The organism is Microcystis aeruginosa NIES-843, from assembly GCF_000010625.1.
In the GTDB taxonomy this organism is placed as follows: domain Bacteria; phylum Cyanobacteriota; class Cyanobacteriia; order Cyanobacteriales; family Microcystaceae; genus Microcystis; species Microcystis aeruginosa.
In genome coordinates this window covers 3394945-3510287 of record NC_010296.1, presented here as the reverse complement: position 1 = coordinate 3510287, position 115343 = coordinate 3394945, and the positions used below count along the sequence as shown (strand labels likewise).

General features: G+C 42.0%; 86 protein-coding genes and 5 pseudogenes (2 of these 91 only partly in view). 42 read left to right on the top strand and 49 right to left on the bottom strand.

The window, feature by feature from the left end; translation table 11 throughout:
- A protein-coding gene (locus MAE_RS16670) for a type I polyketide synthase (protein ID WP_012266630.1) crosses the window boundary here: on the bottom strand, nt 1-4314 show its 5' portion. Its footprint begins 7392 nt before the window's first position; 4314 of the gene's 11706 nt are visible here — the first part of the coding sequence; it begins with the start codon at nt 4312-4314; the stop codon falls past the left edge of the window.
- Nucleotides 4315-5220: 906 nt separating this feature from the next.
- Between MAE_RS16670 and MAE_RS16665 the strand changes: the two genes are divergently transcribed.
- From MAE_RS16665 to MAE_RS16655, 3 genes are read left to right on the top strand one after another with little or no spacing between them, the layout of a single operon-like run.
- Nucleotides 5221-13584 (top strand): non-ribosomal peptide synthetase, encoded by an 8364-nt coding sequence (locus MAE_RS16665; RefSeq protein ID WP_012266628.1) that lies wholly within the window; start codon nt 5221-5223, stop codon nt 13582-13584.
- Between the two features lie 15 nt (nt 13585-13599).
- Nucleotides 13600-19980 carry a non-ribosomal peptide synthetase gene (locus MAE_RS16660; RefSeq protein ID WP_012266627.1) on the top strand — a complete coding sequence of 2127 codons (6381 nt, stop codon included), beginning with the start codon at nt 13600-13602 and terminating at the stop codon, nt 19978-19980.
- On the top strand, nt 19977-23852 hold the full coding sequence (locus MAE_RS16655; protein WP_012266626.1) for a non-ribosomal peptide synthetase: 3876 nt from the start codon (nt 19977-19979) through the stop codon (nt 23850-23852). Before MAE_RS16660 ends, MAE_RS16655 begins: the two co-directional genes overlap by 4 nt.
- Nucleotides 23853-24163: 311 nt before the next feature.
- Here the strand turns inward: MAE_RS16655 and MAE_RS16650 are convergent, their stop codons facing one another.
- The 4 genes from MAE_RS16650 to MAE_RS16630 form a co-directional block, all read right to left on the bottom strand.
- Nucleotides 24164-26215: an FAD-dependent oxidoreductase gene (locus tag MAE_RS16650; RefSeq protein ID WP_002797053.1), complete on the bottom strand. Its 2052-nt coding sequence runs from the start codon at nt 26213-26215 to the stop codon at nt 24164-24166.
- Nucleotides 26216-26458: 243 nt separating this feature from the next.
- Nucleotides 26459-27022, bottom strand: coding sequence for a Uma2 family endonuclease (locus tag MAE_RS16640; protein ID WP_012266625.1), 564 nt, complete (start codon nt 27020-27022; stop codon nt 26459-26461).
- A gap of 163 nt (nt 27023-27185) precedes the next feature.
- Nucleotides 27186-27749: a Uma2 family endonuclease gene (locus MAE_RS16635; RefSeq protein ID WP_012266624.1), complete on the bottom strand. Its 564-nt coding sequence runs from the start codon at nt 27747-27749 to the stop codon at nt 27186-27188.
- A 46-nt stretch (nt 27750-27795) separates the two neighbouring features.
- Nucleotides 27796-29322 carry an AAA family ATPase gene (locus MAE_RS16630; protein WP_002797050.1) on the bottom strand — a complete coding sequence of 509 codons (1527 nt, stop codon included), beginning with the start codon at nt 29320-29322 and terminating at the stop codon, nt 27796-27798.
- A 120-nt stretch (nt 29323-29442) separates the two neighbouring features.
- Here MAE_RS16630 and MAE_RS33445 point away from each other — a divergent pair, with 120 nt between their 5' ends.
- The 4 genes from MAE_RS33445 (at nt 29443) to MAE_RS16615 (ending at nt 34780) form a co-directional block, all read left to right on the top strand.
- Nucleotides 29443-29685 (top strand): hypothetical protein, encoded by a 243-nt coding sequence (locus MAE_RS33445; RefSeq protein WP_158303536.1) that lies wholly within the window; start codon nt 29443-29445, stop codon nt 29683-29685.
- A 647-nt stretch (nt 29686-30332) separates the two neighbouring features.
- Nucleotides 30333-32153 (top strand): EAL domain-containing protein, encoded by a 1821-nt coding sequence (locus MAE_RS16625; protein WP_012266621.1) that lies wholly within the window; start codon nt 30333-30335, stop codon nt 32151-32153.
- Between the two features lie 267 nt (nt 32154-32420).
- On the top strand, nt 32421-33608 hold the full coding sequence (locus MAE_RS16620) for an RNA-guided endonuclease InsQ/TnpB family protein (protein ID WP_012266620.1): 1188 nt from the start codon (nt 32421-32423) through the stop codon (nt 33606-33608).
- Nucleotides 33609-33778: 170 nt separating this feature from the next.
- A complete protein-coding gene (locus tag MAE_RS16615; RefSeq protein ID WP_012266619.1) occupies nt 33779-34780 on the top strand; it encodes a phosphoribulokinase in 1002 nt (333 codons plus the stop codon).
- 51 nt (nt 34781-34831) lie between these two features.
- Here the strand turns inward: MAE_RS16615 and MAE_RS16610 are convergent, their stop codons facing one another.
- Nucleotides 34832-35545 carry a response regulator gene (locus tag MAE_RS16610; protein ID WP_012266618.1) on the bottom strand — a complete coding sequence of 238 codons (714 nt, stop codon included), beginning with the start codon at nt 35543-35545 and terminating at the stop codon, nt 34832-34834.
- A gap of 430 nt (nt 35546-35975) precedes the next feature.
- The gene (locus MAE_RS16605) at nt 35976-36833 is read right to left on the bottom strand and encodes an IS5-like element ISMae4 family transposase (protein ID WP_002732125.1); all 858 of its coding nucleotides are present in this window, start codon (nt 36831-36833) and stop codon (nt 35976-35978) included.
- A gap of 817 nt (nt 36834-37650) precedes the next feature.
- On the opposite strand from MAE_RS16605, the gene MAE_RS30085 reads away from it, so the two are divergent.
- Nucleotides 37651-38499, top strand: a complete 849-nt coding sequence (locus MAE_RS30085) for an IS630-like element ISMae21 family transposase (RefSeq protein WP_012264307.1) — start codon at nt 37651-37653, stop codon at nt 38497-38499.
- 280 nt (nt 38500-38779) lie between these two features.
- On the opposite strand, the gene mtnA is transcribed toward MAE_RS30085, so the two are convergent.
- A complete protein-coding gene (mtnA, locus tag MAE_RS16595; protein ID WP_012266616.1) occupies nt 38780-39841 on the bottom strand; it encodes an S-methyl-5-thioribose-1-phosphate isomerase in 1062 nt (353 codons plus the stop codon).
- Nucleotides 39842-40061: 220 nt separating this feature from the next.
- Between mtnA and MAE_RS16590 the strand changes: the two genes are divergently transcribed.
- The 3 genes from MAE_RS16590 to prmC all read left to right on the top strand — a co-directional run bounded on the left by MAE_RS16590 (nt 40062) and on the right by prmC (nt 42574).
- Entirely contained in the window at nt 40062-40496 is a 435-nt protein-coding gene (locus MAE_RS16590; protein WP_002763808.1) for a hypothetical protein, read from the top strand.
- A gap of 387 nt (nt 40497-40883) precedes the next feature.
- Entirely contained in the window at nt 40884-41684 is an 801-nt protein-coding gene (locus MAE_RS16585; RefSeq protein WP_041804170.1) for a Tic22 family protein, read from the top strand.
- A gap of 5 nt (nt 41685-41689) precedes the next feature.
- Nucleotides 41690-42574, top strand: coding sequence for a peptide chain release factor N(5)-glutamine methyltransferase (gene prmC / locus MAE_RS16580; protein ID WP_002797038.1), 885 nt, complete (start codon nt 41690-41692; stop codon nt 42572-42574).
- Here prmC and MAE_RS16575 read toward each other — a convergent pair.
- The 5 genes from MAE_RS16575 to MAE_RS16555 form a co-directional block, all read right to left on the bottom strand.
- Entirely contained in the window at nt 42571-43107 is a 537-nt protein-coding gene (locus MAE_RS16575; RefSeq protein WP_041804169.1) for a hypothetical protein, read from the bottom strand. The genes prmC and MAE_RS16575 overlap by 4 nt on opposite strands.
- Entirely contained in the window at nt 43071-43772 is a 702-nt protein-coding gene (pyrF, locus tag MAE_RS16570) for an orotidine-5'-phosphate decarboxylase (RefSeq protein ID WP_002797036.1), read from the bottom strand. The genes MAE_RS16575 and pyrF overlap by 37 nt, the downstream gene beginning before the upstream one ends.
- A gap of 127 nt (nt 43773-43899) precedes the next feature.
- Nucleotides 43900-44364: an MEKHLA domain-containing protein gene (locus MAE_RS16565; RefSeq protein ID WP_002797035.1), complete on the bottom strand. Its 465-nt coding sequence runs from the start codon at nt 44362-44364 to the stop codon at nt 43900-43902.
- A 46-nt stretch (nt 44365-44410) separates the two neighbouring features.
- Nucleotides 44411-44620: a hypothetical protein gene (locus MAE_RS16560; protein WP_041804168.1), complete on the bottom strand. Its 210-nt coding sequence runs from the start codon at nt 44618-44620 to the stop codon at nt 44411-44413.
- A 120-nt stretch (nt 44621-44740) separates the two neighbouring features.
- Nucleotides 44741-45922 carry a M20 family metallopeptidase gene (locus MAE_RS16555; RefSeq protein ID WP_012266613.1) on the bottom strand — a complete coding sequence of 394 codons (1182 nt, stop codon included), beginning with the start codon at nt 45920-45922 and terminating at the stop codon, nt 44741-44743.
- 227 nt (nt 45923-46149) lie between these two features.
- Here MAE_RS16555 and queF point away from each other — a divergent pair, with 227 nt between their 5' ends.
- The 3 genes from queF to MAE_RS33440 all read left to right on the top strand — a co-directional run bounded on the left by queF (nt 46150) and on the right by MAE_RS33440 (nt 48492).
- Nucleotides 46150-46545: a preQ(1) synthase gene (gene queF, locus MAE_RS16550; protein ID WP_002740916.1), complete on the top strand. Its 396-nt coding sequence runs from the start codon at nt 46150-46152 to the stop codon at nt 46543-46545.
- Between the two features lie 418 nt (nt 46546-46963).
- Complete coding sequence (locus tag MAE_RS16545) at nt 46964-47995, top strand: PstS family phosphate ABC transporter substrate-binding protein (RefSeq protein ID WP_012266611.1); 1032 nt, start codon at nt 46964-46966, stop codon at nt 47993-47995.
- Between the two features lie 353 nt (nt 47996-48348).
- Complete coding sequence (locus tag MAE_RS33440; RefSeq protein WP_158303535.1) at nt 48349-48492, top strand: hypothetical protein; 144 nt, start codon at nt 48349-48351, stop codon at nt 48490-48492.
- Here MAE_RS33440 and MAE_RS16540 read toward each other — a convergent pair.
- Nucleotides 48459-49727, bottom strand: a complete 1269-nt coding sequence (locus MAE_RS16540) for an IS701-like element ISMae34 family transposase (protein ID WP_012264988.1) — start codon at nt 49725-49727, stop codon at nt 48459-48461. The two genes, MAE_RS33440 and MAE_RS16540, sit on opposite strands and share 34 nt — an antisense overlap.
- A 60-nt stretch (nt 49728-49787) precedes the next feature.
- Here MAE_RS16540 and MAE_RS16535 point away from each other — a divergent pair, with 60 nt between their 5' ends.
- From MAE_RS16535 to MAE_RS16495, 9 genes are all read left to right on the top strand, one after another.
- Entirely contained in the window at nt 49788-50138 is a 351-nt protein-coding gene (locus MAE_RS16535; RefSeq protein ID WP_012266609.1) for a hypothetical protein, read from the top strand.
- Between the two features lie 26 nt (nt 50139-50164).
- On the top strand, nt 50165-50560 hold the full coding sequence (locus MAE_RS16530) for a hypothetical protein (protein WP_012266608.1): 396 nt from the start codon (nt 50165-50167) through the stop codon (nt 50558-50560).
- 65 nt (nt 50561-50625) lie between these two features.
- Complete coding sequence (locus MAE_RS16525) at nt 50626-53514, top strand: hypothetical protein (protein WP_012266607.1); 2889 nt, start codon at nt 50626-50628, stop codon at nt 53512-53514.
- A 557-nt stretch (nt 53515-54071) separates the two neighbouring features.
- A complete protein-coding gene (locus MAE_RS16520) occupies nt 54072-54320 on the top strand; it encodes a type II toxin-antitoxin system HicB family antitoxin (RefSeq protein ID WP_002736552.1) in 249 nt (82 codons plus the stop codon).
- A 2-nt stretch (nt 54321-54322) separates the two neighbouring features.
- Nucleotides 54323-54538, top strand: coding sequence for a type II toxin-antitoxin system HicA family toxin (locus MAE_RS16515; protein WP_002738249.1), 216 nt, complete (start codon nt 54323-54325; stop codon nt 54536-54538).
- Between the two features lie 205 nt (nt 54539-54743).
- A complete protein-coding gene (locus tag MAE_RS16505; protein WP_002797026.1) occupies nt 54744-54941 on the top strand; it encodes a hypothetical protein in 198 nt (65 codons plus the stop codon).
- Nucleotides 54942-55027: 86 nt separating this feature from the next.
- A complete protein-coding gene (locus MAE_RS16500) occupies nt 55028-55255 on the top strand; it encodes a hypothetical protein (RefSeq protein WP_002758289.1) in 228 nt (75 codons plus the stop codon).
- Nucleotides 55243-55383, top strand: a complete 141-nt coding sequence (locus MAE_RS33850) for a hypothetical protein (protein ID WP_162467767.1) — start codon at nt 55243-55245, stop codon at nt 55381-55383. Before MAE_RS16500 ends, MAE_RS33850 begins: the two co-directional genes overlap by 13 nt.
- 139 nt (nt 55384-55522) lie before the next feature.
- A complete protein-coding gene (locus tag MAE_RS16495) occupies nt 55523-55669 on the top strand; it encodes a hypothetical protein (protein WP_004161760.1) in 147 nt (48 codons plus the stop codon).
- An 819-nt stretch (nt 55670-56488) separates the two neighbouring features.
- Here MAE_RS16495 and MAE_RS16490 read toward each other — a convergent pair.
- The 3 genes from MAE_RS16490 to nifJ all read right to left on the bottom strand — a co-directional run bounded on the left by MAE_RS16490 (nt 56489) and on the right by nifJ (nt 62609).
- Nucleotides 56489-57697: an ATP-dependent 6-phosphofructokinase gene (locus MAE_RS16490; RefSeq protein WP_012266603.1), complete on the bottom strand. Its 1209-nt coding sequence runs from the start codon at nt 57695-57697 to the stop codon at nt 56489-56491.
- Between the two features lie 329 nt (nt 57698-58026).
- The gene (locus tag MAE_RS16485; protein ID WP_012266602.1) at nt 58027-59052 is read right to left on the bottom strand and encodes a dihydroorotate dehydrogenase-like protein; all 1026 of its coding nucleotides are present in this window, start codon (nt 59050-59052) and stop codon (nt 58027-58029) included.
- 2 nt (nt 59053-59054) lie between these two features.
- Complete coding sequence (gene nifJ, locus MAE_RS16480) at nt 59055-62609, bottom strand: pyruvate:ferredoxin (flavodoxin) oxidoreductase (protein ID WP_012266601.1); 3555 nt, start codon at nt 62607-62609, stop codon at nt 59055-59057.
- Nucleotides 62610-64082: 1473 nt separating this feature from the next.
- Here nifJ and lexA point away from each other — a divergent pair.
- On the top strand, nt 64083-64697 hold the full coding sequence (lexA, locus tag MAE_RS16475) for a transcriptional repressor LexA (RefSeq protein ID WP_012266600.1): 615 nt from the start codon (nt 64083-64085) through the stop codon (nt 64695-64697).
- A 130-nt stretch (nt 64698-64827) separates the two neighbouring features.
- Nucleotides 64828-65094, top strand: a complete 267-nt coding sequence (locus MAE_RS16470; protein WP_002797022.1) for a TIGR02450 family Trp-rich protein — start codon at nt 64828-64830, stop codon at nt 65092-65094.
- 203 nt (nt 65095-65297) lie between these two features.
- Here MAE_RS16470 and MAE_RS16465 read toward each other — a convergent pair whose 3' ends face one another.
- Together MAE_RS16465 and MAE_RS16460 are read right to left on the bottom strand one after the other, a co-directional pair.
- On the bottom strand, nt 65298-65564 hold the full coding sequence (locus MAE_RS16465; protein WP_080507007.1) for a NifB/NifX family molybdenum-iron cluster-binding protein: 267 nt from the start codon (nt 65562-65564) through the stop codon (nt 65298-65300).
- Nucleotides 65565-65955: 391 nt separating this feature from the next.
- Nucleotides 65956-67076: pseudogene (locus MAE_RS16460) on the bottom strand (RNA-guided endonuclease InsQ/TnpB family protein).
- 122 nt (nt 67077-67198) lie between these two features.
- Between MAE_RS16460 and MAE_RS16455 the strand changes: the two are divergent.
- Entirely contained in the window at nt 67199-69220 is a 2022-nt protein-coding gene (locus MAE_RS16455) for a formylglycine-generating enzyme family protein (protein ID WP_012266595.1), read from the top strand.
- A 170-nt stretch (nt 69221-69390) separates the two neighbouring features.
- On the opposite strand, the gene MAE_RS16450 is transcribed toward MAE_RS16455, so the two are convergent.
- The 3 genes from MAE_RS16450 to MAE_RS16435 form a co-directional block, all read right to left on the bottom strand.
- Nucleotides 69391-70608: an RNA-guided endonuclease InsQ/TnpB family protein gene (locus MAE_RS16450; RefSeq protein ID WP_012266594.1), complete on the bottom strand. Its 1218-nt coding sequence runs from the start codon at nt 70606-70608 to the stop codon at nt 69391-69393.
- Nucleotides 70609-70948: 340 nt separating this feature from the next.
- Complete coding sequence (locus tag MAE_RS16440; RefSeq protein WP_012266593.1) at nt 70949-72286, bottom strand: DUF4335 domain-containing protein; 1338 nt, start codon at nt 72284-72286, stop codon at nt 70949-70951.
- A 173-nt stretch (nt 72287-72459) separates the two neighbouring features.
- Nucleotides 72460-72999 (bottom strand): DUF3038 domain-containing protein, encoded by a 540-nt coding sequence (locus MAE_RS16435; RefSeq protein WP_012266592.1) that lies wholly within the window; start codon nt 72997-72999, stop codon nt 72460-72462.
- Between the two features lie 172 nt (nt 73000-73171).
- On the opposite strand from MAE_RS16435, the gene MAE_RS16430 reads away from it, so the two are divergent.
- Together MAE_RS16430 and MAE_RS16425 are read left to right on the top strand one after the other, a co-directional pair.
- Nucleotides 73172-74359 carry an RNA-guided endonuclease InsQ/TnpB family protein gene (locus tag MAE_RS16430; RefSeq protein ID WP_012266591.1) on the top strand — a complete coding sequence of 396 codons (1188 nt, stop codon included), beginning with the start codon at nt 73172-73174 and terminating at the stop codon, nt 74357-74359.
- Nucleotides 74360-74456: 97 nt separating this feature from the next.
- Nucleotides 74457-76028, top strand: a complete 1572-nt coding sequence (locus tag MAE_RS16425) for a Na+/H+ antiporter (RefSeq protein ID WP_002758276.1) — start codon at nt 74457-74459, stop codon at nt 76026-76028.
- Nucleotides 76029-76145: 117 nt separating this feature from the next.
- Here MAE_RS16425 and MAE_RS35175 read toward each other — a convergent pair whose 3' ends face one another.
- A complete protein-coding gene (locus MAE_RS35175; RefSeq protein ID WP_012266590.1) occupies nt 76146-76814 on the bottom strand; it encodes a PEP-CTERM sorting domain-containing protein in 669 nt (222 codons plus the stop codon).
- A gap of 438 nt (nt 76815-77252) precedes the next feature.
- Here MAE_RS35175 and MAE_RS33845 point away from each other — a divergent pair, with 438 nt between their 5' ends.
- The 3 genes from MAE_RS33845 to MAE_RS16410 are packed head-to-tail and all read left to right on the top strand — an operon-like array spanning nt 77253 to nt 77836.
- The gene (locus MAE_RS33845) at nt 77253-77420 is read left to right on the top strand and encodes a hypothetical protein (RefSeq protein ID WP_012266589.1); all 168 of its coding nucleotides are present in this window, start codon (nt 77253-77255) and stop codon (nt 77418-77420) included.
- A 1-nt stretch (nt 77421) separates the two neighbouring features.
- A complete protein-coding gene (locus MAE_RS16415; protein WP_012266588.1) occupies nt 77422-77637 on the top strand; it encodes a hypothetical protein in 216 nt (71 codons plus the stop codon).
- Entirely contained in the window at nt 77624-77836 is a 213-nt protein-coding gene (locus tag MAE_RS16410) for a hypothetical protein (RefSeq protein ID WP_002758270.1), read from the top strand. Before MAE_RS16415 ends, MAE_RS16410 begins: the two co-directional genes overlap by 14 nt.
- 164 nt (nt 77837-78000) lie before the next feature.
- On the opposite strand, the gene MAE_RS16405 is transcribed toward MAE_RS16410, so the two are convergent.
- A complete protein-coding gene (locus tag MAE_RS16405; RefSeq protein WP_012266587.1) occupies nt 78001-78516 on the bottom strand; it encodes a single-stranded DNA-binding protein in 516 nt (171 codons plus the stop codon).
- 85 nt (nt 78517-78601) lie between these two features.
- Between MAE_RS16405 and MAE_RS16400 the strand changes: the two genes are divergently transcribed.
- Nucleotides 78602-79597 (top strand): amino acid ABC transporter permease, encoded by a 996-nt coding sequence (locus tag MAE_RS16400; RefSeq protein ID WP_002758268.1) that lies wholly within the window; start codon nt 78602-78604, stop codon nt 79595-79597.
- Between the two features lie 117 nt (nt 79598-79714).
- Nucleotides 79715-80806 (top strand): annotated as a pseudogene (locus tag MAE_RS16395) (ISAs1 family transposase).
- A gap of 329 nt (nt 80807-81135) precedes the next feature.
- Here MAE_RS16395 and MAE_RS34150 read toward each other — a convergent pair.
- The gene (locus MAE_RS34150) at nt 81136-81288 is read right to left on the bottom strand and encodes a hypothetical protein (protein WP_012266584.1); all 153 of its coding nucleotides are present in this window, start codon (nt 81286-81288) and stop codon (nt 81136-81138) included.
- A 168-nt stretch (nt 81289-81456) separates the two neighbouring features.
- Nucleotides 81457-82645, bottom strand: a pseudogene (locus tag MAE_RS16390) (RNA-guided endonuclease InsQ/TnpB family protein).
- Between the two features lie 478 nt (nt 82646-83123).
- Between MAE_RS16390 and MAE_RS16385 the strand changes: the two are divergent.
- From MAE_RS16385 to MAE_RS16370, 4 genes are all read left to right on the top strand, one after another.
- Nucleotides 83124-83483: a YtxH domain-containing protein gene (locus MAE_RS16385; RefSeq protein ID WP_012266582.1), complete on the top strand. Its 360-nt coding sequence runs from the start codon at nt 83124-83126 to the stop codon at nt 83481-83483.
- Nucleotides 83484-83849: a hypothetical protein gene (locus MAE_RS16380; RefSeq protein ID WP_002735843.1), complete on the top strand. Its 366-nt coding sequence runs from the start codon at nt 83484-83486 to the stop codon at nt 83847-83849. It begins immediately after the preceding gene.
- A 246-nt stretch (nt 83850-84095) separates the two neighbouring features.
- Nucleotides 84096-84902 (top strand): TPM domain-containing protein, encoded by an 807-nt coding sequence (locus tag MAE_RS16375; RefSeq protein ID WP_012266581.1) that lies wholly within the window; start codon nt 84096-84098, stop codon nt 84900-84902.
- Between the two features lie 171 nt (nt 84903-85073).
- A complete protein-coding gene (locus MAE_RS16370) occupies nt 85074-85778 on the top strand; it encodes an LmeA family phospholipid-binding protein (RefSeq protein ID WP_012266580.1) in 705 nt (234 codons plus the stop codon).
- Between the two features lie 402 nt (nt 85779-86180).
- Here MAE_RS16370 and MAE_RS16365 read toward each other — a convergent pair whose 3' ends face one another.
- From MAE_RS16365 to MAE_RS36505, 3 genes and pseudogenes are all read right to left on the bottom strand, one after another.
- Nucleotides 86181-87419 (bottom strand): DUF445 domain-containing protein, encoded by a 1239-nt coding sequence (locus MAE_RS16365; protein WP_041804165.1) that lies wholly within the window; start codon nt 87417-87419, stop codon nt 86181-86183.
- A 35-nt stretch (nt 87420-87454) separates the two neighbouring features.
- Complete coding sequence (gene ubiE / locus MAE_RS16360; protein ID WP_012266578.1) at nt 87455-88153, bottom strand: bifunctional demethylmenaquinone methyltransferase/2-methoxy-6-polyprenyl-1,4-benzoquinol methylase UbiE; 699 nt, start codon at nt 88151-88153, stop codon at nt 87455-87457.
- Nucleotides 88154-88279: 126 nt separating this feature from the next.
- A pseudogene (locus MAE_RS36505) lies at nt 88280-89344 on the bottom strand (MBL fold metallo-hydrolase).
- 131 nt (nt 89345-89475) lie between these two features.
- Here MAE_RS36505 and MAE_RS16345 point away from each other — a divergent pair.
- Nucleotides 89476-90759 carry a class I SAM-dependent methyltransferase gene (locus MAE_RS16345; RefSeq protein ID WP_041804164.1) on the top strand — a complete coding sequence of 428 codons (1284 nt, stop codon included), beginning with the start codon at nt 89476-89478 and terminating at the stop codon, nt 90757-90759.
- A 124-nt stretch (nt 90760-90883) separates the two neighbouring features.
- Here MAE_RS16345 and MAE_RS16340 read toward each other — a convergent pair whose 3' ends face one another.
- From MAE_RS16340 to MAE_RS16315, 6 genes and pseudogenes are all read right to left on the bottom strand, one after another.
- Complete coding sequence (locus tag MAE_RS16340) at nt 90884-91864, bottom strand: DMT family transporter (RefSeq protein WP_002796998.1); 981 nt, start codon at nt 91862-91864, stop codon at nt 90884-90886.
- Between the two features lie 67 nt (nt 91865-91931).
- Entirely contained in the window at nt 91932-92975 is a 1044-nt protein-coding gene (locus MAE_RS16335; RefSeq protein WP_041804163.1) for an AI-2E family transporter, read from the bottom strand.
- A 29-nt stretch (nt 92976-93004) separates the two neighbouring features.
- Nucleotides 93005-93865, bottom strand: a complete 861-nt coding sequence (locus tag MAE_RS16330; RefSeq protein WP_012266573.1) for a shikimate dehydrogenase — start codon at nt 93863-93865, stop codon at nt 93005-93007.
- A 65-nt stretch (nt 93866-93930) separates the two neighbouring features.
- The gene (locus MAE_RS16325) at nt 93931-94308 is read right to left on the bottom strand and encodes a hypothetical protein (protein ID WP_012266572.1); all 378 of its coding nucleotides are present in this window, start codon (nt 94306-94308) and stop codon (nt 93931-93933) included.
- 311 nt (nt 94309-94619) lie between these two features.
- Nucleotides 94620-95636 carry a glutaminase A gene (gene glsA / locus MAE_RS16320; protein ID WP_002796994.1) on the bottom strand — a complete coding sequence of 339 codons (1017 nt, stop codon included), beginning with the start codon at nt 95634-95636 and terminating at the stop codon, nt 94620-94622.
- Nucleotides 95637-95674: 38 nt separating this feature from the next.
- A pseudogene (locus MAE_RS16315) lies at nt 95675-95977 on the bottom strand (glycosyl transferase group 1); the annotation flags it as partial.
- 1028 nt (nt 95978-97005) lie between these two features.
- Between MAE_RS16315 and MAE_RS16310 the strand changes: the two are divergent.
- The gene (locus MAE_RS16310; RefSeq protein ID WP_012266569.1) at nt 97006-98613 is read left to right on the top strand and encodes an MFS transporter; all 1608 of its coding nucleotides are present in this window, start codon (nt 97006-97008) and stop codon (nt 98611-98613) included.
- 479 nt (nt 98614-99092) lie between these two features.
- On the opposite strand, the gene MAE_RS16305 is transcribed toward MAE_RS16310, so the two are convergent.
- From MAE_RS16305 to MAE_RS16295, 3 genes are all read right to left on the bottom strand, one after another.
- Entirely contained in the window at nt 99093-100937 is a 1845-nt protein-coding gene (locus MAE_RS16305) for an AAA family ATPase (RefSeq protein ID WP_012266568.1), read from the bottom strand.
- Between the two features lie 214 nt (nt 100938-101151).
- Nucleotides 101152-103053: an ArsA family ATPase gene (locus MAE_RS16300; protein WP_080507004.1), complete on the bottom strand. Its 1902-nt coding sequence runs from the start codon at nt 103051-103053 to the stop codon at nt 101152-101154.
- Nucleotides 103054-103065: 12 nt separating this feature from the next.
- Nucleotides 103066-103749: a GvpL/GvpF family gas vesicle protein gene (locus MAE_RS16295; RefSeq protein WP_012266566.1), complete on the bottom strand. Its 684-nt coding sequence runs from the start codon at nt 103747-103749 to the stop codon at nt 103066-103068.
- 92 nt (nt 103750-103841) lie between these two features.
- Between MAE_RS16295 and MAE_RS16290 the strand changes: the two genes are divergently transcribed.
- Nucleotides 103842-104174: a gas vesicle protein gene (locus tag MAE_RS16290; protein ID WP_002758520.1), complete on the top strand. Its 333-nt coding sequence runs from the start codon at nt 103842-103844 to the stop codon at nt 104172-104174.
- Nucleotides 104175-104297: 123 nt separating this feature from the next.
- On the opposite strand, the gene MAE_RS16285 is transcribed toward MAE_RS16290, so the two are convergent.
- The 11 genes from MAE_RS16285 to MAE_RS16235 all read right to left on the bottom strand — a co-directional run bounded on the left by MAE_RS16285 (nt 104298) and on the right by MAE_RS16235 (nt 112308).
- Entirely contained in the window at nt 104298-104558 is a 261-nt protein-coding gene (locus MAE_RS16285; protein WP_002736124.1) for a gas vesicle protein GvpG, read from the bottom strand.
- Nucleotides 104559-104572: 14 nt separating this feature from the next.
- Nucleotides 104573-105307, bottom strand: a complete 735-nt coding sequence (locus tag MAE_RS16280) for a GvpL/GvpF family gas vesicle protein (RefSeq protein ID WP_002796984.1) — start codon at nt 105305-105307, stop codon at nt 104573-104575.
- A gap of 15 nt (nt 105308-105322) precedes the next feature.
- On the bottom strand, nt 105323-105796 hold the full coding sequence (locus MAE_RS16275; RefSeq protein WP_002758523.1) for a gas vesicle protein K: 474 nt from the start codon (nt 105794-105796) through the stop codon (nt 105323-105325).
- A 510-nt stretch (nt 105797-106306) separates the two neighbouring features.
- Complete coding sequence (locus tag MAE_RS16270; RefSeq protein ID WP_012266565.1) at nt 106307-106618, bottom strand: hypothetical protein; 312 nt, start codon at nt 106616-106618, stop codon at nt 106307-106309.
- Nucleotides 106575-106985, bottom strand: a complete 411-nt coding sequence (locus tag MAE_RS16265) for a gas vesicle protein (RefSeq protein WP_012266564.1) — start codon at nt 106983-106985, stop codon at nt 106575-106577. Before MAE_RS16265 ends, MAE_RS16270 begins: the two co-directional genes overlap by 44 nt.
- Nucleotides 106986-107014: 29 nt before the next feature.
- Nucleotides 107015-108055 carry a gas vesicle protein GvpN gene (gene gvpN, locus MAE_RS16260; protein WP_002796981.1) on the bottom strand — a complete coding sequence of 347 codons (1041 nt, stop codon included), beginning with the start codon at nt 108053-108055 and terminating at the stop codon, nt 107015-107017.
- Between the two features lie 611 nt (nt 108056-108666).
- The gene (gene gvpC / locus MAE_RS16255) at nt 108667-109305 is read right to left on the bottom strand and encodes a gas vesicle protein GvpC (RefSeq protein WP_012266563.1); all 639 of its coding nucleotides are present in this window, start codon (nt 109303-109305) and stop codon (nt 108667-108669) included.
- 267 nt (nt 109306-109572) lie between these two features.
- On the bottom strand, nt 109573-109788 hold the full coding sequence (gvpA, locus tag MAE_RS16250; protein WP_002735503.1) for a gas vesicle structural protein GvpA: 216 nt from the start codon (nt 109786-109788) through the stop codon (nt 109573-109575).
- Nucleotides 109789-110117: 329 nt separating this feature from the next.
- A complete protein-coding gene (gvpA, locus tag MAE_RS16245) occupies nt 110118-110333 on the bottom strand; it encodes a gas vesicle structural protein GvpA (protein WP_002735503.1) in 216 nt (71 codons plus the stop codon).
- A gap of 354 nt (nt 110334-110687) precedes the next feature.
- Nucleotides 110688-110903 (bottom strand): gas vesicle structural protein GvpA, encoded by a 216-nt coding sequence (gene gvpA, locus MAE_RS16240; protein ID WP_002735503.1) that lies wholly within the window; start codon nt 110901-110903, stop codon nt 110688-110690.
- A 1135-nt stretch (nt 110904-112038) separates the two neighbouring features.
- A complete protein-coding gene (locus MAE_RS16235) occupies nt 112039-112308 on the bottom strand; it encodes a hypothetical protein (protein WP_002736360.1) in 270 nt (89 codons plus the stop codon).
- A 605-nt stretch (nt 112309-112913) separates the two neighbouring features.
- On the opposite strand from MAE_RS16235, the gene MAE_RS16230 reads away from it, so the two are divergent.
- Both MAE_RS16230 and MAE_RS16225 read left to right on the top strand, forming a co-directional pair.
- On the top strand, nt 112914-114251 hold the full coding sequence (locus tag MAE_RS16230; RefSeq protein WP_012266558.1) for an OB-fold nucleic acid binding domain-containing protein: 1338 nt from the start codon (nt 112914-112916) through the stop codon (nt 114249-114251).
- Between the two features lie 114 nt (nt 114252-114365).
- Nucleotides 114366-115343 carry the 5' portion of a M42 family metallopeptidase gene (locus MAE_RS16225; protein WP_012266557.1) on the top strand. Its footprint extends 57 nt past the window's final position, so the window shows 978 of its 1035 coding nt (coding positions 1-978); the start codon lies at nt 114366-114368; the stop codon falls past the right edge of the window.

Sequence of the window (115343 nt, the reverse complement as noted above, 5' to 3'; positions counted from 1 at the left end):
ATGAAGAACATTAGCGGCGATGATTATGTCAAAACTGCCGGGGAGAAAATCTTGAGTAAAGGGATTTTTTTCAATGTCTAAAGTTTGATATTTAATAAAGGGATAGTTTCTAAAATTTTCCTTGGCTCTTGTTAAGAAACTAGAGGAAATATCGGTGAATACATATTCGATATGTTCTGTGGGTAAGTGAGGTAAAATGCCAGCAGTAACGGCTCCTGTTCCTCCTCCAATTTCGAGAATTCTTAGGGGATAATGGGGGAGGAAATTCTCAATAGCACGGCGGATTGTGGTGGCGACTAACTGATTCATCAATTTAGCTCCGGCAGCTTCCGAATAAATTGATGCGATCGCTTCTAAATCCCCTTGAGGAAAGAGTAATTCTAATGGCTCAACTTGACGACTCATGACTGCTGCCAAAGCAGAGCCACAACGCTCCATGAGACTAATTTCTGCTGGATAATCGGCAAATTCTTGGCGGAGAATTTTAATTTGCGATGGCGATGAAGGTGCTTCTAATTCTTTGACGAATAACCAGCCATCTTTTGTCTGATTAACGATTTTTTCTTCAGCTAAAATGCTTAAACATCGAGATAATAAAGGTCGGTAAAAATCGACAATTTGACCTTGATTTGCTATCTGTGCTTCGGAATAAGTTTGACCTGATTTTGGCTGTCCATTAAGTTTTGTTAAGGCTTCCCAAATATAGGTTACGCTTAACTTTTCTAAGGCCTCCATTAAGCGCTCATATTGCCCCAATTTTTCCCCTAGTTGTTGTTCTAACTGTGCGGGGTGAATTTGATTTTGAATCACCTGGGGAGCTACTAAAGTGTCTCTACCATTCCCTAATAATTCCTCGCAAGGCATCCATTCTTCTAGATAGATTTGAGGGGGGATTTCTTGGGGGATAATCTCTTGAGATTGAACGGCTTTTAGTTCTAAGTTGGTGAGGGATGCTAAGGGTTGACCTTGGGGGGAATAGATATCAATATCAGCGATGATAATGTTAGGGTTAGGGGAGGAGTTTTTCAGTCGAACCGCGCTGATTACCTGCTCATCAGGAGGGTGAAAAAATGCCAATTGCCCAAGGCGAACAGGAACATAAGTTACTGAGGATTCTTCTTGAAATAAAATGGCAGCAATCCCTTGAAAACAAGCGTCTAACATAGCGGGATGGAAATGATATTTTTCCCGCTCTAACCTATCGGTTAATTTGATTTGAGCAAAAGCTGTATTTTCCCCCCGCTTCAGTTGATGAATGAGCCGAAAGTTACTCCCGTAATTTATCCCTGATTTTTGATAAGTTTCATAAAAGGAGTTGATATCGACTTCTTCGGAACAATTTTTGGCGATTTCTTCTAGATGACAATGGGTTAAATTAGTTGATTTCAATTCCTCAATTTTTCCAGTAACTAATATTTCCCAATTTGGCTCAAGTTCATGGTAAATTTTAAAGCTTTTTTGCTCAATGATTAACTGTAATGTGTCTTCCGTATCTTTTAAAATTAATGCCTTCTTAAATTCAACATTTTCTAAAATAACTCTTTGATTCTCCCCGGCAGCTAAAGCCATTTCTATCAAGGCAGATGCTGGCAATATGGCCTGATCAAAAACCTGATGTTCTCCTAAAAATGCAGGTTTATGTTGACTAATGCTCCCTCGATATTGAAGGAGAGCTAAGGGAGAAGGAAAATGATCGCCTAGTAAGGGATGTCCAGAGTAATAATTAGGGTTTTTATAGCTAGAAGACTCTGATTTATTGCCAGAATTTATCCAGTAGCGTTTGCGGATAAAAGGCGAATTAGGTAAACTAATTTTTTGCCCCGGATGTGAGCGATGAAAGGATTCCCAGTTAATATTAAATCCTCGTACATAGAGTTGACCTAGCACCCTTTGCTCATGCTGATCACTGTGACAATCTTCCCCTAAACTAGATAACCATAGAATTGAATTTACCCCTAACTTTTGACGACCTATATTAATGAGATTGGCACTGATTCCCATTTCTAGGAATATTTGATATCCCATTTGATGCAAAGTAGAAATTCCCTGGGCGATTTCGTCGGATTTTTGCCTAATCCTTTCCCCTCTATTCACGGAATTTTTGAGAGATTTTTTCACCACTTCACCCTGATAAATTAGGGTAATATCGGGAGAGTTAGAATCGACTTCTGGGGTGCTTTTGAGCAAGGATAAAAGGTCTTCTGAGTTGGGGTTTTGTGGGCTAATTTGAGCGCGTTTTGCCACCAGCTTGACGGTATCTTCAAGGGAAAAAACGCCCGCTTGTTGAGCGGCGAGATATTCCCCTAATCCAGAACCTAAAATCGCAGAAGGAGAAATTCCCCACGATTTCCAGAGTTCACAAAGAGCATATTGATAGGCAAATAATACCGGTTGTACAGACAAAGGAATCTGAGGCTCTAAGGCTTTTTTAGATGACAATAATTCCTGAAGAGAAAATTCTAAATATTTTTTAAACAGATGATCACAGTGCCTAAAAGCATCATAAAATATTGGCTCATTATTGAGCAGGGTTTCAATGATTTCTAGACTAATTTCTTGCTCGTCATGGCAGAGAAAAGCAATTTTAGGATTGCTTTGCGCTTCTCCATAAATGATGTCGAAGCTATTATTTTGAATATTTTGAAATTGCTTTTCATCCCCATCGCTCTTGAGAAAAGCCTGAATGCCTTGGCGCAGATTCTCTTGATTAGAAACTAAAAGAGCGAGACGATGTTTATGGGGAAAACGACCGGTATTTAAAGATAGGGCAATGTCCTTGACGCTGAGATCTGTTTTCTGCTCAAGCTCATCGACAAATTGAGTCGTAAAAAGACGTAAACGTTCGGGTTCTTTAGCCGAGAAAGTAACGAGAATGGGGGATATTTTTGGGGTTTGGGGTTGCGGTTGAGGCGGTTCACTTAAAATAACATGAGCGTTGGTTCCCGATGCTCCAAAAGAACTGACTCCAGCCGCTTTGAGCTTGCCATTATTAACATTCCAAGAACAATTTTGCGTAACGATACTAATCGGCAAGGCATCCCAATTAATATGAGGATTGGGTTTTTTGAGATTTAGATGAGCCGGAATTTCACGGTAGTGTAGCGATAATGCGGTTTTAATTAATCCTGAAATTCCAGCCGCCGCCGCCAGATGACCTAAATTAGTTTTGAGAGAACCGACTAATAACGGGTTAGATTTCCGACGATTGAGGCATAATGCCTCGGCTATGGCTTTAATTTCGATGGGATCTCCCAAAGATGTTCCTGTACCGTGAGCTTCAACATAATCGATCGCCTCGGCATCTAAACGAGCGTCAGCCAGAGCTTCTCTGATTAATTCTCTCTGCACAGGCCCATTAGGAACGGTAAAGCCGCCACTAGCTCCATCGTTGTTGACTGCGGTCCCTCGAATCACTGCCCAAATGTGATCACCATCTTGAAGAGCGTCACTGAGTCTTTTTAAGACGATGACTCCGCAACCTTCGCCGATTCCAAACCCATCGGCACTTTCGTCAAAGGTTTTGCATTGGCCATCTGGGGCCAACATCTGATTGCGGCACAAGGCGATGACGACTTCTGGAGTTAAAACTAAGTTCACTCCTCCGACTAAAGCTTGTCTGCATTCTTGGGAACGTAAGGAACGGCAAGCGAGATGAACAGCGACTAAGGAAGAAGAACAAGCGGTATCTACTGCCAAACTCGGACCATTAAGATTTAAAAGGTAAGAAATACGCCCAGCTGCCGCATTAGTATGATTACCCGAAATATGATAGGCTCCGATGGCATTATAGTCCTCATTTGAGGTAAGAATACGGGCATAGTCATTGTTGGTAATCCCGATAAAAACCCCTGTTTTTCCCCTTCTAGCCGTCGTTGTTGCCATTCCTGCATTTTCCAAAGCTTCATAGGCTACCTCTAAAAGCAACCTTTGCTGAGGATCCATAGCGACGGCTTCCTTGGGAGCAATTCCGAAAAAATGGGCATCAAACTGGGAGACATCATCAAGAAACCCCCCCTGAGAAACATAGATTTTACCCACTTTATTCCGATCTGAATCATAAAAATCCTGCTGGTTCCAGCGCTCCTTAGGTATTTCTCTGAGGTTATTTTTACCCGCTTTGAGGAAAGACCAGAAGGATTCAGGTGTCGCAATATTATGACCGAAACGACAACCTAAACCGACGATAGCTAAGGGTTCGCTTTGTTGAGACTCGAAAGCTTTTAATTTTTCTTTAGCTTCACTAAGAGCTTTAAAAACTCTAGTTTGGATTGATTGGTCGTTTTCGGATAAGTTCTTTTTATCTTGAAAGTCCATAGTGTTAGAATCGACTTGGAAAAGAATAATTATTGCGACTGACGGGGTGACAAGCAGATGGAAAGTGAAACAGGGTGTAGAGTGTCGGGTTTAGGGAAAAAGCTTGAGACTTTCGCCAAAAGATAACGAGGGAATTTGGTTTTTGTCTAGTAAGTCGATTAATTTGATGGATCACAGTGAGGAAATTTTTCCCCCACCTCACTTAAACTTCAACCTCGTTGTCACCCCTTCAGCTATTACGACCAGACAGCTAATCGTACCTGATCAAGGTAGTAATTGTCAATAGACATCTGCAATAAACGTTTATGGGGTGTGGCATCCTCAGATCTGATAGTCTTGCGCTAATCTATCTTTAAATGTCACACTTTCCGCACTTCTTAATATTCAATTAATAATTTTTACTAATTTATTGCTCCCACAGTAGTTTCTACAATGAAGATTTTTCGTCAAAACAGCTTGGGGAATGTAAAAATATGTAAAAGTATATGAAGATGTGCAGAATGTCGGTTAATATGCTATGATGTCGAGGCTCAGAACAATTTTGAACAAGCGACAGAAACCTCGACCTTAGCCCTAGGCGGGTTTCCTGTAGTTCGTATAGCAATAATCCCACTCGTCAGAGACGGGAATTATCGCTTTAAGGGAACTGGGAACGGGGAAAAAGCATTGTACCCCATGACTCTGAATACCGCCATCAACTACTATTTAGGGAAAAGGTTAAGTAGTCGGACATAAATTCTGTTGTCTATCTTAAGAAATGTAAATTGCCGCAATTCTTACTGACTCCTGACTTGAAAGTGGCAAGTGGCAAGTGGGGAGAATACACAAAAGCTGTCTCCTGTCTCCTGTCTCCTGACTCCTTACCCTACAGTTAACTTTACTTTTGTCCAACTACTTAGAACAGCAATGGAAGCACATCTGGTTTCAATTGATTACCAAATTCGGCAACTTCAAGAAATAGATCCAGTAACTACTCTATTTGGTAATGTAAGTCAGAATAAAACCGGGGAGCAAGATAGCGTTATTGAAGTTATCTCTACAGATTTACAGGAAAAAATCAACAGTTTAACTGCAAATAATTCCGTTAATAAATTAGCATTTCATCTGGCTGTTGTCCAGGTTTTAATGTTTAAATATACTGCTCAAGTCGAGTTTGCCACGGCTACAGCAGCTTTGAATACAGAAAAATTAGATAGCCTGATATTTTGCCGATTCAATCAACAGAATTTTAGTTCATTTAAAGATTTACTAAGAATCATTCGTAAAGATTTACAAGAAGGATATCGCCATCAAAACTATACGCTGGATAGTTTGGTCAAAACCTTGGCAGCAAGAGGAGGAAATCTAGAGAATATTTTTGACGTTGCTGTGATCAAAGAAGGGCTGTGCGCCGACATTTCTTCCTTAAATCGGTTTCAATTAGTTTTTGCCATAGCAGCGGATGATAGTGGTGTTTCTGTCACTTTTATTCAAGATAAATTTCCCAGAGATTTTGTCGAGAGAATGCTAGGACATTACCAGAAAATCTTAGAAACAGTGACGAGTAATCCCGATATAGATTTGTCAGAAATTGATATATTAACGACAAAAGAACGAGAACAATTGCTGAGAGATTGGAATGATACGGCCATTCAATATCCTGAAAAGCAATGGATTCATCAGCTATTTGAAGAGCAAGCCAAACTTTACCCTGAGAGAGTGGCGGTCATTTTTGAAAATCAAGAATTAACTTATCAAAAATTAAATGAAAAAGCCAATCAACTTGGTCATTACCTACAAAAATTAGGAGTAAAACCAGAGGAATTAGTAGGAATTTATCTAGAGCGTTCCTTAGAAATGGTAGTAGGATTATTGGCTGTTTTGAAGGCCGGAGGAGCTTACGTCCCCTTAGATCCTAATTATCCTCAAGAACGCCTAAGTTATCTATTAGAAGATACTGGGGTAAAAGTGATCATTACTGCGGAATCGCTGCGGGGATTGTTGGGGGAATACCGGGGAATTGTTGTTGCTTTGGATACAGATTGGCCAGCAATTTCTCAAGAAAGTCAGAACAATTGTGACAGTGGCGTAACGGGGGAAAATTTAGCCTATGTTATTTATACTTCGGGATCCACAGGTAAGCCTAAAGGCGTAATGAATAATCATAAGGGGATTAGGAATCGTTTGTTGTGGATGCAGGATACTTATCAGTTAACTAAGAGTGATGGCATTTTACAAAAAACCCCTTTTAGTTTTGATGTTTCAGTCTGGGAATTCTTTTGGCCCTTATTAGCCGGTGCAACCCTAGTGGTCGCTAAACCAGAAGGTCATAAAGATAGTACCTATTTAATACAATTGATCCAAAAGCAGCAAATCACTACCCTTCATTTTGTCCCCTCAATGTTGCGAGTGTTTCTGCAAGAACCAGAGCTAAAAGAATGTAGTTCTCTCAAGCGGGTTTTCTGTAGTGGGGAAGCTTTGTCATTAGACTTAACACAACGCTTTTTTGAGCATTTTGACTGTGAACTTCACAACCTCTACGGTCCGACTGAGGCGGCGATTGATGTGACTTACTGGCCCTGTTTGCCGGAGAATCAAAAAGCTCTAGTGAGTATTGGTCAACCAATTGCCAATACTCAGATTTATATTCTTAATCCGCACTTACAACCAGTTCCTATAGGGATTGTGGGAGAATTACACATTGGTGGCATAGGTTTAGCTCGTGGATACCTCAATCGTCCCGAATTGACGGCCGAGAAATTTATCCCTAATCCTTTTGCTAAGGTCGAAGGAGAAATAGGGGGAGAAATTAGGGCAAAATTATATAAAACGGGAGATTTAGCCCGGTATTTACCCGATGGAAATATTGAGTTTTTAGGGCGGATTGACCATCAAGTTAAGATTCGAGGTTTCCGGATTGAGTTGGGGGAAATTGAAGCTATACTCAGTCAACATCCAGCAGTTGAGCAAGCGGTAGTTATTGCATCGGAGACAGAAACAGGGAGTCAAACACTAATTGCTTATGTTGTGGGTCAGTCTCAAGAGGGGGAACTCTTGGCGACTTCAGAAAAAGGGCAATTATTCGATGAGCAAATCGAGCAATGGCAAAGCCTCTATAACCAAATTTACAGCCAAACATCGGCAGATTCTCAAGGGATATTTAATATTGTTGGCTGGAATAGTAGTTACACGGGGGAACCTATCCCGGTTGCTCAGATGCGAGAATGGCTAGATGATAAAGTTAAGGTTATTCTCGCTCAACAACCTAAAAAAGTTCTGGAAATAGGTTGTGGAACCGGGTTAATATTATTCCAAGTTGCTCCCCATTGCCAGTGTTATTGGGGAACCGATATTTCATCAGTAGCCTTAGACGATATTCAGCGAATTAATCAAGAAGGGCCTCAGCTAGAGCAAGTCAGGCTATTGCATAGCACAGCCGATAATTTTGAGGGTTTGGAGTCAGAAAGATTCGATACAATTATCCTTAACTCGGTTGTGCAGTATTTCCCCCATATAGATTACTTATTGCGGGTTTTAGAGGGAGCTATCAAGGTACTAACTCCGGGGGGGTGTATTTTCCTTGGAGATGTGCGAAACTTGCAACTCATGGAAGCTTTTCACGCTGATGTAGAACTTTATAAGGCTAACCCTGAGGATGCGATTAAGGATTTTAAACAGCGTGTACAGAGAAAAATTGAGCAAGAAAATGAGTTATTCATTGACCCGGATTTTTTTAGAGCAATTCAGTCCTATTTTCCTCAGATTACTGAAGTCGAGATTCATCTAGAGAGAGGTCAACACCACAACGAATTAACTCAATTCCGTTATAATGTTGTTCTGCGGATTGAAACGATTCTGGATTTTAGCACCGACTTTCCAGAATCAAACTGGACTGAACAGCAGCTGACTTTATCTGAGGTAAGAAATCAACTGGGGAAATCTGAGGGGTTAAGGGTGATAGGTGTCCCTAATTCTCGCTTGTTCGGACCTTTAAAAAGTGCGGAATTGTTGAGGAATTCTCAAGACTTTGGGACGACCGAGGAATTTAAAGCTATTAAATCGGAAATTATCCCAGAAAATGCCGTAGAACCTGAAGATTTTTCGGCTTTAGCTGAGGATTTATCCCTTTCGGTTTGGGTAACTTGGTCGGATACTCCAGACCGTTACGATGTGATTTTTGCCCCGCTGGAAAATTCCCGTAGAAATTACATCGCTTTTACCCCCACCCACACCGCAAAACCTGAATGGCAACTTTATGCAAATCACCCTTTAAGGTCTAAGTTAAACAGTAAACTGATTCCCCAACTGCGGAGTTATCTGCAAAACCAACTCCCAGAATACATGATACCTCATGCCTTTGTGCAATTGGATGCTATTCCTCTGACAAATAGTGGAAAAATTGACCGTCGCGCCCTACCCTCTCCAAGCTATAACAGTTTAAGGAATTCGGAGAATTTTGTAGCACCTTGTACCCCTCTTGAGGAAATTTTAGCACTGATTTGGGCTGAAGTTTTGGGCATCGAAGAGGTTGGTATTCACGATAATTTTTTTGAACTTGGGGGGGATTCGATTCGGGGCATACAAGTGATCGCTAAGGCGCGACAAATGGGTTTTCATTTTTCTTTACCCCAATTATTGCAACATCAAACCATTCAAGAATTGGCCAATTGCGTTAGCTATGAAATTGATACTTTAGGGACTGAAAAAACGGAAGTTTTTAGTTTAATTTCTCAAGAAGTTCGCCTCAATTTACTGGAGGAAGTGGAGGATGCTTATCCTCTAACTGCTCTACAATTGGGGATGATATTTCATAGTGAATATCAGGGGAATCTATCGGTGTACCATGATGTGTTTACCTATCATATTCGTGCTGATTTTAGTTTTCCCGCTTTACATAGTGCTATTCAGGAGATTGTCCAGCGGCATCCAGTATTACGAACCAGTTTCGCACTCTTTGAATATCAGGAACCCCTACAATTAGTTCATCGACAAATCGATGTTCCTTTAGGATTAGATGACCTAACCCATTTATCTACTTCTGAACAAGACACGGCTATTGATGATTGGATTGAGCGGGAAAAAATCCGCACTTTTGACTGGGATAGTCCTCCTTTATTTCGCTTTCATCTCCATCGCCGCAGTCAGGATAACTTTAACCTAACTTTCAGTTTTCATCACTCTATTTTAGATGGTTGGAGTGTGGCTTCGTTGCTCACAGAATTGTTACAACAGTATCTCTATCTTCTCGACAAAAAAGTTCTCCCTCTCTCTCCAACTCCTGCTCTTAGTTTTAGGGATTTTGTCGCCTTAGAAAAGAAAACTGTCCAATCGCCAGAATGCCAGAATTATTGGCAAGAAAAACTCAGAGATGTGACGCTGACTAAACTTCCTCAGTGGTCGAAATCTAATCAAGTTAATCAAGATTGGGATTGGTTAGTTCCTATATCTAGTCAGGTATCTCAGGGATTAAAACAACTCGGTAAACAAGTGGGAGTCCCCCTAAAAAGTGTTTTATTGGCGGCTCATTTTCGGGTATTAAGTTTACTGAATAATCAGAGGGATATTGTTACGGGTTTAGTCTCTAATGGACGGTTAGAAGCAGCCGATGGGGAAAAGATATTAGGTTTATTTTTGAATACTTTGCCCCTACGTTTAGAGTTATCTGGAGGACCTTGGAGCGATTTAGTTAAGCAAGCTTTTGATGTTGAAAGAGAATGCTTATCTTGGCGAAGATATCCCCTCGCTGAGTTACAAAAATCAGGTCAACCTTTGTTTGATACGGCTTTTAATTTTATTCATTTCCATGTTTATCAAGGTATCATCGGGGTGAAAGATTTAGAAGTCTTAGGAGGGAAGTTTTTTAATCAAACTAATTTTACATTGTTAGCTAATTTTAGTCTTCATCCCCTTTCATCTCAAATAGAACTTACCCTTAAATATGATGGGAATTATCTAGGGGAAAAGCAGATGGAGTTAATCGGAGGATACTACGAGAAAACTCTCATCGCTATGGCAACGGAAGGGTTAGAACGTTATGAAACTTGTTGTTTACTTTCTGAGCAAGAACAACATCAATTATTAAAAGAATGGAATGATACCGAGGTTCACTATCCCGATGGCTGTATTCATCAATTGTTTGAGGAGCAAGTTAAGCGCAGTCCTGATGCGATCGCTATTATTACAGAAAATGAACAATTAACCTACCGTCAATTAAACGAAAAAGCGAATCAATTAGGGCATTATTTAGGCAAAAAAGGGGTAAAAACGGAGTCTTTGGTGGGAATTTGCCTAGAACGGACCCCTGAGATGGTTATAGGGTTATTAGCCATTCTCAAAGCAGGGGGAGCTTATGTACCTTTAGATCCAGCTTATCCAACTGAACGCCTCAATGTTATCTTAGAAGATGCTCAAGTTTCCTTGTTGCTAACACAAGCAAAATTAGTAGAGAAATTAGGGAATTATCCAGGGAATCTGGTGATATTAGAGGCAGAAGCCAGAAATATAGCCCTAGAAAGTCCCGAAAACCTCTCTTTACCCGTAAGTTCCAGTAATACCGCTTATGTGATTTATACCTCCGGTTCAACGGGGAAACCAAAAGGGGTTGTCATTGAGCATCACAGCACCACAACCTTACTGAATTGGTCCAAGGAAGTCTTTAGCAGTGAGGAATTAGCGGGGGTTTTGGGAGCTACTTCTATTTGTTTTGATTTGTCAGTATTTGAACTATTTTTGCCCTTGGCTGTGGGGGGTAAGATTATTCTGGCCCAGAATGTTCTAGATTTGCCTAGTTTAAGTGCAGCCAAAGAGGTAACATTAATTAATACCGTACCTACAGCGATCGCTCAACTGCTGGAAATTGAGGCGATACCTGAGACTGTGCAAACGGTAAACCTCGCCGGAGAAGCTTTGTCTAATCAATTGGTACAGAAGCTTTACCAGCAGGAAAACATTAAGAATGTTTATAATCTCTACGGTCCTTCAGAAGATACCACTTATTCCACTTTTAGCTTAGTGCCTAAAGGACACCATGGACAACCGAGTATCGGCCGGCCTATTGCCAATACTCAAGTTTATATTCTGGACTCTTTTAAGCAACCGGTTCCTCTAGGAACTATTGGTGATTTATATATCGGGGGTAAAGGGTTAGCTCGATGTTATCTGAATCAACCTGAATTAACCGCCGAGAAATTTATCTCCAATCCGTTTAGTAATGAACCCAATGCCAAACTCTATAAAACAGGAGATTTAGCCCGATATTTACCCGATGGAAATATTGATTTTTTGGGGCGGGGTGATAATCAGGTAAAATTGCGGGGTTTCCGCATTGAATTAGGAGAAATTGAGGCAACTCTAGGGACTTATCCCCAAGTTAAGCAAAAGGTGGTGAAGGTTTGGGAAGACTCCTATCGGAATAAGAGATTAGTCGCTTATCTAGTAGGAGAAAATGGTCCGATAAATACTGAGGATTTGCGTCGTTTCTTGGGACAGAAATTGCCAGAGTATATGATTCCGGCTCTTTTTGTCTCCTTAGAAGCTCTCCCTCTGACTCCCAATGGAAAAATTGACCGTTCCAGTTTACCCCTCCCTGAGATACCTTGGACATCTGAGCAGGATTTTGTCCCCCCGCATACTCAGAAAGAAAAGATTTTGGCCAGTATTTGGCAAGATGTTCTCAGCATTAAACAAGTGAGTCGTTATGACCGCTTTTTTGAAGTTGGGGGCGATTCTATTCTCAGTATTCAGGTTGTCGCTCGCGCTCGTCAAGCCGGGTTGAAGATTACCCCTAAACAGATATTTGAATATCCTACTCTTGCTGAACTAGCTACAGTTGCCGATTATTCCACAGCCGAATTAGCTAAACAGGGTTTAGTGAGGGGTATTGTGCCTCTCACTCCCATTCAACTGTGGTTTTTTGAGCAAAATCGCGCTGAAATGCACCACTTTAATCAGTCTGTCCTCTTAGAAGTTCCCCATCACCTGAAAGCTGATTTGTTAGCTCAATCTCTGAGAAAATTAATTGAACATCATGACGCTTTGCGGTTACGGTTTACTGTGGAGGAAGGACAATGGCAACAAGTTAATGAAGGAATGCCGGAGGAAGTACCTTTTGAAGTGATTGATTTGTCTTCTATTCCTCAATCTCAGCAAAGGGAAACTCTCTTAGCAATGGCAACAACTCAACAGGCAAGTTTAAACCTCTCTACTGGACTATTAATCAAGGCGGTACTATTTGAATTGGCGCCCTATCAACCCAGTCGGTTACTGATTATTATTCATCACTTGGGGGTTGATGGTGTATCTTGGCGAATTTTGTTAGAAGATTTATTGATGACTTATCAACAGCTAGAAAGGGGGGAGAATGTAGAACTTCCACCTAAAACCATAGCCTTTCAGGATTGGGCGCTTCTCTTGAGGGATTATGGACAAGGGGAGAAAGCGAGAGAGCCATTAGACTATTGGTTAACTCAACCTTGGTTAGAGGCGAGAAATTTACCTGTAGATGACGAGGCTGGAAAACAATACAATACAGTAGCGACGGCAAATGATGTCACGGTGACTCTAGATGAAGAACAAACCCGCACCCTCTTGCAAAAAGTCCCCGCTGCCTATAACACTCAAATTAATGAGGTTTTGTTAACCGCTTTAGCAGAAACTTTGACAGAATGGACAGAAAATTTGACCATATCTCTTGATTTAGAAGGACACGGACGAGAAGATTTGTTCAGTGAGGTTGACTTATCGAGGACGGTAGGTTGGTTTACCAGTCTTTTTCCGGTTATTTTGCGACTCCCCCCCGAAAATCACCCCGGTGAGCGGCTCAAATCTATTAAAGAACAGTTACGAGCTATTCCTCACAGGGGAATTGGCTATGGAATTTCGCGATATTTGAGTGATGATGCTGATATTAAGTCTCAATTAGCTGAAATTCCTGCCAGAGAAGTTTTGTTTAATTATTTAGGTCAATTTGAGCAAGGACAATTGCAAAAAGGGGATTGGAAATTAGCGAATGAGTCTAAGGGGCCTAATCACAGTCTTAAGGGACATCGTAGTCATTTATTAGAGATTACGGCCAGAGTTATCGAGGGACAGTTACAAGTAAACTGGACTTATAGCGATCTCATCTATGAACGTTCGACGGTAGAATATTTAGGGCGCAGCTATAAAGAAGCTTTGCTGAAATTGATTGAGCATTGTTTATCTCCTGATGCTGGGGGTTACACTCCCTCAGATTTTCCAGTAGCACACTTGAATCAACAGGAATTAGACGATATTCTGGCAGAAATTGACTAATAAGGAGAATCTTTCATGGCAGACACAAAAAATCAACCCGCCAAAAATGTGGAGTCTATTTATCCTCTTTCCCCCATGCAGGAAGGGATGCTCTTTCATAGTCTTTATACTCCTGATTCAGGGATTTATTGTAGTCAAACTCTAATTACTCTGGAGGGAGAAATTAACCTTGCAGTTTTTAGGCAAGCGTGGGAAAAGGTTGTAGAGCGTCACTCGGTATTAAGGACTCTATTTCTTTGGGAAAAACGGGAAAAACCTCTGCAAATTGTGCGAAAAAAGGTTGATTTGCCTTGGGATTATCAAGATTGGCGCAATCTTTCCCCCACAGAACAACAACAACGTTTAGATTTATTGTTAGAAACAGAGCGTCAACAAGGGTTTGAACTAAAAGTTGCTCCTTTAATGCGCTGCTTGATGATTCAACTATCGGACCAAACTTATAAATTCCTCTGCAATCATCATCATATTATTCTGGATGGTTGGAGTATGCCTATTATTTATCAAGAAGTTTTAGGGTTTTATGAGGCAGGTATTCAAGGGAAAAGTTATCATCTTCCTTCACCGCGTCCTTATCAAGATTATATTGTTTGGTTACAGCAGCAAAACCCATCTATTGCTGAGAGTTTTTGGCAGCGAACTCTTGAAGGGTTTATGACTCCCACCCCCCTGAGGGTGGACAGACTCCAGTTAATGAAATCTGAAGGTAAGCCGACTTATAAAGAGTATAACTGTCATTTATCGGCTTCTCACTCCAAAGACCTGCAATCTTTGGCGCAAAAGCATAATCTGACCTTATCTACTCTAGTACAGGCCGCTTGGGCGATTCTTCTCAGTCGCTATAGTGGGGAGTCAGAAGTTTTATTTGGGGTTACGGTTTCTGGTCGCCCTCATGATTTATCAGGGGTAGAACATAGGGTAGGATTATTTATTAATACATTGCCGCTGCGAGTCTCCATCAGAGAATCAGATTTATTGCTATCTTGGTTACAGGAATTACAGCAAAAGCAAGCAGAAATTCAGGATTATGCTTATGTTTCTCTGGCTGAAATACAGAGATTAAGTGATATTCCACCGGGGGTTCCCCTGTTTGAGAGTTTGGTCGTTTTTGAGAATTATCCTAGAGAAGCGTTATCGAGAGATTCTCGTCAATCCTTAAGGGTTAAGGATGTGGAGAATTTTGAGGAAACTAATTATCCTTTGACGGTGGTTGCTATTCCTAAACAGGAGTTACTGATTCAGTTAGTCTATGATACTAGCCGTTTTACTCAGGATACGATTGAACGGATGGCAGCACATTTACAGACTATTTTAACAGGGATTGTTACTGATACTCGGCAACGGGTAACACAATTACCTATATTGACAACACAAGAGCAACATCAGTTATTAGTAGAGTGGAACAATACCGAGGCAGATTATCCTTTAGATAAGTCTTTACATCAATTATTTGAGGAACAAGTTGCACAGAATCCGCAGGGAATAGCGGTTATTTTTGAAGACCAAAAATTAACCTATCAACAGTTAAATAACCGGGGCAATCAGTTAGCTCACTGTTTACGAGATAAGGGTGTAGGTCCAGAAAGTTTGGTCGGGATTTTTATGGAGCGTTCCCTAGAGATGGTCATCGGTTTATTAGGGATATTAAAAGCCGGGGGAGCTTATGTACCTTTAGCTCCGGATTATCCTACCGAGCGCTTGGGGGATATCCTCTCAGATTCGGGGGTTTCTTTGGTGTTAACTCAGGAATCTTTAGGAGATTTTCTTCCCCAAACTGAGGCCGAGTTACTGTGTTTAGATAGGGATTGGGAAAAGATAGCTACCTATAGTCCAGAAAATCCCTTCAATCTAACGACTCCTGAGAATTTAGCCTATGTTATTTATACATCAGGTTCAACGGGAAAACCCAAAGGCGTGATGAATATTCATAGAGGAATTTGTAATACTCTGAAATATACTATTGGTCATTATAATATTACCTCTGAAGACCGCATTCTCCAAATTATTTCCTTGAGTTTTGATGGTTCAGTCTGGGAAATTTTTTCGTCTTTAATATCTGGTGCTTCTCTAGTCGTGGCTAAACCTGACGGGTATAAAGATATAGATTATTTAATAGATTTAATTGTGCAAGAACAAGTAACTTATTTCACTTGTGTTCCCTCAATATTGCGAGTTTTTCTGCAACATCCCAAGAGCAAATATTGCCACTATTTAAAACGAGTAATTGTCGGGGGAGAAGCCTTATCTTATGAACTCAATCAACGATTTTTTCAGCAGTTAAACTGTGAATTATATAACGCTTATGGACCAACAGAAGTAGCGGTTGAGACTACTATCTGGTGCTGTCAGCCAAATTCCCAAATTTCTATTGGAACTCCCATTGCTAATGCCCAAGTTTATATCCTCGACAGTTATCTCCAACCGGTTCCTATTGGTGTTGCTGGAGAATTACATATTGGTGGAATGGGTTTAGCGCGTGGATATCTCAATCGTCTGGAATTAACTCAAGAAAAATTTATTTCTAACCCTTTTGCTGAGGGGAAATTATATAAAACCGGAGATTTAGCTCGCTATCTTCCTGAGGGCAATATTGAATATTTAGGACGGATTGATAATCAAGTTAAGCTGAGAGGTTTACGCATTGAATTAGGAGAAATTCAGACGGTTTTAGAAACTCATCCCAACGTTGAACAAACTGTTGTGATTATGCGGGAAGATACCTTATATAATCAACGGTTAGTTGCTTATGTAATCAGAAAAAATTCTTTATTAACTCCTCAGGAGCTACGCCGTTTCTTACAGCAGCAACTGCCCGCTTATATGGTGCCTTCTGCCTTTGTCATGTTGTCGGATTTTCCCTTAAATAACAATGGCAAGATAGACAGGAAAAAATTACCTATCCCCGATGAGACATCAATTATTGAATCTGCTTATATAGCCCCAAGAAATGAAAAAGAAAGCCTCTTAGCTCAGATTTGGCAAGATGTTCTTCAGGTATCCAAAATAGGGGTTAGTGACAACTTCTTTGAGTTAGGAGGACATAGCTTAAAAGCTATTTCTCTAGTGAGTAAAATTCAGGAAAAGTTAGGGCAATCTTTGCCCATTAAACAAGTATTTGCTCATCCTACCATTGCTGAACAAGCAGCATTATTAAGCACTGTTACCCCTCTGACGGTAGCCACTATTCCCCTTGTATCTGCACAAGAAACCTACGAAACATCCCATGCTCAGAGACGTTTCTATGTCTTGCAACAGATGGATCTCAATAATGTAGCTTATCATATTGTTTCCACCCTCAAAATAGCAGGAGATTTTAGTCCAGATGTCTTTGAAAAAGCCATACAATTATTGATTTCCCGTCATGAATCCCTGCGGACATCTTTCATTTTAATTAACGGTGAACCACAACAGAAAATCCTGCAAAATCGTCCTTTTGATTGGGAATTTAAAGACTGGACAAATAAACCTGATGAAGAAATCCTAGAAACGATTGCAAAAGAGAGAAAACCGTTTGACTTAGAGAAAAGTCCCCTGGTGCGCTCTAAGATTTATAAACTATCTCCGAATGAATATATTTTAGAGTTAGAAATTCATCATATTATCTGTGATGGTTGGTCAATGAGTTTGTTAGCTAAAGAATGCTTACAATACTACTCTGATTTAGCCAAAGGATTACAGCCTAGTATAGAGCCATTGCCGATACAATATAAAGATTATGCAGGATGGCAAAATAATCTTTTAAGAAGCGAAAATAATTCAAAAAACCTAGATTACTGGCGGCAAAAACTGGACAATGGACAACTGACCAGAGTTCACTTACCGACAGACTTTAAACGTCCCCAAATAAAGACGTTTAAGGGTTCTCATTTAAGCTGGACATTTGACCGAGAAACGATTTCTAAATTAAGAAAAATTTGTCAGGAAAACGAAATCACCCTATTCATGGCATTGGTAGCGGCTGTCAAAATATTACTGTATCGCTACAGTGGTCAACATGATATTACTATTGGTACAGAAATCGCCACCAGAAGCCATCCTCAACTGCAATCTCTAATCGGTTTATTTCTCAATACCTTAGTTATTCGTGACCAAATTGAACCCGAAAAAGGCTACAAAAATCTACTCGCAAAGGTTCGTCAAACCGTTACCGAAGCCTTAGAACATTCCGATTATCCCTTTGATATTTTAGTAGAAAAATTAGCTGTTTCTAGAGAAATTAACCGCACTCCCTTGTTTGATATATTAGTCCTTCTGCAAAATTTTGATCAACCTGTAGGCTTGGAAAATATACAAATAAAATCTCTAGATTCCCTGACCCCGACCAGTAAGTTTGATCTATCTTTTGTGTTTAGTGAAGATCAGGAAAAACTCAGATTAGAGCTAATTTATAACACCGACTTATTCCAAGAGGAGAGGATGAAAAAATGTCTCATTCACTTCGATAAACTCTTGAATGAAATGCTATCTAACCCCGCCCAACCCGTCAAAGACATTTCTTTGTTATCGGAGGCAGAAACCGCTTTCATTGCCAATTTTATCAATCCTATTCCTCGCTTAGAAACCCGTACTATTATCCACGATTTTATTGACCAAGTTGCAGCCAAACCGGAGAAAACATCGATTATTTATCCAGGGGGTAAATTTAGCTATCAAGAATTACATGAACTAACTAACTTTTGGGCTTATGCCTTAAAAGAATTAGGCGTGGAAAAAGATAAGGTTTGTGGTGTTCTCCTAGAAGGAGATTATCGTCAGTTAATCGCCATGCTGGCAGTATTTAAAGCCGGAGGAATCTATTTACCTCTACGTTTAGATGAACCAGAGGAGCGCCGGCAACGCATGATGATTAAAACTAGCCCCGAAATTATCTTAGTTGCGGCTGAGAATTTAGAGGGGATTAAACCCCAACTATCCGCATTAGAAAAACCGCCTCATATCTTAGTGGTTAAGGCTCATAAAATTCAGCAATATCATCAGTGGAATGGCATGGATTATCAAGAGTTTCCTTGCCAATTAAGCAACCTGAAACCCGTTCTAGCTATGCCAGATGCTGATGATTCTAATTATATTATGTTTACTTCTGGCTCCACCGGTGAACCTAAAGCAATCTTAGGCAGTCACGGCAGCTTACGTCATTTCATTGATTGGGAAAAACGGGAATTTGGCATTAATGAAAGTTGGCGCTGTTTACAAATTGCTCAAATTAATTTTGATGCTTATTTGAGGGAAACCTGTGTGACTTTATGCTCAGGGGGAACTCTGTATATTCCAGAGAGTACAGAGCGAGAAGACTTAGAGCTTTTATTACTGCGAATAGGAGAATGGAAAATTAACTTACTACACACTGTCCCCTCGGTAATGCGTCTATTTTTAAAGATGGGGCGTGGTTTAATTAATGCACATAATCTCCTGAAAAGTTTGCGAATTTTTGTCTTAGGAGGAGAGCCTTTATTTGTGAAAGAACTGGCTGAATGGCATCAAATTTTTGGCTCTCAGACAGAATTTGTGAATATTTATGGGGCAAGTGAAACTACATTTGTTAAGCATTTTTATCGAATTCCTAACCCTAATAATATTCCCTATGAACGGGTTCCGGGTGGTCAAACTTTGCCAGATGCCGCTTATGCAGTGGTTGATGGAAATCGCGCCAGGGCAATAGGAGAAGTAGGAGAAGTGTTCGTTAAATCCCCCTATTTAACCAAAGGTTATTATCAAGATGAAAGCTTAACTCATTCAGTTTTTGTGCCTAATCCTTTGAATGGGGGGAGGGATATAGTTTATCGTACTGGAGACTTAGGCAGACTGCTTCCTGATCTAACTTTAGAAGTAATAGGACGCAGTGACAATCAAATTAAATTAAATGGGGTACGGATTGAATTAGGAGAGATTGAAGATGTCCTCAGTGGGATTGAGGGAGTAGAAAAAGCCTTAGTTATGGCTAATAAAAAGGAGGAATTAGTAAACGTAATTGCTTATTATCAAGCCGAGGATACAGTTCATCAGGAATATATTCGAGGTAAATTAAAGCAACTCTTACCGATTTATATGCAGCCTAGCTTTTTAATGCGGTTAGAAGCTTTTCCCTTGTTACCCAATGGAAAAATTCATCGTCTAGCTTTGCCAAAACCCGAAGAAAATATTACTAACTCAACTAACCAAGTCCCAGATTTTAATCCACAAGAAGCTTTATTAGCTTCCCTTTGGGGTGAGTTATTAGAAGCAGAAGTTAGTAACAGTAATCAGTCATTTTTTGAACTAGGAGGAAACAGTCTGAAGGCGATGCGCTTAGTGTCACAAATCCGTAATCAATTTGGAGTTTCTCTCCGATTACGGGAAATTTTTACCCATAATACTTTAAAAGAACAAGCTGTATTAATTCAATCCCGACAAAAACGATGATCAACTTACCACAATCTGACTCAATTAACCCACTGGAAAAACAAAAATATTACGAAGTCTCTCACGGTCAAAGAAGGCTTTGGATTTTGCAGCATATCAGCGAATCTTCTAGTGCTTATAATATTAGGCTTGCCATGAGAATTAATGGCAAGTTAGATGTTTCTATATTAACAGCAGCCTTTCAAGAACTGGTGAACCGTCATGAAATTCTCAGAACCACTTTTACCAGTGTTGGGGGCAATATTAAGCAAGTTATTCATGAGCAAATCCCCACAGAACAGTTAATCATTTTTAAAGATTTAAGAGAAGAAAAAGATGCTGAACTCTTGGCAGATGATTTAATTCAAGAGTCGGCAAATTTACCTTTTAGTTTAGAAAAGTTGCCCCTTATTCGGGTCTTATTGGTGCAGATTAAGTCAGAAGAATTTATCTTTGGTTTGACTGTCCATCATATTATTGGGGATGCACAATCACTTGATATTATCTTTCAAGATTTCTTTATATTATACTCTGCTTATACTCAACAAAAAAAAGCTGAATTACCCCCTCTTACTCTACAGTATAAAGATTATGCGGCATGGCAAAATCAGTGGTTAGAAAGTGAAGAAGTTAGAGAACAACATGAGTATTGGTGTGAGGTTTTTTCCGAACATCCCCCTATCTTAAACTTACCGATAGACTTCCCTCGACCTCAAGTAAAATCTTCTCAAGCGGCTTCCTACACTTATCAATTTAGTGAGAGTCTTAGCCAACAATTACAAACCTTTGCAACTCGAAATCAGACGACTCTATTTATTACCCTACTGACTTTCTTTAAAATATTACTCTACCGCCACACCGGCCAACGGGATTTAGTAGTTGGTATCCCTATTTCAGCACGAAATCATCCTGATTTAGAAAACCAGATCGGGTTTTATGTTAACACCTTGGCTTTGAGATCTTTATTACCAGAGGGAGTAACTTTTAAGCAAGTCTTAGGGGAAGTAACTAACACCTGTCTTGATGCTTATGAATATCGTGATTATCCTTTTGATAAATTAGTATCCGCTCTCAATTTAGAACGTGATTTGTCCAGAAATCCCTTATTTGATGTCATGTTTTCTCTACTGGGTAAAGAAAGCAAAACTGTCTTAAAAATTCCTGGTTTGGAACATCAACCTTATCCCTTAAAACCACGCATGGCTCAATTTGATATGACTTGGAGCTTCTTTGAAGATAGTCATAATCTTACATTAGTGATCGAATATGAGCCAGATTTATTTTTGCCTGAAACCATCGCCAGAATGAACGGTCACTTTTTACAAATTATTAAAAGTGTAATTCAGAATCCCGATTGTAAATTATCTGAGATTAATTTATTAACCCCTGAAGAACAGCATCAATTACTAATAGAGTGGAATCAAACCGAAGTCGCTTATTCTCAACAGTGTTTGCACCAGTTATTTGAAGAAAAAGTTAGAGATAATCCCGAGGCAATAGCTCTTATTTTTGACGGCGAAAAATTGACCTATCGAGAGTTAAATAATCGAGCTAATCAAGTCGGTCACTATTTAAAAGAAAAAGGCGTAACTTCAGAAGTATTAGTGGGGATTTTTATTGAGCGTTCTTTTGAGATGATCATCGGAATATTGGGAATTATTAAAGCCGGGGGAGCTTATGTTCCTTTGGCTCCTAATTATCCCCCTGAGCGCTTGGATTATATGATATCTGATTCGGCGATTTCTCTGTTGTTAACTCAGCAATCTTTAGTTCAATTTCTGCCCGAAAATCAAGCCGAAATACTGTGTTTAGATACAGATTGGTTAAAGATAGCTAATTATAGTCAAGAGAATTTGACCTCTCCAGTTAAACCAGAAAATTTAGCTTATGTTATATACACTTCGGGTTCAACGGGAAAACCCAAAGGTGTGATGAATATTCATAGAGGAATTTGCAATACTCTAAAATACAATATTGACAATTATAATCTTAACTCTGAAGATCGCATTCTCCAAATTACTCCCTTTAGTTTTGATGTTTCAGTTTGGGAAGTTTTCTCATCTTTAACATCTGGTGCTACCCTAGTCGTGGCTAAACCTGACGGGTATAAAGATATAGATTATTTAATAGATTTAATTGTGCAAGAACAGGTAACTTATTTCACTTGTGTTCCCTCAATATTGCGAGTTTTTCTGCAACATCCCAAGAGCAAAGATTGCCACTGTTTAAAACGAGTAATTGCCGGGGGAGAAGCCTTATCTTATGAACTCAATCAACGATTTTTTCAGCAGTTAAACTGTGAATTATATAACGCTTATGGACCAACAGAAGCCGCCGTTGATGCTACTGTCTGGTGCTGTCAGCCAAATTCCCAGTTAATTCCTATTGGACGTCCCATTGCTAATGCCCAAGTTTATATCCTCGACAGTTATCTCCAACCGGTTCCTATTGGTGTTGCTGGAGAATTACATATTGGTGGAATGGGTTTAGCGCGTGGATACCTCAACCAACCTGAATTAACGGCTGAAAAATTTATTCCTCATCCTTTTGCTCAGGGGAAATTATATAAAACGGGGGATTTAGCTCGCTATCTTCCTGATGGAAACATTGAATATTTAGGGCGGATTGATAATCAAGTCAAGCTGAGAGGTTTACGCATTGAATTAGGAGAAATTCAGACGGTTTTAGAAACTCATCCCAACGTTGAACAAACTGTTGTGATTATGCGGGAAGATACCTTATATAATCAACGGTTAGTTGCTTATGTAATCAGAAAAGATACTTTATTAACTTCCCAGGATTTGCGTCGTTTCTTACAGCAGAAATTACCCGTTTACATGATCCCTTCTGCCTTTGTCATGTTGTCGGATTTTCCCTTAAATCCTAATGGGAAAATAGACGTTCATAAATTGCCTATACCGGATGAGACTTCTCTAGTTGAATCACCCTATTTAGCCCCCCGCAATTCAACGGAAACTATCTTAGTAAGCCTTTGGCAACAACTTCTACAAGCTGGCAAGATAGGGGTTAATGATAACTTCTTTGAGTTGGGGGGTCATTCCTTACAAGCTATGAATCTTATGGCTTTAATTTATGAAAAAATGGCCATAGAAATTCCTTTATCAATGATTTATGAAAAGCCAACAGTAGCCGAATTAAGCGATTATATTATCTATGCTCAGGAGATGAATATTCAACCGAAAGAACGTCCTTATGTGGTGTTTAATAAGGAGCAAGAAAAGGCCGTCTTTTTATTTCCACCCGCCCTTGGTTTCGCTGCTGCTTATGCCAATTTAGCAGAGTATCTAACGAATTATGCTATTTATACTTTCCGGTATATTAGCGATGAATTAATGTTAAAAAAATACGCTGAATTAATTGAGGATTTGGCTCAGAATCAAGATATAAAATTAATGGGACATTCCGCCGGCGGATTTTTAGCGATGTTAATGGCGCAACAATTAGAAAGTCGAGGGAGAGTTGTTTCTGATGTCATTTTACTGGATACTTACAGAGGAGGACGTGAGGCTAAAAAAGCTGATATGTCAGAGATTCAAGAAGGGGTTGATGCTTTCTTATTAAATCCCAAACGTCAGGAATTAAGAGGTTACTTTTTAGAAAATCAAAAACTCCGCAATCGCACTTATAATCAAGTGTGGGAATACTTTAATTTTCTTTGGAATTCTGACTTAAAAAATGTACAAATTCAAGGGACTATTCATTTGATTCGTGCTGAGGGAAACTATGAAGCTCAAGATGATTGGACACAAGCAACAAAAGGAGAAAGAATCAATCATTATGCCACTGGTATTCATCGTGAAATGATTGATCCTCCTTATCTTCCCAAAAACGCTCTGATTATTAATAGTATTCTCAACCCAAAACAGTCGTAACCGTTGAGGGGGGGGACGAAATCGGGCAATCTGAGAGACATGGATGAGCAGTACCTAGGGTCTGCTGAAAAAGTTTTTTCAGCAAACCCTAATTAGGGTTAGCTGAATAAATCTAAAAACCTTGTTGGGTAAGACTTTTAGACTTTTTGTCAATCAAAAAGTACCAGATATGGGAGTGGTCGGGGGGAAAATTCCGGGACTTTTTCCCTGAAAATTAGGTAATTTACCCGATGAAAATGGGTAAAACCCCACACCCCACACCCCACACCCTACACCCTGCCCCTAGGAAAAACTTTTTCAGCAGACCCTAATTAATACCAATCATCCATCGACCGGAAAATTGAGGCATCGGGGAACACAGTTGGATTACCACTTGCGTCGATTTTTTGCCGTAATTCTCGCAATTGTTTATTCCCGATGAGAAAATCACTTTCTACTAATTGATAGGGCAGTACATTATTATCTAAAGCATACACTGCCGTGATGCCGGCAGCTACCCCAGAGGACCACTCGAAGGAATGGACACGATAGGCGGCCGCGGCAATATGACTGAGAGCGATACTTTTACCCGCTATCAGTAAATTATCGATTTTTTGGGGAATTATAGCCCTTAAAGGAATCTCAAAAGGGTAAGCTTGCCCTTGTCCCTGTCTTTCTCCTGCTTTTTCTGTATTACCCGGTTTTTCGGGGGGATGTTCCGTCATGCAGGGATGAAAATCAATCGCATAGTGACCGATACCGACGGAATCGGGGTAAATGGTAGAGCGCTTGCGTTTAACGGCCTGATCGGGGGATAATGTGCCATCAAGTACGGAAAATCCCTCTAATCCTGCCAAGGTGGCAATTAAGCGCCGATATTCTGCTGGAGAAAGATTTTGACGATAGAAATCACTTTGAAAATTTTGTCGGGAAATATCGATTTCTGTGACGGTAAAACCAGCGGGGAAAGTCAGGGAAGGACGACCGATAATCCGTCTTGCTTCCCGAATATAGGGATATTTTGACAAACCGTGGGCAGTACCCATGGGAGAATCAAAACCGGAGAGATAACGGTTATTCAAATGGGGAACTTTTACCCCGTCCCCTAACTGGGAATCGGTGGTTCCTTCTACTAACCAATAATAGTAGGAAATGGCGTGTTCTTCGCCCCTCGCGAGGGTTTCGGTGCGTAATCCTCCCATCCATCCCCCCGGAGATAACTGTCCTAGCTGTTGCAACTGTTCACGGGTGTAGATAAAGTTATCCTTAGCAGTCCCCGGACGGTAATCATTTCCCCAGGTCCAATTCTGCATGGAAATATCCCCCGGGACGGGTTCGGTAAAAGTAATTCCCCCAAAGGTTTTCTCTTTACCCAGTTGCGGACTCCAAATACGACGATAGGTGAAAACTAGGTCAAAATCGGCTAATCGCGGCAATTCATAGCTAAAATAGGGGGCATAGCGTTCATAATAAACGGGTTTCTCGTGGGTTTGTGGTTTTTCTGTTTCCTCCATGGCGAAGGTATAGGTAAAGCCTTGGGTACAGTAGGGGTCTCCAGTGACGCTAGAGGAAGAAGGTTCGAGATAACTGCGCTTATCGACACCTAAACGGTAGGGAATATCTGATAATCCGATTATTTCCCCGGTTTCGGTCGCTTCAATCACATACCAATCTGCTAATTGATTCGGTTGGGAGGATTTGGGGACAAAACGGAGGATTTTCTTATCAAAACGGGGAGAATTTTCGTAGCGATAGATATCCTCCATTTTTTGCGATAAAAACTCGGTATTTAGGGGAGGAGTACCTTTTGCGGGACTATGTTGAATAGCAATTACACTGGTAATCTGTTGACCAGTGCCGCGATTGGGTAAAGTTTCAATATTTAATTCTTTGACTACCGTGGAGGGAAACCATTTCAGGGTTCCTTTGCCTTTTTTGGCAGCGTCTTCTAACTGTTGAAATAATAATTTATGTCCATCAAAAGGCAAAAAACAAGACCCGCTTACCCAACATTCTCCGGGGTTGCGTTTCCCGTAATGCTTTCTAATTCTTTCCCTAAATTCTAGATAACCTTTCGGGAAAAATAATTTTTCTCTTTGTGTCCGTCTTTCATCTAATGCGGAGGTTCCCTGAGAAGATATCTGTCCCCCCACCCAGTCGGTAATCTCGGTTAAACAGACGGTTTTTCCTAATAATAAAGCTTCGTAGGCCGCACCGGCACCGGCTAAACCACCACCCACCACCAGAATATCACAGCCGACGGTTTTATCCAGTTCTCGCGGGGGGGCAGCTAGGGTAAGGGGAGTGAAAGCTTGTAGGAGAAATAATCCCAGAGAGAGGGATTTAAGAGGAGTAAAGTGATGATTGAAAATTTTAGGGGACATTATTGACAAATATCAATGTTATGGCTGAGAGTTTCTTCTTTCCTTGAAGAAGAAGCCAGAGCATCTGTTCCTGAAATCCTGATGGTTTTTTTGGGGGATATTGAGAACTTTGTAGCTTGATGCTGGCTTTTGAGAGATTATACACCGTCAAGCTGACAATCGATCGCTTTTCCGGAAATGTTTTGACACAATAGAGATATCCTGATTCTGTCTCATTCCCTTTGTTATTCCCTGTCATCCTTGCTAAGTTAAATTCAAAACAAACCCGGGTAAGACATCTTCCCCGGATAAAATAGCAGGTAAATTAATAATTTCCCCATCGCTATTTAGTCGGTAGATTTCCACCTGCTGCTGTTGCGGATTAATCAACCAACCTAAACGTAAACCACTGGCTAAATATTCACTCATCTTGTCCTGTAAAGAGGTTAAAGAATCGGTACGAGAACGTAATTCAATCACAAAATCGGGACACAAAGGCGGGAACTTTTCTCGCTCTTCTGCGCTCAAAGCTTCCCATCTCTCCCGTTTTATCCAAGCAACATCAGGAGAACGATCTCCTCCATTTGGCAAACGAAAAATTGTCGAAGAACTAAACACCTCACCAAGTTGATTTTGCTCGTTCCATACCCCCACTTTAACAATCAAATTAGCTTCTTGTTTACCACTATTTCCACCCACGGGAGGCATAATTAATAATTCTCCTTTTTGATTACGTTCTAAATTCCATGTTTGATTAGCCTGACAGAGATGATAAAATTGTTCATCGGTCAGATTAACTGTCTTTAGATTTAACACTACAGTTTCCATAATCGCTTCTCCTTCTTGCTACTTTATACACTATAACTCATAGCATTTATCTTAAGAGTGAGGTACAAAGTCTCTGGTTTTAGGGAACGCCAGAACTGCTGTATCAGTTATCAGTTCAGAGAAAAATATGTGTAATTAATTCTGTCTGGGTACTCAATCCTTCCTAAGTTAAATTCAAAACAAACCCGGGTAAGACATCTTCCCCGGATAAAATAGCAGGTAAATTAATAATTTCCCCATCGCTATTTAGTCGGTAGATTTCCACCTGCTGCTGTTGAGGATTAATCAACCAACCCAAACGTAAACCACTGGCTAAATATTCGCGCATCTTTTCGCGTAAAGAGGTTAAGGAATCGGTACGAGAACGTAATTCAATCACAAAATCAGGACACAAAGGTGGGAACTTTTCTCGCTCTTCTGCGCTCAAAGCTTCCCATCTCTCCCGTTTTATCCAAGCAACATCAGGAGAACGATATCCTCCATTTGGTAAACGAAAAATTGTCGAAGAACTAAAGACTTTACCAGAATTACTTTGACGATTCCAAATCGTTACATCAGCAATTAAATCAGCTTCTCTATTACCGCTATTTCCACCCACGGGAGGCATAATTAATAATTCTCCTTTTTGATTACGTTCTAAATTCCATGTTTGATTAGCCTGACAGAGATGATAAAATTGTTCATCGGTCAAATTAACTGTCTCTAGATTTAACACTACAGTTTCCATAATCGCTTCTCCTTTTTGCTACTTTATATCATTGATTCATCTCAACCTATTTACCTAATTGACTCTCTAAAAATTCTCGCCAATCGGGATTAGTAGTGTCTAGGGAAATTAGATAGGGTTGTTCTTTTTCATTAAAAGGTTCTGTTTTCTCAATTTGGGCATTTAAAACCTCGATATTAGCATCAGAAATATCACCTTTTCTAGCGGCAATCCGTTGTTTTAAAACTTCTATAGGTGCGTGACAATGGACAATATGAAAAGGAATCTGTAAATTTTGGGCATAGGTTAATAAGGGTTCTCGCCAAGCATATTTATCGTAGCGTGCATCGAGAATAACTGGATAACCTAAAGTTATTAAAATTCGGGCTAATTCCGCTAGTCTAGCGAAGGTTTTTTGACTCATTTCGAGACTATATATATCTAGACTTCCTGTTTGATTTAAGTCAATTCCAGCCAAATGTTTGCGAACTGCATCGGAACGAATCTGAATAGCATTAAGATTTTTAGCAATTACTTTCCCTATGGTACTCTTACCCGATGCAGAAAATCCCGACATCAGAATTAATCTCGGTTTCTGCGGTTGTGTGTACTGCCAAGCTAATTGATAATAATCCTGTGCATTGGCTTTAATTTTCTCAGAAAAAGTGTCACCATCAAGCAGAAAACTATTGACTTTTGCCCTCACATACGCTTGTCTAGTCAGGTAGAGAGGCAAGACTTTTAAACCCTCCCAGTCAGCGGTTTGTTCTAAATAAGTATTGACAAATAAATTAGCGAAATCTCCTCTCCCCCTAGCGGTTAAATCCATGGCTGTAAAAGCAATATCATACATGACATCAACGAAGCGAAAAGATTCATTAAATTCTATGCGATCAAATAATTGTATTTCTCCCTGCCACTGACAGATATTATTTAAATGTAAGTCTCCGTGACATTCGCGAATCATCCCTTTTATTTGTCTTTCTTCTAACCAATCTCCGTGTTCTGCGAAGAATTTATCTGTGTAAGCTTTCGTTTCATCGTATTGTTTTTGGGTTTGGACAAAATTAATATATTTCTCGGTTTGTTGGTAGTTTTCATCAAAAGCTTGTTTAATAACTTCTAAATTGCCAAATTGAGTAATATAGGAATTAGTCACAGCTTGTCGATGAAATCCTGCCACTTTTTCAGCCAAATATTTTATAGCTTTTTCCGTTAGTTCTCCCCGTTCAAAAACTTTACTCAGTAAACATTCTTGGGGAAACTGATTCATTTTTAAAATGTATTCGATCGCTTTCCCTTCTCCATTTAAACTTATGCTACCCCGTTCCTCATTAATTGACAAAACTTCCAGATAGATATTCGCAGCAACTCTTTTATTTAACTCTAGTTCCTGTTCTAGATAATACTTTCTCTTTTCTAAAGTGGAGAAATCTAAAAAATTATAATTAACTGGTTTCTTGACTTTATAGGCATAATCTCCCGTCAAGAAGATAATGGAAGCATGGGTTTGGATAATTTCAACGGGAATTTTGACAGAATGAGGATAAAAGTCGGGATTTTTTAATTCTTCGATTAATCGGTTGCTATCCATAGGGAGAACTCCTGTCGGTTGCCTCTCATTTTTGTAAATTTACTAGGTTGGGATTTTTAAAGGGAAACTCTCGGCTAGAATTGGCTGTTATTTCCGATTTTATCACTTAATCTTTGACTCTTGGGGGATTCTACCCCCCAAACCCTCCGTTGGGGAGTGGGAAGTGGGAAGTGGGGAGAAGGGAGCGGGTTTTTCAAGTTTGATTGGCAGTTAATCGTACCACTAAAAACCGATTTGCTATCAGATGTCCGTGGAGGAACTGTCTCCCCCAAACGCTGGAAAGCATTAGCGGGAGCAAGTGGGATGCTTACAGGGGGTTGTCCATACATTTGTACCAGTTTAAGGATGACTGATAATTGCTGATTGTCGGTAAGCTGTTGACTATCTAGGGTCTGCTGAAAAAGTTTTTCGTGGGGACAGGGTGTGGGGTGTGGGGTGTGGGGTGTAGGGTTTTACCGATTCTCATCTGGTCAATTACCTAATTTTCAGAGAAAAAGTCCCAGAATTTTCCCCCTATCTCTCCCACAACTGGTACTTTTTGATTGACAAAAAGTCTAAAAGTCTTACCCAACAAGGTTTTTAGATTTATTCAGCAAGCCCTATCTAAATTACTCGTTAAGACCCCCTGAAAGCGGGGTCAGCTTTAAGCCAAGGAATTAGGGGTACAGTTAGTTTTAGATAATTTTGATGCTGGCTATTCCTTCTTAAGTTATATTGATAAATATCCCCTCGACAGCTTGAAGAGCGAACCTTTATCCCATCTTTACCATCAAAAACCGAGCATTTAGCCATGTTATCGACTATAATCGGCCTAGTACAGAATTTGAAGAAGTACAAAGATTTTGGGTTACTCAGGCCTTGAAACCAGAAGATGTGACTCAATTCTTGTTAAGTAACTGTTCCGAATCACACCCAACACTTTATTGAGAAAATAAATTAAGTCAAAGACGAATAAGCCATGACTTTTTGAGGGAGCATATTAACTTATATTTTGTCGAGGTACCGAAAAAATGATTAATGGTTCATCCAATTCCCGTTATCTGCTCATTGTGGAAGATCCTCAAGGGAGAAGAACAATTACCCTAGAAGACATGAAATATTCTCTCGGCCGTAAGTCCGATAATCAAATTGTTCTTCGCTCCAAATACGCGTCTCGCAATCATGCGACTTTAATTAAAAAGAGTCTTGATCGCCAAAATTTTTCCTATTGGATTCTTGATGGTGATTTAGAGGGGAATAAAAGTCATAATGGTATTTATATCAATGGATCTAAATGCTTGGTTCATGAATTAAAAGATGGTGATTTAATTAACTTTGGCTGTGATATAAATGCCAGTTTTCATTTAATAGCCAGTCAAGAAAAAATAGAGCAAGCACCGGTTAAAAGTTCAGGACAGCTACGAGTGTATCTGACGGAAAATGAAGCAAATTATAGCCGGGATGACCTCCACACAAAAAGTACCCTAATTCTCCATCATTCCCCATCCCAGACCATTAGTTTTGATAACAGGACTCAAGGGGAATCTTTCCTAGATCCTCTCACGAATTTGCCTAACCGTTCTATCTTTAATGAATATCTGTCAAATGCTATTAATAATGCCCAGAAAAGTAATCAACTGCTCGGTCTGTTATTAGTGGATGTAGAGCGGCTAAGAAATGTCAACAATCGACTAGGTTATCGACTGGGAGATAAGCTATTAAAAATCGTCAGTGAACGGTTAAGAAAAAATTTGAGATCGGGGGATATAGTCGCTCGTTGGGGAGGGGACGAATTTATTATCCTGCTGCCACAAATTAATAATGCTAATGATCTGGAAAAAGTTAGTCAAAGAATTATTAAAACCCTAGAAAATAATTACGAAATCGAAAATCACTCCCTAGCCGTGCGATTAAATTTAGGTTCAGTTATCTGTCCCCCCGTCGGCACAGACAGAAAAATGATTTTACAGAAACTGGAGGAAAATTTAGTAGCGGTCAAGAATAATATCAATAATAACTCCAGGATAGAGTCAGTTAATGTTCACCCTAAAAATACTCGTAGTTCTAAAGTTGAATATTTTCTCTATCAGGCAATCAGAAATAATGAATTAGCTCTTTACTATCAACCGCAAGTTAATATGACTCAGGGACAAGTGGAAGGGTTAGAGGTATTATTGCGCTGGTTACACCCTCAATTCGGATTAATCGCTCCTAATCGTTTCTTACCCTTAATCCAAGAAAGCGAGTTAATCCTTGAGCTTAATCGTTGGGTGCTGAAAAATGCCTGTCAACAAGCACAAATATGGCAGCAGCGAGGATTATTATACACTCCCATCTCGATCAATCTGTCCCCGCACCAATTGCGGGATCCGCAGTTGCTCACCATCCTCAAAGAAGTCTTGACTGAAACCCAAATCGGGCCTTTCTTTCTGGAGATGGAAATAACCGAGACAAGTTTACTAGAAAATAGCCGTGAAACCGTTCGAATTCTTGGGGATTTGCAGGAATTGGGTATTGGGATCACCCTCGATGATTTTGGCAGCGGTTACGCGTCGATCGCCTATCTCGGTCAATTTTCCGTGAAAAAACTGAAAATAGAGCAATCTTTAACGAAAAACCTGAGTAATAATCCCCAAGATACCCGTTTTATCTCGTCATTGCTGGCGATAGCGAAAAGTTTTAACTTAATAGTGATCGCCAAGGGAGTAGAAACCCAACAACAATTAGAAATCCTGCAAGAATTAGGTTGCGAGAGAATGCAAGGCAATCGCATCAGTGGCCCTCTAGCAGTGGAGGAAATGACTAAATTTCTCCACATCCACCGCAGCCTGTCAGTAATCAGTGATCAGTGATCAGTTATCAGCTCTGGGTTTTTAGTCAGGGGTATTAAGTGAGGAGGATGAAATAGCATTAACAGTGCTGTCCTTTCACTGATCACTGTTTACTGATAACTGATTACTGATAACTGATTTTGGTCACTGATTCCGGTATGATCTGAACAGAGAATCTAGGATCAAATACCTACTCATCGAAAATTTGGGTCTGAAACCCCGTCGTTCTACGACGGCTTTACTGTTAAATATTAGCACATTTGCGAAATATATGCTAAAATGTGAGGTATGGAGAAAGCCTATTCGTTTCGATTTTACCCAACACCAGAACAAGAGTCGCTATTGCGGCGCACTTTGGGCTGTGTAAGATTAGTTTACAATAAAGCTCTCCATGTCAGAACACAAGCATGGTACGAAAGACAAGAAAGAGTAGGCTACGCTCAAACTTCTTCAATGCTAACCGATTGGAAAAAGCAAGAAGAATTAAACTTTCTCAATGAAGTAAGCTGTGTACCCTTACAACAAGGGTTAAGACATTTACAAACAGCTTTCACTAATTTCTTTGCTGGTCGTACTAAGTATCCTAACTTTAAGAAAAAACATCAGGGAGGAAGTGCCGAATTTACCAAATCTGCTTTTACAATTAAAGACAGACAAATCTATTTAGCTAAATGCACAGAACCTTTACCTATTCGATGGTCAAGACACATCCCAGAAAGCTGTGAACCAAGCACAGTAACAGTCAGATTACATCCTTCAGGACGTTGGCATATCTCAATAAGATTTGATGACCCAACGATTAAGCCATTACCAGTAACAGATAAAGCCATTGGAATTGACTTAGGAATTAGTAGCCTTGTCATTACCAGCGATGGTGACAAAGTATCTAATCCTGAGCATTTTAAAAAGCATTATCGGAGACTGCGAAGAGCATCTAAAAGTCTTTCTCGAAAACAGAAAGGGTCAAAAAATCGGGAAAAAGCGAGAATCAAAGTAGCCAAGATTCACGCTCGAATCACCGATAACAGAAAAGACCATTTACACAAGCTAACCACTCAATTAGTTCGTGAAAACCAAACGATTGTGGTTGAGAACTTAGCCGTCAAGAATATGGTCAAAAACCCGAAATTATCTCAGGCAATATCTGACGTTAGTTGGGGAGAAATCACTCGACAATTAGCCTATAAATGCCGTTGGTATGGGAGAAACTACATCGAAATAGATAGATGGTTTCCTAGCTCTAAAAGATGTAGTAATTGCGGGTATATTGCTGAAAAAATGCCGTTAAATATTCGAGAATGGGACTGTCCAGACTGTGGGACTCACCATGACCGAGATATTAACGCGAGTAAAAATATTTTGGCCGCAGGGCTTGCGGTGTCAGTCTGTAGAGCGACCATAAGACCAGAACAGAGTAAATCTGTTAAGGCAGGTGCGGAACCCCGCAAGGGAAAGAAGCAGAAACCCAAATCGTGAGGTTTGGGAATCGCCGTCCGTTTTACGGCGGCGAGGATGTCAATCTAGCGTGAGACTCTTGCCGAACCTGTCAGCAGCAGAAATTTGTGGCGGCGGGGTGCTGCTGGATCCAGAGTCTGGTTTAATTACTACTATGGGTTAACAATTAGTCGTGTATTTAGAGGGAAACTATGGCCAATAAGCCAGAGCGCGTGGTTCTAATCGGTGTAGCTGGGGACTCCGGTTGTGGGAAGTCTACTTTTTTACGTCGTTTGACGGATTTATTCGGGGCCGAGTTTATGACAGTGATCTGTTTAGATGACTACCATTGTCTCGATCGCAAACAGAGAAAAGAGGTGGGTGTCACCGCACTCAATCCGAAAGCGAATAACTTTGACCTGATGTACGAGCAGATTAAAGCTCTCAAGGAAGGTCAAGCCATTAATAAACCTATTTATAATCATGAAACGGGGATGATCGATCCCCCCGAAATCATCGAACCGAATAAGGTAATCGTGATCGAGGGACTGCACCCCTTATATGATGAACGAGTCCGGGCCCTATTAGATTTCAGCGTTTATCTCGATATTAGCGATGAAGTCAAAGTTAACTGGAAAATTCAACGGGATATGGCCGAGCGCGGTCACACCTATGATGATGTGATGGCGGCTATTAATTCTAGAAAACCGGATTTCAGTGCCTATATCGATCCCCAAAGACAGTACGCTGACGTGGTGATTCAAGTGCTGCCCACCCAATTACTTGAAGATCACGAAAGTAAGTTACTACGGGTCCGTTTAATCCAGAAAGAAGGGGTAGAAAACTTTGAACCCGCTTATCTGTTTGATGAAGGTTCCACCATCGATTGGCGGCCCTGTGGTCGTAAATTGACCTGCGCTTATCCCGGCATTAAACTCTACTATGGTCCAGATGGCTTCTTGGGGAATGAAGTGTCGATTCTGGAACTAGATGGTCAATTCGATAACCTCGAAGAAATGATCTACATCGAAAGCCATTTGAGCAAAACCGGCACTAAATACTACGGTGAAATGACGGAATTACTGCTCAAACACAAGGATTATCCCGGTTCTACCAATGGTACGGGTTTATTCCAAGTGTTAGTCGGTCTCAAAATGCGTGAAACCTACGAAAAACTAATGGCCGCTGAATCAAAAGTGGCAGCCCAAGTCTAGTTTCTAGTTTTGACCGAGCCGGCATCCTACCCGGGTAGGATGCCGGTTTTTTTAATCCACTAATCCCGATCGCAGGGCCAGCACTGCCGCTTGAGTCCGATCATCCACAGAGAGTTTATTTAAGACATTGCGGACATGGGTTTTCACCGTGCCGATGGTGATATAGAGTCGCTTGGCAATCTCGGCATTACTACAACCCGCGACAATCAGATCGAGAATTTCTCGCTCTCGTGCCGTTAGGGGGGCATTTTCCAGCAATTGGTGATATTCTCGGTCAACGCCTTGAATTATCACTGTTTTGGTCCCGGCAGCCGCACCGACGGGAACATTTTGGCGCACTTGTTGCAGAACAATATTGGCGATCGCAGGGTCAAGCCAATGATTGCCTTCGTGGGTGGAATAAATCGCCTCGATTAACTTATCAATGCTAATATCCTTCATACAGTAGGAATCAGCCCCAGCACTAAAAGCCGCTAAAACCTGTTCTTGGGTTTTGTGCATGGTTAGCATGAGGATTTTCGTGGCCAGGGGGTCTTCGCCCCGATTTTGTTGGAAGCGTCGCACTAACTCGATCCCATCGATCATAGGCAAACCTATATCGATGATCGCTACATCGGGTTTAGTCTCCTCTAGCAGTTTCAGTCCCTGTAATCCACTGATCGCTTCCCCTACCACTTGAATACCTTCCCGATGCTGGAGAGCCACCACTAAGCCCATGCGCGTTAAATCGTGATCTTCTACAACGATAACCCGCACTTTATCCATATTTTTTGACCAGTTTCGCCGAATTAGGCGATGATTTGATAATTTTGGCTTTTCGATTATTAGAGCCGCTCCTTAACATTGACTTCACTCCCTTCCTCCTTCTCTGAATTCCGCTTTCTTATTCTTCATTCGGCAATCCCCTTTTTCCGGTTGATTTTATTGATACTTACTAAAAGCAGAGATGGCAAATATTAGAACTCTTGCAAATTAATTATATGTTATAATGATGGGTTAACTAATTTTCCCCAAAAAATTAGTTAATCAGTACATTCGTCCTGAATGAAAACTTGAAGTTTAACTTTTAACTCAAAACTCTTTAGAGCTGCTTTAATTTGGTTATCAAAACCTCTTTATTTAAGCGGCACAAACTATCTCAATTTTTATAATTGAGAATAAATTCTCCTTGACTTGATTAATCTTTAGGCAACTTTTAAGAAGCTGCTATACCTATCCCTAACTCACAGTTATAAATAGCCGCCAACAAGTTAACTCTTAAACTATATCTTCGACGACGATTCCGATATTTACAGGATAAGATTTTAAAGATTTTGAGTTTCCTATTTATATGTTCAATGATAATCCTTTCTTTAGCTAAAGCCTTGTTATACTCTTTTTCTAACTCTGTTAATTTTCTATTTTTCGATTTCTTTTTCGGTGTATAACTATTACTATGGTATGCAGCTATTCCCTGATAACCACTGTCTTCTATGCTGGTAGTTAAAGGATGAAAACGAACTCGACTTTTTTTAAATAAACTAAAATCATGACCTCTACCTTTCCCACAGAAGACACAGATAATTTCCTCTGTATTTTGATCAGCTACTAATTGGGATTTTAAAGTATGATAACCTCTTTTACCCGAAAAAAAATCTTTCTGTTTCTTTTGGGGGCGTTCAATGGGAGTTTCCGTTACATCCATTACCGTTATGACCGGTATCTCTGCTTGATTGAGTAAAGCTTTTTTTCCTTTTAAACGGAAGTTTCCCGATTGTAAAAGCATTTTTTCCGTCTTATTTACAATCCGACATATAGTTGATTCTGATAGTTCCCAGCTTGTACCAATGTGAAAATATGTTCTATATTCTCGCCAATATTCTAACGTTACTAAAACTTGTTCTTCTATAGATAGTTTAGGTTTCGGTCCCCTTTTAGATGGTGAATTAGAGTCGGCTTCAACACTTTTTACTGATTCTACCATCTTTCTATATGTTTGTTTGTACACACCGAAACGGCGTTTGAATTGTTCATCTGATAAGTTTTGATAATCCATAATTTTGCTAATAAACATAGCAAAATTATAGATGATTTCCTGACCTAAGATCACATTTTATTCTTTTTTCCACTTCAATCTAAGAATTGAGAAAAAAGCAAAACCTTATATTATACCATAAAAAAATTATGCAAGAGGTCTATACTTAGCCTCCCCTAAAATATACTCAAATCTACCCAAATTAACCAGAATTTTCTGCTTTAATTATTTCTTTATAATATCATACAAATCTCGATTATGCAAGGATTTGGCTTTTCTGGTTTGGCTCTTCTCGACTTGGTGTGATAATCAGTGCTTATCATTCGTAGGAGTCTTGCTAGGCAAGGCTTTGAAGACTATATTTCTGGAAAATTATCCCTATTCTTCTTACTCCCACACAGAAACGAGAAGAGCCCTGGTTTCTGTGTGGAAACGAGGCCTATACTGATAGTTGATTTATTCACCAAAATAGCCCTAAAAGTCTTTCCCAGTAAACATTTCAGAATTTGATCGGCAAAAATTATTACACAAAGTCGAGAAGAGCCAAGATAATTTTAAGAAGAATACATCTTTGAGCTGCTTGGATTTTCATAGAATAGAACCAAGCTCTGGTTTAATTAATTTTTTAGCCTATATTAACAAAAAAAGGTTCTAAAACTAATAAATAATTTATGGTTTCTTGATTTAAGTAATCAATAATTAATTCAAACTATTCTATTGATAACTAGATAGTTTCTCAAAATTACGGCTCTTCTCTACTTTGTGTGATAAGCACTGATTATAGTCATTTCAAATAAGTGTGAGACGAGGGAAAAATAAGGTAAAATCAAGAGAAACGAGCAACCCATACAGAAAAATGTCTTATAGCCTAGACTTGAGAAAAAAAGTAATCGATTATGTAGAGAATGGGGGAAGCATAACCAAAGCCGCCGCTCTATTTAATATAGGAAGAGCGACGATATATAGATGGCTAGGTAGGGAAAAACTGGAAGCAACAAAGGTAAAACACCGTCAGAGAAAGCTGGACTGGAAAGCACTGTCAAAAGATGTCCAAGAAAATCCCGAGGCAAGATTAAGAGACAGAGCCGAGAAATTTGGAGTGAGACCAAGTGCCATTTGCTATGCCTTAAAAAACATGAAAGTTACCAGAAAAAAGAAGGAACTTCGTTATAGAGAAAGAAACCGAGAAGAAAGAATGAAATACTACAGAGTGCTGAGAGAATTGATTAAAATATATGGAAGTGAAAGCCTTGTATTTATTGATGAGTCAGGGTTTGAAGAATTTCAAGCCTGTTTTTATGCTTGGTCAAAAAAAGGGAAGAAAGTCTTTGGAGATAGACAAGGAAAACGAGGAAAAAGAGAGAACCTTGTCGCTGGTAGAAGAAAGGGAAAAAAAGACTTTATTGCACCGATGGTATTTACGAGAAGCCTGAATGCCGAAGGTTTTGAAGGGTGGTTATCTTTATATTTGTTGCCCTCTCTAACCATAACATCAGTATTAATTATGGATAATGCACCAATTCATCGGAAGACAGTCATTAAACAACTGGTAGAGGAAGCAGGTCATCAGGTCGTGTTTTTGCCAAAATACTCTCCTGATTTAAATGATATCGAACATGATTTTAGTGCATTAAAGAGGGCAAGAATGTATGCTCCTGTGGGGACACCCCTTGATGAAATTATTCGTACTTATTGTGTCGCCTAGTGTCTCGTTCTTATTTGAAATAACTATATCATTCGTAGGAGTCTTGCTAGGCAAGGCTTTGAAGACTATATTTCTATAAAATTATCCCTATTCTTCTTCCCTCCACACAGAAACCAGAAGAGCCAAATTACTCTAGTCCTTTAGTTTATGGATAGAGGGAGTTTTTGTCTATTTTTCGCCCTTGGCCGTCACCTCCAATGGGATTGAGGCGGAATTTTTCCCCACTGTGCCAATGGATATAAACAAATAAAAATGGTGTCAGTAGGGAAAAAGCTCACCCCTAGGAATCCTGTAAAAAAATTAATTCAGCCGGTGTTACCGCTCCTTTTTCCGTGATGATAGCGGTGATTAAAGCGGCGGGAGTAACATCGAAAGCGGGGTTATAAAAGTTAACATCTCTAGGGCAAAGGGTAGTTGTCCCCACCTGATAAATTTCGGCACGATCGCGCTGTTCGATCGGTATCCCCGTACCATCCTTAAGGGAAAAATCCACCGTCGATAGCGGCGCGGCCACATAAAAAGGCAGATTATGAGCTTTTGCCACCACCGCAAGGGAATAGGTGCCGATTTTGTTAGCCGTGTCCCCATTGGCCGCAATGCGATCGGCCCCAACGATCACCGCATCGATCAGTTTTTGCTGCATACAGTGGGCCGCCATGCTATCGGTGATCACGGTGACGGGAATTCCCTCCCGCAGACATTCCCAGGCGGTTAATTTTGCCCCTTGCAGCCGCGGCCGGGTTTCGTCTGCATACACTTGTATTAATCTCCCTGCTGTCCAAGCGGAACGAATTACCCCTAAAGCAGTACCATAACCGGCCGTGGCCAGGGAACCAGTATTACAGTGGGTTAAAATTGTCAGTTTTTCTGGTTGCTCCGGCAGCGCCAATAAACCATGATTACCGATCGCCCGACAGGTTTCCACGTCTTCTTTTTGGATATTTTGGGCAGTTTCAAGGAGATTTTTGGTAATTACTGCCACTTCTGGGCCACTTTCCCTGGCCACTTTTAACATTCGCTCGATCGCCCAGAATAAATTCACCGCCGTCGGCCGGGTTTGGGCTAATCGATCGGCTATTCTAGTTAAATCAGCCAGAAATTGCTCTTTCTGGTCGGTGGTAATTTCCTGCGCTCCTAAAACCATACCGTATGCAGCCGCCACCCCGATCGCCGGAGCGCCGCGGACAATCATCGTTTCGATCGCCCGGGCCATGGCTTCACTGCTGGTGATCTCAACTTCCCCATACTCCATGGGTAAACGGGTTTGATCGATCAGCCAGACTTTATTATCTTGCCAACGCACGGGATAGATCGAGTTACTCTCGCAAGTGGTTGTGGTCATAAACATTTTTAGATTGAGAATTAGCTAAATTTACCACTATAGCAGCGGCCTTTCTCCACGGCTGATCAGCAGTAAAAACTATTTTGTGTTTTTTTGTAAAAAGTAATTTTAAATACAGAAACTTTTTTTAGAATGTATAGATAAGTGACTAGGAAAAATTTAAGAATACTTTCTCACCTAGCCCGACCTTTTATACTAACCGATTAAGAGGATAATTACCGTGAAAACAGCGAAATATCCCGAAAAAATTGCCGCTCTCTGGACAACATTCCTCTTGGGAACTCTATTTCACACCCAACTGGGTTTAATGCCGCTCTTCCATGGTCAATCGATCGTCGAGAGTCATCAAACCAGCAATCTCGATCCGATTTTCTGGGGAATGTTGCTCTTTTTTTTGCTGCCAATGTTAGCGATTATCGGGGTCAATTTTAGCGAAAGTCGCTCCTTGAGAAAGACCCATTTCTGGCTGACAATTCTCTATTCTGTCTTGAATTTAGCCCATCTGATCGCCGATCTTCTGGTCAGACCGATCGCCTGGTATCAAATCGCTCTCATGGCAATTTTATTGATCATCGGACTGATTTTAAATCTAGTTTCCTATCAATGGCTGCGGTTAGCGATCGCCCATCCGCGCGATTTCTCAGAAAGTCATTAGCAGTGCCAAGATCAAGGGGTAGCCAGTTGACTAACTGATTCAGACAAGAGGATGCCTTTTGATCTCAAGTTGGTGCTTATTAAGGCAAAAGCAAGCTTAAACCGTAGCTAAAGCGATTTTTTTGAAAATATAGCTTAAAAAATCCAATTAATCCCTATTATTCCCTAGATCAGTCCGTAAATTGCCCCTATTTCCTGGCCGCCGCTGCGACCACATCTCACCAAATATGGAGCTTTTTAGCTATGATGGTTCAGAAGCAAGCCAATAAAGGGAACTTTCGGGGCTTGTTATTCATCAAAAAACTCCTGATCGCAGGAGTCAAATAGACTATATAGTTCAGATTAACGGCAAATATTGGTTAATAGTAATAACGAGGTAATTATTTTGATGAAATCTCTCATTCGTTGGACAGCAACTCTTGGTTTAGTAGGAACGACAATGTTGACTTCGCTGCTGGGCAGCTATTCTAAAGCACTCGCTTTACCAGAAGAACAAATCGTCAGAACCTTGCAGTCTGTACCTGTCTTCGCTATTGCCGATGATCAAGGAGTTCCCCTAATTGCCGTGGGAGAAAAAGAACAGAAATTCACGGGAGTTTTTATCAGTCGGCAGGACGCACAAAACTTTTTTGAACGACTGAAAAAAGAGAATCCTGAAGTGGCCAGCAAAGTTAAAGTTCAGCCTGTTTCTTTGGCACAGGTCTATAAAATGCAAACCAGTCAAACCGATCAAAATCGTCTAATTATCGATTTTGTTCCCAAAGAGTCGGAAGTAGAATCAGCGAAAAAACTGCTCAGTGAAAGAGGTCAACAATATCAAGGTGGTGTACCTTTATTTGTGCCGAAAGCAGGAAAAGAGAGTAATTTTCTGGTGATCAGTCGCAATAATCAGGATTTGATTCCTTTCTTCTTTGAAAAGGCCGCCGCTTTGCAAATGGTAGAACAATATAAAAAAGCTAATCCCGCAGAAGCGGCCACGGTGAAAATTGATGTTATTCCCTTAGAAAATGTCATCGCCACCCTACAACAAAGCAACGATGAAGCTTTAACTAAAATTCTCCTCTATCCTAGCCAAGAAACGATTGATTTCATTCGGGCAAATAGCAACCAAAAGGCTCCCAACCAACCCCCGGCAAATCAGCCACGCCCTAATAATAATACCAATAATCCCCCCGCCCCCAATCGTTAAGTCTTGTGTCTGCTAGTATTTCCGGTCAAGAATTAAGTCAATGGCGACAACAGGCGATCGCCGATTTAGAGCAAGCGCAACTATCTCCGAAAGAAGTGGATATCTTTCTGCAAGCAGTGACAGATTTAGATACTCTTTCCCTGCGCTTACAATCCTTTCGCGAACGAGAAAAAATCCCCTTGAGTTATTCTTGGTCGGAAATTACTAAACGCTGGCAAAAACGCCTGCAATCAAGGGTTCCTTTACAGTATTTGCTCGAATCGGTGGTCTGGCGTAATTTTACCCTCAAAGTCTCCCCAGAAGTCTTAATTCCTCGTCCCGAAACCGAGTTATTAATCGATATTGTTGGAGAAACCGTCAGAGGAGACGACGGGGGAATCTGGGTAGATCTGGGAACCGGTAGCGGCGCGATCGCTATTGGTTTAGCCAGTATCTTGACAAAAGCAGAAATATATGCTATTGATTACAGTCAAACGGCTTTAGCGATCGCCAAAGAAAATATCATCAATACCGGTTTTGCCGACAGAATTATCTTAAAACAGGGTTCTTGGTGGACCCCCCTAGAGAAGTGGCAAGGACAGATTAGCGGTATGCTGTCCAATCCTCCCTATATTCCCAGTGCAGAAATCCTTGACTTACAAATTGAAGTGCGGGAACATGAACCCCGTTTGGCCCTCGATGGAGGTGAAGACGGATTGACCGCGCTGCGCTATCTAGTGGCCACTGCTCCCGATTATCTGCGATCGGGAGGCCTTTGGCTAGTGGAAATGAGAGCCGGTCAAGGGGAAAAAGTAGCGCAAATGCTGGAAAATCAGGGAAATTATCGACAAATTCAGATTATTAACGACCTAGCAGGTTTCGATCGCTTTGTTTTGGCCGAGCGAATTTAGCGCAATGTCCCCGCTTCGCAGTCCCGCAGCCAGAGACGCACCGCTTGGCCGATGGTGCCTTGACTGGTTTCTAGGGGAGGTAAGGGGACTTGAGCGGGTTCAAGGGCAGCTAATTGACTGTAAACCGTCACTAATCGCCATCCTTCCCCAGTTTTAGTTAAAAATAACCAGTGATAATTCTGGAGAGTGACAGAGCGATTTTTGCCATACTGACGCTCTAAAGTCGTAAAAAAAACCTGTTGAGTGTCATCGGCAATTTGACCGGAATATTGACTAGCAGTTAAAGGTAGGGGTGCAAATTCAGGACGACCGGCAATAATCACAAAAACCGGTGTAGATAATTTTTGGTCGATTTGGGAGCGGGTAATAACTCGATTAGCATAACTGGGTAAATCTGACAAGAGGCGATCGACTAAAAGATTTAAATCCTCCGGACAGCTAGAAAGAGGACGACTAACTGCTGGCAAGTTAATCCCGAAAATAACCAGTAATACAGCTAAATATCGGCTAATTCTTGACAAATTTTTGCCCATGCTACCTTTGGCTCCTCGGCACCGGTGATCGGTCGTCCAATTACTAGATAATCAGCCCCAGCTTTAAGCGCTTGGGCCGGAGTCATCACCCGACTTTGATCCCCTTTGCTTGACCAGGAGGGACGAACTCCGGGGCAAACTAAGAGAAAATCCTCTCCACAGACGCGACGCAATTGCGCCACTTCTTGGGGAGAACAAACCGCCCCATCAATTCCCGATTCCTTGCCCAATAATGCCAGATTTAAGGCATATTCCGATAGTTCTAGGGGAATTTTGAGGTCGAGGGCTAATTCGCGGGCGTTAAGGCTGGTTAAAACGGTGATAGCGAGAAGTTTTGGCGGCGATAGCAGGTCAGAGATTGCCCCCTTAGCCGCCGTCAGTGCTTGCCGTCCGGCCGTAGCGTGCAGGGTGAGTAAATCCACTTGATAGCGACTAGCTGAACGACAGGCCCCAGCGACCGTATTGGGAATATCATGAAATTTTAAATCGAGAAAGCTCTTTTTTTGTCTTTCTTGCAGAATCCCTAGAATTTCTGCACCGCTACTGACAAATAATTCTAGTCCCACTTTCCAAAAATTGACTTCCGGCAACAGATCAAGCAGTGCGATCGCTGATTCTAAATCCGGCACATCGAGAGGAACAATAATTCGGTCTGAGTTGGTCATATTGGGGCGATACAGTGGGGGTGTGGGGTGTGGGGTGTGGGGTGTGGGGTGTGGGGTGTGGGGAGAGGGAAGCGGGGAGAGGGAAGTGGGGAAGTGGGGACGGAGTTTAAAGGCAGTACAGCTTAAATCAGAGAAAAATCCAATCGGCAAAAGTGGCAGCCTGTCCGCAGTAAATGCCATCACGATCGATGATATTCCAAACGATCGCTTTTTCGATGCGAAATAGTTGACCATTTTTCGTGATCCTTACCCCGTGATAATCGTTGATATAGCCCTGTTTTTTGACTAAATCCAGCATTTTTTGGCGTTCTTGGGCGATTTCCTCCCCCTCTACCGTCGCTCGCGAAGGAGTTGTTAATAATTCTGGCCAAGTTAAACCCCAGAGATCGAGGGCACCGCGATTACCATAATTGAAGATCGGATTAGTTTGTGTACCGTGGGAAACTAGCACAAAAGGGGCATAAAAGAGCATTTTACTCTGTTCTTTGCCAGTACCGATCCGGGGTAAAAGCGATCGCCCGATTAATCGTTCATAATTATCCAGCAGCAATTCCGTCCAAGCTATAATAGCTAAATCTTGCCAAATTTCCATAAAATTATCTTGAAAAACTGGTTTAAGTAGGGTCTGCTGAATAAATCTAAAAACCTTGTTGGATAAGACTTTTGGACTTTTTTCCCCTCAAAAAGTGCCAGCCATTGCGGGGATCGGGGGAAAATTCAGGTACTTTTTCCCTGAAAATTAGGTAGTTGACCACCTCAAAACTGGTAAAACCCCACACCCCACACCCCACACCCCACACCCTGCCCCCAGGAAAAGCTTTTTCAGCAAACCCTAAGTAGGGAGGCACAATTATTTGTAGGATGGGTTAGCGGTAGCGTAAACTATGCGGGTGTTGGGTTTCATGCTTCAACCCAACCTACGTTCTAAATCTTCCCAAATTTCCATAAAATTATCTTGAAAAACCGGTTTAATCTTGCCGTTGCCAATATTTATAGGCCGCGTAGGCCAAAGTAATCACTCCCGTCAGAATTGCCGACTCATCCACTAAAAATTCCGGATGGTGAAGGGGGGGATTGAGGAGGTGAGGAGAACCCACTCCCAGACGGAACATTGTCCCCGGGGCCTGTTGCAAATAAAGGGAAAAATCCTCGGCCCCCATGGAGGGTTCCGAGAGAATTAAAACCCGATCCCTTCCCCAAGCTTCTAAACCAGCTTCTTCGACTAACCGGGTTAAAAATTGGTCATTTTGCACCGATGGCACGCCCCGGCGATATTTTACTTGACATTTAGCGTTATATGTGCTACAGACATTCGTGACCAAACTCTCGATCCATTCCGGGAGATGGGCGTGGGTTTCTGGGTGCAGCGATCGCACGGTTCCCGCCATGCGTACCTGATCAGCGATGACGTTGGGGGCGCGACCACCGCTAATCTGCCCGATGGTGAGGACAATGGGACGCAAAGGGTTTTGAGTCCGACTAATTGCCTGTTGCAAAGTGGTGATTACTTGGGAGGCGATCCAGATAGCATCGATCGCCTCGTGGGGCCGGGCCCCGTGGCCGGATTCCCCTTGAATAAAAATCTCCAGATCGTCGGCAGCTGCAGTTAAGGCCCCGTAACGAACCCCGATTGATCGGGCCGGAATCGAGGGGAAAACGTGCAGCCCCAAAACGGCGCTGACATCCCGCATCACCCCCTCCCGGATCATCCAATTAGCCCCCTGGGCGATTTCCTCTGCTGGTTGAAAGAGAAAGCGTATTTTTCCCTGCAAAGGTTCCGAGAGACGGGAAAGCACCATCGCCACCCCTAAACCGACGGTAGCATGAACATCGTGACCGCAGGCGTGCATAATCCCGGGTTTGCGGGAAGCAAAGTCTAAATCGGTTCTTTCTTGGATCGGTAGGGCATCCATATCGGCGCGGATGGCTAAAATCCTTCGATCACTGCCTTTTCCCGCCAATTCTCCCTTAACTCCCGTTTTTCCCACCGCTTCCTGCACCGATAGACCACAGGAAGACAAAACCCCGGCAATATAGGCGGCCGTTTGATATTCTTGCCCACTTAACTCTGGATTCGCGTGAATGTGGCGGCGAATCTCCACTAATCGGGGTGCGAGACTCTCGGCTATGTTTTTAATCTCGGAGAGCATGAAACCAGTTTTACAGTATCTTTAGAGTTAATCATAGAGCATTTTTTACCTGAAAATTCGACTTGGCTGATTTTAAGTCTGCATTGTCTTCTCGGCATTCTTTCAACCCTGGACTAAGCTAATTTGTCAATAGGATGCAGGAGTTACTATTCATCTCTTGATTCGGTAACGCCTCTTGAGAGAATATTCCAGCTATGATAGGAAACATTGTCTAGTTAGGAAAAAACATGGTTCAGTCTTCCGAAAAAATTGAAGTTAAGTACGGGGAAAGAGAAATTGCCGAAGGAACATTAATTACTTTCCCCAATCCACGCCCTGGCAGAAATTACGATATTCAGATCACTCTGCCGGAATATACCTGTAAGTGTCCCTTTTCCGGTTATCCCGATTTTGCCACTATTTATCTTAGCTACGTTCCCGATCAAAAGGTGATGGAATTAAAGGCGATTAAACTTTATATTAATAGTTATCGCGATCGTTATATTTCCCACGAAGAAGCAATTAACCAAATTTTAGATGATTTGGTGGCCGCTTGCGAACCCTTGCAGATGAAAGTTAAGGGGGATTTTCATCCCAGAGGTAACGTACATACCGTGGTGGAGGTGATGTATAAAAAAGAATAGCATAATTGTCTAGTTTGGGGATGGGGTTGCCTCCATCCCTTGCTGTTCTAGTTTTTGTTGTTCAAGTTTTTTTGCTGTTCGAAGGTCTGTAGCCAGTCAACAGGAGAAGATGCTCAAGCAGGTTATATCGCTATCTTGTCCTTTGTCTGATAGGTTTTATACTAAATCCGTTGAGTATAGGCTTACATATCAGGACAGGCACTCATGCAAGAGGCAAGAGGCAAAAGGGAGAATAAATAATCAGTTTTTAATAACCTGGTTTAGTATTACTCATCGAATCTATCCTCTCCTTTCTGTTGTTCGTGTCTCTATGGTTGATCCTTAACCCTTGGCACAACCCGAAAGAATTGTAAAAGTTAGGGTCATTAAAAAAAGCTGGGATTATCATTAAAGTAGTCCGAATCGTGATCCTGATTTTATGTCCCAGAAAAATGAAATTCTTCCGCTGCTGTTGACGGTTATGGTGACATCGGCACTTTTAGGAGGAATTGCTTGGTGGTTGCTCAACAAAACCTTTCCCAATCTCAATGATCGATCTAATTCTTCTTCCTCCTCGAATAATCAAATTTCTGAAACTTTAGGTGCAGTTAAAAATGTCCCGGAAGGATTATTTAACTACGGGGGAAGTACCACTTGGGCCCCGATTCGCAAGGAAGTGGACTTTATTATCCAGCAAGTCTGGCCGAAATTTCGCCTTGTCTATACCGATCCCACTACGGGAACCCCCGGCACCGGCAGCGGTATTCGGATGTTAATCGAGAATCAATTGGCTTTTTCCCAAGCATCTCGATCGCTCAAAGATGAGGAAATACAACGCGCTCAACAACGGGGATTGACCTTAAAAGAGGTTCCCGTGGCTATCGATGGAATTGCGATCGCAGTTCATCCTGATTTACCGGTTTCCGGTCTAACAATTACCCAGTTAAAAGATATTTATACAGGAAAAATTCGCAATTGGCGGCAAGTGGGCGGGCCTAATTTAGCCATTATTCCCTATTCCCGACGCAAGGAAGATGGGGGAACCGTGGAATTTTTTATCGATCAGGTTTTAGAAAAAGCCGATTTTGGCAGTAACATTAAGTACGTTTATAGTACAACTCCCGCTCTCAGAAAAGTTTCCCAAAATTTAGGAGGAATTTACTATGCTTCTGCACCGGAAGTAGTTCCCCAGTGTGGAATTAAAACTTTACCCCTCGGTAAAAGCGAAAATAAGTTAGTTGCCCCCTATCAAGAACCTTCGATCCCGTCTTCCCAATGTCCCCAGAAGCGTAATCAACTGAATGAATTAGCTTTTCAAAAGGGAGAATACCCGATCACCCGTCGTCTTTTTGTTATTATCAAACAAAATGGTCAATTAGACGAACAAGCGGGGGAAGCTTACGCTGATTTATTATTAACCGATCAAGGACAGGAATTAATTGAAAAAGCTGGTTTTGTTCCCTTGAGATAATTTAATCCAACTTCTACAAATCTAGGTTAAAGTGAATTTGAGCAATTTTCATCTGAGTGTGCGCTTGATTGGGCGCATCTAGAGGACTGCTACTCCCAGTTTTGTCCAGATTTTCGGCTATCCCGTCGAAATCATCCCTCAGTGCGAACGATTTTTACCGAACAAGCAGGGCATCGATGACAGTGAGATTTACACCTTCTGTCGCTACTATCCCACCTATGTGCAACTGGCAGTAGTAGCCAACAACCCCGACGAGCAAGCCATCCGCACCCAATACCTGCGCCATAATTGCGTCAGATACTTTGCTTTGATCTAAAATTGAGTCAGCAATATCTAATTTGGAGTCTCAGGCAATGGAACCAATTTCTCTAATTCTCGCTGCGTTGGCTGCTGGTGCGGTTGCTGCTGCTAAGGATACGGCAGGAACAGCCGTTAAGGATGCTTATTGGGACTTAAACAAATTTCAAGCCCAAACAAAGCCTAAACTGGCTTTGTAAGCGGCAAACACATCCCGATTCTCGGTCAGCCACTCAAAGAAACGGAAAGACATCGCTGTCCGAAAAGCTTCCAAGGCTTCCACAAAAGTGTTTAAAGGTCGATTCGCCCACCGCCTTTGCAATCCCCCAGTTAACTTATGCCACAGGATAAATGTATAGGCACAAAACACCAGGATAAAATGACGAAGTAAGCTTCGTTTATCCCTGACTTGATATTCCCTTAACCCTAACCATCCTTTGGCTTCTCGGTAGAATACTTCCACCCAATTTCTTTCGGTGTAAGTCCTCACTATCCACGAAGCTGTTACTGTATCTGCCTCAACTACATTGGTGATGAAATAGTCCACCTCTGTGGCTTTTTCCATTGAACTTGCATTCATGACGATCGCCAAGTTCCTTTCTCCTTCTAGTTGAGATATTTTCGCTCTGAATACCGCTACCCAAACCGTTTTTTCTTTATCTAGATTTAGGGTGATTTTCTCCCAATCCTTTTCTGATAGGCTTTTTGCTAGTTGCTCAAGCTGGATTGTTTCTTCCACACCCCCTTCTTTTTCAATAATTACTTTTCGATTTTTTGCCAATCCTCCTAAGTATTTTAGCTTTCTTTCTTCCAGGGCTTTGAGAAAATTTGTGTTGTTGCCATAACCAGCATCTATTAAGACGATTTTCGGTCGATAGCCTCTGGTTAAGCTCCGGTCAATTAAATCTATCGCTATCTCTGGTTTCTTCTTAAATTCTTTGTCTTCTTTCCCCTCGGCTAAGGAACTAGCCGGTTGATAAATTTCAATGTCTAGGGGGACACTTTTTTTGCCGTCGTAGAGATGGGTAGTGACGGCGACTATTCCGTTGTCTGTCTTGCCAATTTCTCCTAGGTACTGCCTGCCAACTCCGGCGGTCAGATTGCCACTTTTTCGATGTCCTGAGTCATCGACAATCAGGGAAAATCCTCGGGGGATTTGCGTCTGGCGGCATTGGTTCATCACTTGCAACCGACATTCATTCACCTGACGGTCTGACCAGGGAGATTCGGTCAAAAAGTGATGTAATCGGTTATAAACTACTCCGACGGCATTATTGGCCATTTGAGTGAGGTTTTTCCGCTCACTTTCCCCTAATAATCCTCCTAAATATTGTCTGAAGCCGTTTTTTTGCGCTTCGTTTTTGAAGCAATTGTCAAACCGCCGACACCATCGGTCAAAGCATGGGGGCATCGCGGCTGGGGTTGTCTCTTTCATCGCTGCTCTTTCAACGTAAAGTGCTTACTCTTTAACGATTATACTCGATTTGATCTTTATTTGGCGTTTAAGTCCCATTATGAGGGTTTAAAAGCGTTGATTAAGAAGAAATTTGCAGAAAAAGGGAAAACAGATGATAGTGATATCGTCGATAAACATGAGAAAAAACCAGATTCAGAGGGGGTAAAAACACTGCTCAAAGAAGAGTTACTTGAAGCAAAAATTGATAGAGATGCAGAGGTTATTAAGACAGCAGAATCATTACTTAAGCAATTAAAACCTGAAGAATTTGCCGCAGGTAAGTATAATATTAATGTTGGTGATGATATTAAGGGAATGGTGGGAGATGGTACTTTTAAGGGAATTGCAGGAGATATTAGTGGTGGAAATATTAGTCAGAACATTAATTAGTTGAGGATTATTTAGGAGGGAAATTTATGTCAATTACTGTTGAGGTAGAACTTAAAGATTTTCTAATTCAAATCAATCAAAAGTTAGACAATCTTCAAAAAGATGTTACTGATATTAAGATTGAACTTAGTGAAGTTAAAGGTGAAATTAAGCGTCTGGAGGTAAAAATTGATGGTGTCGAGAAGCGTCTGGAGGAAAAAATTGATGGTGTCGAGAAGCGTCTGGAGGAAAAAATTGATGGTGTCGAGAAGCGTCTGGAGGAAAAAATTGATGGTATTGAGAAGCGTCTAGAGGGAAAAAATGATGGCGTGGAAAAGCGCTTAGAGAATCAAGAGTTTGTCAGTCGAGGGATTTTAGTCGCTTTAATTGTAACGATTTTAGGCGGTTTGGCTAAATTGTTTGGTTTAGTAGGAAGTCCTTAAAAATTGCTAATTCTAAAACTGCAATTTAAAGTTAACTTTAAAAGAATAATTTTGGGGTAGCAAAAATGACTGATAAAAGTTATTATTTAGAAATAGGGGGTGATGTTAAAGGTCTTATTGGTGATGGTGAATTTAAGGGAATTGCAGGTGATATTAGTGGGGGTGTAATCAATCAATATATTATCACCCAAAAGTCAGGAGTTGAGATTCAGTCTCAACCTTTAATTACGGGTTCACCTTATTTGGGTTTAAGGAAGTTTGAAGTAGATGATAAGGATAGGTTTTTTGGTCGAGATAATTGGATTGTTGAGTTAACCGATTATTTAAAGCAAAAGAATGTTTTATTGCTTTTAGGTGCGTCGGGAAGCGGTAAATCTTCTCTCGTGCAAGCGGGTTTAATTCCTAAGTTAAAGGATGATTTTGGTGCGAATAGATTGGTTAATTTAACTTTTGTTCCTGATGTTAATCCCTTTGAGTCTTTCTATGGTTGTCTTTTAGGGAATAGATATACACAATACCAAGCGAAATTAGCACAAGCTGTTAAGGAAGATACTTTAATTAAGGTGGTTGAAGGATTAAAAAATAATTCTGATTTATGGTTTATTTTTATTGACCAATTTGAGGAATTATTTACTCGTACACCGAAGACGGAAAGAGATATTTTCATTAAAAGTTTGATTAAATTAATTGAAAATAATAATAGTTTAGTTAAAATTGTGATGACGATGAGGGCGGATTTTTTAGATAAATTAAGTCCTTATCCCAGTTTAGGAAAAATCCATGATCAGTATAGCAAGATGTTAACGGATATGGATGAAAGTCAGTTAAGATTAGCTATTGCTGAACCGGCGGCGAGAAATGGGGTAATCTTTGAAAAGGGATTAATTAATCAAATTATTGCCGATTTTTATGAACAGGCTGGCTCTTTACCTCTGTTACAATATACGTTAGATTTATTGTGGCAAAAAAATCATATTCAAGAGCGGGTTTTAAATAATAAGATTTATCAAGAGATTGGTGGGGTAACGGGTGCGCTAGAAAAACAAGCGGATAAAATTTATAGTCAATTTAATGAACAGCAACGGAAAACAGCAGAGGAAATTTTTCTAGAGTTAATTAGTTTAGAAGGGGAAAAAGCGGTTAGCAGAAGGGCGGATAAATCGAGTTTTGAACAGGAGGAAATGCAAAAGGAGGTTCTCTATCAATTAATAGATAATCGTCTTTTGGTGAGTAAGGGAGAAGACGGGAAAGCAACGGTTGAGGTGGCACATGAGGCGTTATTACGTTCTTGGAAAGTGTTACAGGATTTAATTCGAGAAAAAGAGGAGATAATTGTTCTGAGAAGTCGTTTATATGCTGATGCTAAACAGTGGGATGATTTACAGAAGCAAGATGCAGTAAAAGCGAGTAGTGAGCTTTGGGGCGGTTCTAAGTTAGCCAAAATTGTTGAGTTTCAAAAGAATAATTCTCTGCCTAATTTAGATCCTGTGGCGATTGAGTTTATTAAGGCGAGTATTAGTCAAGCAGAACGACAAAAAAACGAAAAAATTAGAACAGCGCGAAGGATTACAGCGGTTTCGTTGGTGGCGGTGATGGTTAGTACGGGATTGGGTTTAATGGCTTGGAAACAAACGCGACAAGCTGAACTCAATCTAGCAAATGCTCGCGGGTTTTCTTCCTGGTCTTTGTTTGTTCAAGGAAAAGACTTAGATGCTTTCGTCTTAGCGATTAAGGCAGGAAAAACCCTGCAAAAGCAACACAAATATGACAAGGAGGTGATGAATACCTTACAAGCACTTCTCAACTGGAAAAGTGAACGCAATCGCTTAGAAGGGCATAAGGACTTTGTCACAAGCGTTAATTTTAGTCCCGACGGCAAGACTTTGGTAAGCGTTAGTAGGGATAACACTATCAAACTCTGGAATGTAGAAACAGGCGAAGAAATCCGCACCCTTAAGGGGCATGATGGTGTCCAGAGCGTTAATTTTAGTCCCGACGGCAAGACTTTGGTGAGCGGTAGTTGGGACAACACTATCAAACTCTGGAATGTAGAAACAGGGGAAGAAATCCGCACCCTCAAGGGGCATAATGGCCCTGTCAATAGCGTTAATTTTAGTCCCGACGGCAAGACTTTGGTGAGCGGTAGTGGGGACAAAACTATCAAACTCTGGAATGTAGAAACAGGCCAAGAAATCCGCACCCTCAAGGGGCATGATAACTCTGTCATTAGCGTTAATTTTAGTCCCGACGGCAAGACTTTGGTGAGTGGTAGTGGTGACAATACTATTAAACTCTGGAATGTAGAAACAGGCGAAGAAATCCGCACCCTCAAGGGGCATGATAGTTATGTCAATAGCGTTAATTTTAGTCCCGACGGCAAGACTTTGGTAAGCGTTAGTAGGGATAACACTATCAAACTCTGGAATGTAAAGACAGGCAAAGAAATCCGCACCATCAAGGGGCATGATATTTATTTCAGAAGCGTTAATTTTAGTCCCGACGGCAAGACATTGGTGAGCGGTAGTGGGGACAAAACTATCAAACTCTGGAATGTCGAGACAGGAACAGAAATCCGCACCCTCAAAGGGCATGATTGGTTTGTCAATAGCGTTAATTTTAGTCCCGACGGCAAGACTTTGGTGAGCGGTAGTAATGACAACACTATCAAACTCTGGAATGTAGAAACAGGACAAGAAATCCGCACCCTCAGGGGGCATGGTAGCTTTGTCAGTAGCGTTAGTTTTAGTCCCGACGGCAAGACATTGGTGAGCGGTAGTGATGACAAGACTATCAAACTCTGGAATCTTGGGACAGACTGGGGTTTAAGTGATTTAATGGAACGTAGTTGCGATTGGGTGCGGGTTTATTTACACAATCCTAATTCTGATGTTAGGGAGGAGGATAGGGGTTTGTGTGATGGGATTGGGGGTAAATCGTCAGTATCAGGATTTTGAGGATTAGAGGATTTTCAGGATGCTCAATCTTAAAAGATTGTCAGGAGTTTCCAAGTAAATAATCCAGTTAATCCTAAAATCCCGTTAATCTTGGTTTAGACTTCTTTGTGAGGATACAGAAGGATTATAGGGCGATGCAGAAGAGTTGTAGGACAATACAGAAAGATTGTAGGACAATGCAGGACTTAAACGCTTTAATGGGGCGTAGTTGCGATTGGGTGCGGGTTTATTTGCACAATCCTAATTCTGGCGTTAAGGAGGAGGATAGACATTTGTGTGATGGGATTGGTGAGGAGAAGTGATAATATAGTTAGGGTCTGCTGAATAAATCTAAAAACCTTGTTGGATAAGACTTTTGGACTTTTTTCCCCTCAAAAAGTGCCAGCCATTGCGGGGATCGGGGGAAAATTCAGGTACTTTTTCCCTGAAAATTAGGTAGTTGACCACCTCAAAACTGGTAAAACCCCACACCCCACACCCCACACCCCACACCCTGCCCCCAGGAAAAGCTTTTTCAGCAAACCCTAGTTACATATTATGGAGATTTAGAGAAGAAAATGATCTTACTCAATTATTGTGAAAAAGCTTTACAAAAAGCACAATACAAAAGGCTAAATGACGGTACTTGGTTTGCTGAAATAGAAGGCTTTCAAGGCGTTTGGGGAAATGGATTGACCGTTGAAGAATGCCGTCAAGACTTACTAGAAGTTCTAGAAGAATGGATCATTTTAAAATTACAAGATGGCGACCCTTTACCTATCATAGATGGATTAGAAATTAAAGTTACAACAGTTGCAGAAGTTTAGTTATGCCATCAGCAATTTCTCGCAGAAAATTAATCAGAAAATTGAAAGCTTTAGGTTACACAGGACCTTTTTCTGGTAGTAAACATCAATTTATGAAAAAGGGTCAACATAAAATTCGCATCCCTAACCCTCATGGAAATCAAGAAATCTCTACAGATTTAGTTAAGGAAATTCTCAAACAAGCGGGTATTAGTGATGAAGAATGGGACAACAGTTAAACAGTATTGGTTATATATTTAGGATTTGATCTTTATGATTCTTTTCATATCGCTTCCGCCGAATATGCTAGGATAGACGTATTGCTAACCACCGATGACAGATTACTTAGAAAAGCCATAAAATACAGTAAATTATTGCAAGTAAAATTAGATAATCCTGTTACTTGGTTAATGGAAACTTTGCTATTACAAGGAGATGAAAACAATGACACCAATTGAGCTAAGACAAAAAGGCTATCAAGCATTAGTTAAAGAATTAGGACAAGTCGATGCTATTCGCTTTTTACAAGATACTGGATGGGGTTTTGGTGACTATACTCAAGAACGTCAACAGACCTTAAAAAATGTGACAAGAGCCGATTTTTGGCAAGATATTCAGGAGATTAGAAGTAAGCAGAATTAAATTTAATAGTGAAGGAAAATTAGTTGGCAAGGAAAAGTAGTTCACGATACGATAGACATTGGAATCAAATAGCCAAAGAGATAACAATGGCTAAAATCTCCATTTCTTTACCCGATGAACTGGTTAATTACCTAAACCAGAAAGTAGAAGATAAAAGCATTTTCATCGCCTCAATTTTACAACAATGGCGACAACAACAAGAAGCAGAAGAACTCGCCCAAGCTTTTTTAGCAGTAGATGAACTAGAATTAGGATGGACTGACGAATGGCAAACAGCAGCGATTATCAACTCGGAAGCATTATGGCTGAAGTAAAACTTAAATCTAAGCATCTAAACTCCTTAAAAAAATTTATTGAAGACGCATTAACCGAAAGACTGCAAGAACTTCAAGAAGGAATTAAGCACACTCAAGAACGAATAACTTTTTTTGAAAATAAGTAGCTGGTTATAATTAAATTAAAAATGGATTTTAGGTTCGATCCCCCCTGCCCCCCTTGATAAGGGGGGTGCCGATCCCCCCTGCCCCCCTTGATAAGGGGGGTGTCTGATGATTTTTAACGCCTACCTACTTAAGTATCAAATGCAGACACAAGAATTTCTCAGACGATTTGAAAACAATGAATTGCAGCATACCTTAGACTTTGATGAATGGATGGGAGAAGCTTGGATGCTAGAAGCTTTACTGCAAGACAAAGAAGAAATTGAGGAGATAGAATTTGTTGATTAATGACTATTTTCAAGAGATTAGACATCTCATTGAAGCTTGTCCAATAGTTCAATTTTATAACCTCATTACTGATAGTAGAAGTCTTTATGTAGGGTTTGCGGCAAAAAGTACGGGCGAAGCATTCGGATAGAAAATCTCTGGTTTCACCGATAGGTTATTGCCCGAATGCTTCGCCCCTACAGGACGCGGGCCGATAATAAAAGTTTATGCTCAGAAAATTAATTAGGGCTGGCTGAAAAAGTACGGGCGAAGCATTCGGATAGAAAATCTCTGGTTTCACCGATAGGTTATTGCCCGAATGCTTCGCCCCTACAGGACGCGGGCCGATGAAGACGCAAGGTTTTGAACGACGATTCTCTCAAAATCTTGCACCTGTTTCGCGAGAAAAGCCACAAATTTGACAGAAAAGAATTTGATTCGTCGGGTTGAGAAGGATATACAGTTCGGGTTTATAATAATAAAAGTTTATGCTCAGAAAATTAATTAGGGCTGGCTGAAAAAGTAGGGGCGAAGCATTCGGATAGGAAATCTACGGTTTCAGCGATAGGTTATGCCCGAATGCTTCGCCCCGAAGATGCAAGGTTTTCAACCACGATTCTCTCAAAATCTTGCACCTGTTTCGCAAAATAGGCCCCTAAAACCCTTACCTCGTCTATATTTCACATTTATTCAGCAAGCCCTAATTACACTCTTTTAAAAAGTTTCTTTATTTCGACAGTAGCCGTCAGTATCTTTCGTAATTGTAGGGTTAAGAAATACCTAATCTTAACCAATTAACAAAGCGAGAAAGTATGAGCAACCCTTCTCGCTTTATTATAACTAAACCAACACCTCCACAGCTTGCGGAACTACTGCCGTCTCAGTTGTGGGATTTTCCCCTAGGTAAATTCCCAAAGAACGGGCTGTTTTGACGATAAAACCATTAGGATCCACGGGATAGGCACAGCGATGCTCTTGATGACATTGTTTGATAATTTTGATCACTGGTTTCAGGGGCAAACTACGCACTTGTCCCCCGCGCCAAATCACCACGCGATCGAGTTTACCCTGTTCGATTAATTCTACGGCCTTAATGCCGAAAGCCGTGGCTAACAGTCGATCCATGGCCAAAGGAGGACGACTTCTTTGCAGGTGTCCCAAAGACATGGCCCGCACATCCATGGAATTGAGATAACAGAAGACGGGATCGGTAACGCACAAAGAGCGAGTTTTGTCAAATATTAATTTTTCTAAATAATCGGCAATATACTTCTCTTTTTGGTTATCTTCGTTTTTAACACCCTCAGAAATCACAATGAGAGCGAATTTACGACCTTGAGCGCGTAATTCTGCCAAATGACGACAACAACCGTCGATAATTTCGGGAGTGAGAGCAGGGGTTAATTCGGGAATAAAAATCGCATCGGCCCCCCCGGCAATCCCAGCATGAAGGGCTAAATGACCGGCATCTCTACCCATCACCTGCACAATCATCACCCTTTCGTGACTAGCGGCGGTAAAGGTGAGATCATACAAAGCTTGAGTGACGATATCCACGGCAGTGGTAAAACCGACTGCCCATTCCGTATAGGGAACGTCATTATCGATGGTTTTGGGAACCGCGATAATATTCCAGTTGCCTTTCTGGGCGAGATCGTAGATGATATCAATGCTCCCATCGCCCCCGACGACGATCAGGGCATCTAATCCCAGCATTTCGTATCCTTGCAGGATTTTCGTGGCAATTTCTGGGTTTTCGGGATGTCCTTTGCTCAAAGAACCCAAAACACTACCACTAAGAAACTGCAAAACGTCTAATCCTTTCAAGACCCCGGGTAGGTTATAGCCATGCTGAGTCAGGATCAAATCTTGGGGGTGATATTTTCCCTCGGCAATCTGCATAAAACCGTCGGTCCCGTAGGGAATGCCGTACACATCCCAACCCTTTAGTTTTGATGATTTCACCACGGCACGAATTACCGCATTTAACCCCGGGCAATCGCCACCACTGGTCAGAATGCCGATTTTTTTCTTTTGATTCTCGTTCATGGTTATATCCTCCTGGATTTTTTTGTCAGTTATCAGTTATCAGTTATCAGTGATCAGATGTAAGTTTTCAGTTTTCAGTTAAGTAGCTGGTTATAATTAAATTAAAAATCGATTTTAGGTTCGATCCCCCCTGCCCCCCTTGATAAGGGGGGTGCCGATAGGCGGGGGGATCCCCCTTGATAAGGGGGGTGCCGATCCCCCCTGCCCCCCTTGATAAGGGGGGTGTCTGATAATTTTTAACGCCTACCTACTTAAGTTTTCAGTTCACTGATTACTGATTACTGATTACTGATTACTGTTCACTGATCACTGAAAAAAGCTTCCCACTTTTATTTGCTGGTGGTTTGAAAACGTTTCCAAACAGGTTCGTAACTTTGCAGGGCTTTCATGTACTGTACCCGTTCAAAAGCCGTCGGATCGGGGCAATTCATTTGACTCATACTGCCAATTAACTGCTCGATCGATTCGTACTCATTTTCTTCCAACCAATGCAATAAACCCTGTTCGATCTTGGTAATTTCCTCCAAACCGTGGCGTAATAAAACACTAACTAACATGGTCACTTTTGCCCCCACCATCATCATTTTGATCACGTCGATGGCGTTATGAATACCACTGGTAGCGGCAAAATCCGTCGGTACACGACCGTAAAGCATGGCAATCCAGCGCAGGGGTAAACGCATCGCTTGGGGATTACTGAGGATAATATTGGGGTGAACATCCAAGGTTTCTAAGTCGATATCCGGCTGATAGAAACGGTTAAATAATACCAACCCATCGGCCCCCGCTTCCGCTAATTGTTTAGCCATATTGGCCGTATTGCTAAAGTAGGGACTTAACTTCATCGAGACGGGAATTGATACCTCCGATTTGACAATTTTGAGGATATCAATATAGTTTTGTTCGACGTGATTTCCGGTTAATTCCAGGTCGTTGGGAACATAATAAACATTCAACTCCAAAGCATCAGCGCCCGCTTGTTGAATTTGAATGGCATACTCCAACCATCCCCCAGAGGTCTCACCGTTGAGACTGGCAATAATCGGAATATCGACCATTTCTTTGGCTTTGCGAATATGGTTGAGATATTCGTCGGAACCAACGTGAAAAACTTCCGGTTCGGGAAAATAAGTCAAAGCTTCCGCAAAACTCTCGGCTCCGTGGGTAAAATGATGGTGTAGAGCCAGTCTTTCGTGTTTAATCTGCTCCTCGAAAAAGGAGTGTAAAACCACGGCAGCGGCCCCAAAGTCTTCCATTCTCTTGATATTGTCGATATCCTCGCTCAAGGGTGCGGCCGCACCGATAACTAGCGGCGATCGCAATTGTAAACCCATGTAGGTAGTGTGTAGATTCATAACTATTCGTTGCTCCCTGTACCTTTTGCTGCTAAATACTGATACATTTGCCAGCGCGTATCCACATCTGCTTGTGCTTCTTTGAGCAGACGTTTAGCTTCCTCCGGCTTACTGGTGGCCAACATCTTAAAGCGATTCTCCGAGTAGAGAGTTTGCGCTACGGTAAGCTTAGGCGCACGGCTGTCCAATTGTAGGGGATTTTTGCCTTCTTTAGCTAAATCGGGATGATAACGGTACATTAACCAGCGACCGCTTTCCACCACTTCTTTTTGATGGTTCATGGCGGTGGTCATGTTGATCCCGTGAGCAATACAGTGAGAATAGGCGATAATTAACGATGGCCCGTTGTAAGCTTCCGCTTCTAGGAAAGCTTTGATAGTTTGCTCGTTTCTTGCCCCCATAGCCACGCTGGCCACATAGACGTTACCGTAGGTCATGGCCATTAAACCGAGGTCTTTTTTCGGTCCTGGTTTGCCACCAGAAGCAAATTTAGCTACGGCGGCGCGAGGAGTAGCTTTCGAGGCCTGGCCGCCCGTATTCGAGTAAACTTCCGTATCCATGACCAAAATATTCACATTGCGACCACTAGCTAAAACGTGATCTAAGCCACCATAACCGATGTCGTAGGCCCAACCGTCACCCCCGACAATCCAGACGCTTTTCTTGACCAGATAATCGGCCACGGATAACAACATTTTCACCTGCGTGGTCGGGGTTAATTCCCCTAAACGGGATTTTAAGGCCTCTACCCGATGCCGTTGTTCGTAAATTTCCGCTTCATCGACTTGGTGACAATTGAGAATATCTGCCGCTAGACTTTCTCCGATTTCACTAGCGAGGGTTCCTAAGAGTTCTGCGGCAAATTCTGCCTGTTTATCGATGGAAACTCGGAATCCTAAGCCAAATTCGGCATTATCTTCAAAGAGGGAATTCGACCAGGCCGGCCCGCGACCTTCGGCGTTAACTGCCCAGGGTGTTGTCGGTAAATTACCTCCGTAGATAGATGAACAACCGGTGGCATTAGCCACTATCATGCGATCGCCAAATAGCTGACTGACTAATTTAACGTAGGGAGTCTCACCACAACCGGCACAAGCGCCGGAAAACTCAAAGAGAGGTTCCTGCATTTGCTGATGGTTAATTTTATTGAGATTTAGGCTTAATCGGTCTGGATTAGGCAAATTAAGGAAGAAATCCCAGTTAACTCGTTCCTGTTCCCGCAGGGGCAATTGGGGAGCCATATTAATCGCTCTTAGACGCGGTTGCGATTTGTTTTTAGCGGGGCAAACATCAACACAGAGACCGCAACCGGTACAATCTTCGGCGGCCACTTGGATGGTGAATTTTAGCCCTTTCCAGTCGTGATCCTTGGCATTTGCGACTTTAAAGGTTTCCGGGGCCGTGGCTAATTCGGCCTCATCATAAACTTTCGAGCGAATAACGGCGTGGGGACAAACGAGAACGCATTTACCGCACTGAACACAGACATCCGCATCCCAAACGGGGATTTCTTGGGCAATATTGCGTTTTTCCCATTGGCTAGTGGCGGTGGGGTAAGTACCATCGTTGGGAAGGGAGCTAACGGGCAATTCATCCCCGTGACGGGCGATAATTTTGCCGAGGACTTCTCGGACGAAAGCGGGTGCAGTGTCGGGAATTGGTGGTCTTAATTCAAAAGCTTCAGGGGTAACGGTAGCGGGAATTGGGACTTGATAGAGGTGTTCTAGGGCAGAATCCACAGCTTTGATGTTCATCTGCACGATTTCTTCGCCTTTCTTGCCGTAGGTCTTGCGGATGGCTTTTTTGATTTGTGCGATCGCCTCTTCCCGCGACAAAACTCCCGCTAGGGCAAAGAAACACACCTGCATAACGGTATTAATCCGACTGCCCATCCCCGCTTCTTTGGCTACTTGAGTCGCATTAATCGTATAAACTTGCAGATTTTTATCGATGATAGTTTGCTGGAGATGGCGGGGTAAGTGACTAAACACCTCCTCCTGTGGATAGGGACTATTCAGGAGAAAAATAGAGTTCGGTTTAGCGGTTTCTAGCAGATCAAATTGTTCGATAAATTCCCACTGATGACAGGCGATAAAGTTAGCATCGGTGATTAAATAGGTAGAGCGAATCGGCTCCGGACCAAAGCGTAGGTGAGAAACGGTGACAGACCCAGATTTTTTGGAATCATAGACGAAATAACCCTGGGCATAATTATCGGTATCTTCACCAATAATTTTAATTGAATTTTTGTTAGCTCCCACCGTACCATCGGAACCTAAACCGTAGAAAACCGCCCGCACTACTTCGTCTGGTTCAGTGGAAAAACTGCGGTCATATTCCAGACTGGAAAAGGTAAGATCGTCAACGATACCAATAGTGAAGTGATTTTTCGGTTTGTCGAGACTTAAGTTATCAAATATGCCAGCAATCATGGCTGGAGTAAATTCTTTGGAAGATAAACCGTAGCGTCCTCCCACAATTTTCGGCAGCTTGCCTTCGTAGTTTTCCATAAAGGCATTTACCACGTCTAAATATAGCGGATCGCCCCCGGCACCGGGTTCTTTACAGCGATCTAAAACGGCTATTTTTTTCACCGTGGTGGGCAGAGCTGCTAGTAATTTTTCGGCGGCAAAGGGACGATAGAGACGAACTTTTAAAACCCCAACTTTAGCCCCATTTTGATTGAGATAATCAACGGTTTCATGGACGGTTTCCCCTCCCGATCCCATTAACATAATCACTCTTTCGGCATCGGGCGCACCGTGGTATTCATAGAGATGGTATTGCCGTCCTGTTAATTGGGCAAAACGATCCATAATTTTTTGAGTGATATCGGGACAAGCATAATAGAAAGGATTGACGCTTTCCCTTGCCTGGAAATAAACATCGGGATTTTGTGCCGTGCCTCGCAAAACCGGTCGATCGGGAGTTAAAGCCCTTTGACGATGGGCAATAATTAGGTCTTCATCGATCAGTTCTTTGAGAGTTTCATCGCTAATTAATTCGACTTTTTGCACCTCATGACTGGTACGAAAACCATCAAAAAAGTGCAGAAAAGGAATCCTGGTTTCTAGGGTGGTAGCTGTGGCAATAGCCGCCAGATCTTGAGCTTCTTGAACGGAATTAGCCGCTAACATAGCCCAACCCGTACTTCTGGCAGACATGACATCACTATGATCCCCAAAAATTGACAATCCTTGGGCTGCTAAAGCACGGGCCGCCACATGAACCACTGAAGAGGTTAATTCCCCCGCAATTTTGTAGAAGTTGGGGAGCATTAATAATAATCCCTGCGAGGAAGTGAAAGTGGTAGTTAAAGAGCCTGTTTGTAGCGCTCCGTGCAGGGTTCCCGCTGCCCCACCTTCGCTCTGCATTTCGATTACGGAAGGGATGGTTCCCCAGAGATTAGCTCTGCGTTCGGCCGCCCAACTATCGGACCATTCACCCATAGGCGAGGAGGGAGTGATAGGATAAATAGCGATCACTTCACTGAGACGATAGGCAACGCGTGCAACAGCTTCGTTACCATCTATGGTTGCATAGGTTTTTGTGGTCATGTGTTCCCCTTAGTTTTTACGATATTTGTCGGGATTTTAAGTTTTTTTACGGCTCAATTTCGCACTAAATATCCTCTCGTTTCCCTGACAACCGAAGGATTTTCTTGAGCGTCGCTTTTGACTCCCTATCTACTATTGGACGCTTACGGCAGACAGGCTTAAGTAGAGCAATTTTTCTGTCTCCACCTCGATCATTATCCAGATTCTGGGCTTTCTAGCAATTCGTTATTTTTTCTTAATACGCTGCTGAGTTTGCCAGCAACCGACCCTGGGATTAATTAATATTCAGAATTGAGATAAAAATTAATGATACTTTTAAAAAAAAAGTGCTAGGTCAGAAGATAAGCTGTTGACTATCTAAATTACTCGTTAAGACTGCATGGGAGAAGGGAGAAGGAATTATGAATTATTAATTAGGGTTTGCGGCAAAAAGTTTTTCCTGGGGGCAGGGTGTGGGGTGTAGGGTGTAGGGTGTGGTGCGATTCGTTGGCTAGAAACTAGACAGTAAGACGTTTAGAGGATTAGCCGCTTGGTAAATGTAGTACCTTGATAACTTTATAACCCTACAGGTGCGGGTTAGTAATAACCTTAGTCCTGTCCTCTAGATGCCTAGAGTGACGGCATTTCCTGCTGCTTTAGACTTGGTACATCTGAGGTAGTGAGCGAGGAAAAAAAAGCGGTATCTGATAGCCTAAATCAGAAACCCGTTGAGCCAGAACTTATGGATAGCCCTGGGGCGAAGATACGAATTAACCATCGTCAACACCCACGAGCCAAAAGGCTGACAGGCTCGAAACAAAAGTTAACAGAGTTGGGGCTGATAGCTCATACCACTATCAGTAAGGCATTCCCGTTACTCTGTTGTGGACAGTATCATCCTAAGGGTTCAACCAATGGTTATAGGGAACGAAGTAACCCTGATTGACTCTGCCCGTTCGGGGCAGTAGGAAACCATCCGCAAGTCAATAGAGGGAGAGGATGTCCTTAAAAGCCAAGGCTTTGAGTAATATCAAAGATATGCTGACAAAGGACGGGTAACTAGGAAGTCTAAGCAACAATCAACGGTCATATACGCCCTAAAACCAACAATCTTGTCTGGTGGGGATACAGCCAAGAGGGTTGAATAGACAAGGAAATAATAATTCCCATTATTATTCTACTAATGACAGTAGCCTAGTTACTCAGGAGCCGGATACGGCGAAAGTCGTAAGTCCGGTTTTGAAGCAGGGGGTGGGAAGGCGACTTCCTGCTCTACTGTAACGGGTGTCGGAAGAATAAATAGAAATAATCCCCTGTCTCCTGTCTCGGAGTCTCCTGTCTCGGAGTCTCCTAACCAAGCACGACAATTTTTGATTTTTGCAAGAGATCTAATAACCAGTTGATTTAGTCAGCCGATGAAGTTAAGATGTACTAGGTTAAACACAAATGAACTAAAGTACAAATTATCTTAACCCAAGGATAGGAAAATAGATCATGACTAACCTCGAATCCCTTACTCAAGCGCAACAGGAGTTGTACGACTGGCTAATTGAGTACATTAGCACTACTCAGCACGCCCCTTCCATCCGGCAAATGATGCGAGCGATGAATTTACGCTCTCCCGCACCGATTCAAAGCCGTTTAGAACGTTTACGCGCCAAAGGCTATATTGATTGGACAGAAGGAAAAGCACGCACCCTGCGGATTCTCAAACAACCAGTGCAAGGTTTACCGGTTCTGGGTGCGATCGCTGCTGGTGGTTTAGTGGAACCCTTCACCGATGTGGAAGAAAAACTCGATCTTTCTAACCTGTTGCAACGCAGTCAAGACTGTTATGCTCTGCGGGTTTCCGGAGACAGTATGATCGAGGATCATATTGCCGATGGGGATCTGGTGATTATGCGTTCTCTCACGGGTAATGAAGCGGTCTCCAATGGGGAAATCGTCGCCGCTAGAGTCGAAGGCCACGGCACTACTTTAAAACGTTTCTACCAAGAAGGCGAAATCATCACTCTCCAACCCTCCAATCAAAAATACCAACCAATTACAGCCAATACCGAACAAGTACAAGTGCAAGGGGTTTTGGTTGGTGTTTGGCGCGGTTATTAGCCAAAACTGGGGCGCACTTAAGCGCCCCGATCATTTTTCCTCTCCTTGGCTTCTGGAAAAGAATCGGGTTGGCAGACATAGAATAATATAAGGGTTTTAGCCTATCCCGAACTCAGATGTCTTAACTTTTATGCCCAAAAAACAGAAATATCCCCATCTCTTGGGATCAAAATGGACGGCAAAACAAAAAACATGGGGCTGGCGACATTTTCAAGTGGTCAATCGTCAAAATCGCGGTCAATGGGTTTTTGCCGAATTAGTCGCTTCCTGCGATCCGACCGTCCGCTTCTGGATTAATGCTAAACAGTTGCAAGATGCGAATCTCTGGCAATCAGGTTGGCAAACCCTAACGGAAATAAACCAACCCGACAGCACCGACGAGATTATTGTTAATTAATATTAAGTACCTAAGCAAAATTAATTACACATCTAAGCCACTACTCCGTCAGACTTCTGGTGTGAGGAAACAGTGAACTGAAAACTCAAATCCGATCCCTAATAGCTGTCTCGGAGTCTCCCGTCTCGGAGTCTCGGAGTCTCGGAGTCTCGGAGTCTCGGAGTCTCCGAGTCTCGACTAGGAAATTAATTTTGCACGACTACTTAAGAACCCTTGTAATTTTTCACTCTTTGCCGATCAGCCACGCCGAGAGCTTTGGCCATCCAGGGTGGCGGCGAAGTTTGAATCACTCGCTGTAAATCCGCCAAAATTTCCCGCGCTTGACCACCTGCATCTTTTTTCACCGGATAAACACCACCTTGAATCATCTTAGCGGCGGCCGGTCCGCCGATAGACACCACGAAGATTGCCTGACAATCTTTGATCAGACTAAGCCGATAACCATTTTTATCTGGACTTCCCCCATACAGAAATACTAAAAAATCAACAAAACCCTTACTGCCTGGAGCTTCTCAGAAAAAATTGACAAGCCGCTACTGGGTACATTTTTCCCTTGAAAATGGCTGTACCGTTGACTGTATCTGGAGTAGAGCGATTCCGTAGAGTTGGCTGTATAGTGATCGCTAACCTTATTGTAACAGATGGTGTCATTAATCTCTAGAGTCAGCGATTCCCTCTGTAGCCATGTTTTTGATGGTTTTCTGCCCCGAAACAAGCTATAATGGTCGAAAGGTCAAATTTGAAAATTTTTGCCTCAAACCCTATCTGCGTAAGGACTTCAGGATTTTGTGTCCAGTAGTCCATTAGTATTATATGGCTTTAACTCAGGCTCTGTAAGACTTTTAGCCATAGCTAGTATGTTTATACGGGGGAAGTCCAGATATACCCGCAATTACTACACCTTTTAGAGCTAGGAAACCATCTATCTATTTCGATGTAATTTTTCCCGTACCAACGGCATTTATAGGCTAATTGTCGGGTGATTTCTCCCCAACTAACGTCAGATATTGCCTGAGATAATTTCGGGTTTTTGACCATATTCTTGACGGCTAAGTTCTCAACCACAATCGTTTGGTTTTCACGGACTAATTGAGTGGTTAGCTTGTGTAAATGGTCTTTTCTGTTATCAGTAATTTGGGCGTGAATCTTGGCTACTTTGATTCTCGCTTTTTCCCGATTTTTTGAGCCTTTCTGTTTTCGAGAAAGACTTTTTGGGTCCTTTCGCAGTCTCCGATAATGCTTTTTAAAGTGCTTAGGATTAGATACTTTATCGCCATTGCTGGTAATTACTAGGCTACTAATTCCTAAGTCAATTCCGATGGCTTTATCTGTTACTGGTAATGGCTTAATCGTTGGGTCATCAAATCTAATTGAAATATGCCAACGTCCTGAGGGATGTAATCTGACTGTTACTGTGCTTGGTTCACAGCTTTCTGGTATTTTTCTTGACCATCGAATAGGTAAAGGTTCTGTGCATTTGGCTAAATAGATTTGTTTGTCTTTAAATTTAAAAGCAGACTTGGTAAATTCGGCACTTCCTCCCTGATGTTTTTTCTTAAAGTTAGGATACTTAGTCCGACCAGCAAAGAAATTAGTAAAAGCTGTTTGTAAATGTCTTAACCCTTGTTGTAAAGGCTCTTCGGGACTTGGTATGGTTCGACATGGGGGCATAAATCGACTAAATCCTTATCTGGCAAGAGATTTAATTGATTAGTTCGCTCCAGATCGCCAACAATTGACAAAAATTGCGGCAATGTCTGTCTCTATAAAGGTTTCATTCCTTATAACCCCGTCCATTGCATAAGACAAACCGAAGAACCAGAAGTTTGAGCGTAGCCTACTCTTTCTTGTCTTTCATACCAAGCTTGTGTTCGTTCGTGGAGAGCTTTGTTGTAAACTAATCTTACACAGCCCAAAGTGCGCCGCAATAGCGACTCTTGTTCTGGTGTTGGGTAAAATCGGTAAGAATAGGCTTTTTCCATATCTCGCATTCTAGCATATATCGTGTAAATGCGCTAATATTTAACGGTAAAGCCGTCGTAGAACGACGGGGTTTCAGACCCAAATTTTCGATGAAAACACTACAGTATGAGGAGTTAGTCTAATGGACGCGGTAATGATCGAGCAAATTGTTGTTGGTATCTCCCGGGTGGCACTGAAGCTGATGGAGCGCCTTCTATCTAATGATGATCAAGCATCTCGTCATGGTGCCTCCGTAGTGGAAAATAATAGCGAAGTCAAAAAAGCCGAGTTATCTTACTACAAAAAAAAGCTGGAACTCGATAATCAATCCCTACAACTGCAAAGAAAACAACGCCAATTCGCACTTGAATTGGCGTTGCAGCAATTCAAGTGCGAATTGCTGCAACAAGAAACAGATAATGAAATCCCTAGGGAAAGAATCGGTTTAGAAAATCTTTCTCTTGAATTGAAAGAAATCAAAATCGCCATCCAAAAAGAACAACGTAACCTGAGTTATCTACGGCAAGAACTACTAAGAGAACAGCAAGAAAAAGAAATTGAGTTAAAGCTGCAAGAAATTCAAGCTGAGTGGGACAAAGATACATGGTTATCGCAGTTGAGTCGCTTTGAAACCGAGCAGATTCTCAAGAAATATCAACAAACTCTCTTGATATTAGCCTGTTTACCCAGTGTAGCGAGCGATCGCTCCCTAGCTGCCATGAGGAAGTTAGATTTCAAGCTAGAGATGCGAAAGGTGAGTTCTTTTCTTGCGGATTACTATTCAGTTAATGATCAACTATATCCCGTTAAATTTTTTGGAGATTATTTCAAGCAACCAATCGAGGAAATCGAAATCGAACGGTTACATGGTTTGTTGTCCTGCGTACCTGTATATATAATCTATACAGACATTCGATCGGATGCCGTGACCTTTCGAGTTGCCTCTTGGAAAATGCAGGATAAGCAAGCGATGTCTTTCTCACCGATCGAATGGAATTGGCGAGAAGTAGAACGGGAATTATTAAAGGCAGGAAAAACCGAAGATGAAATCCTCTTGATTATTAGAGCGGTAATTATCAAAATTCACCAAATTCTCTTGGCTTTTTATATCGATATTTATTATCTAAATCTCGATCCCTACTACGAAGTCCGCTTACCGAATATCGATCTCAAAAAAGAGTTAATTCAACCCTATAGCGATCTTCTTAAAGCCAAGCAAAAGAAAGTTCGAGAAGCCTACGAACAGCAATTAGCAAGACGATTTGAGAAAGAAAAAGAGCGAGAGGAAAATAAGCGGGGAGTAGAAGAGGAAGATTGTAGTCAGGAGGAGGAAAAAGGGAAAGAATTCTCCTTCGAGATCATCACCGTTGATCCCAGAGGGAATATAATCAAACCTCGCCTGGGAAAAGGTTTTCAAAAGAGCGAAAACCTCGGCAATAATATCGACCTAGAAATAGTCTATATCCCTGGCGGTACTTTCCTCATGGGATCGCCCGATGGTGAGGGGCATAACTACGAAAAACCGCAGCATCGAGTCACCGTTCCCTCTTTCTACATGGGCAAATATCCCATTACCCAAGAGCAATGGCGAATCATCGCATCTCAGGCGAAAATCGACATCGACCTATCCCTCGACCCCTCGTACTTCAAGGGAAATAATCGACCGGTAGAGTGTGTGAACTGGTATCAAGCCGTAGAATTCTGTAAACGGCTATCCAAGCTTACTCAGAAAGATTATCATCTCCCCAGCGAGGCACAGTGGGAATACGCTTGTCGCGCAGGAACGACCACTCCTTTTGCTTTCGGGGCTACCCTCTCCACCGAAATAGCGAACTATCACGGAAACTATACCTACGCCGACGGTAAAAAGGGTACTTATCGACAACAAACCACTCCCGTCGGGCAGTTTCCCCCCAACGCTTTCGGACTTTACGATATGCACGGGCAAGTCTGGGAATGGTGCGCGGACGATTGGCACGATAACTATACCGGAGCGCCAGAGGACGGGTCGGCGTGGATTACTGAGAATAATAATCGTTCTCTATTACGGGGCGGTTCTTGGTACGGCAATCCAGGTCTCTGTCGTTCCGCTTTCCGCAGCTTCTTCGCTAGGCGCGTCAGCACCTACCACTACTACGGTTTTCGTGTGGTGTGCGGGTGCTAGGAGGACTCCGTAACCCTTTTACCATAGCGGAACATTGAGCGAAAATTTGGGTTGAAAACCCCGTCGTTCTACGACAGCTTTTCTTAATCTCTAATAGAGCATCTGATAGTTAGTAAAAGTATAGTCAAATATAGACAGACTGAATTCCATTTCAGAAATTCCCTTCACTTTTACTTCGAGAGATTGATTCTCCTTGGGTGAACTACGCACCTCTCTATCCCATAGCAGTTAAACGCATTTGGGAATGCTTTTCGTAAAATATTGTAGGAACCCATGACATCAGATTGACAAAGAAATCCTCTATCTGTACGATATAACCCTCGCGAAATTCTTTTTCCTGAAAACACTGGCTTTTCAGTTATCTGTCCATAAACGGGGAGAGGATCGTCATTCAAAAAATTAGAAGCTGAGGTATAGGATTCTTCTTGAAGAATCACAGAGATTCCTACTAATTGACATTTATAACTAATCATCTCAATTAATCGAGCATGAGGGATGGTCACAAATTTTTGATTGTTGACTTTTCCTAAGTTCACTTCTTGTTTCCACCCTGGATTATTACCAATAACTAAAGTAGTAATTTGTTGGTCAACTAAGAGCTTAACCAAATAACGACTAGCTTTATGAAGATAATCATCTACTTTCTGATTACGGCAACGGGTTAAACGGCGAATCCTCTGGGAACTTTGACGATTTAACAGAGATTGTAACTTAGCTCGACGTTGGTTATAAAATTGATTCAGGCTTTTTAACGGTCTGCCATTAATCAACAAAGGGATAAAGTCCGGTTGATTTGAAGTTACAGCCATGAAATTATCTATGCCTAAATCTATCGCAGCTATCTTTTCATTAGGAGCTAAGAACTGTTCAGTTTTCTCATAAATTACCTCGATTACATAACAATCACATTTAGGAACTATTCTAACTTCTGCTATGCGCTCCGCCACTCTTGTCGGCAAGGCAATTGAAGTACCTGATAGTTTGACCAATCCTTGCCTAAGACCTACTTTGCTTAGGGATTGAATCGTGTAAACTAAGAGATTTCTTCCTTTTTTTTGCTCCTTATAGCCAGGGATTTTGGGTTTGACCAGAAATTTATCGGGGTGACTTTTAAACTCCGATGAAGCGGCAAAAAATGATTTCCAGTTCCAGTCTAATCCTCTTAAAACTTGTTGGGAAACTTTAGCAGGTAAAGCTTGATACTGTTCTGTCTTTTTCATGAGAGAGGCCATCTGATTATAGGTCAAATAGCCATGACCATAAATGAAGTTTTGTCGGATTAAATAATTGGCTGAGTTGTAGAGATTTTTAGACTGCCAAGATAAATTATCTATCTCAGCCCAAAATCGATGTCCTTTCTTGATAATGTGTCTTTCGGCTACTAACATTATTGTCCGTTGTCTTTTAACTCAGCGTCGGGTTTTGAAGGGTTGTCATCCGTTGTCATAATTGTACCAGAAGGCAATTGATAGCCTGTTAAATTCCCTTGTTTCCACCACCTCCAAGCCGTTCGATAACTTATTCCTGTTTTTTTTGCATAGTCTGATAGTTTTGTCTGTACATATTGCCATGAATGACTATATATGACCATATTTGTATTGAAACTTTACAATACCATTTTTCCTTATTCTTGGCAGGTATCTTACCCCCCTGAGGGGTTGGGGGGTCTTGCCTCTTGCCCGTTGCCTCGTCTCAACAAGCAATTTCAACCCGCGAGCAGCTTACAGCCTATTGCTGTTCCATAAAAGTCCGCACCGTACCATCAGAACCAAGCACCAGACGCAATTGGGGATTACCGGGGACATCGAGGGGAGAAACAAAAGGTTGATTGAGCAGGGGCATATTAGTGCGATCGAGATAGATTTTCGCCGCCTGTCCCAGGGGAATAATCTGTTTTAGGGAACCATCCTGATTTAAGACCAAACGGTACTCTAGAGTATGCTTGAGACTTTCCGGCGGTTGCCAACGGGATTGAAAATATTCTCTGGTTTCTGCCACTTGGGGAATTGTATCTAGTAAGTTCGTCTCTGGGGCTTTAGCGGTGCTTGTGGGCGGTTTGGGGTCTAAATTGGCATTGTCGGGGTTAATAGGGCTTATAGGCGGTAAATTGGGCAATTTTGGCGGTGCTGGACTCGGATTCATCGTGGTGGGGGGAACATTTGTCAGTGCATTTGTACCCTGAGTGCTGGTGACGGGGGGGGCAGTAATCGGGATGTTCTGATTATTCGGTTCAATTATGATCGCCGTGCCGCCGGGACGCGAACCTGTGACTGGTGGCGGCGGTAAAGTGGACGGCGGAATCACTAGAGGGACGCTAGAGGGACGAACTGGGGCTGGAACGGTTCCCACGGGTGGCGGTGGCGGTAAAGGGGTTTTATTGCCCAAATTTGCCGGTAACTGCGGGTTTGGGGCGGCCGTTCCCGTGGGGGGTAAAGGCAGCGTTGGCAAGGGTTGGGGAATCTTGGCACTATTGGGATCAGTGGTTAAATCATTGTTGGCCAATTCTTGCTGTTGATAAAATGCGATCGCTATTCCCCCGATAGTTATTAGGGCTGAGGCGATTAATCCCGTCCACATCAGGGCATTTTTTCGAGTTTTCTGGCGAATTAATGGGGGTATTAGGGGGCTTTCATGGTTATATTCCCCTAAAGCATTGGCTAGATCGAATAATTGCGATGTGGTTAATTCGATCTCCTGTTTATCCTGATCGGTTAGCAGGGAACCTAAAAATAATTGATGCTGCAGAAGTCCCTGACAACGGAGAGAGGGTAAGGAGGGGAGATGGCTTTCGGGGGAACCACTAGCCACGAAAGAGAGGGTAGAAACGGGACTAGAGAGTAAATTCTGCACATAATTAGCGACAATTTCCCCTAGGAGTTGTAATTGTGTGCGATCGCCTTTGATCGTCACCTGTTTTTCCTCACTCAATCTAGGATCATCAAAACGCAATTGAAAGTGGGCATCGTTTAAGACATTTTTACCTAACCAAACCGCCAGAGGCGAACTATTTCCCCAAATTTCTAGGGTACAGGTGGGGGGTGTATATTTGCGAATTAGATTACTCATTTTTAGTTATCGGTGGGAATTATAAATTATGAATTATGAATTATGAATTATGAACTGGGAAGCTTTTTTTCAGTGATCAGTAAACAGTAATCGGTGAACTGAAAACTTACATCTGATAACTGATAACTGATAACTGATAACTGATAACTGATAACTGATAACTGATAGCCTTTTTACTTTTTACTTGCCAAAAGGGTGTGCCAGAGAAGGAGATGACTGCGGGGGCTGCTGTAGAACAATAAATCGATTAATAATTTCCAGGCTAGGGAAATCAGGCTAGAATTGCTGAGATTATTTTCCGATATTTCTGGGTATTTTAAGCGAAAATTATCGATATAATTGCCCAAAAGCGTGGTTTTGACCGGTTCTTGTCCTTGAGTTCCCACTTGTTCCAAGAGAATTACGGCGCGACGGATTAACTCTTGCTTTTTTTGGGCTAGATGACAGAGGAGGAGAACTAGAGAACGGATGTCCGCTAGGGAGAGGTTTGACTGGGGTTGCCAGTAGTGGGCAACTAGGCGATCGCTTGTATCCAGATCTAAGGCTAATTCTTGGGCTGCTTGGGTGATAGACTCGGAGTCTAAATTAGCTAGAGAGACTAAAGCTGCCAAAATCAGGTTTAAATAGCTATTAATATTCTCTAACTGCTCGTTACTGGGTGAGATAGCTAGGGGTAAATCCTCACCCGTGGAGGACTCGGCAGACTGAGGCATAGTCAAGGACATAGATAATAAGGAATTGCCAGCAGAAAAACTTGGGTTTAGGAGAAAAAATCACTGGTTCTCAAGTGTCATCGCCAATTTTGGCTCTGAAACCCCGTTCTCAAAGGACGGCTTTACTATGAAATAGTAGCGCATTTACACGATATATGCTAGAATGTGAGATATGGAGAAAGCCTATTCGTTTCGATTTTACCCCACAGCAGAACAAGAGTCGCTATTGCGGCGCACCTTGGGCTGTGTAAGATTAGTTTACAATAAAGCTCTCCATCTCAGAACACAAGCATGGTACGAAAGACAAGAAAGAGTAGGATATACTGAAACTTCTTCGATGTTGACTGAGTGGAAAAAACAAGAAGAATTAGAGTTTTTGAATGGGGTTAGCTGTGTTCCTTTACAACAAGGTTTAAGACACCTACAAACAGCTTTTACTAACTTCTTTGCTGGTCGTACTAAGTATCCTAACTTTAAGAAAAAACATCAAGGAGGAAGTGCCGAATTTACCAAATCTGCTTTTAAATTTAAAGACAAACAAATCTATTTAGCTAAATGCACAGAACCTTTACCTATTCGATGGTCAAGACAAATACCAGACGGATGTGAACCAAGTACAGTAACGGTCAGATTACATCCTTCTGGACGTTGGCATATCTCAATAAGATTTGATGACCCAACGATTAAGCCTTTACCAGTAACAGATAAAGCCATTGGAATTGACTTAGGAATTAGTAGCCTCGTGAGTACCAGCGATGGCGATAAAGTATCTAATCCTAAGCATTTTAAGAAACATTATCAGAGGTTGCGAAAAGCACAAAAAAATCTTTCTAGAAAACAGAAAGACTCAAAGAATCGGGAAAAAGCAAGAATCAAAGTAGCCAAGATTCACGCTCAAATCACCGATAGCAGGAAAGACCATTTACACAAGCTAACCACTCAATTAGTTCGTGAAAACCAAACGATTGTGGTTGAGAATTTAGCCGTTAAGAATATGGTCAAAAACCCGAAATTATCTCAGGCAATATCTGATGTAAGCTGGGGAGAAATCACCCGACAATTAGCCTATAAATGCCGTTGGTACGGGAAAAATTACATCGAAATAGATAGATGTTTTCCCAGTTCTAAACGGTGCAGTAATTGTGGGTATATTGTGAAAAAGCTGCCGTTAAATGTTCGAGAGTGGGACTGTCCGAACTGTGGGACTCACCATGACCGAGACATTAACGCCAGTAAAAATATTTTGGCCGCAGGGCTTGCGGTGTCAGTCTGTGGAGCGACCATAAGACCAGAACAGAGTAAATCTGTGAAGGCAGGTGCGAAAAATCCTTCGGGAAAGAAGCAGAAACCTAAATCGTGAGGTTTGGGAATCGCCGTCCGTTTTACGGCGGCGAGGATGTCAAATAATTTAGATTGTTCTTTTCTTGCACGTCCGCTCACCGATTGCCTCCCACCCAATGAGTTTAGAATCCGCTACCGATGAAGTCATTAAGCAAAATTTAGAACAATTTCTAATTGTTTTGTCCGTTTCCCTGAGTGTGGCTACGGTTTCGAGGATTTTTAGCTGGTTTCGCCAAATTCCTTACACCCTATTGTTAGTGATAGTCGGTTTAGGTTTAGCCTTCATCGATATCCGTCTGGTGAACCTATCCCCCGAACTGATTCTAGAAATTTTTCTGCCCCCTTTGCTATTTGAAGCCGCTTGGAATACGCGCTGGCGAGATCTGAAGGATAATTGGATTCCCGTCAGTCTTTTCGCTATTGTCGGCGTAATTATCTCGATTTTCGGGGTTGGTTTTACCCTAGATGAATTGACCAATTTACCCCTATTTACGGCCTTATTAGTGGGTGCGAGCCTTTCTTCTACGGATCCCGTCGCTGTTGTCGCTCTTTTTCGCGAATTGGGGGCCAGTAAAAACCTCACCGTGCTTTTGGAAGGGGAAAGCTTATTTAATGATGGGGTCGCTGTCGTCGCTTTCGCTCTTTTGGTGGAAATTCCCCTCGGTGCTAGTGGTCTATCCTTAGAGACAACCATTAGCCGGATTGCGGCTTTTATCGGTATCGGGGTGGCAGTGGGTTGTTTAGTGGGTTTTGGTATTTCCTATCTGACTCAACGTCTCGATTTACCCCTAGTGGAACAGTCTTTAACTCTTGTGTCCGCCTACGGTGCTTATTTATTAACCGAGGAGTTCGGGGGTTCGGGGGTAATCGGAGTGGTGACTACGGGGATTATTTTAGGTAATTTTGGCTCTAGAATTAGTATGAGTCCCCGTACCCGCCTATTAGTCACGCAATTCTGGGAGTTTCTCGCTTTTTTTGTCAATTCGATCGTTTTTCTCCTCATCGGCGATCAGATCCGTCTCTCCAGTTTAGCCGATAATCTCAATTTAATTTTTATCACGATCGCTGCCGTGGTAGCGGCCCGTTTTCTGGCTACCTTTGCTTTGGCAACTGTTAGTAATGCCTTGATGGAAACTAAAATTAATTGGCGGGAAAAAACGGTTTTATGGTGGGGAGGTTTGCGCGGTTCCGTTTCTATTGCCCTAGCTTTAAGTGTGCCGGTTATTTTTCCCAATCGTCAGGATATCATCGATATCGTCTTCGGAGTTGTTCTCTTTACCCTTTTGGTTCAGGGATTAACTATTCAAACTTTCCTATCGAGATTAGACTTGATCGGTGATCAACCAATTCGAGAAAACTATGCGGAACTTTTAGCCCGACGGGTAGCTTTAAAAAGAGTTTTAGACTATCTTTCTAAGTTAGATAAATCTCCCGATGTTGCCCCCGAATTCTTTAGTTATGAGCAGCATCTCGTCAAAGAAAAGTTAAAGACTGTAGAAGCGGAAATACAATCTCTCAACGATAGTTATCCCCAATTACAGCTATTGACAATGGAACAACTTCGGGAAACCCTCCTAGATATCGAAGCTGATACCTACGCTGAATTTATTCGATCCGGCCGTTTAACTAGCAATTTATCCCCCGTCCTCCAAGAAATTCTCGCTGAAAGTAAAATTAGTGAACAGTAGGACTATTTTGGGGTACATACACTCAATCTTAATTCTCCTAACGACCAACGACTGGGTTTTATGACAAAAACCCCTTTCATTAATTGCAGGGGTTTTTGTGGGGTTTTATGGGGGATTTTAGGAGACTTTTGTAGTTTCTTTTTCAGTGGATTGGGAGGGTTTTAGTTTGCGCTTGAGGGTTGAGGCTGCGCCTAGTGTGCCGAGTGCGAGGAGACTTATGGTTGAGGTGGGTTCGGGGGTGGAGACAGGTTTAGTAGCTACGTCGAACTGAAAGTTATCCCATCCGAGTCCGGCAGGATCAGTAATGTTATATATTCGTATAGACGAGACATTACTAAAGCCAGTTAGGTCAACGAGATTTGGTACAGAAGAGTCATTGAATCCCAAAATATTAACGGTTACAGAAAATAAGCCGTTTTGAAACACATCAACCAAGGCGACTACACCACTAGCATTGTCTCCTACCTGGTAGAAAGATAGATTATTAACTCCGCTGCTAAAGGTAAGGATCGTCTCTTGAGTACAGTTGATTCCCCCTGCCGTAGGTGCAGTACAAATGAAGTTATCTCCGAAACCGATGCCAGGCTGAGTGGTTACTTTGTTTACGAACCCCGCATTCGCGGAGAATACTACGTCAGAGAATTGATTCGTTACGACGGTTCCGTCGGGCAACCCCTCGAAGCCTATTGACACGGCGAACGCATGAGTTGCTCCTGTTAAATCAATTGCGATCATTCCAACGGCTGCCAATGAGACCTTCTTCAGTACATTTACATTTGAACTCATAATTTTTAAAACCCCCTACAGTGCGATTGCCCTCCTCGCAGCTAGGTCAAGCAACACTCCAACCCAACCCCAAAGGCGGACAACAAAACGATACACACTCCCCCCCCACAACTGTATCAAAAGTTACAATTTAATAAATCTTTATATTCTTCTCCCTAGCTTAGGGATTCACAGGGGAAAGAGTTTCAGGTATTTTCCCCTGTGTTACTGCTTCTCAGGCGACCGATCGCCTTCCGTGAGGGATTGTGGCGCGGTGTGTCAGATTCCGTCATAGGGTTCAAAATTTCGCTAACATTGTTAAGTAGCTGGTTATAATTAAATTAAAAATGGATTTTAGGTTCGATCCCCCCTGCCCCCCTTGATAAGGGGGGTGCCGATAGGCGGGGGGATCTGATGATTTTTAACGCCTACCTACTTAGGTGATTATTTATTATGACTATGTCGAGAGAGGAACAATTAAAGCTCCTTGATCAGATGAAAGATTCTGATATAGATTATTCAGATATAGCTGCTACTGATGCCGAATTTTGGCAAGAAGCTACTGTAGAAGCTGCCCGTTGGATGGTATCGAGGGAAACGCCCATCGCCAGTAGGGGCAATTCATGAATTGCCCCTACTCCGTACCTCCCAACTGGGTTTTAAGTTTTATGATGCCTTACATCTGGCTTTTGCGGAAGCGGGGGGCGCTGATATTTTCCTGACCACCGATGACAGACTGCTGCGAAAAGCTCAACAATATAGAGATTCAATTAACGTAACGGTAGAGAATCCCGTGATTTGGTTGATCGCGACTTTACAGGAGGATGGCAATGAAATTAGCTGAACTGAGAAAACAAGGATATCAAGCTTTAGTTGACTCTTTAGGGGTGGTGGGAATGCTCCGCTTCCTGCAACAATTGGAAGTCGGCCATGGCGATTACACCGCCGAGCGACACCAGTGGTTAGATGAACTGACCCTCGCCGATTTTCAGAGCTACGTTCAACAAAAGAAAAGTATCAATGGTGGGGAGTTAGGGGGTTAGAAGGCAAGAACTGGCTCTTCTGGTTTCTGTGTGGAAACGAGGTCTATACTGATAGAATATCCGTCAAAATAGTGCTTAAAGTCTTGCCGGATAAGCATTCCACGATTCCATAAGCAAAAACTATCAGACAAAATCGAGAAGAGCCATTAATTCTGTCGGGGTGATTAGAAAGGAATATCGTCTAAATTTTCCTCCACTGGTGTGTCGCTAGGTTGCCAAGCGGAAGGATTAGAAAGTTCATAGGATGCGTCATATTCAAAATCCCCGGTGGAGACAGGTGCGACGGGTTTTTCCACCGGGGTTTTATTCGATTTGTGGGTATTGATTGGCACGACTTTTTCTGGAGTCGGGGCTGCCATTTCACCGCTACTCACGCTGCCGTCAAGATGATAGAGATGACTAATGACTAATTCGGCCCGTTTTTCCTTAAAACCTTCGGGACGATCGATCGTCTGCATCGAGAGACGACCTTCCAAAATTACTTGATCGCCTTCATTATAGTTCTGAGCGACTTCTGAGGCCAAATTTCCCCAAGCTACGGCCCTTAAATTAGTCGGGGTTGCCTCGGCACGATTGGCAGAAAACTCGACTAACATTTGAGCGTAGGGAGTTTGATTATCTTGGGTATAACGTAATTCGGGACGACGGACAATTTTAGCCATTAAAATGCAACTGTTCATGGTCGAAAATTAGTCTGAATTTTTCTAATAGCACCATTGTACTGAAAAAGTACAAGGATCACCACTGTAGAGGTTAGGGAATTTTATGGGACTCTGGTTAAGAAAAAATCTCTTTAACACTTGGTACAACGTCATCTTAACCCTTGCGGGTCTATTTCTCAGCCTCTGGGGTGGTTTAAGTTTTCTCGATTGGGCGATAAATCAGGCAAAATGGGCTGTAGTGACGGAAAATATCGGTTTATTTGTGGTCGGTCGTTATCCAGAACAGTCAATATGGAGAATTTGGCTGATTTTAACGATACTTGCGGCTTTATCACTGTTTTCTTGGCAATTAAACCGGGGTCGCTTCCCCAATTGCCCCGCTTTTCTCCAACGCTGGTGGGGATTGCTCTGGTTATTGACTTTACCTTTAATCGCTTGGTTGCTATTGGGGGGATTATTTTTAAAGGCAATTCCCCTCGATGATCTCAGTGGTTTAATCTTAACTTTATTAGTAGCGATCGCCAGTATGATTTTATCTTTCCCCTTGGGGGTATTATTAGCCCTGGGGAGACAGAGTGAATTACCGGCAATTCGTTGGCTATCTATTGGTTATATCGAATTATTGCGCGGTTTACCTTTGTTGGGAATTTTATTCATGGCTCAGGTGATGTTACCTTTAATTTTACCCGCCGGGACCAGACCGGAACGGGTAATCAGAGCGATCGCCGGATTTACCCTTTTTGCAGCAGCCTATCTGGCCGAAAATGTCCGCGGTGGTTTACAAGCGATTCCCAAAGGTCAAATTGAAGCGGCCAAAGCTTTGGGTTTAAAACCGATTTTCGTTTTATTATTGATCGTTCTACCCCAAGCTTTAAAAGCGGTCATTCCTGCTATTGTTGGTCAATTTATCAGTTTATTTAAGGATACTTCCCTACTGGCGATCGTGGGACTGGTGGACCTCTTGGGTATGGCAGGATCGGTTTTGGCTAATCCGAAATTTATCGGCGATTATCCAGAAGTTTATCTATTTTTGGCGTTTATTTACTGGATTTTCTGTTATTCTATGTCCCTAGCCAGTCGTAGGTTAGAACAGCGTTGATTGGGGTTGGGGAAGTGGGGAAGTGGGTAGGGCTGTTTCATTCTCCCATCAGAATATCAAAAGTAAAAGCGATCACTGTCAGGTAAAATGATAAGTGACCGCCAACTTTTCAAATATATGTTGAGCTTAATAGAAAAACTGAAACAAGTCAAGGACTTTCGGAAAGATAAAGGAAAAAGACACCCTTTATGGATAGTATTAGTAGTAATAATACTGGGAACAATGCTAGGATACTCAGGTTATAGAGAGCTAGGAGAGTTTGCTAAAAATAATCGGCACAGGCTCAGTCAAGAATTTAACATAATTCCAGAAAGAGTCCCATCCTAATCAACAATTAGAAGGGTAATGATAGGAACGTAATGGCAGATTTTGTTAAAAGTGTTTAATGAATGGGCATTACAAGAATATGGACAAAGAAGTGATATAAATTGGCTAGGGATGGATGGAAAAAGTCTCAAAAACACCCTAAAGAATCCTAATGATGAACAACAAAATTTTATTATGTTTGTTTCATTGTTTAGTCAAGAAAGTGGCTTAGTATTACACTTAAAAAGAATCGAAAACAAAAAAGGGTCTGAAATCGACGAAGGTCAAGCTATAATTGAGGATTGCTCTCTCCAAAATAAAGTTTTTACTGGGGATGCTTTACACTGTCAGAAAAAAACAATCAGCTTAATAGCCAAGAGTAAAAATGACTATGTTATCACCGTTAAAGGAAATCAGAAAAATCTTTATAAGCGAATACAAAACCTGAGTAATTCCTCAAAGCCAGAAAGTTGTTTTCTTGAACAAGACAATAGTCATGGACGAAAAATATCCAGAAAAATAGAAGTTTTTAAAGTGAGGAAAAATGAAAGACAAGGGTTTGAAAATCTGCGCCGAATTATTAAAGTAGAAAGAAGGGGTAGTCGCGGGGATAAAACTTATGAAGAAACAGCTTACTATATCAGTAGCCTAACCGAATCCGCCCAAGTATTTGCTAAAATTATTCGAGGACATTGGAAAATAGAAAATCAGTTACATTGGGTAAAAGATGTAATTTTTGAGGAAGATAAAAGCGAGATAAGTGATTTTCAAGCGGCCAGCAATTGGTCAATTCTCACAACTATAGGATTGAATCTTTTCAGAGGTTTGGGTTTTCTCTCAATAACAGAGGGACAGAGGTGGTTAGCTGAACGTTGGGAAAAACTGATAGTTTTATCGACGTAAGAAGCAGAAAAATTAGCTAAATTAACAGGATGTACTCTCAGACAATTTGAAGAGAGATAGGCTTTTAGTGGCTTGGAAACAAGCTTTATCAATTTATTCATAATCAATATTGGCAGAGGATTAAAGATTAGTTATTGTCACTAACTCTTTTGATTAGAAAAAGATAAACTTGAGAATTTTCATTCAAATTTATTGACTCAAAATCCGCTGTACTTAATTTAAATGAATCAACCCTATAGGGTTGGGGGGGGGAGATTGGGCTAATCTAAGAATAAGCAGTTTAAGTAGGGTTTGCTGAATAAATCTAAAAACCTTGTTGGGTAAGACTTTTAGACTTTTTTTCCCTCAAAAAGTGCCAACCATTGGAGTGATCGGGGGTAAAATTCAGGTACTTTTTCCCTGAAAATTAGGTAATTGACCCCCTCAAAATCGGTAAAACCCCACACCCCACACCCTATCCCCACGAAAAACTTTTTCAGCAAACCCTAAGTACGTCTTAGCTTACTGTATTTAAACTGCCTCTTGAGAATTTTAGTACAAATGCTCAAACTACCTCTCCCCGCTCCGCAGCTCCGGCGCTCATAGACAGTCTTAACCAGTGATTTAGTTTGACATCCTCACCGCCGTAAACGGACGGTGATTCCCAAACCTCACGATTTAGGTTTCTGCTTCTTTCCCGAAGGATTTTTCGCACCTGCCTTAACAGATTTACTCTGTTCTGGTCTTATGGTCGCTCTACAGACTGACACCGCAAGCCCTGCGGCCAAAATGTTTTTACTGGCGTTAATATCTCGGTCATGGTGAGTCCCACAGTCTGGACAGTCCCATTCTCGAACATTTAACGGCATTTTCAAGGGCAATATACCCACAATTACTACACCTTTTAGAGCTAGGAAACCATCTATCTATTTCGATGTAATTTCTCCCATACCAACGGCATTTATAGGCTAATTGTCGAGTGATTTCTCCCCAACTTACATCAGATATTGCCTGAGATAACTTGGGGTTTTTGACCATATTCTTGACGGCTAAATTCTCAACCACAACCGTTTGGTTTTCACGAACTAATTGAGTGGTTAGCTTATGTAAATGGTCTTTTCTACTATCAGTAATTTGAGCGTGAATCCTTGCTACTTTGATTCTCGCTTTTTCCCGATTTTTTGACCCTTTCTGTTTTCGAGAAAGACTTTTAGATGCTCTTCGCAGTCTCCGATAATGCTTGTTAAAATGCTCAGGATTAGATACTTTGTCACCATCGCTGGTAATCACGAGGCTACTAATTCCTAAGTCAATTCCAATGGCTTTATCTGTTACTGGTAATGGCTTAATCGTTGGGTCATCAAATCTTATTGAGATATGCCAACGTCCAGAAGGATGTAATCTGACCGTTACTGTACTTGGTTCACAAGCTTCTGGTATTTGTCTTGACCATCGAATAGGTAAAGGTTCTGTGCATTTGGCTAAATAGATTTGTTTGTCTTTGAACTTAAAAGCAGATTTAGTAAATTCAGCACTTCCTCCTTGATGTTTTTTCTTAAAGTTAGGATACTTAGTACGACCAGCAAAGAAATTAGTAAAAGCTGTTTGTAGGTGTCTTAACCCTTGTTGTAAAGGTACACAGCTTACTTCGTTTAAAAAGTTTAATTCTTCTTGTTTTTTCCAATGGGTTAGCATTGAAGAAGTTTGAGCGTAGCCTACTCTTTCTTGCTTTTCGTACCAAGCTTGTGTTCGTTCGTGGAGAGCTTTGTTGTAAACTAATCTTACACAGCCCAATGTGCGCCGCAATAGCCACTCTTGTTCTGGTGTTGGGTAAAATCGAAACGAATAGGCTTTTTCCATACCTCACATTTTAGCATATATTTCGTAAATGTGCTAATATTTAACAGTAAAGCCGTCGTAGAACGACGGGGTTTCAGACCCAAATTTTCGATGATAGCCGTCCCCGGCAAGAGCGCCTACCGACCCTAAAAAATTAATTTGGCCAGAAGTCTATGGAAAAAATTTCATAAACCCCTTGACAAAAGCAGCGGATTGTGTGTAATATAAATATCGTGTGAGGAGTATAAGTTCAGCATAAGAGGAACCTTTGGGGTCGAAACACGGCAAGACTCCCAGAGGTTCTTCTTTTTCACTTCCTTATTGGCTCAAAGTCAGCCATAAAATCAGGTCTTACCCGATCGCTAGTTTTTTCTCAAGTTATCCCTTCTAGGTCTGTTTTTGCTTACCAAGAGCAACAGGTCAAAATTTTTGCCGAAGAAACTGCACAAGAGAAGTGTAATTGCTCGTAAAATTGGGAATTAAGTACAAGGGCAATCCTATGGCAGATAACAATAACGGTAACGGTGGCTTATTCGTCGTCGGGGTTTTAGTGGGCAGTGCGATCGGGGCAGTGGCGGGTTTATTAGTAGCGCCCAGATCTGGAAAAGAAACCCGTCGAATTCTGCAAAAATCCGCGCGGGCTTTGCCTGAATTAGCCGAAGATCTGACCACGACGATGCAATTGCAGGCCGATCGCCTATCGGAATCAGCCAGGCGTAATTGGGATGATACTTTAATGAGATTAAAAGAGGCGGTGACAGCCGGAATCGAAGCTAGTCAAAGTCTAGCCACGGACAATCCCTCCCCTGACTCGCAAGAATCCCCCCAGGGCGATAATCAACACTCGAATCACTACTAAATGACCGAACCTATTTTCTGGCTAGGATGTTCTTTACTGCTAGTCGCCGTTAGTTTAACGGCGGTTTTCATCGCCGCTTTACCTGCTCTGCAAGAGTTAGCCCGGGCAGCCCGCAGTGCCGAAAAATTATTCGATACCCTCCATCGGGAATTTCCCCCGACTCTAGAAGCAATTCGCCTAACAGGGGCGGAAATCAGCGAATTAACCGACAATATCGATGAAGGGGTCAAAAGTACCCGCCAAGTTGTCCAAGGAGTCGATCGCAGTCTCGGTAGTGCTAAAGCTGGTCTTAGCAAGCTCGATCGTGGCAGCCGTCGCCTCTTGATCGGTTTTAAAGTCGCTTGGAATACTTGGAAACGCAGTTAAGCAGATGGGGCAGTGGGGTGTGGGGAAATGGGGGAGTGGGGAGATAGGGGAATTTCAACTAATACCCCAACTCCCTAAAACCCCAACTCTCAACTCCTGACTCCTGATGACCGACTCCTGATGACCGACTCCTGATAACTGGGTGACTAAAGTTGAGAATTCCCTTAAGATAAAGTAAATAAGTGTAAAGAAACTGAAAGTTAGCCTACACCCTTGCTGAAAAAATTCTCATTGTCTAGAAGTGCTATGCTCAATCGTTTTTGCCGAGGAATCTCGATCGCTCTTGTAATTGGTGTCATTAGCTGTCTTGGTTGGATTATCTGCCCAAATCAAGCTCTAGCGGTGAATAATCCCGAATTACTGCCCAATCAAGCCACTCCGATCGTTGATTTAGCCAATTATCTACCCGCAAAACAGGAAGAAGCATTAATCCGAGATATCGAGACATTTCAAGGGGAAACGGGCTGGAAAATGCGAGTTTTAACCCAATATGACCGCAGCCCTGGCCGGGCAGTGATTAATTTCTGGGGATTGGATGATAAAAGTATTCTCTTAGTGGCCGATGGTCGGGGGGGTAATCTACTATCTTTTAGTATTGGCGATGCCGTCTATGAATTTTTACCCCGCACTTTTTGGATCGAGTTACAGGCCCGTTTCGGTAATATGTATTTTGTCCGGGAAAATGGCGAAAATAATGCGATCGTACAATCCTTAGACACGGTAAAAGGCTGTTTAGTTAAAGGTGGTTGTGCGGTAGTCCCCGGTTTACCGAGGGAACAGTGGATTTTAACTTTAATTACCTCAATTGTCGGCGGTTTAGTCTTCGGTTTTGCCGGTATTCCCCGCAAAGAAGGACAGGTTTTCGCTTGGCAATGGGTTTTAATTGTCTCTCCCCTCTGGTTTATCCTCTTTGTTGCTTTTGGCATTGGACCGGTGGTTACTCGCACCAGTGAATTACTGCCCCTTTTCCGCAATTTAATCGGTTTTGCCCTTGGGGTTTTAGTCGCCTATCTTTCCCCTCGTTTTAATTCCCTCAACGCCTCAAAAACCTAAAAATTAGCGGCTTTTCAGTGATCAGTAATCAGTAATCAGTAATCAGTAATCAGTGAAAAGAAAGTAGCGAAGTTTTTACCTATAACTGATACCTGACGGCAGCCCCTCATGGTTCGATCGATCTAGCTCTGTTACAATTAGAAACATTGTGGAGTGAGTGAGATAACGTTTATGTGGGTCAATACTCAAAGTGAGATTATTAGTAAGGTTTTGCCGACAGCAGTACGTCTGTTCTTAAGAACGCAAGTAGAACAGATAGAAGATTTAGAAATGCAGCTGCAAGGTCATGATCGGCAAATTTTGCGCGGTTATATCCCCGGGGTATTTTTAGCCGTAGGAAAAGCGATTTATCAGGGTTTACATCTGGGTAAAGCGCAATTAAGAGGGGAAAATATCCGTCTTAATATCGGGCAGGTTTTGCGAGGGAAACCCCTAAAAATTTTGGAACCTATTCGGGTTAGCGGTGAGGTAGAAATTAACGAGCAGGATTTAAATAATTCGATCGCCTCGACTATTTTAGTTAATGCTTTGGCCGATTTACTAATTTTTTCCCTAGAAAATAACGGAGTTGTTAACGCCAGAGAAATTATCTCACAACAGCGTTTTAACTGGAAAAATGTTCTCTTAAATCAGGGTTATTTCTGTCTTCTCGGCCACAGAGAAACAGGTGCGGAAGTAATTTTTAGCGCTGATATTACCCTAGAAGATGCCCGCACTTTAGGGATTAGTCCCCGACAATGGCAAGGTTTAGCCCCAGATTTATCTATTGATTTGCAACCCTTTACCGTCGATTTAGGCAAAGATGTGGAGATTAAATCTTTTATTCTTGACGATCAAACTCTTTTCTGTCAGGGAAGTTTTTTGATTTTACCTTAAAAATAAACGGGATAATTGCGGGTGTTTAACTTAGTTTAACCCACCTAATTAGGGTGTGCTGAATAAAGGTGAAATGTAGGCAAGGTAAGGGTTTTGTGGCTTTTCTCGCGAAACAGGTGCAAGATTTTGAGAGAATCGTGCTTCAAAACCTTGCGTCTTCATCGGCCCGCGTCCTGTAGGGGCGAAGCATTCGGATAAAAAATCTACGGTTTCACCGATAGGTTATTGCCCGAATGCTTCGCCCGTACTTTTTGCCGCAAACCCTAATTAGGGCTTGCTGAATAAATCTAAAAACCTTGTTAGATTAAGGCTTTTTCAGGGGGAAAATTCACACCCCACACCCTACACCCCACACCCCACACCCTGCCCCCACCAACAAACTTTTTCAGCAGACCCTAATTATTACCCCGGATTCTGTGCGATTAAAATAATTGTTTGCATTAGTCCGACTAGAAGACCGAGAATACCACCGAGATTAACAATTCCCTGTAATTCCTGTTTAACAATGCCTTGAATAGCATTTTCCAGATCGGCGGGGGAAGTGGCATTCACCCGATCGCGGATCACCTGATCGATGTTGAGAATCGGGATAATTTGGGCGACTAATTTCTCTAAATCTTCCTCTAAATAACGCTCTAAAATTAACGCTAACTCTTGACTAATTACCCCTAATGATGTAGTCATTGACACCGAGGATTGCAGACGATTAATAATTAAATTAGCGATTTGATCCCAGTCGATCGTTTGTCCAAAATCTTGCAGAAATTGTTCGCCACTTTCTTGAATATAAATTCGCACCGTATCCCTGGTGGTTTTACGCAATTGTCTGACGGTGGAGATAGGTAAATTTTGTAAAGAGATACTTTGTAACCAGTTTTTCAGACGATTACGCATCTCTAAAGATAGTAATAATTCTTTGATTCTGGTATTAGCTAAATCCTTTTCATCAAGGCAAAAAGTGCGTAAGCGGGCGAGGGCATTGCGTAAACCGAATAAATTGGCTACTACCCAATAGGTTCCACTGGTTTTTTCCCGAAATCCTTCATCGATAACTTGAATATTGCGATCGGTTAAAAAATCGATTAAAGCTAGACGGATAACATCAGCAGGTAGGACAGTTTCTAATAGCCAATCGGAGAATTGTCGCGCCTGTTGTTCACTGAGAGAAAATTCTAAGACTAGGCGATCAAAAATTTGATTGATCTGTTTTTCTAAAAAGTCCTGCCGTCGGGCTAAAACTTTTAGTAATCTCGCTAAAGATTCCCCGAATAAATCGTGAAGAATCGCCGCCAAAATCTCGGCTGTTTTTGCTTGCCGATCGCCTTTTATTTGTTTTAAAGCTAATTGTAACAGCCAGAGGATCGCCCCCTGTACCCTTTCGGTGTCGAGGAGTCGTTTAGCCAGTTTTTGTAGTTCCTCGGGGGTTAACAGGGAACCCATGATCGTATCCGATACCCGGACAGCTAATCGATCTTGATTGCGAGGAATTAACCCCGGAGTGAAGGGAAGAGGACGCTTACCGATATAAATCGCCTTGTAGGGACGAAATAGCATTTTTATGGCTACATCGTTCGTAAAATAGCCAATAATTGCCCCCGCGATCGGCGGTAAGATCCATGTCCAAAGAGTAGGGAGATTCAATTTAGCAGCAAAAAATAAACGGAAATGTGAGTAAGTTATTTCTTCAAGACTAACACTCCCATCAGTCCTGCTAGGAGTGGATAGTGAACGGCACCGGAAAATCCCGACCGATAGCCTAATTTTACCTGTTCTCGGCCCTGGGGAAAGCGATCGATACTGGGACTAATATAAGCGTACTGGTCAGTTAAGCCGTAGCGCTCGGCGGCGGGAACGACGATATGATCGAGATACCAGTTTTGGAATAGTTTGGCGATGGTTTGGGTAGGTTGATGGAAGTCAAGAATCGCCGCTTTAGCACCCGGTTTCAGGACTCGGTATAATTCCCCCAGACATTGGGTAATATCGACCACATTGCGTAATCCATAGCCGATAGTGGCACAATCAAAGCTAGAATCGGCAAAGGGTAAATTGAGGGCATCCCCTTCCATCCAGTTAATATTAGTGGCGCTAAAACGTTGACGGGCGATTTTTAATTGTTGTGGGGAAAAATCTAGTCCGATCACTTTGCCGGTTTTACCCACTTGTTTTGATAATAGGTTAGTCAGGTCGCCGCTACCACAACAGATATCGAGAGCAAAATCCCCTTTTTCGGGTTGACACCACTTGACTGTCATTAATTTCCAGACGCGGTGTAATCCTAAACTTAATTCTTGATTAAGGCGGTCATATTCGGGAGCGATCTGATCAAAAATTGCTTGTATTTCTGTGGAGTTAGGTGAGGATTGATTGGACATTTTTATAATATAGCACCAGAGAAAATCCCAGATGAAGTTATACCATTCTATCCTATCTGCGCTCACGGAGATAAGCTGTTGACCATCTACAGCAGTTATCTTCATGGTGGGGAACAGTGACTTAGATTACACTTCATCTATCTGATCATCTCCCGGCCGCAATTCGATCGAAAGTCCTTCCCGGGCGAGAATAGTTTCAGGGAAAATCTTTCTTGCCTCTTCCCCAATGCGATCAAGAAAATCGTCATTATGGGCGGGATCGTGATGAAATAGAACTAACTGCTTAACTTGCGCTGCCCGGGCGATTTTGACTGCCTGCTGCCAAGTGGAATGACCCCAACCCACCTTAGAATACTTAGGATCGTTGTATTCCTCATCGGTGTAGGTAGCATCAATAATCATCACATCCGCTTGCCGGGCTAAAGCCAGAACGTTATCATCAAAGCGATCGGGAAAATGTTCGGTATCGGTAATATAAGCTGCCGATAAACCCTGCCAATTTACCCGATAACCCACCGCTTCTCCTGGATGATTTAAAGGACGGGTTTCGACGGTGACATCCCCACAGTGGAGGGTTTCGCCCATTTCTAGATTATAAAATTCTAAATCGGCCCGCATAATCTGCAAAGGCACGGGAAAATTGGGATGTGACATCTGATCGTGTAATTTTTGCTTGATGGTTGCCCCGTTGGGGGAGGGAACTGCGTAGATTTTAAAAGTATTGCCCCGGATAAAAGCAGGGATAAAAAAAGGGGTTCTTCGTTACTTGGTATGGTTCGATAGGGGGTCATAAATCGACTAAATCCTTATCTGGTAAGAGACTTAATTGATTAGTTCGCTCTAGATCAAAAATAATTGACAAAAATCGCTAAATGCCTTTCTATATAAGGGTTCCATCCCTTATAACCCCCGTCCATTGCATAACAATTACCGAAGAGCCAAAAAAGGAAAACCTTGAATATGATCCCAATGGGAGTGGCTGAAAAATAAATGGGCTTTCGCTGGACTTTCTGCCATCAAAGACTGTCCTAGGATGCGTAACCCTGTACCACCGTCAAAAATTAATCTTTCTCTACCGACTTGCATCTCCACACAGGAAGTATTACCACCATAACGAACGGTTTCCGAACCTGGACAGGGAATACTCCCCCGTACTCCCCAAAATTTGATCTGGAAGCAGTTGTAGGGCATATCAGAAGTTGGTCTACTTGTGCTGATGGGCTAATAGATCAGATTAGCACTCTTCCACAATTAAGGCAGTGACTTCATCCCTAACACAACGATCTATGATTAAGGGTGAGGATCGTCACTTTTGCAAGAGCATGGATTTACAGAAATTCTTAGAAAAACTGCCCCAACAGTATCAGGATTGGGGATCGCCTTTGATGTCGCCTATTTCCGAGCAATTAACCCTTTTAAGCGAAAAAACCGCCTCCTATCCCGATCGCAATCTCTTTCCCCTGCTCAATCTCGCCGTTGCCTGTCTGCAACCGGACGAGGTTTACTGTCAAGTGGGTTGTTTTCGTCGCGGTAGTTTAGTCGCCGCTTTCTGCGATAATAGCGATCGCTGCGGTTATGGCGTAGAAGCTTTTTTTAAATACGATCCATCGGGAGAAAAGCTAACTATATTATCTGAGGATTTGGAGGATTTTCAACTATCAGAACAGATATTTTTAAGCGATCAAGAAACGGAAAACTTTTTCGATGATCTCGAAGAATTAAACAGTGAAGAAAAGCTGGGAGTTTATTACTACGATGCCGCCGAAGACTATCGATCGCTTTTGATCTCCTTACTTTTAGCCAAAAAATTCTGGTCTGATTCCGCTTTAATTATCATCAATAAATGTCAGCATCCTGCTCTCCAACAGGCGATAAAAGATTTTATTAAAACCCATCCCCAAGCCCAGATAATTTTAGATGATCAAGTCGCTAATCACGGTTTGCTTGGTTTGAAAAATATTTGTTTATTAGCTTGGAATGCTCCCCCAGAGATAACAGCGCTAAAATCCCCGAAAAAACTGGTTTTAAATGTGGGTTGTGGTCCCTATAATCCCGAAGCTTTACCCCAACTATTCCGCGATGGCAATTGGCAAGAAATTCGCCTCGATATCAATACTGCTGTTAACCCTGATATTTTAGGAACTATTACCGATTTAAGTGCCGTTCCCGATAACTCCGTCGATGCGGTTTTTTCTAGTCATAATCTAGAACATATTTATCATTACGAAGTTCCCATCGCCCTAGAGGAATTTAAACGCATTCTTAAACCCGAAGGCTTTTTGATGATCGTGGTTCCCGATATGCAAACTGCCGCCGAATTTGTCGCTAGAGGCGATATGGAAAATGAACCTTTATATATTTCTCCCGGAGGTCCCGTGCGCGCTTTGTGGATGTTTTACGGCATGGGAACAGAAGTTCCCGGGATGCCCTATATGGCTCATAAAACTGGTTTTACCTCTCAAAATCTCAACCGGAAATTACAAGAAGCAAATTTTGCCAGAGTCGAGGTAATTCGGACGGAATTTGAGTTAGTTGCTTTTGGGTATAAATCAGAGATTGGGGATAGGAAAATGGGGAAATGGGGGGATAGGGAAATAGGGGGATAGGGAAATAGGGGGATAGGGAAATAGGGGGATGGGGAAATGGGGAAATGGGGAAATTTTAACTAATCCCTCAAAACCCTAAAACCCTAAAACCCAACACCCAACACCCAACACCCAACACTCATGTTTACTTCACGGAAGCAGAGGAAAGATTAGCAAAAATTGCTCGCACTTGTGGGGCGATTCTTTCCCTTTGATTGATTAAATAAATACTAACGAGGGTTAAAGATACCCCCACCCATTGCAATACACTTAACATCTCACCGAGGAATAAATTCCCGAAAGTGAGGGCAAAAACCGGAGTTAAAAAAGTTAAAGAACTTAAACTGGTTAAATTGCCCTTGGCGGCTAAATAAAAGAATATTCCATAGGCGATCGCACTACCAAAAATCGTGGCATAACTTAAAGCTAACCAACCATTCAAATCGATATTCTGCCATTGATGGGATTCTCTGAAACCTGAAGCTAAAAATAGCGGCAATCCCCCTAAAATCATGTGCCATCCTGTGGCGCTGACGGGATCCGCATGACGACAGACAAACCGGATTAAGACTGTTCCCACCGCCATGGATAGGGAAGCCAAAAGCATCAGCATTTCGCCGCTATTTAGTAATTCTTGCCAGCTAAAGTCAATATTTACCGCTTTTTGTCCAAAAAAGTCATAAAACCATTGATCGGGCAAGCCAATTAAACTAATTCCCCCAATTCCTAAACCCAATCCCAACCACCCCCAGACACCGATAACTTCTTTAAATAGCCAACTCGACATTAAAGCCACCGCTAGAGGTTGAGAGTCAATAATTACCGATCCTAACCCTGCCCCGGTGCGATTTAATCCCAATGCCAGAAAACCTTGAAAAAGAGTGGCATCCATCAGAGCAAAAAGGGCAATCCATAGCCACGCTTGCAGGGTTTTGGGCTGAGGACGACCTAAAAACCAAGCTACTATTAAAACTAACATTCCGGCGGGAACAAGGCGAATTGCCGCCATAAATAGGGGGGTAGTATGGGGGATAACACCCTTCATCGCTACCATCGCTGTTCCCCAGAGAAAAAACGGTGAGATAAATAAGAGGGGCGAGGATTTCTTTAAATCTAGGTTTTCCATAGGTAGCGATCGAGTTTTGTGGATAACAAATTTCTCTAATTGTATAGTAGAGACTGGGTATCAGCCCTTAATTCTCTTGACTTTCTCCTAACTGATTTTCCTCTAAAGCTGTTATTGGTTTTTCTTCGCTCGATCCGATCCAGATCGCAATCATTCCGGCGATAGGAATGGAGAGAAAAATTCCTAATAATCCCGCAACTCTTTCGCCGATAAAGAGAGATAAAAATAAAATTACTGGGTTTAATTCTAGGGCATTGCCCATAACTTTAGGGCGAAGAATATTATCTTGAATTTGCACCAAGACAACACAGACAATAAAAGCTTTAACGGCAATTGCTAGTCCCTGGGAGGTAAAAGTCAAGATAGTTACCAACAAAATGCCCAGGGTTGCCCCGACACCCGGGATAGCATCGATAACACCGAGAATGCTCGCTAAAATTAGCCCATATTTGATTCCTAATAGGGAAAAACTTAAGAAACTCGTCACGGATAAAAAGAGCATTAACAACAGTTGCCCGCGAATAAATCCCAGAAAACTTTGTCGAAAAGACTTGGCAAAACGCTCCCGGTATGCTATGGGGAGAAGTTGCAAAAAACTTCGCCAGAGTTTATCACCGTCGATGAGCATATAAACACTGATCACCGCCCCGAAAATGCCCGTAAAGACACTGGAAAAAACTCCCTGTACGAGCGATAAACCCGTGGCTAAACCGGTTTGTAAGCTTCCCACCATTTTATTTAAATCTAATCGATCGAGAAAGTCTTGAAAGGGTAAAAAATCTTTTTGACTAAGGGCATCGGTAAGATTAAATAGTAGTCCTCTCCCCTGATTAACCGCTTCTAATCCTATGCCTGTGACTAATCTAAATAGGAGGATAAAAGCTACTAGGGTGGTAATAGCAATGGCTAGTCCTCTCGGTAGATAACGGGATAACCAAACCACGGGATAATTTAATAGAGCGGCCAGGACTGCCGAACCAGTAAAAATAGCGATCATCCCGTAGAAATAGTTAATTAAGATAATTAGACTCCAGCCACAGCCAAATAATAATAGATAGCGCACTAGAATCGAGTTATTCAGAGTTTTCCAAAAGGAGCTAGAAGGGGTCATAAATCAAGCCAGAAATAGAACTTTAGCATTTAGAATTGTTTTAACAAAGCTTCCCGCATGACCGAGACGGGGACGGGTTGACCTAACCAGATTTCTAGTGCGATCGCTCCCTGATTAACTAACATTTCTAACCCATCAATAATTCTTATCCCTCTAGTCCGGGCCAACCGCAGAAATTTGGTCGGCCGGGGATTATAAATTAGATCGTAGGCGATCGCCGATGGCGGTAAAAGGTCTAATAATTCTAACTCAACAGGGGATTGTTCGCCCTGGGGGGACATTCCGATCGGGGTAGAATTAATCAGGAGTTCTGTGGTGGATACCAGCCCCTCTAATTCGTCCCAGCTATGCACTTCTAGGAGGTCATAGAGGCTTGTATTCGCCCAACTTTCTTTAAAAGGATCTAATTTCTTTTGATTGCGTCCTACCACATGAATTTCGCCACAGCCCAACTGGGCGCAAGCCACCACCACCGCCCGGGCAGCGCCGCCATTGCCTAAAATAACTGGATTCACCTGACTCCAATCTTTGTCAAGGGATTTCAAGGGTGCGAGAAAGCCATCCACATCGGTATTCGTTCCCTGCCAGCCGGTTTCCGTGCGCCAGACGGTGTTAACTGCGCCCACTAGCCTTGCTTTCTCCGTAATTTGCGATAATAAGGGAATAATTGCTAATTTATGGGGAATTGTGACGCTAAAACCCTCTAGATCAATGGCGGACAAGCCAGCGATCGCAGTTTCTAAATTTTCCGGGGCGATAGGTAGGGGAAGATAGACATAATTTAGCCCCAAGGCATCGATAGCGGCATTGTGCATGGGGGGAGAAAGAGTATGGCCGATAGGATCGCCGATTACGCCTAATAACTTGGTTTTTCCGTTAATAATGGTCATAAAAAAAGGTGGGCTTTCCCCACCAAAGTTTGCTCTCAAGGGTGGCCAATGCTCACCTTACTATACTATTTCTTGATTTCGCGGGCCATTTTCAGGAAAGGATTGATACTGTCATCGTTAGCGCGACGAACGTTATCATTAGTACCATTAGCTTTACTATTAGCCTCGGAAGTCGCCGATTTTGCCACAATACCGTTATCGGTGACTTTGCTGACTTCCATGGAAGAAATCTGTTTAATCGATTCGCCACCCTTTTTATTCGAGGCAGTTTTCGGGAAAGTACGTCGGATCGTGATCGGTGTCCGCATAAAGTCGATATCACCGAGAGTTTTAGCGTCATCGGGTTCCAAGTAAAAAGCCTCTTGCGGTTCCGGTGCGCTCAGATCCATCGGTTCATCGACGTATTTCGTCTTATTGCCAAACAGGCCAAAGAATCCAGCCATTTTCTCGCTCTCCTAAATAAATATATTTACCATAAATTGCTGCTGATTGTTAAATCATATCAATATTTATGACAAAAAGCTAGGTAGCCATCTTCAATCAGTGATCAGATTTGAGTTTTCAGTTCACTGATTACTGTTTACTGTTCACTGTTCACAACAGAAAACTCTCCACTTCCCCACACCCCAATTCATAATTCATAATTCATAATTCATAATTCCCCCTTGCCCTACTAGGGGTTGGGGGGGTCTTGCCTCTTGCAAGAGTGCCTCATCTCAACAAGCAATTTAAATTACGAACAGCTTACAGCCTATCAACTATTGCCTTCAAGCCATGTTTTTAAATCTCGTTCTGGTTTGGCCACATTGAATAAATGTAAACCAAAATCCTCTGAAATATTTTGACAAATTTTCACTCCTCTGATGCTGTTGCCTTTTTCATCTAAAAGGGGCGAAAAAGTTCCAATTCCTAACTGATGGGGAACTACTGCCGTAATTCCGCCCCCGACACCGCTTTTTGCCGGTAATCCTACCCGATAGGCCCATTCTCCCGAAGCGTCATACATTCCACAGGTAAGCATAACACTGATCACATCTTGAACGTAGTGTTCATCGATCGCCCGTATTCCTGTGATGGGGTTGACACCTCCATTAGCCAAGGTAGCGGCCATCAGGGCTAAATCGTGAGCATGGACGAGGATGGCGCATTGTTGACAGTAAAGGTCGAGGGTTTCTTCAATTTTATCGCTGACCATGCCAAAATTTAGCATCAGATAGGCCATGGCCCGATTACGATTGCCGGTGGATTTTTCCGAGAGAAAAACGGGGACATTAATCTCGTGATCCCTACCCGTATAGCGTTTAAACATTTCTAAAATACGTTTTAGCCTTTCTGTGGCATTCTGTCCGGTGATTAAATCCGTGGTAGCGATCGCACCAGCATTAACCATAGGATTATAGGGACGATTGGTTTTTTCATCGAGAATAATCGAGTTAAAAGCTTCCCCCGTGGGTTCAACACCGACTTTACTATTAACGTATTCCCTTCCGTGATCTTCTAGAGCTAATCCAAAGACAAAAGCTTTAGAAATCGATTGTACTGTAAAGGTTTGCTGACAGTCTCCCACCTCAAAAATCTGACCGTCAGTGGTAATTACCGAAATACCAAACCATTGTGGAGCTGCTAGGGCTAATTCAGGAATATAATCGGCGATCTTACCCGTCTGTAAATCAGAGTATTTGTCGTGAAGATAGTTAAGATAGTTGCGAAAAGGATAGACCAACTTTTGACCAGAATTGACCGGACTAATAAAATCTTTTGGGGAAGCCATAGAGGAGTATAGCAGTTATCTTAATAATGAGTGACAAAGAGGGGGGCTAAATTTATATGACCACAAAAAACCCGTTGGGGACGTTTCCGGAGGAGAGAAACTAGAAACTTAAGGGCTAATTGAATGCGTCCGAGAGTTGCTGAGTTATTTTTCAGGTAATGAAAGGTAATACCTTGATTTTTGAAAGGATTAGGACAATCAGGGGCATCCCGCAGTAAAAAAACCTCGGCCGCCTCGCAATCGGGCAAAGTGAGATAAGCTTGCAGGACATCCTTGATATATGATTGAATACCGCCTTCTTGGGAAAAAATCTCTAAAAATAGGAAGATATGAGGCATCATAGAACGTCAGCGTCAAAAAGTTTTAGGTTTGGCGAAAAAATTTTCCCCGATCTCTTATCTGTACTATCACACTTTCTTGATCTATTTCGATCGTCTCCCCAGTAATAGATCCTAACCGCTAACAGTCCGAAAAAGAACAATCTGGGCGATCTTCTCGCTTGTAAGTAGGGAGGCACAATTATTTGTAGGATGGGTTAGCGGTAGCGTAACCCATGCGGGAGTTGGGTTTCATGCTTCAACCCAACCTACGTTCATCTTATATTTAATTCCACCCACCTACTTAGGGTTGGCTGAATAAATCTAAAAACCTTGTTGGGTAAGACTTTTAGACTTTTTGTCAATCAAAAAGTACCCGGCATGGGAGTGATCAGGGGGAAAATTCCGGGACTTTTTCCCTGAAAATTAGGTAATTGGCCACCTCAAAACCGGTAAAACCCCACACCCCACACCCCACACCCCACACCCTGCCCCCAGGAAAAACTTTTTCAGCAGACCCTACTTAACTGCCAGAATAAGGGGAATTCCGATGCTGATAGCTAAAATAACTGATATTAGTCAGTTTAGCTCATAATGCTGGTCAAGGCGATAGATAAAAAGTGAAGGACGGGGAAATAGTCAGAATTTTCCGGGATGCCAAAGATCAAGCTATTTCTTTGTCCCTTGTGTCATCGGGGAATCTTCCCTTTTAACGCTAGATAGGGTTTGCTGAATAATGGTAAAACCCTTTTAAAATAAGGCTTTTGACCTGTTAAAATCCGATGTTCATGCTGCGAAAATCCGATTGGGACTCTCAAAAACCTTGCATTATCCCTCTCGTAGTACATAAATTGGTACAAAAAAAGAGGGCAACAAAGCCTGAAACGACCAGCTACTGACTCCTGACTCCTGACTCCTGACTCCTAACCCCACCAACAAACTTTTTCAGCAAACCCTAGATATTTTCAGGAATTACTAGAGACAAAAAAAATTAAAGTTCCTCAACTGCTCCCAGAACAGTTAAGCTTATTTTAGTCTCTATAATTGCTTTTATGGCTCATTTGACTTCTGAAAGACTCAATTTAACCACAAAAATCGCCTATGGTGCGGGGGATTTGGGACCGGCTATCACTGCCAATATCTCGGTATTTTACCTGCTATTTTTCCTCACTGATGTGGCAGGATTATCGGCAGGATTAGCTGGTAGTGTGCTGATGGTGGTGAGAATTTTCGACGCTATTAACGATCCGATTATTGGCATGTGGAGCGATCGAACTCGTACTATCTGGGGTCGTCGCTTACCATGGATGTTATTGGGGTCGATTCCCTTCGGAATTAGCTATTTTTTACTGTGGTTAATCCCGACTAATAACCAATTATGGCTATTTTTATATTATATTTTTATCGGCATTATCTTTAATTTAACCTATACAGTAGTCAATCTTCCTTACCAGGCACTCACCCCTGAATTAACTTATGATTATAATGAGAGAACCCGCTTAAATAGTTTTCGTTTTGCCTTTTCCATCGGGGGCAGCATTCTCTCATTAATTCTCTATATTATCGTCTCATCGTCCTATGCCAACGATCTCCATCAAGCTTTTTTATTGTTAGGTGTAGTTTGTGCTTTAATGTCGATTATAGCAGTTATTTGGTGCGCTTTAGCTTTACAAGAACGAGGAGCAAAAGCGATTCTCAATTCTCCCCAGAAAAAAGTTTTGGCAATTGCTTTTATAGTTATCGGTGCGCTTTCCTTGGTCTATGGACTAGGAAAAATTGGGGTGAATCCCAGAGACTTTATCGCTATTTCCACAATTTTATTAGGAATACAAGGGATAGTTTCGGGGTTAACCCTTTACTATGGCAAAACTGAAAATCATCTCAAGGATAGCGCAGCAATTAAACAGAGAGAAGCGGATAATAATACCGAAACTATTCCCCTGAAAGAACAATTAAAAATAGTTTTTGGTAATCGTCCCTTTTTATACGTTATTGGCATCTATCTTTGTGCTTGGTTAGGAGTACAATTAACCGCCTCGATTTTGGTTTACTACGTCGTCAGCTACATGAGACTATCGGAAGCAGAATCGGGTTTAGTCGCTTTGGCAGTACAGGGAACAGCTTTAGTGATGTTATTTTTCTGGCAAGCAGTTAGTCAGAAATTAGACAAAAAGATAGTCTATTTTTTAGGGATGACATTCTGGATTATTGCCCAAATTGGTTTATTTTTGCTCCAACCAGGAGAAATAACTTTAATGTATGCTTTGGCAGTTTTGGCGGGATTTGGCGTATCTGTGGCCTATTTAATTCCTTGGTCAATGGTTCCCGATGTGATTGAATTAGACGAATTAGAAACAGGAAAACGTCGAGAAGGTATTTTTTATGCTTTCATGGTACTTTTGCAAAAAATTGGTCTAGCTTTGGGGTTATTTCTTGTCGGTATTGCTCTAGAAACATCGGGTTTTAAACCGAGAATCCCAGGAGAAGCAATTCCCCTGCAGCCAGATAGTGCTTTAATAGCAATTCGCCTAGCAATTGCCCCTTTACCAGCATTTTTTCTGATCATTAGCTTAATTCTTGCCTATTTTTATCCAATTACTCGCCAAGTTCACGCCGAAATTTTAGACCAATTAGCAACAAGAAGACAACAGGAAAAGTAAACATCAGTTTTTTGAGAAACACTGTCAGTTAAACCCCGTAATAATTTTTCTTCTTCAGGTTCCAATCGTTTTGTAAATTATCAAGACAAAGTTATACTAAATCCGTTGAGTATAGGCTACATATCAGGATAGGCACTCATGCAAAAGGGGAAATAAATAATCAGTTTTTAAGGTTCTTCGTTACTTGGTATGGTTCAATAGGGGGGCATAAATCGACTAAATCCTTATCTGGCAAGAGACTTAATTGATTAGTTCGCTCTAGATCGAAAACAATTGACATAAATCCCCGAATGTCTTTCTATATAAGAGTTTCATTCCTTGTAACCCTGTCCGTTGCATAAGACAAACCGAAGAACCGTTTTTAATAACCGGATTTAGTATTAGACCCATGATTGCAGACATTTTTGAAAATTTTCCTTTTTACGATGGTTTTCCTGAATTGAGATTCTCCCCCCTACTAAAGCAAGGGGGAAAAAAAATCAATTGGCACGCTGTTCAACCAACAGTTGGTAAGCATGATTAAAATCAGCCGTTGTAATGCGAATCTCAGCCGGGTCAGTCATTCCCTGATGGCGATAACGACGAATTGCCATCAGTGCCGCTTGGTTACATAATAACGCTAAATCTGCGCCATTCCAGCCTTCGGTTGCCTCGGCCCAATAGCCTAAATCCACATCCTCTAAAGGACGTTCATCATTATGAACCCCCAGAATTGCTAAACGACTGGAGGCATTGGGTAAATCAACTTTTAACTGTAAATCTAACCGTCCCGCTCGCAATAAGGCTGGATCTAAAGCATCTGGGCGATTAGTGGCTCCAATCACTAAAATCGTTGCCGCCGTTTGCAACCCATCTAACTCCGTGAGGATTTGTCCCACAACCCGGTCACTCACTCCTGAATCTCCACTATAACGACCTCTTGCCGGTGCTAAAGTATCAATTTCATCAATAAAAACCACACAAGGGGCTGCCTGACGAGCTTTGGCAAACAACTCACGCACTGCCTGTTCACTGGCCCCCACCCATTTACTCAAAAGCTCAGGTCCATTAATACTGATAAAATTAGCTCGCGCCTGAGATGCCACCGCTTTGGCCAATAAGGTTTTTCCCGTTCCGGGGGGACCCCAAAGTAAAATACCTTTGGGAGCTTGGGCTTTAGTTTGCGTATATAATTGCGGATGGAGTAATGCCCCTTCCACGGACTCCTGTAGGGTTTGTTTAATCTGTTCAAGTCCGCCAATATTGTCCCAGTCCACATGGGGAGACTCCACTTCCACAGACCGCAATACCGCCGGTTTAACTTCTTTAAGGGCTTGCAAAAAGTCGGCTTGGACTACCGTCATTGTTTCTGGAATTCGCGAGTCAATCGTAGGAACCTGGCGCCGCAAAGCACTATAGGCCGCTTTCTGGCAAACGGCTTTTAAATCTGACCCGACAAATCCCACCGCATTATCGGCAATCAGATCTAAGGAAACTGATTCATCTAGGGGCATGGAACGGGTGAGAATTTGGAGGATTTCTAAACGACCCTTGCGGTCAGGCACCCGAAAGAGGACTTCTCGGTCAAACCGTCCGGGACGACGGAGGGCAGGGTCAAGATGGTCGGGACGGTTTGTCGCCGCTAGAACAATCACCCCTTGGCTTTGGGCAAAGCCATCCATTAAACCCAGCAATTGGGCTACCAGTCTTTTTTCTACTTCCCCTTCAACTTTACTGCGGTCGGGTGCCATGCTATCAATTTCGTCAATAAAAACGATACAAGGCGCATTCTTACTGGCTTTCTCAAAAATTCCCCGCAGTTTTTGCTCGGCTTCCCCATAATATTTGCTAATCACCTCTGGTCCGACTAAGGCAATATAGTTAACACCGAGTTCTTCGGCCAAAGCACGGGCGGTCAGGGTTTTACCGGTTCCAGGGGGTCCGACTAAGAGAACGCCGCGAGTGGGTTCCAGTCCTAACTTGGCCAACAAGTCAGGGCGTTTCAGAGGAATGGCAATTAGTTCTTTGAGTTCTTTAATCACTTCCGTCAATCCACCAACATCTTTAAGGGAAGCCGTGGTCGGTCCTTCGGGCGGTGTCACAGTGTCTTCAACCCCTGAATCAGTGGGAGATGACCGATTGCGATTGACCTCAAAATCATCCCCGCCAGAATTGCTCGGACGAGAAACTGCCCCTGAACGGGGAATACCGCCAGAACGGGGAATATTACTCAAGGGACGGGAATTAAATTGCATTTCGGTTTTAATTTCCCCTTTTTCCAGTTTCTCTTCCAAGATTTTAGCCAGTTCGAATAATTGCTCGAAGCCTTTGAATAATTCTGCCATAAAATTTCTCCTGAGTCAAGTGAAAGATGGGGACTGCAGCAATTCTCATTTTAAGGTTTCATGACATTAAAACCCTTGCACCTAGAGGGGTTAATAATTCTTAACGAGTCTCTAGATCGCTGAAACAACGCAAAATCGTTTCAAAATGAGAATTGCCGTGGGGACTGGGTGATAGATGGGGTGAAGAAGTCCGACTTGAGCAGACTAATTACCTTTAAAATAACAGATCTGCCGCGCTTTTTACCCGGGCTAGAGGTTCTACTGACCGGGGTAAACTGGGTAAGCGAATCAAAGTTTGATCTGGGAATAAATCCCAATCAATTTCCTCATTAGCGTGATAACGATTCTGCACGACATAACGTTGATAGACTCCCATTTTTTTCAAAGATGCTGTCAATCGCAGTTGTTCGGCAACTATAGCATCTTGGGCTTGCAAAACTCCAATAAATTCTGTATGTTGGGGGTCTTTTAGTTTTTTCTGGGCAGACATCACCTGTTGTCTTAAGATTCGCAACCGTCCCATTAAATCTACACGCCCTAAGACATTTTGATACTTCATCCAAAGCTTAAAAATCCAACTTAACCAATCTCCTAAAGCCGTTGGCATTTCCAAAAATCGCAGGAGATGACCGGTAGGAGCCGTATCTAAAATAATCAAATCTTGTTGTTTCTGGTCTAATAAATCCATCACTGTTACTAGGGATAACATTTCATCAATTCCTGGCAGAGATTGAGCTACAATTTGTCGCCAAGCTTCCGGAGTATAAGCTAGTTTGATGTTTCCTTCTTCCTTACCTTCACCACTAATCATTTCTGCCAGTTCCCATAAATAATCATCCCGAAATTTTTCTAAAATGATATTAGCGTCAACTTCTTGACCACTTAAATTATCAGTTAATTGTGTGGATTGATGTCCTAACTTTGTCCCAAAGGCATCTCCCAAAGAATGCGCTGGATCAATAGAAATAATTCTAATTTTTTGATCGGGATGACGATTAGCTAACGCCCAACCAATGGCCGCGGCAACGGTGGTTTTTCCCACCCCACCCTTGCCACCAATGATAATGAGTTGGCGTTTGTCGTCAATAAAATCACTAAAACTCGGCAGAATTTTTTGCGGCCATTGAATAGGAGGCGGGGGAGTAAATTCTACTTTTTCGATGATTTTAATTTGACTCATGATCTGATCTAATGCCTCACCTCCTAGGGGTTCTTTTGATTGTTGGGGCAGGGTGAAAATTGTCTCTTGACCTGGAATTTTTAGGAATTTATCCAGGAGTTGCTGTTGCTCACTATAGCGATCTAAATTTTGATTAGGATCCGTTAGAATTCGATTAATAAATAAGCTGCCGCAGGGAATATTTAAGTGATGCAAACTATTGAGTAATCGTTCGGTTTCTAATAAACTCATCGGTTCGGCAATTGCCACAATTAAACAAAGGGTAAAATCCCGATCTTGTAGGATTCGTTTGCCTTCGGTTAATTCTGCTTGTGTTTTGACTAAAAAGTCATCCACATCATCGGCATTGTAGGTTTTTGAAAAAGTTTGCGAAATAACACGATGTTTTTCTTGAAACAACTCTAAAGAATTTAAAATAATCTCTAAAAAGTCTTTAATTCCCAATAAATTCAAGGTATGACCAGAGGGAGCCATATCAACAACAATTCGATCTACAACATTGTCAATAAGTAATCGTTGAATTTCTAATAGACCCATAATTTCATCTAAACCTGGCCAGTCTAAATCCCAAACAGGAGTTAAATCTTCTCCTTCAACAAAACTGCCCCGTTCTACTAAAAGTTCTAAAAATTTTCCGTATTTTTCTTTAAATTCTAAGAGCAATTTTTCCGCATCTAATGCCCTAACTTTTAAGTTGGGTAAGTCTTTTACAGGTGATGCTTGATCGCTAACTTCTGTTTGCAATACATCCCCTAAAGAATGAGCAGGATCGGTTGAGATTAACAGGATTTGTTCCTCGGGAAATAATTTAGCCCAACGGCGAGCAAATCCACAGGAAAGGGTGGTTTTTCCCACTCCTCCTTTGCCACTAAACATAACTAAATGTCGAGTGTCATAACGACTTAGAGAGTTATTTACCAAGTTAAAGTTAGTCATAGAGAAATCAAGTTAAGTAAAGTGATAGGGGGGAGAAACTTGTCCTAATTGTAATTCCCAACGGGGGCAGGCTTTCTGCCAATGCAAGACTTGCTCGATTAGTAAAGGTTCTTCTTGAAGATTAACTAAAAGATAAATTCGTGATTCTGTCCCCGGAGCAGTAATAATCCTCGTTGATGGATAGCTTTGGGTGATTAAATTCACGAGATTTTGCCATTCCGAACCTTGCAAAGTATAAAAATCTTGTTGGGCTTCATAAAGCTGTTTTTTGGCTAAAAAATATTGTCTGCCCTTGCTTTCAGAAAAGAGTACAGGCTCCTCTGGCTTACGGGGAATACATTTTAAAAGATATTCTCCTTTTCCCTCAAGTTCTTCAATTTTTTCTTGATATTCTTGGCCATGAGAACAAAGATGAGTCAGTAAATTTTCTGCCTCTAAAAAAGATGTGCCAAAACGTAAGGGTAAAATAGTGGTTTGTTGAAATAATTGACAGATGACTCGATCATGACATAAAACGGATTGAATCAAGCGTTCATCATCATTTTGTAAAGTGTCTAAACCAACTTCGGGTTCGACTACGGCCGATAGCTCTCCACCAGTTATCAGTAACAATGGGTTAGCCATTCCAACGGGTAATTTTAGGCTTTCTATGGGGGTTTTCAAAAAAGCGTAAGTATATAGATTGTACAATTTCATAGGGTTGACCAAAAGAAAATTGACGATTTTTTACAAGTTTTTATATTGGGGCGTTGATATGCTAGAATATTCTAAGTTATTCAGGGATTGTTATGACAACCACTCGTCCACCCAGACCAATTAGATCTAAAATTAGCACCATGCCTCGGAAACAATCTGAAGCAGATCACCAACTTGAGCTTTATAAGTTAATTACTGAAAAACAACGTATCCAAGAAAAATTAGAAATGATGGAGCGGCAGATTCAGCAATTAAAAAATCGTCTCACGTTTGTGACAGAGCAAATTGAGACTACAGAACAAAGTATTCAAAATTTGCGTACAGCCAACCCTCCTAGTGTAGCTAAAAAACCTGATTCCCCCAAAACTGTTGCTCACTCCTCTAATAATTCCAGTAATTTCCAAACTTTTTACCTAGAATATTAAGGCTTAACCAAGGGCTAGTTCTGACCAAGCTTCAACGAGTTCTTGAGCTTGTCAAATCCGCCCTTACTAAGCTTACAATTTGTGATTTTGTTCATGATCTATGTGGTGGGAAAGATTGCAAGTTTAGAGAGAAGATTCAGATTCGTTTTCTGCCTCTTCTTCTTCTAAGGCTTGAATTTTTAATAAAAGTTCTTCTTCCTGAATTTCAAACTCCTCCTCAGAAATGTTGCCCATATCGTAAGATAGTTGTAAGGATAATAACAATTTGTGCAAATTTTCCGCCTCATCATATTCTATATCTGCACGCTCTTGAATTTTCTCCCCAATCCAGATCAGACCCCCAATAGGACCGGTAACAGGAAGAAATAAAAGATCGAGAAACATAACTAATACTCTCCTTAGACAAGTTGGGCAAAGGTATAGGGTGCGGTTAAATTGTTATAGCGAATTCTTAGGCGATCACCAAACTGCTGATCGATCGCTTCAACGTTTTGGCTAAATTCCGGCTCTTGCTCCCAGGGAATTAAATAAGCTGCATTGTAAATCATGTCATCCGTCATCGGATCGCTTTCAATCACCTCTTGGGCGCGATGATTTAATTGGTCTCTAAAGACTTGAATAATGTCTTGTTTCCGTTGCAATACAGTGGCTTCAATGAGTTGACCTATATGGATAATTTCTTCCATATTTAAGTTTTTCCCCATCATCGCATCCCGTTCTTGCTTTAACTTAGGATTAGACTCCAAAGCCGCTTGTAATTCCCACTGATTATCCCAAAAAATCTTAATGCTAACCTCTCGTTGGCCTGACAGTTTAGCAAATAATTCTTTCAGTTGGGTTTTATAGGGACTAATTAATTGTTCGGTGACGGATTCCCAGGTTTTGATAACTAAGCCAAACCGCAGGGGCAACAACGTTGTAAACCCTGCTTCCATGACAGTTTCTAATACTTTTTCATGGCAAATTAAATAGCGACGGGATGCCAAATACTTCTCTTTATGAGCAGCGGAGTAGAGAAAACTAAAACCCTCAATCATCTCACTGTGAACTGGCTCATTATCAATCCCTTGCAAAACGAGTCCGTCAGGAACTGGTTCGGGAAATATTCCATATAAATAAAGACCCACTGTCATCAGTATTCTCCCAAATTAAACCGGCTGAGAAGTTAAAACCAAACGAAGCTTTAGATGAATTAAATCTAGTTGAGCTAAACCCAGATCAACATTTCCTTCCACAACAACCCCTGTATTGAGGAGTCGATCCACTAATTCTAACACAGAAGGCTTAATACCCTCCTCTCCCGGGTAATAACTCCCTGCTTCCGGTAAAAGAGTTCCAAACTCTCCTAAGTGGACATTTAACTCTTCTGGCTCAACCTCAAAAATTTCACACAAATAGAGAATTTGTTCTTGCAATTTTTGGATACTTTCTGCGGCTCTATCTAAATCAGACTCACTGAGAACCCCTTTTTCCATCCGGCGAATGATTTGGGCTTCGAGCAATTGGCGTACCAGTTCCACGACAGTTAACAGTAAAGGGGCTAAACCAGCTTGGCTATTACTTTCTGGACGGGTCAGCAAGGCTTGATTATCAGAATCGTAAGGTGTGCAAGCAAGTGTCATGGTGGGAATTGGTAAATGAGCAGTTTTTGACGGTGAGTCTCTAGTGGGGAGCTTGGCCAAGAAATTTTATCTGAGGGAAAATAATGATTTGACATACCCCACGCCGTAAACGGACGTGGATTCTTCTCGCATCACTGCTGAGAATTTCTGGCTCAACGAGTCCACTTGAATTAGATTCCTAGCGAAATCCCACCCAGAGGTGGTTCTCTCCTCAGACTTTCGCGACCTTACAGAAGCCTGTTTTCGGGGGCCCCTACGATACAGTTCAAAACCTCTAAAATAATTGGTTTCTCTGGTACTTGACGCTGAGAGCTTTTACCTATAGGAGCATTCCCCTAGAGAACCCCATAACTTTAGTTTTCAAGGTGCGTTCATCGGTTGATGACTGGGTTTTTTAAGCGGTTGCTTACCCGGCCCCCTATTCTTAATATCATACACCACATAAAGTCGCCCTAAAAGGGCGAGGCTTTCAACCCAATTTTTCGGTAAACTTCTTTACCGTTTGAGGATTCAATTGAGGAATTTCAATGTATATAAGGAATGTGCCTGCTCGTTCGGACTGGTATCACGGCTCTCCATTGCACTCAATTTGGCTAAGGATTTTAAGGCTTGAAGTCGGCGTGAAAGTTCCAGGTTTTCTGTTAATAAAGCTTGGCATTGGCTAGGGAGGTGGGGATAACCTTGACACCCATCAATTGCCATTTCCCTTGCTTTATCAAGAGGGGCAACCGTCAACTCGTGTAAATTTCCTAACCTTTGAGGATTCAAGTGAGGAATTTCACGCATCTGAGGAATGTGCTTCATCGTTCGGACTGGTATCATGGCTCTCCATTGCACTCAATTGGGTTAAGGATTTTAGGGTTTCAAGCTCAGTTTCCAGGGTTTGGAGTCGGAGCGAAAGTTCCCGATTTTCTGCTAGTAAAGCTTGGGATTGGCTATGGAGGTAGGGGTCTCCTTCCCACCAGTTGATCCCCATTTCCCTGGCTTTATCAACAGAGGCAATTAACAAACGAATGCGGATATTTATAAGTTCAGTGGAGGCGATCGAAACGGAAATATCGCCGGCAATCACAATTCCTTTATCTAAAACTCGTTCGAGTATATCCGCTAAACTCGAACCTTGAGTTGCTGTTTTTAGGGAGTTGTTTGACTGGTTTCTGAGCGAGCCAGCAAAAGTGGAAGAAGTCACAGTTAGTTTCACTCAATAAGAGTATAAAATTAGTCTTTTCGCTGGGGCAAGTTGCCTCGCAGTAAAGATTGAATGGCTTTTAACGATTGATTTCCTGTCGAAGGCTCAGAAGTTGACACTTGGGCATCGGAAGGCTCCTCTTCCTCTAGAAAGGATAAGGATTCTAACGGATTGTCCTCGAGGATTTCCCATAAAATCGCTCTTGACTTATCAACAGATAAATTTGTGCGTGACAAAAGAACATCGGCGCAGATATCACGGAAGTCCGAGTCAGCGGAGTTGGCCGCAATATCGTGAGAGGCGCAGACTTTAGCAATCATTAAACAAGAGCGCAAACCCGACGTTTTTTCAGTCGCAGTTTTCACACGAAAGGTTTTGACGAGGTTGACAATAAATAAAGCATCTTCTCGACCAATCCCCGTTTTTTGAGCAAGAATTTCTGTCTGAGTTAGTTGGTCCGGTTCAGGCATATTGATAGTTACCAACCGATCCATTAAAGCATCTTGGGTAGCATGAACCCCACAGTATTCTTCTGGGTTGGAGGTGAAAATTGCCCGAAACTGAGAATTGACTTGTAGGTAATCGGGTTGATGGCTAGTGGGCGGCAGGGTGAGAATTTTTTCTTCCAAGGCAGAGAGTAAAACGTTGTTGACCTCAGGTCGAGAACGATTGAACTCATCATAAACTAGGGTAAACCCCTCGCGACAGGCCATTGTTAAGCGAGAATCCACCCAATTGTGTTTTAGCTCGTCTTCAACTTTGAGAACGCTGTGGATATAGTTATCCATCAGTTTTTTATGGGTGTAGCCAGACTGACTACCAATTAAATCGGAACTGGTAAAGTCATCATCGCCAAAGATTAGCATCACAGGTCTGGCTAAACAATTGGCCAAGTGCATTGCCAAGGTGGTTTTTCCCGTTCCTGCTGGGCCACATAGATGAATGGAAAAACCAGAGTTTAGATAACGTAAGGCGCGGGTGGCAATTTGATCAATCGAAGGCGTAACAACAAATTGACCGGGGCGGAGGCTGAGGACGGCTCTTCTTGTTTGAGTTTCAGTAACTGTCATAGTTGAAATATAGTAAATACCATTGATAATCCCCGCCTGAAGCGTACGGGTATTCTTGAGCTAACAACTGCTGGTTCAGGTTTCCCCTTAATAACCGAGTAGGCAAGGACGCTTGTGTTACCCGAATTTTACGGCAAGTTTAATCGTCTTTGGCTTTTAAGGCTTACCTCATAATAATATCACAAAAAATTAGGAACTGTCATCAATTAGATCTAGAACCTTGATTCTGAAGGTATTTCAGGATATTCCTTAGTCTAAGGGTCTAAAATTCTTGTCTAGATTACTTTTCAAGACTTAAACAATGACAAGCCCAGATGCAGTCCTTTTCCCTTACCTCCTTTGTCAATAAAAGACTAATAATGACAACATTAGCTATAAACTAAGTGAAGTTTTATAATACTTCTTAATTTACCAGAGCCCTAGAGCAGCCTGAAGAGGAACCCACCACTCCTACGTTGAGTCTAGAAACTTGAAAAGGCAGGACTAGCTAGGTTTAAAACCAAAGGCTTATTGTTGTATTTTCAGATAGTCCTCTAGTTTAGCCAGGAAAAGGGACTAGAGGGTTTTTACTCTAGCCCTAGGCTTAAGTGGGTTGTAATTAACCTAGAGATTTATTTGCCAAAAACGTAGATAGACAACTCTTGACGAAATTGACGCAAATCGTCTTTTAGCTGTTTCGCTTCAGCTAAACGTCGTTCTTGAAATTGACTTAAATCATCCTTCACCTGTTTGGCTCGATCTAGATGAAGTTGGCGTAATTCGTCCTCTAGCTGCTTCGCTGCCGCTAAACGCTGTTCTTGGAATTGACTTAAATCCTCTTTCAGCTGTTTAGCTCGATCTAGATGCTGTTGACGTAAGTCGTTCGCCAACTGTTTCGCTTCAGCTAAACGTTGTTCTTGGAATTGACTTAAATCCTCTTTCAGCTGTTTGGCTCGATCTAGACGCTGTTGCCGTAAGTCGTTGTCTAGCTGTTTCGCTGCCGCTAAACGTTGTTCTTGAAATTGACGTAAATCCTCTTTTTGCTTTTCCGCTTGAGCTAAACGCTGTTTTTGGGTAGCTGTTAAAAACAAGTGGCTTTCCTGTTGAACTTTTTGGAAAGACTGACGCAAGGCAGTTGCCTGTTCTTGCGCTTGTTTTTGTCTTTCAGTTTTAACATCCGACAAAAAAGCTTGGACTTCTTGCGAGAGTTTAGCTACCTCTCCAGCAATCGATAAACGCTCCTGGCGGAACTTTTCGATGAGAGCAGGCATGGGGTTGTCCTCAATTACTAAATACTATGGAATGGATTAGACCCAATCACCCGCTAGGAAAACCTTCACGGGGACTGGGGGGAGAGACAGTAGAGTCCGACTTTTCTTATCACCCCAAAGTTGAGATAGTGAACTACCCTATCAATTATAGACTATTGCGCCCCAAGAGAGGGGTAACTAAACTCAATAGGGATTAAAGAAAAGCCGAGAATCTAGAAAACCTGGTCGGGTTTTAACTGAGCAGATAGGAGAATCTGGGATCAATCCTTAAGCAGGAACCGCCGCCGATTGAGTCAGACCAACTGCTTCAGCATATTTGAGGTAGGTTTCAACAGAAGCGATAACTACACGAGCTTCAATCGCTAATAATTCGATTCCGACGAGAGAGACGCGAGCCCAAGCATCAATAACGATACCTTTATCAAGGATACGATCGATAACTTCAGCTAAGCTAGAGGAAGAGTTGGTTTTTTCGACTGCCATGGTAATAGACCTTGTTTGTTAGTTGTATAGAAAGTGTACAGTGCTGATCCCAAAGTTGATATATCGAGCTACCGCATCTCAGGGGCGCGGCTTCCTAGCCCAAGAATGACCTTCTATTCCGAAAAATAGTGAGTCTCACACTCTGGTGATAGGGGGTAAACCTAGCTGCAAGGGTCAAAACACATTTGCCGTGCCAACCTTGTCAATCATAGAGCACTACGCCCCAAGAGAGGGGTAACTGGACTCAATAGGGATTTAAAGAAAATCCGAGGATCTGGAAAACCCAGTCGGGTTTTCACTCAGCAGATAGGAGAATCTGGGATCAATCCTTAAGCAGGAACTGCTGCAGATTGAGTCAGACCAACAGCTTCAGCATATTTGAGGTAGGTTTCAACAGAAGCGATAACTACACGAGCTTCAATCGCTAATAATTCGATTCCGACGAGAGATACGCGAGCCCAAGCATCAATAACGATACCTTTGTCAAGGATACGATCGATAACTTCAGCTAAGCTAGAGGAAGAGTTGGTTTTTTCGACTGCCATGGTAATAGACCTTTTTGTTAGTTGTATAGAAAGTGTACAGTGCTGATCCCAAAATTGATATATGGAACTACCGCATCTCAGGGGCGCGGCTCCCACACCAAAAATGACTTTCTATTCCGAAAAATAGTGAGTCTCACACTCTGGTGATAGGGGGTAATCCTAGCTACAAAGGACAAAATCACGTTTACAAAAATAATTTGTAGGGGTCTAGCTTCGTTTTCGCTATCCGTTGCCGTGTCAACTTGATCAGTTATAGACTATTGCGCCCCAAGAGAGGGTTAACTAAACTCAATAGGGATGAAAGAAAAGCTAAGAATTTGTAAACCCCAGCAGGGTATTCACTGAGATCAATCCTTAAGCAGGAACCGCTGCAGATTGAGTCAGACCAACGGCTTCAGCATATTTGAGGTAGGTTTCAACCGAAGCGATAACTACACGAGCTTCAATCGCTAATAATTCGATGCCCACCAGAGATACGCGAGCCCAGGCATCAATAACGATACCTTTGTCAAGGATACGATCAATAACTTCAGCCAAGCTAGAGGAAGAGTTAGTTTTTTCGACTGCCATGGTAATAGACCTTTTTGTTGTTTTCATAGAAAGTGTACGGTGCTGAAGTCATGGAGGATTCAGAAACTTGTTTGTTTTTTCTGCCTTCATCACTTCGGCATCTGAAGAATAACACCCTTTTTTTGTCGGTGTCAATACCTAATCTCGATTTTTTCGTTAAGAAATGTAGTTAATTCTCAGTTTTGTGCTTAATAAATATAGTTAGTTCTCAGAAAAGGCGGGTCAAGGTGGTTGCTGCTCCCCTTTTTTCTAAGCAAAACTTCCCATTGGGAGAGCAGGGCGAGCGCACCTAAAAACAAGACAAATACAAGAACCTTGGGGGGATAACTGGACTTACCCCCCCAAGAAAAATAATCAAACCCTTAGAAACTGTTTGTAAACAAGTATTTAAATCGCCAAAGTCCTTACTTGACAAAGATCCTGAGTTTTTAGTTCATTTGCTCTATAAATCGCCAAAACCTTGACTTGGCGAGCTTTTTACATTAATTTACAAACGGTTTCTTACCCCAAGGTAGTCTTGGCGATTGTTCGACTACCCTTGATACCCTTGACTAGCTATAATCGACTCAGAAGGGTAGCTGGAGCCTGTTTTGATGGACACAGGACAAATAAACTAATAGTAAAAGCCTTGCTTTGCAAGGCTTTTAGGTGCTTAAGGCACGAATGTATTGAAATTTTAGTTTTAATGATCGCTATCTTAGGTGTTATTTGCGGGGACCAGGGGTGGACAGACTTGACAATCTAGCCATCACAATGCGAAGATGTGTGATGGGAAATTCTTGCTTCACAGAAACCTGCTTTTTGAGAGAGTCCCAACCAGTCTTACAGTCTCTCCACAAGCTTAAACTCCTGACTGCCCATCAGCATTTGTTGACAGGATTCTTATTCCTTCTGATCTTGAATTCTTGGCTGCATTCGTGATAGGTCTTGCATTCTGGACTTATTCATCTTTATATCATTTTTCAAAAGTAATGACAGACTTAGTTGATCATTTCAAAGCGCAATCCCTCTCGGAGAAAGGAATTGCACTTTCAGATGTTAGTCACGACTATTGAAAATTGGTATCAGCTATTTCTTCGGGGACTGTAGCCACTATTTTCAGAGATTGCTGTAATGGCGATTGGCTGACGTCCGTTTAAGTGGATTGACTGGCCAGAAATTGTCTTTGATAGTCTAAAAACTCGCCGTGCCATTCCGCAAAACGCCGCTCCCCATCTTTGACTAAAAGTTGGCGGTAGGCTTCCGAGGAAATCCAGGGCTTTGTTGGGCGTTGTTGGGCAGAACGAGCTTGGTATTCAGCCGTTGATTGACGGCATTGGTTGTGATAATTTTGGTGCCATTCCTGATAGCGCCGTTCTCCATCCCGCACGAGGGCTTGGCGATAGGCTTCTGAAGATAGACTCATGGTGTTACTCCTTTTCAAATCCCTTGATGGCTTGGCCAGAATTATAACACAATGGGTGAACTACCCAGCGCCGACCTCTCGTCAAGGTAAAATATAGGCCTTTGCCGTCAGTGGCAAGGTTTCCTTACTATCCTAACTGCTGCATTTTGCCCCGCTTTGCGTTGCTCCCCTTTAACCGAATTTTGTACGACCAGCCAAGAAATTAGTAAAAGCTGTTTACAGGTGTCTTAAACCTTGTGGCAAACGGCCACAGCTAACCCCATTCAAGAAGTCTAGTTTTTCTGTTTTTTTCTCCTCGGTTAACATTGATCGTAACCTATAGTAGGTAGGATATACACTTTAGGTATCAATATATATGGTAATTTTTTGGCTCTCTTAGGTTTGGTGGGTAAAATGTATTCTAAGATACAGTCTTGCTGGCGAGCTAGTGGAAAGAACCACAAAGACACAAAGGACACAAAGATTGATCGCTCTTATATAAGTTAAACTTATGTTACAAGGAATAAGAGAGCCATTTTTGGGACTTTGGCGGCCTGATTTGGCAAAGAAATGCCATATTTCTATTAGCACCGTTGTAAAAATCTCTGGAGAGTTGAGTTACTAATATGGTTAAAATTATCGGTCGTCAATCCCTGGGAAGGAAACCCGTTTACGATATTGGTGTGGAGAAAGATCATAATTTTTTGCTGGGCAACGGGTTAATTGCCTCCAATTGTTTTAATAAATCTCACTCTACCGCTTATGCTTACGTCACCTATCAAACTGCTTATTTAAAAGCTAATTATCCTGTGGAATATATGACAGCGTTACTAACTGCTAGTAGCGATAATCAGGATAAGGTGGAAAAGTATCGAGAAAACTGTCAGAAAATGAATATCGATGTCGAACCTCCCGACATCAATCGATCGCAAAAACATTTTACCCCGATTGGGCGCAAAATTCTCTTTGGTTTGTCCGCAGTTAGAAATCTGGGCGAAAATGCGATCGAGGCTATTTTAAAAGCGCGGGAAGCAACAGGAGGAAAGTTTACTTCCTTAGGGGATTTTTGCGAGCGTGTTGATTTACGAGTGATCAACAAAAGAGCTTTAGAAACGCTAATTTATTGTGGTGCTTTTGATAAAATTCAACCTAATCGCCATCAATTAATTGAAGATTTAGAATTAGTAGTTGCTTGGGCGCAAAAACGCACCAAAGAGAAAGAAAGTGGTCAAATGAATATTTTTGATATGCTAGGAGGTAGCACAGAAAATAAACAAGAATCCGAGTTTGAACAGTCTCCCAGTGCAACCGCAGTAGAAGATTTTTCCCTACAGGAAAAGTTAAAACTGGAAAAAGAACATTTAGGTTTTTATGTTTCCGAACATCCTTTAAAAGCTTTACAAAGAGCCGCTCAAGTCCTATCTCCTATCAATTTAGCTGACTTAGAAGAACACAAAACCAGAAAAAAAGTTAGTGCAATTGTCCTATTAAATGCCGTCAAGAAAATTATGACCAAAAAAGGGACTCCCATGGCTTTTTTAACCCTAGAAGATGCCTCGGGACAATCGGAAGCGGTGATTTTTTCCGATAGCTACGAACGTCTGCAAAAATTATTAGTGGAGGAAGCAACTTTAATGGTGTGGGGAAAAGTTGATCGCCGAGATGATCGGGTACAATTAATTATCGAAGATGCGGAACCGATCGAAACCATTAAAATGGTGATGGTTAATTTATCGCTGCAAGATGTCGTCAACCAAAATCGTCAAAATCTTCTTAAAAGTATTCTGCAATCGGGAGACAAACAAAAGGCAAAAGTTCCCGTTATTGCCACCATTGGTGCGGGAACTCAGCGTCAATTTGTACGTTTAGGACAAAACTATTGGGTAGAGGATGACAATTCGGTGGTAGAGTCTCTAAAAGTTGCGGGTTTTCTGGCTAATTCTGCACCTCTGATTAATCATTAAATGCTAACTGGCAATCACCCAAGAGCCATGGCTGCGCCAATATTGTTCCTGTAAAACCTTTTCGATTTCCTGTTTCGATAATAATTCTCTTTCGACCCACAAATCAAGACAAATATGGATTTTGATCACCTCTTTGACACTATTGCTACTCTTGTCCTCCATCATTCTCCTAGTGGAATGGAAACGGAAATCGATCGCTTTTTACTAGAACGCTTTCAAGAGTTAGGATTAGAAACATGGCAAGATCAAGCGGGAAATGTCATCGGCAAAATTAGAGGACGAGATTCGACCAAAAAAATGGCTATTACTGGTCATAAAGACGAAATTGGTGCTATTATCAAAGTAATTAATCCCGATGGTACTCTGCAAATTCGCCAACTCGGGGGAGCTTTTCCTTGGATTTACGGAGAGGGAGTGGTGGATATTATCGGTGATAGGGAAACCAGATCGGGGATTCTCTCCTTTGGTTCCCGTCATATTTCCCATCAATCCCCGCAAAAAGTGCAGCAGGAAAACACTCCCGTCACCTGGGAATCCGCATGGATAGAGACGAAATTGACTCCAGAAGAATTAGACGCTTGCGGGGTGCGCGTCGGTAGTCGAGTCGTGGTGGGAAAACACCGAAAACAACCCTTGCGACTAAAAGACTACATTGCCAGTTATACCCTTGATAATAAGGCTTCCGTGGCGATTCTTTTAGCATTAGCGGCCAGAGTAATTAACCCCGCGGTGGATATATATCTGGTTGCCTCAGCTAAGGAGGAGGTAGGAGCATTAGGGGCCTTATTTTTTACCGCAAATAACCGCTTAGATGCTTTAATTGCCCTAGAAATCTGTCCCCTCGCTCCTGAATATCCGATTAAGGATGGCAGCACTCCTGTTTTATTGTCTCAGGATGGTTACGGTATCTATGATGAGGAATTAAATCAAGAATTAAGAATAGCGGCCGAAAAGGCGGGAATACCGCTGCAATTAGCCATTATTAGTGGTTTTGGTAGCGATGCCTCCATCGCCATGAAATTCGGTCATATAGCTAAGGCCGCTTGCTTAGGTTTTCCCACCCAAAACACCCACGGTTATGAAATCGCCCAT

Bases quoted from the DNA above. Each gene is read 5' to 3' on its own strand.
- MAE_RS16410 (WP_002758270.1), top strand. From the start codon at position 77,624: ATGAAATTAGCTGAACTGAGAAAACAAGGATATCAAGCTTTAGTTGAC.
- MAE_RS16585 (WP_041804170.1), top strand. From the start codon at position 40,884: ATGAAATCTCTCATTCGTTGGACAGCAACTCTTGGTTTAGTAGGAACG.
- MAE_RS16605 (WP_002732125.1), bottom strand. From the start codon at position 36,833: ATGTTTATTAGCAAAATTATGGATTATCAAAACTTATCAGATGAACAA.
- MAE_RS16655 (WP_012266626.1), top strand. From the start codon at position 19,977: ATGATCAACTTACCACAATCTGACTCAATTAACCCACTGGAAAAACAA.
- MAE_RS16540 (WP_012264988.1), bottom strand. From the start codon at position 49,727: ATGAAAGAGACAACCCCAGCCGCGATGCCCCCATGCTTTGACCGATGG.
- MAE_RS16370 (WP_012266580.1), top strand. From the start codon at position 85,074: ATGTGGGTCAATACTCAAAGTGAGATTATTAGTAAGGTTTTGCCGACA.
- gvpA (WP_002735503.1), bottom strand. From the start codon at position 110,903: ATGGCAGTCGAAAAAACTAACTCTTCCTCTAGCTTGGCTGAAGTTATT.
- MAE_RS16615 (WP_012266619.1), top strand. From the start codon at position 33,779: ATGGCCAATAAGCCAGAGCGCGTGGTTCTAATCGGTGTAGCTGGGGAC.
- MAE_RS16300 (WP_080507004.1), bottom strand. From the start codon at position 103,053: ATGACTAACTTTAACTTGGTAAATAACTCTCTAAGTCGTTATGACACT.
- MAE_RS16230 (WP_012266558.1), top strand. From the start codon at position 112,914: ATGGTTAAAATTATCGGTCGTCAATCCCTGGGAAGGAAACCCGTTTAC.
- MAE_RS16660 (WP_012266627.1), top strand. From the start codon at position 13,600: ATGGCAGACACAAAAAATCAACCCGCCAAAAATGTGGAGTCTATTTAT.
- MAE_RS16290 (WP_002758520.1), top strand. From the start codon at position 103,842: ATGACAACCACTCGTCCACCCAGACCAATTAGATCTAAAATTAGCACC.
- MAE_RS16485 (WP_012266602.1), bottom strand. From the start codon at position 59,052: ATGAATCTACACACTACCTACATGGGTTTACAATTGCGATCGCCGCTA.
- MAE_RS16295 (WP_012266566.1), bottom strand. From the start codon at position 103,749: ATGAAATTGTACAATCTATATACTTACGCTTTTTTGAAAACCCCCATA.
- MAE_RS16335 (WP_041804163.1), bottom strand. From the start codon at position 92,975: ATGACCCCTTCTAGCTCCTTTTGGAAAACTCTGAATAACTCGATTCTA.
- MAE_RS16345 (WP_041804164.1), top strand. From the start codon at position 89,476: ATGGATTTACAGAAATTCTTAGAAAAACTGCCCCAACAGTATCAGGAT.
- MAE_RS16455 (WP_012266595.1), top strand. From the start codon at position 67,199: ATGGACGCGGTAATGATCGAGCAAATTGTTGTTGGTATCTCCCGGGTG.
- MAE_RS16630 (WP_002797050.1), bottom strand. From the start codon at position 29,322: ATGGATAGCAACCGATTAATCGAAGAATTAAAAAATCCCGACTTTTAT.
- MAE_RS16400 (WP_002758268.1), top strand. From the start codon at position 78,602: ATGGGACTCTGGTTAAGAAAAAATCTCTTTAACACTTGGTACAACGTC.
- pyrF (WP_002797036.1), bottom strand. From the start codon at position 43,772: ATGACCAACTCAGACCGAATTATTGTTCCTCTCGATGTGCCGGATTTA.
- MAE_RS16305 (WP_012266568.1), bottom strand. From the start codon at position 100,937: ATGGCAGAATTATTCAAAGGCTTCGAGCAATTATTCGAACTGGCTAAA.
- MAE_RS16235 (WP_002736360.1), bottom strand. From the start codon at position 112,308: ATGAGTCTATCTTCAGAAGCCTATCGCCAAGCCCTCGTGCGGGATGGA.
- MAE_RS30085 (WP_012264307.1), top strand. From the start codon at position 37,651: ATGTCTTATAGCCTAGACTTGAGAAAAAAAGTAATCGATTATGTAGAG.
- MAE_RS16425 (WP_002758276.1), top strand. From the start codon at position 74,457: ATGAGTTTAGAATCCGCTACCGATGAAGTCATTAAGCAAAATTTAGAA.
- MAE_RS16285 (WP_002736124.1), bottom strand. From the start codon at position 104,558: ATGTTTCTCGATCTTTTATTTCTTCCTGTTACCGGTCCTATTGGGGGT.
- MAE_RS16375 (WP_012266581.1), top strand. From the start codon at position 84,096: ATGCTCAATCGTTTTTGCCGAGGAATCTCGATCGCTCTTGTAATTGGT.
- MAE_RS16665 (WP_012266628.1), top strand. From the start codon at position 5,221: ATGGAAGCACATCTGGTTTCAATTGATTACCAAATTCGGCAACTTCAA.
- MAE_RS16340 (WP_002796998.1), bottom strand. From the start codon at position 91,864: ATGGAAAACCTAGATTTAAAGAAATCCTCGCCCCTCTTATTTATCTCA.
- MAE_RS16530 (WP_012266608.1), top strand. From the start codon at position 50,165: ATGTCAATTACTGTTGAGGTAGAACTTAAAGATTTTCTAATTCAAATC.
- MAE_RS16525 (WP_012266607.1), top strand. From the start codon at position 50,626: ATGACTGATAAAAGTTATTATTTAGAAATAGGGGGTGATGTTAAAGGT.
- MAE_RS16470 (WP_002797022.1), top strand. From the start codon at position 64,828: ATGCCCAAAAAACAGAAATATCCCCATCTCTTGGGATCAAAATGGACG.
- MAE_RS16620 (WP_012266620.1), top strand. From the start codon at position 32,421: ATGGAGAAAGCCTATTCGTTTCGATTTTACCCAACACCAGAACAAGAG.
- MAE_RS16435 (WP_012266592.1), bottom strand. From the start codon at position 72,999: ATGCCTCAGTCTGCCGAGTCCTCCACGGGTGAGGATTTACCCCTAGCT.
- MAE_RS16495 (WP_004161760.1), top strand. From the start codon at position 55,523: ATGCAGACACAAGAATTTCTCAGACGATTTGAAAACAATGAATTGCAG.
- MAE_RS16275 (WP_002758523.1), bottom strand. From the start codon at position 105,796: ATGACACTTGCTTGCACACCTTACGATTCTGATAATCAAGCCTTGCTG.
- nifJ (WP_012266601.1), bottom strand. From the start codon at position 62,609: ATGACCACAAAAACCTATGCAACCATAGATGGTAACGAAGCTGTTGCA.
- MAE_RS16555 (WP_012266613.1), bottom strand. From the start codon at position 45,922: ATGCTCTCCGAGATTAAAAACATAGCCGAGAGTCTCGCACCCCGATTA.
- MAE_RS16505 (WP_002797026.1), top strand. From the start codon at position 54,744: ATGACACCAATTGAGCTAAGACAAAAAGGCTATCAAGCATTAGTTAAA.
- MAE_RS16325 (WP_012266572.1), bottom strand. From the start codon at position 94,308: ATGGCTGGATTCTTTGGCCTGTTTGGCAATAAGACGAAATACGTCGAT.
- gvpN (WP_002796981.1), bottom strand. From the start codon at position 108,055: ATGACAGTTACTGAAACTCAAACAAGAAGAGCCGTCCTCAGCCTCCGC.
- gvpA (WP_002735503.1), bottom strand. From the start codon at position 109,788: ATGGCAGTCGAAAAAACCAACTCTTCCTCTAGCTTAGCTGAAGTTATC.
- MAE_RS16385 (WP_012266582.1), top strand. From the start codon at position 83,124: ATGGCAGATAACAATAACGGTAACGGTGGCTTATTCGTCGTCGGGGTT.
- MAE_RS33850 (WP_162467767.1), top strand. From the start codon at position 55,243: ATGGCTGAAGTAAAACTTAAATCTAAGCATCTAAACTCCTTAAAAAAA.
- MAE_RS16565 (WP_002797035.1), bottom strand. From the start codon at position 44,364: ATGGAAATTTGGCAAGATTTAGCTATTATAGCTTGGACGGAATTGCTG.
- MAE_RS35175 (WP_012266590.1), bottom strand. From the start codon at position 76,814: ATGAGTTCAAATGTAAATGTACTGAAGAAGGTCTCATTGGCAGCCGTT.
- lexA (WP_012266600.1), top strand. From the start codon at position 64,083: ATGACTAACCTCGAATCCCTTACTCAAGCGCAACAGGAGTTGTACGAC.
- ubiE (WP_012266578.1), bottom strand. From the start codon at position 88,153: ATGTCCAATCAATCCTCACCTAACTCCACAGAAATACAAGCAATTTTT.
- MAE_RS16440 (WP_012266593.1), bottom strand. From the start codon at position 72,286: ATGAGTAATCTAATTCGCAAATATACACCCCCCACCTGTACCCTAGAA.
- MAE_RS16490 (WP_012266603.1), bottom strand. From the start codon at position 57,697: ATGAACGAGAATCAAAAGAAAAAAATCGGCATTCTGACCAGTGGTGGC.
- MAE_RS16650 (WP_002797053.1), bottom strand. From the start codon at position 26,215: ATGTCCCCTAAAATTTTCAATCATCACTTTACTCCTCTTAAATCCCTC.
- MAE_RS16430 (WP_012266591.1), top strand. From the start codon at position 73,172: ATGGAGAAAGCCTATTCGTTTCGATTTTACCCCACAGCAGAACAAGAG.
- MAE_RS16450 (WP_012266594.1), bottom strand. From the start codon at position 70,608: ATGTTAGTAGCCGAAAGACACATTATCAAGAAAGGACATCGATTTTGG.
- MAE_RS16640 (WP_012266625.1), bottom strand. From the start codon at position 27,022: ATGGAAACTGTAGTGTTAAATCTAAAGACAGTTAATCTGACCGATGAA.
- MAE_RS16610 (WP_012266618.1), bottom strand. From the start codon at position 35,545: ATGGATAAAGTGCGGGTTATCGTTGTAGAAGATCACGATTTAACGCGC.
- MAE_RS16545 (WP_012266611.1), top strand. From the start codon at position 46,964: ATGTCCCAGAAAAATGAAATTCTTCCGCTGCTGTTGACGGTTATGGTG.
- MAE_RS16380 (WP_002735843.1), top strand. From the start codon at position 83,484: ATGACCGAACCTATTTTCTGGCTAGGATGTTCTTTACTGCTAGTCGCC.
- MAE_RS33440 (WP_158303535.1), top strand. From the start codon at position 48,349: ATGGAACCAATTTCTCTAATTCTCGCTGCGTTGGCTGCTGGTGCGGTT.
- MAE_RS16500 (WP_002758289.1), top strand. From the start codon at position 55,028: ATGGCTAAAATCTCCATTTCTTTACCCGATGAACTGGTTAATTACCTA.
- MAE_RS16330 (WP_012266573.1), bottom strand. From the start codon at position 93,865: ATGACCATTATTAACGGAAAAACCAAGTTATTAGGCGTAATCGGCGAT.
- MAE_RS16405 (WP_012266587.1), bottom strand. From the start codon at position 78,516: ATGAACAGTTGCATTTTAATGGCTAAAATTGTCCGTCGTCCCGAATTA.
- MAE_RS16270 (WP_012266565.1), bottom strand. From the start codon at position 106,618: ATGATACCAGTCCGAACGATGAAGCACATTCCTCAGATGCGTGAAATT.
- MAE_RS16280 (WP_002796984.1), bottom strand. From the start codon at position 105,307: ATGACAGTGGGTCTTTATTTATATGGAATATTTCCCGAACCAGTTCCT.
- queF (WP_002740916.1), top strand. From the start codon at position 46,150: ATGGTTCAGTCTTCCGAAAAAATTGAAGTTAAGTACGGGGAAAGAGAA.
- MAE_RS16575 (WP_041804169.1), bottom strand. From the start codon at position 43,107: ATGGGCAAAAATTTGTCAAGAATTAGCCGATATTTAGCTGTATTACTG.
- MAE_RS16520 (WP_002736552.1), top strand. From the start codon at position 54,072: ATGATCTTACTCAATTATTGTGAAAAAGCTTTACAAAAAGCACAATAC.
- MAE_RS16635 (WP_012266624.1), bottom strand. From the start codon at position 27,749: ATGGAAACTGTAGTGTTAAATCTAGAGACAGTTAATTTGACCGATGAA.
- MAE_RS16625 (WP_012266621.1), top strand. From the start codon at position 30,333: ATGATTAATGGTTCATCCAATTCCCGTTATCTGCTCATTGTGGAAGAT.
- mtnA (WP_012266616.1), bottom strand. From the start codon at position 39,841: ATGACCACAACCACTTGCGAGAGTAACTCGATCTATCCCGTGCGTTGG.
- gvpA (WP_002735503.1), bottom strand. From the start codon at position 110,333: ATGGCAGTCGAAAAAACCAACTCTTCCTCTAGCTTAGCTGAAGTTATC.
- MAE_RS16310 (WP_012266569.1), top strand. From the start codon at position 97,006: ATGGCTCATTTGACTTCTGAAAGACTCAATTTAACCACAAAAATCGCC.
- MAE_RS16515 (WP_002738249.1), top strand. From the start codon at position 54,323: ATGCCATCAGCAATTTCTCGCAGAAAATTAATCAGAAAATTGAAAGCT.
- glsA (WP_002796994.1), bottom strand. From the start codon at position 95,636: ATGGCTTCCCCAAAAGATTTTATTAGTCCGGTCAATTCTGGTCAAAAG.
- MAE_RS33845 (WP_012266589.1), top strand. From the start codon at position 77,253: ATGTCGAGAGAGGAACAATTAAAGCTCCTTGATCAGATGAAAGATTCT.
- gvpC (WP_012266563.1), bottom strand. From the start codon at position 109,305: ATGCCTGCTCTCATCGAAAAGTTCCGCCAGGAGCGTTTATCGATTGCT.